Origin of the sequence: Roseivirga sp. (genome assembly GCF_049099775.1) — a bacterium.
In the GTDB taxonomy this organism is placed as follows: Bacteria; Bacteroidota; Bacteroidia; order Cytophagales; family Cyclobacteriaceae; genus Roseivirga.
Genome location: NZ_JAGDZM010000007.1, coordinates 346,029 through 461,371, shown reverse-complemented (window position 1 = coordinate 461,371; position 115,343 = coordinate 346,029). Strand labels below are relative to the sequence as shown.

General features: G+C 39.5%; 106 protein-coding genes and 2 pseudogenes (2 of these 108 cut by a window edge). 51 read left to right on the top strand and 57 right to left on the bottom strand.

Going from position 1 to position 115,343, the window contains the following annotated elements; genetic code table 11:
• The 4 genes in view from JXQ92_RS13120 to JXQ92_RS13105 are tightly spaced (at most 26 nt apart) and all read left to right on the top strand, a layout consistent with a single transcriptional unit that may run on beyond the window.
• A protein-coding gene (locus JXQ92_RS13120) for a hypothetical protein (protein ID WP_421987076.1) crosses the window boundary here: on the top strand, positions 1 to 578 show its 3' portion. It extends 640 nt beyond the left edge of the window; 578 of the gene's 1,218 nt are visible here — the last part of the coding sequence; its start codon lies off the left edge, out of view; its stop codon occupies positions 576 to 578.
• Between the two features lie 10 nt (positions 579 to 588).
• Positions 589 to 1,476, top strand: a complete 888-nt coding sequence (locus tag JXQ92_RS13115) for a phytanoyl-CoA dioxygenase family protein (protein WP_421987075.1) — start codon at positions 589 to 591, stop codon at positions 1,474 to 1,476.
• Positions 1,477 to 1,491: 15 nt separating this feature from the next.
• Positions 1,492 to 2,502, top strand: a complete 1,011-nt coding sequence (locus JXQ92_RS13110; RefSeq protein WP_421987074.1) for a glycosyltransferase — start codon at positions 1,492 to 1,494, stop codon at positions 2,500 to 2,502.
• A 26-nt stretch (positions 2,503 to 2,528) separates the two neighbouring features.
• Positions 2,529 to 3,320 (top strand): TauD/TfdA family dioxygenase, encoded by a 792-nt coding sequence (locus JXQ92_RS13105; protein ID WP_421987073.1) that lies wholly within the window; start codon positions 2,529 to 2,531, stop codon positions 3,318 to 3,320.
• Here JXQ92_RS13105 and JXQ92_RS13100 read toward each other — a convergent pair.
• Positions 3,310 to 3,576, bottom strand: a complete 267-nt coding sequence (locus tag JXQ92_RS13100; protein ID WP_421987072.1) for a hypothetical protein — start codon at positions 3,574 to 3,576, stop codon at positions 3,310 to 3,312. The genes JXQ92_RS13105 and JXQ92_RS13100 overlap by 11 nt on opposite strands.
• A 434-nt stretch (positions 3,577 to 4,010) precedes the next feature.
• Here JXQ92_RS13100 and JXQ92_RS13095 point away from each other — a divergent pair, with 434 nt between their 5' ends.
• Entirely contained in the window at positions 4,011 to 6,938 is a 2,928-nt protein-coding gene (locus JXQ92_RS13095) for a S9 family peptidase (RefSeq protein WP_421987071.1), read from the top strand.
• Positions 6,939 to 7,153: 215 nt separating this feature from the next.
• Here the strand turns inward: JXQ92_RS13095 and JXQ92_RS13090 are convergent, their stop codons facing one another.
• The 15 genes and pseudogenes from JXQ92_RS13090 to JXQ92_RS13020 all read right to left on the bottom strand — a co-directional run.
• Entirely contained in the window at positions 7,154 to 7,822 is a 669-nt protein-coding gene (locus tag JXQ92_RS13090; RefSeq protein WP_421987070.1) for a bifunctional 4-hydroxy-2-oxoglutarate aldolase/2-dehydro-3-deoxy-phosphogluconate aldolase, read from the bottom strand.
• Entirely contained in the window at positions 7,822 to 8,847 is a 1,026-nt protein-coding gene (locus JXQ92_RS13085) for a sugar kinase (RefSeq protein WP_421987069.1), read from the bottom strand. The genes JXQ92_RS13090 and JXQ92_RS13085 overlap by 1 nt, the downstream gene beginning before the upstream one ends.
• A gap of 80 nt (positions 8,848 to 8,927) precedes the next feature.
• On the bottom strand, positions 8,928 to 9,695 hold the full coding sequence (locus JXQ92_RS13080) for an SDR family NAD(P)-dependent oxidoreductase (protein ID WP_421987068.1): 768 nt from the start codon (positions 9,693 to 9,695) through the stop codon (positions 8,928 to 8,930).
• Between the two features lie 25 nt (positions 9,696 to 9,720).
• Complete coding sequence (locus JXQ92_RS13075) at positions 9,721 to 10,995, bottom strand: MFS transporter (RefSeq protein ID WP_421987067.1); 1,275 nt, start codon at positions 10,993 to 10,995, stop codon at positions 9,721 to 9,723.
• Positions 10,996 to 11,016: 21 nt separating this feature from the next.
• A complete protein-coding gene (locus tag JXQ92_RS13070) occupies positions 11,017 to 11,388 on the bottom strand; it encodes a cupin domain-containing protein (RefSeq protein WP_421987066.1) in 372 nt (123 codons plus the stop codon).
• Between the two features lie 3 nt (positions 11,389 to 11,391).
• Positions 11,392 to 13,629: a heparinase II/III domain-containing protein gene (locus tag JXQ92_RS13065; RefSeq protein ID WP_421987065.1), complete on the bottom strand. Its 2,238-nt coding sequence runs from the start codon at positions 13,627 to 13,629 to the stop codon at positions 11,392 to 11,394.
• The gene (locus JXQ92_RS13060; protein ID WP_421987064.1) at positions 13,629 to 15,878 is read right to left on the bottom strand and encodes a polysaccharide lyase 6 family protein; all 2,250 of its coding nucleotides are present in this window, start codon (positions 15,876 to 15,878) and stop codon (positions 13,629 to 13,631) included. Before JXQ92_RS13060 ends, JXQ92_RS13065 begins: the two co-directional genes overlap by 1 nt.
• Before the next feature lie 12 nt (positions 15,879 to 15,890).
• Positions 15,891 to 16,691 (bottom strand): polysaccharide lyase family 7 protein, encoded by an 801-nt coding sequence (locus JXQ92_RS13055; RefSeq protein WP_421987063.1) that lies wholly within the window; start codon positions 16,689 to 16,691, stop codon positions 15,891 to 15,893.
• A complete protein-coding gene (locus JXQ92_RS13050; protein WP_421987062.1) occupies positions 16,691 to 17,497 on the bottom strand; it encodes a polysaccharide lyase family 7 protein in 807 nt (268 codons plus the stop codon). Before JXQ92_RS13050 ends, JXQ92_RS13055 begins: the two co-directional genes overlap by 1 nt.
• Positions 17,490 to 18,377 carry a polysaccharide lyase family 7 protein gene (locus JXQ92_RS13045; protein WP_421987061.1) on the bottom strand — a complete coding sequence of 296 codons (888 nt, stop codon included), beginning with the start codon at positions 18,375 to 18,377 and terminating at the stop codon, positions 17,490 to 17,492. The genes JXQ92_RS13050 and JXQ92_RS13045 overlap by 8 nt, the downstream gene beginning before the upstream one ends.
• Positions 18,378 to 18,441: 64 nt before the next feature.
• Positions 18,442 to 19,386, bottom strand: a complete 945-nt coding sequence (locus JXQ92_RS13040; protein WP_421987060.1) for a PKD domain-containing protein — start codon at positions 19,384 to 19,386, stop codon at positions 18,442 to 18,444.
• Between the two features lie 19 nt (positions 19,387 to 19,405).
• Complete coding sequence (locus JXQ92_RS13035; RefSeq protein WP_421987059.1) at positions 19,406 to 20,860, bottom strand: RagB/SusD family nutrient uptake outer membrane protein; 1,455 nt, start codon at positions 20,858 to 20,860, stop codon at positions 19,406 to 19,408.
• Between the two features lie 17 nt (positions 20,861 to 20,877).
• A complete protein-coding gene (locus JXQ92_RS13030) occupies positions 20,878 to 23,973 on the bottom strand; it encodes a SusC/RagA family TonB-linked outer membrane protein (protein WP_421987058.1) in 3,096 nt (1,031 codons plus the stop codon).
• A gap of 190 nt (positions 23,974 to 24,163) precedes the next feature.
• Positions 24,164 to 24,235: pseudogene (locus JXQ92_RS13025) on the bottom strand (hypothetical protein); the annotation flags it as partial.
• A pseudogene (locus JXQ92_RS13020) lies at positions 24,235 to 24,900 on the bottom strand (FadR/GntR family transcriptional regulator); the annotation flags it as partial. The pseudogenes JXQ92_RS13025 and JXQ92_RS13020, both read right to left, overlap by 1 nt.
• Positions 24,901 to 25,287: 387 nt before the next feature.
• Between JXQ92_RS13020 and JXQ92_RS13015 the strand changes: the two are divergent.
• From JXQ92_RS13015 to JXQ92_RS12975, 9 genes are all read left to right on the top strand, one after another.
• Positions 25,288 to 25,611, top strand: coding sequence for a PadR family transcriptional regulator (locus tag JXQ92_RS13015; protein WP_421987057.1), 324 nt, complete (start codon positions 25,288 to 25,290; stop codon positions 25,609 to 25,611).
• Between the two features lie 2 nt (positions 25,612 to 25,613).
• Positions 25,614 to 28,256, top strand: coding sequence for an FtsX-like permease family protein (locus tag JXQ92_RS13010; RefSeq protein WP_421987056.1), 2,643 nt, complete (start codon positions 25,614 to 25,616; stop codon positions 28,254 to 28,256).
• Positions 28,257 to 28,374: 118 nt separating this feature from the next.
• Positions 28,375 to 30,717, top strand: coding sequence for an accessory Sec system translocase SecA2 (locus tag JXQ92_RS13005; RefSeq protein ID WP_421987055.1), 2,343 nt, complete (start codon positions 28,375 to 28,377; stop codon positions 30,715 to 30,717).
• Positions 30,718 to 30,844: 127 nt separating this feature from the next.
• The gene (locus JXQ92_RS13000) at positions 30,845 to 31,831 is read left to right on the top strand and encodes an AraC family transcriptional regulator ligand-binding domain-containing protein (protein ID WP_421987054.1); all 987 of its coding nucleotides are present in this window, start codon (positions 30,845 to 30,847) and stop codon (positions 31,829 to 31,831) included.
• Positions 31,832 to 31,937: 106 nt separating this feature from the next.
• Positions 31,938 to 32,165: a hypothetical protein gene (locus tag JXQ92_RS12995; RefSeq protein ID WP_421987053.1), complete on the top strand. Its 228-nt coding sequence runs from the start codon at positions 31,938 to 31,940 to the stop codon at positions 32,163 to 32,165.
• Positions 32,166 to 32,167: 2 nt separating this feature from the next.
• Positions 32,168 to 32,674 (top strand): DUF1772 domain-containing protein, encoded by a 507-nt coding sequence (locus tag JXQ92_RS12990; RefSeq protein WP_421987052.1) that lies wholly within the window; start codon positions 32,168 to 32,170, stop codon positions 32,672 to 32,674.
• Positions 32,675 to 32,706: 32 nt separating this feature from the next.
• Complete coding sequence (locus JXQ92_RS12985) at positions 32,707 to 33,549, top strand: MipA/OmpV family protein (protein WP_421987051.1); 843 nt, start codon at positions 32,707 to 32,709, stop codon at positions 33,547 to 33,549.
• A 73-nt stretch (positions 33,550 to 33,622) separates the two neighbouring features.
• Positions 33,623 to 34,465: an NmrA family NAD(P)-binding protein gene (locus JXQ92_RS12980; protein ID WP_421987050.1), complete on the top strand. Its 843-nt coding sequence runs from the start codon at positions 33,623 to 33,625 to the stop codon at positions 34,463 to 34,465.
• 13 nt (positions 34,466 to 34,478) lie between these two features.
• Positions 34,479 to 34,880: a DUF5367 family protein gene (locus tag JXQ92_RS12975; protein WP_421987049.1), complete on the top strand. Its 402-nt coding sequence runs from the start codon at positions 34,479 to 34,481 to the stop codon at positions 34,878 to 34,880.
• 78 nt (positions 34,881 to 34,958) lie between these two features.
• Here the strand turns inward: JXQ92_RS12975 and JXQ92_RS12970 are convergent, their stop codons facing one another.
• The 7 genes from JXQ92_RS12970 to JXQ92_RS12940 form a co-directional block, all read right to left on the bottom strand.
• Positions 34,959 to 35,822, bottom strand: coding sequence for an SDR family oxidoreductase (locus JXQ92_RS12970; RefSeq protein ID WP_421987048.1), 864 nt, complete (start codon positions 35,820 to 35,822; stop codon positions 34,959 to 34,961).
• 8 nt (positions 35,823 to 35,830) lie between these two features.
• On the bottom strand, positions 35,831 to 36,988 hold the full coding sequence (locus tag JXQ92_RS12965; RefSeq protein ID WP_421987047.1) for a serine hydrolase domain-containing protein: 1,158 nt from the start codon (positions 36,986 to 36,988) through the stop codon (positions 35,831 to 35,833).
• 3 nt (positions 36,989 to 36,991) lie between these two features.
• Positions 36,992 to 39,388: a TonB-dependent receptor gene (locus JXQ92_RS12960; protein ID WP_421987046.1), complete on the bottom strand. Its 2,397-nt coding sequence runs from the start codon at positions 39,386 to 39,388 to the stop codon at positions 36,992 to 36,994.
• Positions 39,389 to 39,493: 105 nt separating this feature from the next.
• Positions 39,494 to 40,570, bottom strand: coding sequence for a serine hydrolase domain-containing protein (locus tag JXQ92_RS12955; protein WP_421987045.1), 1,077 nt, complete (start codon positions 40,568 to 40,570; stop codon positions 39,494 to 39,496).
• 75 nt (positions 40,571 to 40,645) lie between these two features.
• Entirely contained in the window at positions 40,646 to 41,053 is a 408-nt protein-coding gene (locus tag JXQ92_RS12950; protein WP_421987044.1) for a hypothetical protein, read from the bottom strand.
• Between the two features lie 126 nt (positions 41,054 to 41,179).
• The gene (locus JXQ92_RS12945; RefSeq protein WP_421987043.1) at positions 41,180 to 42,277 is read right to left on the bottom strand and encodes an adenylate/guanylate cyclase domain-containing protein; all 1,098 of its coding nucleotides are present in this window, start codon (positions 42,275 to 42,277) and stop codon (positions 41,180 to 41,182) included.
• Positions 42,278 to 42,329: 52 nt separating this feature from the next.
• A complete protein-coding gene (locus tag JXQ92_RS12940) occupies positions 42,330 to 44,084 on the bottom strand; it encodes a helix-turn-helix domain-containing protein (RefSeq protein ID WP_421987042.1) in 1,755 nt (584 codons plus the stop codon).
• A 58-nt stretch (positions 44,085 to 44,142) separates the two neighbouring features.
• Here JXQ92_RS12940 and JXQ92_RS12935 point away from each other — a divergent pair, with 58 nt between their 5' ends.
• The gene (locus JXQ92_RS12935; protein WP_421987041.1) at positions 44,143 to 45,276 is read left to right on the top strand and encodes an FIST signal transduction protein; all 1,134 of its coding nucleotides are present in this window, start codon (positions 44,143 to 44,145) and stop codon (positions 45,274 to 45,276) included.
• Here JXQ92_RS12935 and JXQ92_RS12930 read toward each other — a convergent pair.
• Entirely contained in the window at positions 45,254 to 46,186 is a 933-nt protein-coding gene (locus tag JXQ92_RS12930) for an NAD(P)-dependent alcohol dehydrogenase (protein ID WP_421987040.1), read from the bottom strand. The two genes, JXQ92_RS12935 and JXQ92_RS12930, sit on opposite strands and share 23 nt — an antisense overlap.
• 288 nt (positions 46,187 to 46,474) lie before the next feature.
• On the opposite strand from JXQ92_RS12930, the gene JXQ92_RS12925 reads away from it, so the two are divergent.
• From JXQ92_RS12925 to JXQ92_RS12905, 5 genes are all read left to right on the top strand, one after another.
• The gene (locus JXQ92_RS12925) at positions 46,475 to 47,341 is read left to right on the top strand and encodes an ABC transporter ATP-binding protein (protein WP_421987039.1); all 867 of its coding nucleotides are present in this window, start codon (positions 46,475 to 46,477) and stop codon (positions 47,339 to 47,341) included.
• Positions 47,342 to 47,411: 70 nt separating this feature from the next.
• Positions 47,412 to 48,887, top strand: coding sequence for a hypothetical protein (locus tag JXQ92_RS12920; protein ID WP_421987038.1), 1,476 nt, complete (start codon positions 47,412 to 47,414; stop codon positions 48,885 to 48,887).
• A gap of 144 nt (positions 48,888 to 49,031) precedes the next feature.
• Positions 49,032 to 49,361, top strand: coding sequence for a PadR family transcriptional regulator (locus JXQ92_RS12915; RefSeq protein WP_421987037.1), 330 nt, complete (start codon positions 49,032 to 49,034; stop codon positions 49,359 to 49,361).
• A 9-nt stretch (positions 49,362 to 49,370) separates the two neighbouring features.
• Positions 49,371 to 52,019, top strand: coding sequence for an ABC transporter permease (locus JXQ92_RS12910; RefSeq protein ID WP_421987036.1), 2,649 nt, complete (start codon positions 49,371 to 49,373; stop codon positions 52,017 to 52,019).
• Positions 52,020 to 52,080: 61 nt separating this feature from the next.
• The gene (locus tag JXQ92_RS12905) at positions 52,081 to 53,034 is read left to right on the top strand and encodes an aldo/keto reductase (protein ID WP_421987035.1); all 954 of its coding nucleotides are present in this window, start codon (positions 52,081 to 52,083) and stop codon (positions 53,032 to 53,034) included.
• Positions 53,035 to 53,091: 57 nt separating this feature from the next.
• On the opposite strand, the gene JXQ92_RS12900 is transcribed toward JXQ92_RS12905, so the two are convergent.
• A complete protein-coding gene (locus tag JXQ92_RS12900) occupies positions 53,092 to 53,283 on the bottom strand; it encodes a cold-shock protein (protein WP_421987034.1) in 192 nt (63 codons plus the stop codon).
• A 78-nt stretch (positions 53,284 to 53,361) separates the two neighbouring features.
• On the opposite strand from JXQ92_RS12900, the gene JXQ92_RS12895 reads away from it, so the two are divergent.
• Positions 53,362 to 53,859, top strand: a complete 498-nt coding sequence (locus tag JXQ92_RS12895) for a SixA phosphatase family protein (protein ID WP_421987033.1) — start codon at positions 53,362 to 53,364, stop codon at positions 53,857 to 53,859.
• 14 nt (positions 53,860 to 53,873) lie between these two features.
• Here JXQ92_RS12895 and hslU read toward each other — a convergent pair whose 3' ends face one another.
• From hslU to lon, 3 genes are read right to left on the bottom strand one after another with little or no spacing between them, the layout of a single operon-like run.
• Positions 53,874 to 55,262: an ATP-dependent protease ATPase subunit HslU gene (gene hslU / locus JXQ92_RS12890; RefSeq protein WP_421987032.1), complete on the bottom strand. Its 1,389-nt coding sequence runs from the start codon at positions 55,260 to 55,262 to the stop codon at positions 53,874 to 53,876.
• On the bottom strand, positions 55,255 to 56,289 hold the full coding sequence (gene porQ / locus JXQ92_RS12885; RefSeq protein WP_421987031.1) for a type IX secretion system protein PorQ: 1,035 nt from the start codon (positions 56,287 to 56,289) through the stop codon (positions 55,255 to 55,257). Before porQ ends, hslU begins: the two co-directional genes overlap by 8 nt.
• A 34-nt stretch (positions 56,290 to 56,323) precedes the next feature.
• Positions 56,324 to 58,759 carry an endopeptidase La gene (gene lon, locus JXQ92_RS12880; RefSeq protein ID WP_421987374.1) on the bottom strand — a complete coding sequence of 812 codons (2,436 nt, stop codon included), beginning with the start codon at positions 58,757 to 58,759 and terminating at the stop codon, positions 56,324 to 56,326.
• Between the two features lie 195 nt (positions 58,760 to 58,954).
• On the opposite strand from lon, the gene JXQ92_RS12875 reads away from it, so the two are divergent.
• Positions 58,955 to 60,937: an OmpA family protein gene (locus JXQ92_RS12875; protein ID WP_421987030.1), complete on the top strand. Its 1,983-nt coding sequence runs from the start codon at positions 58,955 to 58,957 to the stop codon at positions 60,935 to 60,937.
• A gap of 54 nt (positions 60,938 to 60,991) precedes the next feature.
• Here JXQ92_RS12875 and rseP read toward each other — a convergent pair whose 3' ends face one another.
• Positions 60,992 to 62,305, bottom strand: coding sequence for an RIP metalloprotease RseP (gene rseP, locus JXQ92_RS12870; RefSeq protein ID WP_421987029.1), 1,314 nt, complete (start codon positions 62,303 to 62,305; stop codon positions 60,992 to 60,994).
• The gene (locus JXQ92_RS12865) at positions 62,305 to 63,462 is read right to left on the bottom strand and encodes a 1-deoxy-D-xylulose-5-phosphate reductoisomerase (protein WP_421987028.1); all 1,158 of its coding nucleotides are present in this window, start codon (positions 63,460 to 63,462) and stop codon (positions 62,305 to 62,307) included. The genes rseP and JXQ92_RS12865 overlap by 1 nt, the downstream gene beginning before the upstream one ends.
• 299 nt (positions 63,463 to 63,761) lie before the next feature.
• On the opposite strand from JXQ92_RS12865, the gene JXQ92_RS12860 reads away from it, so the two are divergent.
• Positions 63,762 to 65,246, top strand: coding sequence for a trypsin-like peptidase domain-containing protein (locus JXQ92_RS12860; protein WP_421987027.1), 1,485 nt, complete (start codon positions 63,762 to 63,764; stop codon positions 65,244 to 65,246).
• 34 nt (positions 65,247 to 65,280) lie between these two features.
• On the opposite strand, the gene JXQ92_RS12855 is transcribed toward JXQ92_RS12860, so the two are convergent.
• Entirely contained in the window at positions 65,281 to 66,171 is an 891-nt protein-coding gene (locus JXQ92_RS12855; RefSeq protein ID WP_421987026.1) for an AraC family transcriptional regulator, read from the bottom strand.
• Between the two features lie 214 nt (positions 66,172 to 66,385).
• Between JXQ92_RS12855 and JXQ92_RS12850 the strand changes: the two genes are divergently transcribed.
• Complete coding sequence (locus tag JXQ92_RS12850; protein ID WP_421987025.1) at positions 66,386 to 66,970, top strand: hypothetical protein; 585 nt, start codon at positions 66,386 to 66,388, stop codon at positions 66,968 to 66,970.
• A 47-nt stretch (positions 66,971 to 67,017) separates the two neighbouring features.
• Here JXQ92_RS12850 and dnaA read toward each other — a convergent pair whose 3' ends face one another.
• Positions 67,018 to 68,445 carry a chromosomal replication initiator protein DnaA gene (dnaA, locus tag JXQ92_RS12845; RefSeq protein WP_421987024.1) on the bottom strand — a complete coding sequence of 476 codons (1,428 nt, stop codon included), beginning with the start codon at positions 68,443 to 68,445 and terminating at the stop codon, positions 67,018 to 67,020.
• 260 nt (positions 68,446 to 68,705) lie between these two features.
• On the opposite strand from dnaA, the gene JXQ92_RS12840 reads away from it, so the two are divergent.
• The 4 genes from JXQ92_RS12840 to JXQ92_RS12825 all read left to right on the top strand — a co-directional run bounded on the left by JXQ92_RS12840 (position 68,706) and on the right by JXQ92_RS12825 (position 73,594).
• Positions 68,706 to 69,845 carry a methylmalonyl-CoA mutase family protein gene (locus tag JXQ92_RS12840; protein WP_421987023.1) on the top strand — a complete coding sequence of 380 codons (1,140 nt, stop codon included), beginning with the start codon at positions 68,706 to 68,708 and terminating at the stop codon, positions 69,843 to 69,845.
• The gene (gene scpA, locus JXQ92_RS12835) at positions 69,842 to 71,965 is read left to right on the top strand and encodes a methylmalonyl-CoA mutase (RefSeq protein WP_421987022.1); all 2,124 of its coding nucleotides are present in this window, start codon (positions 69,842 to 69,844) and stop codon (positions 71,963 to 71,965) included. Before JXQ92_RS12840 ends, scpA begins: the two co-directional genes overlap by 4 nt.
• A gap of 15 nt (positions 71,966 to 71,980) precedes the next feature.
• Complete coding sequence (locus JXQ92_RS12830; RefSeq protein ID WP_421987021.1) at positions 71,981 to 72,376, top strand: NUDIX hydrolase; 396 nt, start codon at positions 71,981 to 71,983, stop codon at positions 72,374 to 72,376.
• A 90-nt stretch (positions 72,377 to 72,466) separates the two neighbouring features.
• Positions 72,467 to 73,594, top strand: coding sequence for a hypothetical protein (locus JXQ92_RS12825; RefSeq protein ID WP_421987020.1), 1,128 nt, complete (start codon positions 72,467 to 72,469; stop codon positions 73,592 to 73,594).
• On the opposite strand, the gene JXQ92_RS12820 is transcribed toward JXQ92_RS12825, so the two are convergent.
• From JXQ92_RS12820 to JXQ92_RS12810, 3 genes are read right to left on the bottom strand one after another with little or no spacing between them, the layout of a single operon-like run.
• The gene (locus tag JXQ92_RS12820; RefSeq protein WP_421987019.1) at positions 73,587 to 74,912 is read right to left on the bottom strand and encodes a hypothetical protein; all 1,326 of its coding nucleotides are present in this window, start codon (positions 74,910 to 74,912) and stop codon (positions 73,587 to 73,589) included. The two genes, JXQ92_RS12825 and JXQ92_RS12820, sit on opposite strands and share 8 nt — an antisense overlap.
• Entirely contained in the window at positions 74,902 to 76,392 is a 1,491-nt protein-coding gene (locus JXQ92_RS12815; protein ID WP_421987018.1) for a cellulose synthase family protein, read from the bottom strand. The genes JXQ92_RS12820 and JXQ92_RS12815 overlap by 11 nt, the downstream gene beginning before the upstream one ends.
• The gene (locus JXQ92_RS12810) at positions 76,392 to 77,093 is read right to left on the bottom strand and encodes a glycosyltransferase family 2 protein (RefSeq protein ID WP_421987017.1); all 702 of its coding nucleotides are present in this window, start codon (positions 77,091 to 77,093) and stop codon (positions 76,392 to 76,394) included. The genes JXQ92_RS12815 and JXQ92_RS12810 overlap by 1 nt, the downstream gene beginning before the upstream one ends.
• A gap of 245 nt (positions 77,094 to 77,338) precedes the next feature.
• Here JXQ92_RS12810 and JXQ92_RS12805 point away from each other — a divergent pair, with 245 nt between their 5' ends.
• The 6 genes from JXQ92_RS12805 to JXQ92_RS12780 all read left to right on the top strand — a co-directional run bounded on the left by JXQ92_RS12805 (position 77,339) and on the right by JXQ92_RS12780 (position 82,216).
• Positions 77,339 to 78,052 carry a pirin family protein gene (locus tag JXQ92_RS12805; protein WP_421987016.1) on the top strand — a complete coding sequence of 238 codons (714 nt, stop codon included), beginning with the start codon at positions 77,339 to 77,341 and terminating at the stop codon, positions 78,050 to 78,052.
• Positions 78,053 to 78,286: 234 nt separating this feature from the next.
• Complete coding sequence (locus tag JXQ92_RS12800) at positions 78,287 to 78,772, top strand: hypothetical protein (RefSeq protein ID WP_421987015.1); 486 nt, start codon at positions 78,287 to 78,289, stop codon at positions 78,770 to 78,772.
• Positions 78,773 to 78,973: 201 nt separating this feature from the next.
• Complete coding sequence (locus JXQ92_RS12795) at positions 78,974 to 79,477, top strand: lipocalin family protein (protein WP_421987014.1); 504 nt, start codon at positions 78,974 to 78,976, stop codon at positions 79,475 to 79,477.
• A 36-nt stretch (positions 79,478 to 79,513) separates the two neighbouring features.
• Complete coding sequence (locus tag JXQ92_RS12790) at positions 79,514 to 81,076, top strand: DUF547 domain-containing protein (RefSeq protein ID WP_421987013.1); 1,563 nt, start codon at positions 79,514 to 79,516, stop codon at positions 81,074 to 81,076.
• A gap of 128 nt (positions 81,077 to 81,204) precedes the next feature.
• Entirely contained in the window at positions 81,205 to 81,678 is a 474-nt protein-coding gene (locus JXQ92_RS12785) for a hypothetical protein (RefSeq protein WP_421987012.1), read from the top strand.
• A 43-nt stretch (positions 81,679 to 81,721) separates the two neighbouring features.
• Entirely contained in the window at positions 81,722 to 82,216 is a 495-nt protein-coding gene (locus tag JXQ92_RS12780; RefSeq protein WP_421987011.1) for a DinB family protein, read from the top strand.
• A gap of 75 nt (positions 82,217 to 82,291) precedes the next feature.
• On the opposite strand, the gene JXQ92_RS12775 is transcribed toward JXQ92_RS12780, so the two are convergent.
• The gene (locus tag JXQ92_RS12775) at positions 82,292 to 83,716 is read right to left on the bottom strand and encodes a 4Fe-4S binding protein (RefSeq protein WP_421987010.1); all 1,425 of its coding nucleotides are present in this window, start codon (positions 83,714 to 83,716) and stop codon (positions 82,292 to 82,294) included.
• A gap of 13 nt (positions 83,717 to 83,729) precedes the next feature.
• The gene (locus JXQ92_RS12770; RefSeq protein ID WP_421987009.1) at positions 83,730 to 85,067 is read right to left on the bottom strand and encodes an NAD(P)/FAD-dependent oxidoreductase; all 1,338 of its coding nucleotides are present in this window, start codon (positions 85,065 to 85,067) and stop codon (positions 83,730 to 83,732) included.
• A gap of 172 nt (positions 85,068 to 85,239) precedes the next feature.
• Here JXQ92_RS12770 and JXQ92_RS12765 point away from each other — a divergent pair, with 172 nt between their 5' ends.
• Positions 85,240 to 85,983 (top strand): head GIN domain-containing protein, encoded by a 744-nt coding sequence (locus JXQ92_RS12765; RefSeq protein ID WP_421987008.1) that lies wholly within the window; start codon positions 85,240 to 85,242, stop codon positions 85,981 to 85,983.
• 111 nt (positions 85,984 to 86,094) lie between these two features.
• On the opposite strand, the gene meaB is transcribed toward JXQ92_RS12765, so the two are convergent.
• Positions 86,095 to 87,087: a methylmalonyl Co-A mutase-associated GTPase MeaB gene (meaB, locus tag JXQ92_RS12760; RefSeq protein ID WP_421987007.1), complete on the bottom strand. Its 993-nt coding sequence runs from the start codon at positions 87,085 to 87,087 to the stop codon at positions 86,095 to 86,097.
• Between the two features lie 116 nt (positions 87,088 to 87,203).
• Between meaB and JXQ92_RS12755 the strand changes: the two genes are divergently transcribed.
• The 8 genes from JXQ92_RS12755 to JXQ92_RS12720 all read left to right on the top strand — a co-directional run bounded on the left by JXQ92_RS12755 (position 87,204) and on the right by JXQ92_RS12720 (position 92,606).
• Entirely contained in the window at positions 87,204 to 87,686 is a 483-nt protein-coding gene (locus tag JXQ92_RS12755) for a rhodanese-like domain-containing protein (RefSeq protein ID WP_421987006.1), read from the top strand.
• 2 nt (positions 87,687 to 87,688) lie between these two features.
• The gene (locus tag JXQ92_RS12750; RefSeq protein WP_421987005.1) at positions 87,689 to 88,300 is read left to right on the top strand and encodes a TIGR04282 family arsenosugar biosynthesis glycosyltransferase; all 612 of its coding nucleotides are present in this window, start codon (positions 87,689 to 87,691) and stop codon (positions 88,298 to 88,300) included.
• Between the two features lie 4 nt (positions 88,301 to 88,304).
• Positions 88,305 to 89,138, top strand: a complete 834-nt coding sequence (locus tag JXQ92_RS12745; protein WP_421987004.1) for a hypothetical protein — start codon at positions 88,305 to 88,307, stop codon at positions 89,136 to 89,138.
• Between the two features lie 68 nt (positions 89,139 to 89,206).
• On the top strand, positions 89,207 to 90,034 hold the full coding sequence (locus tag JXQ92_RS12740) for an MOSC domain-containing protein (protein WP_421987003.1): 828 nt from the start codon (positions 89,207 to 89,209) through the stop codon (positions 90,032 to 90,034).
• A gap of 152 nt (positions 90,035 to 90,186) precedes the next feature.
• Positions 90,187 to 90,729: a CopD family protein gene (locus JXQ92_RS12735; RefSeq protein WP_421987002.1), complete on the top strand. Its 543-nt coding sequence runs from the start codon at positions 90,187 to 90,189 to the stop codon at positions 90,727 to 90,729.
• Between the two features lie 4 nt (positions 90,730 to 90,733).
• Positions 90,734 to 91,375 (top strand): SCO family protein, encoded by a 642-nt coding sequence (locus JXQ92_RS12730; RefSeq protein ID WP_421987001.1) that lies wholly within the window; start codon positions 90,734 to 90,736, stop codon positions 91,373 to 91,375.
• Positions 91,368 to 91,844 (top strand): c-type cytochrome, encoded by a 477-nt coding sequence (locus tag JXQ92_RS12725; protein WP_421987000.1) that lies wholly within the window; start codon positions 91,368 to 91,370, stop codon positions 91,842 to 91,844. The genes JXQ92_RS12730 and JXQ92_RS12725 overlap by 8 nt, the downstream gene beginning before the upstream one ends.
• 3 nt (positions 91,845 to 91,847) lie before the next feature.
• Positions 91,848 to 92,606, top strand: coding sequence for an energy transducer TonB (locus JXQ92_RS12720; RefSeq protein WP_421986999.1), 759 nt, complete (start codon positions 91,848 to 91,850; stop codon positions 92,604 to 92,606).
• Between the two features lie 3 nt (positions 92,607 to 92,609).
• Here the strand turns inward: JXQ92_RS12720 and JXQ92_RS12715 are convergent, their stop codons facing one another.
• From JXQ92_RS12715 to JXQ92_RS12700, 4 genes are read right to left on the bottom strand one after another with little or no spacing between them, the layout of a single operon-like run.
• Complete coding sequence (locus JXQ92_RS12715) at positions 92,610 to 93,017, bottom strand: hypothetical protein (protein WP_421986998.1); 408 nt, start codon at positions 93,015 to 93,017, stop codon at positions 92,610 to 92,612.
• Positions 93,018 to 93,039: 22 nt separating this feature from the next.
• Positions 93,040 to 93,501 (bottom strand): hypothetical protein, encoded by a 462-nt coding sequence (locus JXQ92_RS12710; protein ID WP_421986997.1) that lies wholly within the window; start codon positions 93,499 to 93,501, stop codon positions 93,040 to 93,042.
• Between the two features lie 10 nt (positions 93,502 to 93,511).
• Entirely contained in the window at positions 93,512 to 94,759 is a 1,248-nt protein-coding gene (locus JXQ92_RS12705; protein WP_421986996.1) for an ABC transporter permease, read from the bottom strand.
• On the bottom strand, positions 94,756 to 95,391 hold the full coding sequence (locus JXQ92_RS12700; protein ID WP_421986995.1) for an ABC transporter ATP-binding protein: 636 nt from the start codon (positions 95,389 to 95,391) through the stop codon (positions 94,756 to 94,758). Before JXQ92_RS12700 ends, JXQ92_RS12705 begins: the two co-directional genes overlap by 4 nt.
• A gap of 184 nt (positions 95,392 to 95,575) precedes the next feature.
• Here JXQ92_RS12700 and lepB point away from each other — a divergent pair, with 184 nt between their 5' ends.
• The 4 genes from lepB to JXQ92_RS12680 all read left to right on the top strand — a co-directional run bounded on the left by lepB (position 95,576) and on the right by JXQ92_RS12680 (position 99,809).
• Positions 95,576 to 96,745: a signal peptidase I gene (gene lepB, locus JXQ92_RS12695; RefSeq protein ID WP_421986994.1), complete on the top strand. Its 1,170-nt coding sequence runs from the start codon at positions 95,576 to 95,578 to the stop codon at positions 96,743 to 96,745.
• Positions 96,745 to 97,185: a hypothetical protein gene (locus tag JXQ92_RS12690; RefSeq protein ID WP_421986993.1), complete on the top strand. Its 441-nt coding sequence runs from the start codon at positions 96,745 to 96,747 to the stop codon at positions 97,183 to 97,185. Before lepB ends, JXQ92_RS12690 begins: the two co-directional genes overlap by 1 nt.
• Positions 97,186 to 97,216: 31 nt before the next feature.
• Entirely contained in the window at positions 97,217 to 98,590 is a 1,374-nt protein-coding gene (locus JXQ92_RS12685) for a M28 family peptidase (protein ID WP_421986992.1), read from the top strand.
• Positions 98,591 to 98,804: 214 nt separating this feature from the next.
• Positions 98,805 to 99,809, top strand: coding sequence for a DUF4407 domain-containing protein (locus tag JXQ92_RS12680; protein ID WP_421986991.1), 1,005 nt, complete (start codon positions 98,805 to 98,807; stop codon positions 99,807 to 99,809).
• A 73-nt stretch (positions 99,810 to 99,882) separates the two neighbouring features.
• Here the strand turns inward: JXQ92_RS12680 and JXQ92_RS12675 are convergent, their stop codons facing one another.
• The 7 genes from JXQ92_RS12675 to JXQ92_RS12645 all read right to left on the bottom strand — a co-directional run bounded on the left by JXQ92_RS12675 (position 99,883) and on the right by JXQ92_RS12645 (position 105,718).
• A complete protein-coding gene (locus JXQ92_RS12675) occupies positions 99,883 to 100,389 on the bottom strand; it encodes a hypothetical protein (RefSeq protein WP_421986990.1) in 507 nt (168 codons plus the stop codon).
• A gap of 182 nt (positions 100,390 to 100,571) precedes the next feature.
• Entirely contained in the window at positions 100,572 to 101,012 is a 441-nt protein-coding gene (locus JXQ92_RS12670; RefSeq protein WP_421986989.1) for a PaaI family thioesterase, read from the bottom strand.
• On the bottom strand, positions 101,002 to 101,487 hold the full coding sequence (locus tag JXQ92_RS12665; RefSeq protein WP_421986988.1) for a hypothetical protein: 486 nt from the start codon (positions 101,485 to 101,487) through the stop codon (positions 101,002 to 101,004). Before JXQ92_RS12665 ends, JXQ92_RS12670 begins: the two co-directional genes overlap by 11 nt.
• 48 nt (positions 101,488 to 101,535) lie before the next feature.
• The gene (gene pruA / locus JXQ92_RS12660; protein WP_421986987.1) at positions 101,536 to 103,167 is read right to left on the bottom strand and encodes an L-glutamate gamma-semialdehyde dehydrogenase; all 1,632 of its coding nucleotides are present in this window, start codon (positions 103,165 to 103,167) and stop codon (positions 101,536 to 101,538) included.
• A 74-nt stretch (positions 103,168 to 103,241) separates the two neighbouring features.
• Complete coding sequence (locus JXQ92_RS12655) at positions 103,242 to 103,937, bottom strand: YjjG family noncanonical pyrimidine nucleotidase (RefSeq protein ID WP_421986986.1); 696 nt, start codon at positions 103,935 to 103,937, stop codon at positions 103,242 to 103,244.
• A gap of 56 nt (positions 103,938 to 103,993) precedes the next feature.
• Positions 103,994 to 105,181 (bottom strand): 6-bladed beta-propeller, encoded by a 1,188-nt coding sequence (locus JXQ92_RS12650; protein ID WP_421986985.1) that lies wholly within the window; start codon positions 105,179 to 105,181, stop codon positions 103,994 to 103,996.
• A gap of 153 nt (positions 105,182 to 105,334) precedes the next feature.
• The gene (locus JXQ92_RS12645) at positions 105,335 to 105,718 is read right to left on the bottom strand and encodes a metalloregulator ArsR/SmtB family transcription factor (protein ID WP_421986984.1); all 384 of its coding nucleotides are present in this window, start codon (positions 105,716 to 105,718) and stop codon (positions 105,335 to 105,337) included.
• A 147-nt stretch (positions 105,719 to 105,865) separates the two neighbouring features.
• On the opposite strand from JXQ92_RS12645, the gene JXQ92_RS12640 reads away from it, so the two are divergent.
• Complete coding sequence (locus JXQ92_RS12640) at positions 105,866 to 106,513, top strand: hypothetical protein (protein ID WP_421986983.1); 648 nt, start codon at positions 105,866 to 105,868, stop codon at positions 106,511 to 106,513.
• A gap of 7 nt (positions 106,514 to 106,520) precedes the next feature.
• On the opposite strand, the gene JXQ92_RS12635 is transcribed toward JXQ92_RS12640, so the two are convergent.
• The gene (locus JXQ92_RS12635) at positions 106,521 to 107,252 is read right to left on the bottom strand and encodes a DUF6503 family protein (RefSeq protein ID WP_421986982.1); all 732 of its coding nucleotides are present in this window, start codon (positions 107,250 to 107,252) and stop codon (positions 106,521 to 106,523) included.
• Positions 107,253 to 107,345: 93 nt separating this feature from the next.
• On the opposite strand from JXQ92_RS12635, the gene JXQ92_RS12630 reads away from it, so the two are divergent.
• The 3 genes from JXQ92_RS12630 to JXQ92_RS12620 are packed head-to-tail and all read left to right on the top strand — an operon-like array spanning position 107,346 to position 109,844.
• Positions 107,346 to 108,062 carry a CPBP family intramembrane glutamic endopeptidase gene (locus JXQ92_RS12630; protein ID WP_421986981.1) on the top strand — a complete coding sequence of 239 codons (717 nt, stop codon included), beginning with the start codon at positions 107,346 to 107,348 and terminating at the stop codon, positions 108,060 to 108,062.
• Positions 108,062 to 109,051: an SDR family oxidoreductase gene (locus JXQ92_RS12625; RefSeq protein WP_421986980.1), complete on the top strand. Its 990-nt coding sequence runs from the start codon at positions 108,062 to 108,064 to the stop codon at positions 109,049 to 109,051. Before JXQ92_RS12630 ends, JXQ92_RS12625 begins: the two co-directional genes overlap by 1 nt.
• Entirely contained in the window at positions 109,044 to 109,844 is an 801-nt protein-coding gene (locus JXQ92_RS12620; RefSeq protein ID WP_421986979.1) for an SDR family NAD(P)-dependent oxidoreductase, read from the top strand. Before JXQ92_RS12625 ends, JXQ92_RS12620 begins: the two co-directional genes overlap by 8 nt.
• Positions 109,845 to 109,920: 76 nt before the next feature.
• On the opposite strand, the gene JXQ92_RS12615 is transcribed toward JXQ92_RS12620, so the two are convergent.
• From JXQ92_RS12615 to JXQ92_RS12585, 7 genes are all read right to left on the bottom strand, one after another.
• Complete coding sequence (locus tag JXQ92_RS12615; RefSeq protein ID WP_421986978.1) at positions 109,921 to 110,646, bottom strand: pentapeptide repeat-containing protein; 726 nt, start codon at positions 110,644 to 110,646, stop codon at positions 109,921 to 109,923.
• A gap of 158 nt (positions 110,647 to 110,804) precedes the next feature.
• A complete protein-coding gene (locus JXQ92_RS12610) occupies positions 110,805 to 111,992 on the bottom strand; it encodes a hypothetical protein (protein ID WP_421986977.1) in 1,188 nt (395 codons plus the stop codon).
• Entirely contained in the window at positions 111,946 to 112,176 is a 231-nt protein-coding gene (locus tag JXQ92_RS12605; RefSeq protein ID WP_421986976.1) for a hypothetical protein, read from the bottom strand. The genes JXQ92_RS12610 and JXQ92_RS12605 overlap by 47 nt, the downstream gene beginning before the upstream one ends.
• Positions 112,166 to 113,056: a sugar-transfer associated ATP-grasp domain-containing protein gene (locus JXQ92_RS12600; RefSeq protein ID WP_421986975.1), complete on the bottom strand. Its 891-nt coding sequence runs from the start codon at positions 113,054 to 113,056 to the stop codon at positions 112,166 to 112,168. The genes JXQ92_RS12605 and JXQ92_RS12600 overlap by 11 nt, the downstream gene beginning before the upstream one ends.
• Positions 113,057 to 113,059: 3 nt before the next feature.
• A complete protein-coding gene (locus JXQ92_RS12595) occupies positions 113,060 to 114,595 on the bottom strand; it encodes a 7TM domain-containing protein (RefSeq protein WP_421986974.1) in 1,536 nt (511 codons plus the stop codon).
• A 97-nt stretch (positions 114,596 to 114,692) separates the two neighbouring features.
• Positions 114,693 to 115,184 carry a DUF4920 domain-containing protein gene (locus JXQ92_RS12590; RefSeq protein ID WP_421986973.1) on the bottom strand — a complete coding sequence of 164 codons (492 nt, stop codon included), beginning with the start codon at positions 115,182 to 115,184 and terminating at the stop codon, positions 114,693 to 114,695.
• A gap of 82 nt (positions 115,185 to 115,266) precedes the next feature.
• Positions 115,267 to 115,343: the final stretch of a hypothetical protein gene (locus JXQ92_RS12585; protein ID WP_421986972.1), read on the bottom strand. It continues 247 nt past the right edge of the window; only the last 77 of its 324 coding nucleotides appear in the window; the start codon falls outside the window, past its right edge — the gene reads right to left on this strand; its stop codon occupies positions 115,267 to 115,269.

The following is a 115,343-nucleotide window of genomic DNA, read 5'->3' as shown; positions in this document are numbered from 1 at the left end:
TTACACTATCTCAAGAAACAATCAAAAGTCTACTCGCTTCAAATATGATAAATGACCTTAGAACGGTTTTTCTCATTCACGACAAACGTTTTTTTTCCGTTCTTTATAATGAAGACTTTCGCAGAGCAGTGCTTAATAAGGATGAGAATGATTTTTTCACCCCTTTCTTGATTCCAACTTATGCCTCGCAACAACACGCGCCAATGTGGGAAAATTGTCGTAATAATAAAGACAGATGGGTACTTAAGCATGCTACACTTGGCAAAAGTCAATCCGTCTATGCCGGAGTAGTTACCTCTAAAGATGATTGGAATAATATGTTTGAGCAGAAAATGGTCGACAATATGGTGATTCAAGAATGGATTACAACTGATCGGGTTAAAGGTAGCATCGCAGGTGATGAATTTTATGATTACCTCACTGGCACTCTTATGTTTTTTAATAAGCGATATTTTGGATTTGGAGATTTCCGAACCTCCTCCTATCCAGTTACCAATAAGAAAGATCACCGAAAAGCCTGTACTTTTGTACTTACTGAAGAATTCGATAAAACCTTCCCATACCTAAAATATATTTGAATTACCCGAGATGGACAAAATAGATTTATCAAAGTTACTCGAAGAGTATAAAGACCTTCTTCCAGGTAATGAAGATATCACATTTTATCAAGAGCATGGGTGGTATATCACACCTGTCATTATTGATGAGGACACAATTGATTTAGCGAGAGTAGCGGCCGATGAGTTTTATGCAGGCATTCTTGATCATACCTTAATGAATGGTGACAGAATTGCCAATACTAGTAATGATAAGGGAGCATCCATTTATAATAATGAATTTGTAACACTTCAAAAAAAGGGGTTAGCTAACTTGGGGTTTCACCCTTTAATTTTAGCCACGGCAGCTATTTTAAGTGGTTCAGAAAGCATTAGACTTTTTGCAGACTCATTAGTTACTAAAAAACCTTCGCCAGAGGCTCAAAATAACACGGTAGGCTGGCATACGGATAAAGCATACTGGCCTACATGCTCATCAGACCAGTTGTTAACAGCGTGGATTCCTATGCAGGATTGTACTTTGGACATGGGACCGTTATTTCACATTGATAAAAGCCAACAATGGAAAGATAATACAGACTTAAAGCGTTTTTACTCATTCAATAAACAGGAACTCAATCAGTTAGAATCACATTTGAAAGAGGTAGTCTCAGATTATAAGGAAGTTCCAATGCTCTTAAAAAAAGGGCAAGTTAGTTTTCATAATTGTAATACCATTCATGCCAGTAGACCAAACATAAGCAAGGTAGACCGAATGGCTCTAGCTGTGCATTTCCAAGACCATGCCAATCGATATCAAAAAGCTTATAAGGCAAATGGTGAGCTGATTGAGATAGGCTATGATAAACTATGCCGAAAAGATGGTGTAGGAAACCCTGACTATAGCGATCCTGTTATCTTTCCAACATTACTCTCATAAACAACTTTCAAACCTTTGACACGCGACCAATTTCTTTCCAAATACCAGAAGGTACCTGTAATAGAATACCCTAATCAGGTTAAAGAGGATGAATGCTTGCTTACGGTTAGGCTTACAGCATATAACCATGCACACTTTATCCGCGAGTGTCTTGACAGTATACTTTGTCAACAAACTAATTTCAACTTTCAAGTTTTAATTCTGGAAGATGCATCTAGCGATGAAACGAGAGATATTTGTAAGGAATACGCAGAAAGATACCCTGAAAAAGTAAGGCTTCTCCTAAACGACCGTGCCAATAATATCAAAATAGCAGAAAGGCCCTCTGGCCTGTTCAGCGTTATTTATTCTTACCTCCTTATCAAAACAAAATATATTTCTATCATAGAAGCCGATGACTTTTGGACTGACAAAAGTACACTTCAAAAAAAGGTAGAAATATTAGAAAACAATTCCTCATGCACTTTCTGCTTCAGTGATGGAGTTCGGTTCGACGATACGAATCAAGAAGTATTATCTTCATCTATGGTTAAGCTCAATGTATCTGGTATTGTTCCCAAAGCTCGTATCATGAGCTTAACTATTCCAACTGCTTCATTAGTTTTTAGAAATATTATTGAGGATATATTTCATGACGAAATATTTCAAATTCCTCATGGAGATATTCTTTTAAGATCCAAATTATCTCACTACGGGAACGGATATTTTGTCAGAGAATTGAAGCCCATATATCGCAGAGTTCATGATCAAGGTATTTATTCTTCTCTTGAATTAAAGGAAAAATTTAAGATGATAATCGAAACGCGTAAATCGATATTAGTTTACTTTAAAAGAAAAAATTGGGAATCAGAATTTCTATTGGACAACCTCTGCCATATCTACCTAAAAAAGATAAAGGTTGGATTAAAAAAGTTTGAGTTTGACTTCTCAGCCTGGAAAGAGTTAAACATTCATGCAAAAAATAGTTCGCATTCCGTTTGGCTTCATATCTGGTTATTTATAATTGAATTAAGGAAAAAATCGTGATAGACAATACAATAGATCATAAGCAAATGCTTAATTACATCGAACAAATTTCGCCTATCTCTGAATTGGGTGCATTAGTGAAAATGCACTTGGACGAAACAGGGTATGTCATTATCAAAAATTTTGACAAAGATATTACAGATTTAGATGCTCTAAAAGTACGTTTCAGAGAATTATGTGATGCAATAGGCGATCCTGTGGCTCATGATAGTCTTAATTCCATTATTTGGGATATTAAGTCAAATGCAAATTCGAAGAGTTTCATCAAAACTTACTCTGAACATAGCCATGAAGCAGAGCTTCACACAGACAGCCAGTATAGTTTTTATCCCGAAGACTATTTTGGACTTCTCACCTTGAAAAAAGCGAATTGCGGTGGTGGTGTTTCTTACCTTCTTAGCCTTCCGGATATACTCAATGAACTACGGTCTGATCCGTCAGTTGAAAAATATGAAAAATTACTTAGAGAGGAAGATTACCCATTTGTTGTGCCCAATGTATTCAAAAAGAATGAGTCTGAGGAAAGGGAGTATAATTGGGGTCCGATTCTACGAGAAAACGAAATAAGGTTCCGCGTTGATACTTTTGAAAAAGCTATTGCTGAAAATCCTGATTTCTGTACTGCAGAACAAATAGAGGCTTATCAGGTACTCAAAAAAATCATTCTAGAATCGGCTAATATCAAAAGGTTCTACCTAGAGGATAGAGATCTTATTTTTATTAATAATAAGACAATGCTTCACGGACGAAACTCATTCCAAGACCCTGAAAGACATCTTTTACGAATCAGACTCAATAAAAAGGGCGTTAATCTGTAAAACTGATTTGTTCAATAATTAAATTCATTATTTCTATTAGCAACCATATTTGGGTATGTTTTAGTCTGACTACTCCACAAGTGTTTCTAAAGGCAATGATAGACAATACCTCTATTTGATTGCCTTGTGCCAAAGTCACTGAAGTAGTAACAAAGGATGTGGGGTGAATCAAGTTTACAAAATCCAATTTCTCCAAATTGAGAAGCGCTGGTACGGCACCTAAAAGCTGTAAACTCGTTGCATTATCAAAGATCATGGCAGTTGTATAAATCTAAATCTGCACTAGTCATAGGTGTACGCTCACTTATATTCGTAAAGGCATGCGCCCTCTGTAGCAGTTCATGGTTGGTAACTAGCTTTGTTCGTCCTTGATCCTTCTAAATAAAAACAGTCCCCTGAAGCCTTAAACAGGCTTTCTGGATTAAATGTATCATATGGAGATATCGATTGTTGACAATTCAAGCTTAATTCTAAAGTCTTTTAACTTCTCCATGACTCATTCTTGAGTGTGGATAGTTGAATAAAAATTATATACAAAGCGAATGTTATTAAGAATTATTTTGGACATTGCCACCTAACGGCTCATTACCGTTCGTAAACTCCAAGCTCGTTACTTTAATATTTATCTTTTAATTCGAGGTAGAAACAACCAAATCGAGGTAACTCCATTTAACTCAGAAAAACACAAACATGCGTAAACAATTTTTAACATTTTTGGCACTTATTTTATTCGCCAGTCTTTCGATTGCCCAAGAAAAAAAGCCCATGTCTTGGAAAGATATTCCCACTTGGAAATATATGCAAGGCAATAGTTTCAGAGTATCACCTGATGGCCAATGGGTTGCATATGGAATTGTAGCCGCAGAAGCCGATGGAGAAATCATTCTAAAAAAGATATCAGACCCAGATTCCTTGGCAAAATCCTTCCCTATCGGATCGACTACTTTTCCTTCTATACAATTCAGCGATGACAGTAAATGGATCGCCTTTAAGGAATACCCTAAATTCAGCGCCAGAAAAGCGAATAAAGGACCAAGAAGCAAGCCGCTCAGAGATAAACTAACGTTGTTAGAGCTTGGAACAGACGAAAAGAAAACTTTCGAAAATGTAATCAGCTATTCCTTCAATAATGAAAAGGCATCTCAGCTAGCGATTAACCTGGCGAAAGATGGCAATAGTAAAGCCCGAGGCTCCGATCTTTTGATTCATCACTTAACTGCTGATAAGTCGCAGAATATTGGTAACGTAACCGAATTCAGATTCAATAAATCGGGTAGTCATCTAGCTTATGTTGTTGATGCTGCCAATAAAACTGGAAATGGCCTATACCTTATGGATATGGCTGGCAATAGTACGCAAATCTTAGACTCCGATAATGCTTCTTATAAGTTCATTAATTGGACTGAAAAAGGAGATGCATTCGCGGCACTAAAAATGGTTGAGGATAAAAAGTTTAAACAACCTCATGGTAAAGTAGTTGGAGTAAAAAATCTAAAATCTCCACAAATCACTTTATACGATGCGGCAAAGGACAGTACTGGTTTTGATCAGAGTCACACAATTAGTGGCAATAGAAGACCAATGTGGTCCGAAGACCTGACAAGATTATTCTATGGTATTCATCCCTTAGAACTAGTAAAAAAACCTAGTCCTAAAAAAGAATTGGATAAGGACTCCATGAAGGTAGCACAGGCTAAAGCGGTAGAAAAAATTATGGCGGATACTTCTCTCAAGTCAATTACTGACTTGCAAAAAGCAATCGCTAAGGTGAATGGAAAAAAGGCAGCGCCGAAGAAGAAAAACGATGCTGATAAACCAGACATGTCCATTTGGCATTGGAATGATAGCAGACTTCAATCGCAGCAGCAATCTGAAGAAAGACGGGATAAGAACTACAGTATGTGGGCTATGTATGATGTAGCCTCAGCCAAGCACATTGCTCTGCAGGACGATAGTATGAACGGCCTGAGCATTTTTCCAAAACATCTTTATGCGCTAGGTTCTGATAACCAAAACTATGAATTAGATATCAACCTAGATGGTCAGCGATACAATGACTTATACCTTGTAGACTTAAAAACGGGCACAAGAAAAGAGCTTTTTACTAAGTTTTACCTGCCTTCATTCTGGTCTAATCCAAGCCCATCTACTGATGGCACCAAGTTTATTTACGCGGAAGACGGACATTACTTTGTGCATGATATTGTAAATGGGAACACAACAAATATCACTGAAAACTTACCTGTAACTTTTGTAAATGTAGAAGACGACCACAATGTAGAAAAGCCTATGGTAGGCTTTCTGGGATGGAGTTCAGATAGCAAGTATATTTTACTAAGGGATGGCTGGGATATTTGGCAAGTACCGTTGGCCGGTAAAATAAAGCCTGTAAACTTGACGGAAAACGGAAGAAAAGAAGGAATCCGATACCAATATAGATTTGGGTTGGATCCTGAAGAAAAAGGAATCGATTTAAGCAAAACTATTTATTTACGTACTTACGGTGAATGGACTAAGAAAAGCGGGGTTGCTACACTTTCGCCAACGAAAAAAAGTGGCTTAAAACCAGGTGTCACGTCACTAATTTGGGATGATGCGAATGTTGGAGGCTTGAGAAAAGCTGAGGATGCCGATGTATTCTTCTTCAGTAAGCAAACTTTCAATACTCCACCTGAAATGTTTGTCACTGACAAATCGCTCTCTTCGCCAAAACAAGTAACTAAGAATACTCCAGATGCTGACAAATATGCGTGGTCTGAGGGCACTCAATTAGTGGACTATGTAACTGATAAAGGAGATTCTCTTCAAGGTGCGTTATTCCTACCTGCTAATTATGTAAAGGGTGAAAAATACCCAACAGTCGTTTATTATTATGAAAAGCTGTCACAAACACGTCACAACTGGTCTAACCCATCATTCAGTGGTACTGGCTGGAACCCGAATATGTATACTAGTAATGGCTATGCTGTATTTATTCCAGACATTGTATACAAACTAGATGACCCAGGAATGTCAGCAGTTTGGGCTGTACTACCGGCGGTTAAAGCGGCAATAGCAACAGGTGTAGTTGATGCTGATAATATTGGTATTCATGGCCATTCTTGGGGTGGTTATCAGACTGCTTTCCTAATCACACAAACTAATATGTTTAAAGCGGCGGCGGCGGGAGCACCACTTACAAATATGGTGTCTATGTACGATCTTATTTATTGGAATGGTGGAATCGGAAACATGGCTATTTTCGAGTCTTCCCAAGGTAGATTCCGTGGAGCTCCATGGGAAAACTGGGATTCTTACTTAAGAAATAGCCCAGTATATCATGTAAAAAAGGTAAACACACCGCTTCTTATGCTGCATAATGATAAGGATGGTGCTGTTGATTTCACACAAGGAATTGAATATTACTCGGCGCTGAGACGACTGAAAAAGCCGGTGGTACTTGTGCAGTATAAAGGAGAAAATCATGGGCTTAGTAAGATGGAAAATCGCAAAGATTACAGCGTACGGATGATGGAATTTTTTGATCATCACTTGAAAGGTCTTAAAGCACCAGACTGGTTGGACAAAGGAATTGACAAACTTGATCTGAAAGAGCACTTAGAGAAAAGAAGTTTCTAAACCTCTTCAGATACTACTGAATAATTTTAATAAGAAATCCTCCGATGAAAGTCGGAGGATTTTTGGTGTTATCCTTTTGATATTGTTTGTCATAATAATTCAACACAATGACTTTCTAGGCTAAAAGTATGTCATCAGTCTAGTCAAAAAACATCCAAGTTTAACGTCTTTATTTAGGCATAGCTGTTGAGAACTAAATATTGATACGTTTGAAGTTAACGGACGCTTTTTGCCATGCTTAAGGCATGCTGTACAAAATTAGTAAGAGTTGTATAGTCTTGATTCGCTATCAGTGTACTATCTAGAAGTTTAGAGCCCATACCGACGCAATATGCTCCTGCTCCCAGCCAACTCTTTAAACTTTCTTCTGTAGGTTCAACGCCCCCCGTTGGCATTATCGATGTCCAAGGACAAGGTCCAGCAATCGCTTTAATAAAGCTTGCCCCGCCCGATTCTTGGCCCGGAAACAACTTTACTATTTCGGCACCCCACTCTTCGGCTTGATTGATCTCAGTTAGAGTGCCACATCCTGCGGCCCAAAGAATTTTACGCCTATTACAAACTTTCGCTATGTCATGATTGAGTATTGGTGAAACTATAAAATCGGCTCCTAACTGAACATATAAGGCTGCGGTAGCACCATCAACAATAGATCCTACACCTAGCATCATTTCTGGAAGGTTCTTCTTTGTAAAGTTGTACAGTTCTCCAAAAATTACGTGAGCCTGATCACCTCTATTTGTGAATTCAAATACTCTTATACCAGCATTATAGCAAGCTTGAAGTACGTCCTTACAAACCTCCAGTTCACTATGATAAAACACTGGCACAATCAGGTTTTCTCGCATTTGAAGCGCTACGTCTATTCTTGTAAATCTTGCCATCACCTTATAATCTTTCCTAATTGAGTTGCATTCATTGCTTGTTCTATTTCCTCTAGATTACCTCTAAAATAATCTCCACTGATCGTATGTTTCATTGCTGACAGCGTTAACGCAAACTCTAGCGCTTTTTCCTTATCATTATAATTACTGAGGCCAAAGATTAAACCTGCCATATAAGCATCGCCACCACCTATTCTATCTTTGATCCCATCTACATCTATGGATGCTGTTTCGTAAGCATTCTCGTCACCAATCATTACAGCTTTCAATTTATGATGATTTGCACTGCGGACTGTTCTCAATAGCATAGACATATATTGAATATTAGGGAAATGCTTCATGAAATTTCGATAATCCGGCACAAGTTGGTCAACACCTTCTAAAGCATCATATTTTTGCGATTCCATTGTAACTCCTGTCAGCGCATTAATTGTAGTGGGGTCCCCAAGTACTACCGTAGACTTTTCTAACAGTACAGGTATTATCTCAACGGGCTTTTTACCATAATTCCACAAATTCTTTCGAAAGTGAAGGTCACACGAAATGGATATCCCCAATTCAAAAGCTTTATCTACTGCATACTGACATACAGCAGCAGTATTTTGCGATAAAGCGGGTGTAATTGCAGACCAATGTAAATGGGTAACGTCCTTAAAAACTAAGTCCCAATCGACTTCTTCTGGGGTTAAATCGTTAATTGAAGAGCCTGCTCGATCATAAATAATTCTACTACTTCTAATAGAACTGCCCTCTTCTAAGAAATAAAGACCTATCCGATCTCCTATCCGCTTTAAACCTGAAATATCAATATTAAATTGCCTTAACTCATCACAAATTCGATTTCCTAAGTCATTATCTGGCAAGGCACTCAACATGCTCGCATCATAACCTAACTGTGACAGTGCAATTGCTACATTGGCCTCTGAACCTCCAACATTTAGGTTGAATTCCTTGGCTTGGGTAAAACGTAGGTTTTCAGGTACAGTTAGTCGAATTAGAAGCTCACCTATACTTAGTATCTTCATTTGATTTTGCTTAGACAAATGTTAGTTTATTCCGTTCAGAAATTCTCGATTAGAACTTCTTATTCTCATCGTGTTGCAAGTTATATTCCCAAGCCTTGTCCACCACCAACCTGAATCGTTTCTGCGGTCAAGAAAGCAGCATCTTTTCCTGCTAAAAAGGATATGACGGACGCCACTTCTTCAGGCTGTCCGAGTCTGCCTAATAAAATATTATTCTTCCATGAAGCAAATACTTCAGGCTTAGTTGACTTTATCTGTGCGTGAAATGGTGTATCAATTGTCCCTGGAGACACTGCATTTACACGAATTCCATACTCAGCTAAGTCTTTGGCCAAGGCTCTTGTAATCGCGTGAACACCAGCCTTCGAAGTACCATAAACGCCTGCTCCAGGACCTCCTGCATTCCAGCCTGCAATTGAGGTATAGTTAATAATTGATGAATTTTCTCCCTTTTTCAAATATGGTATGGCTGCTCTAGAAGCAAAAAAGACAGAATCTAAATTCAAGGCCATCACGAACCTGTAAAACTCAGTGGTCATATCTTCAAATCTGGATCTACCGCCTAGTCCACCTGCATTATTAACAAGCACGTCGATTCGGCCATACTTTTCTCCTATTGCGTTTATATTAGAAGTTACTTCATCTTCTTTGGTCACGTCAAATCCAAAGTACTCGGCATTTATACCTTCTTTTGTAAGCTCCGCTACGCGTTTAGCCCCTTCCTCGTTCTCGATACCGTTGAGAACAACGGTATAACCATCTTTACCCAAACGTTTTGCTACTTCGAAGCCTATTCCGCCAGTTGCGCCAGTTACTATGGCTACTTTGCTACTTGATTTATTTTCCATGTTACTTAGTTTTCAGATTTAAGGTCTAGTCTATTGACTTGATTTCTTTTGCGAAAAAATTGATTGATAGATACCCCAATGGCACAAATACAGCGATCATGATAAAAATTGGGGTATAAGAGTAATTGTCTGTTATGACTGGTACTAAAAAATTCATGATGATAACCGAAAAAATCCCTACACTTCCACCTAGTCCTGCAAGCGATCCGACGGACTTACCGCTAAATAGATCGCTTGGGATGGTTTGAATATTAGATATCACAAATTGAAAGCCGAATAGAACGGTTGAGACAATGCCCACAAACTTGATTGGGGTATCGCCAAAGAGAATAGTCGCTATCATTCCAAAGAACATAATTAAGCAGCCAACCAAAATGGTTTTTTTCCTTGCCCGATCGATTGAAGCACCGTTAATCATCAATCTGCCTGAAAAATATCCACCCGTAAGGCTTCCCAATGCGGCTCCTACGTAAGGAACCCAAGTAAAGAATCCTATCTCCTTTACGTTAAACCCATATACATCTGCTAGATATATCGGCATCCAACCGACAAACAACCACCAGATAGGCTCTATAAAAAAGCGCGATGCCAAGACTGCCCATGATTCCCTATGGGAAAGGATAGCCTTCATGCTTAATGCTTCGCCCTCAGCCTTATTTTGATTTTCTCTTTCGTTCATTCCCGAAAGGATGTACTGTTTTTCTTCTTCGGTAATCCAGGGGTGCTTAGCTGGAAGATTTTTATTAATAATAAGCCAGGGTATTACCCAGATCAGCCCTAATAATCCTAACAAGATAAAGGTCATTTTCCAGCCTAGTGCAACCCATACCACCGCGATTAATGGAGGCGCTACCACAGATCCTAGAGCGGCTCCTGAGTTAAATATCCCTTGAGCTAATGCTCGTTCTTTGACTGGAAACCATTCTGCATTACTTTTTACGGCACCAGGCCAATTACCTGCTTCGCCTAAACCTAAAAGCGTACGGAAAACACCAAAAGAAACTACGCCTCTGGCAAGTGCGTGGAGTGCCGTGGCAATACCCCAAACGGTAATTGAGATTACGAATCCAGCCCGCGTACCGATTTTATCGAACATTTTTCCTGAAACCGATTGACCGATTGCATAGGCTATTAAGAAGATATTTAGAATGAGCGCATAGTCATTCTTGTCCATGTCCAAATCCTCTGAAATATCTGGCCACATAATGGCCAAAGCTGAACGATCAATATAATTGATAACGGTAGCCAAGCCGACAAGCCCTATAATCCACCATCTCAAACCTTTTACTTTAATAGCCATAATAGTTGATTCTAGTTCTTTTTATTTTTTGCCAAAATAGCTTACTCCTGATCCGTCAAGGAAGTCTTCTCTCACAGGGCTAAAAGTGTCTATGAGTGTTCCAGCCTCCAAACAAAGTGCACTGTGCACCAAATTGGGTTCTATATAAACGCCATCACCAGCACTCACCTCCTGTTTAACTCCGTCTATCTCAAATTCAAATTTGCCTGAAGCGCAGTAGGTCGCTTGTGTATGAAAGTGGCTATGCGGAGAACCTACAGCACCCTCTTCAAATTTCACTAAGACCATCATTATCTGATTGTCAAAACCAAGCATCTTCCGAGATACTCCTCCCCCTAACTCTTCCCAATCCATTTCTTTAGTGATGATGTATTTGTCGCTTTGACGTTTCATATTTTAGTTTTTTGTTCTTTTAGAAAAATAAGTTGGTCCTGTCCATTCTAACTTTTCATCCTTTAATTGAAGGCTGTGTGATTGATTTTCATCGGCATTTTCTTGACTAAAAGCGAACAGATAACTTGCCCCACTTTTAAGTATGATTGAAATCACTGCGTAATCGGCAGAATGGTGTAGTACTTCGACTGACGCAATGGATGAAAAAGAATTGATTGGGATTTCATCTGAATAATTGTAGCGTCCGTGTACCTCGTATAAGTTTGCAAAAAGCGTATTTCCGCCTGTCCTTCTCTGAATTAAACCAGCATCTCTTCTTAGGTTAAAATTTGGATCATTGGCTCCTATTCTGGTTAAAAGGGCTTTATCGCCTGCTTCTACGGCTGAAGTAATGGAGTAAAAATTCTTTTTATTGAACCAAGTCATGCTAAAAGCATCTTTTTGAAGGTCCATTTGGCCTTCTAACCATAGGTGTTGATAACCTGATTCTTGTCCCATCGGGATAAGGTCTTTTTGAATCTCAATGTTATGATTGGTCGACATGAGTTCGCCCTGATAGTATACTGGCAAATCATAGCGGGTACCGGCTGGTGCAAAGACAGAGAACATGTCAATAACTAAAGGATTTTCTAACTCATCGATATCAACAAGGCCCATTGTTCTTTGCATTTGAACATCTTCATAGGCATTCAACTCTTTGGCACTTACTATTTTTAGGTTCTCAGCTGATGAAAAGAAATAAGGGGTTCCTGAGGACTTTTCGGCAACATCAACTTTCCCATCAAAGTGAGAATCCTTATTGACTACCAAGGTATTGTGAGCTAATGTCTGCTTGGCCCAAGAAGTATTCTCTTTCAGGTAGCCGCCACCATCTTTATGCTCAATGTTAACCCATCTAGCTGATCCATAATCTTGAATTACTTCATCGGCATCGTTGTACAGGAGAAATCCAAGCCGATCGAAATGGCCATGACCCATACCGTGCTTAGCATATTTCATCATCAATGTAAGCTGGCCTTTTCTTAAAATTCCAATTGCGCCTTCATCTCCATTGGCGCCATCGGTGAGTTCCATACTTTTATATTCATATGGTTTTGCATTTCCTTGAGCGATGGCTTCAGCTGCTGCAAGCCCTGAATCGTTTAATGGAACTTTGCCTTGTTCGGCGATGATTGATAGTAACGTTGGGTCGTTATCGCCATAGTGATAAGCCATACTTACGGCATTTACTAACTCCCTTGAACTTAATGACATACCCTTTTGGGCATCGTTAATTGGAAAAAACTCGCCGGCGGCGTTAGTTTGATTTATAAGAGCATCAACTGCTTTAATTAAGAGCCCCTTTCTATAATTAAGGATATCTAAGGCTGGTTTTTCATTGGCTAATCCTTGTGCAAAGATTAGAAAGGGATACATAGCGTATCTTTGATAGTAAGGCCCTTCTGTATAGTAACCATCAGGTGAAAAAGCATGATCTAGCTGCGCCAAAAAGCCCGCTTCTTTTTGACCTTCTAATTGAATTGACCCTCCGTCATTGTCTTTGACAAAATCTCCTGGCACTTTTTGATCTAATCCATTAAGTGCCCAATTGACAAGCTCTTCATCTTTCATGACTAAACCAATCATACCCACTCCAGCATTTCCCCAAGTGCTATGATTATGAATCCGATTGAAGAACTGAGGATTCTCTATGGAAATAAACTCAGCATAAGGCCTAAAAAGCTCTTGATTCAACTTGGTTATTGTTTCGGTATCTAACCAATCATAAATGCAATCGTAGGCCTGACTGGTGTAAACAAGCCAATTGGCATCATTTAAACACTGCCAAAAGAATTTACCTCTTGCATACGATCGCTCTGCTGGATGCTTGTCTATTTTTGGATATATCTCGGCATACTGTAGCAACATTTCTTTGATGTAGTTGGCATACCTTTCGTCTTGGGTGATTTGAAAGAGTACACCTGCTTTTTGCATCGTGAAAAAATTACTCTTATGCCGTTCATGTGTGTAGCCCCCAGCTAAATCCTTTGGCATAGGCACATCAATTCCTCGTGCTATCGCTGCATCTACTTGCGCACGAGTCGTTTCTATTGTTTCGTCGAACAATGGGACTTTACCGAAACTAGCACGCATAGCCTGCACTCCTTTTCCAGTCAAAATCAAGTTAGGGTGATCTTGATAGTCCATTGATGAGGAGCATGATAATGCGCCCAAGAGGAATATGGCAAGTAGCATTCTCATTATTTGTTGCTTACTATATTTTTTGAATCAAAAGGCGCATCGTTAGTTCTAAGCCCCTCTGATTTGGAAAACTCAACATTATAGACCTGAGTGATCGGCTCACCGTTAGTCATGAAAAGGTCTATGCCAGCACTTTCCATAAAATCTACTTGATCTATTTTTAGCTTTTGTACGCCATGAAATCGTAGGGCGGCGTTTACCTTATTTCGCACTCCTTTACCAGAGTTATTAATTTTTATGTCTGAAATAGTAACTATCGGACCGAATGTGCTTTCGTCTGTTCCTCCACGATAAATATTGGCTATTGCTCCTTGTACGTCCTTAAAAACAGTCTTTTCGATGCGCACATTTTCTACATTGTAAATTCCTAAATCTTCGACTTCCATGTCTAAAGTCATGATTGCACCAGTCACATTATTAAAATCAGAGTCAACGATTACAATCGAGTCAGCGAAGGTGTGTTTATAAGATTTCAGAAAATCAAAAGAGTGATTCTTATCTAGATCTCTGATATGGCAATCTTCAACCACGAGTGCATAATTCTGATTCATAGAATATTTACTCGTACTGATCACGTTGTTACCCGCTTGATCAGGGGACTCTGCGCCATTGATAAGAAGGTTGGACAAGTGCAACGCCCCACCATTTTCAATTTTGAAAAAGCTTTGTTTTTCAGATAAAATGGTCGCTTTGGCACCTTTTGGCGAAACGATCGAAATAGGATGATTGATAAATGCGTATTTGGTCATCAGGTACTCACCACCTCCAACTAATTCGAGAATATCACCAGGTTTACTTTGTTCTAAGGCATCTAACAGTGTGTTTTCTCCTGCTGCTACTTGATGTGTTTCTCCCGTACCAAATGAAAGGTCATTTCCATCTTTTTGATAATAACTTACCCCTACCTCACCTTTAGAAACTGGTAATTTGATTTCACCGAATGCTATTTGATCCACTAATTCATCTGAAGGCACAAGTAAGCCGTCTTCATTCTTAGTGAGTTCGAATGAAACATCACTAAACCCCTCTTTAAATGGTGGTTTAGCTTCTTCATTCATTAGGTTACCGGTAAACTCAATACCAGAAACATCGTCATAGATCGTAAAAGGATCGAGGTTTGTACTAGTAAGAATAATGTTATTTCTAAAAGTCGAGCCTATAGGAACAGCTGACCGTTCCTCGTCGCTTCCAGCGCACAATTGTATATAGTCAGAATTCACCACAATATTATTGTCCATTTGTGAATCTACTACTTGATTATAGCGGTTAATCGGAGAGTTGGGTACGCCATTCATGATGACCAGCGCCCCACGAAATCGGTGTCCAGTAAGTCCGGCCATATAGTTATTTCTGACGGTTTGATTTTCATTAATAATCCGAATACCGCCAGTATTTGGTTTTCGATTGCCAAGAAAATAATTGTTTTCTACTAAGGTGTGATGACCGTGACGCATTGTCAAAGTACCCTGACTCTCATAAAAGACATTGTTTCTAAACTCATTGCCGCATGACTTATTGGAGACTATTTCATGCTCTCCGTTAACCCTATCAAAATAATTGTTCCTTACGATTGTGTTTGAGTACAACCTAGAGTAATGACTCGTTCCAATACGAAGGGTTTCTCCTCCGTTAGAGCCCAGAACTTGTCTTGGGCCGAAATAATTGTATTCAATTATATGGTTGTTTTCTCTGCTTTCCTCTGTGGCAAGTTTTACCGCTAACGTCACTCCCCGATTGCCTTTCCCAATCAATGAGTTGTGGTCGAACTGATTGTTCTTTCCATAAATAGCCACCCATGTATCACCATCAAAGCGTTCTGGGTTCGTGAAATTATCAATGACGCAATTTGTAACTCGAGAATTGTTGGCCAGCGCATCTTTACTCGTTTTAAAAGAAATTACCTCACTCGTTGGCGTATAGCCATCCTTGAATACCAAGCCAGATATCTCAATATATTCACCTGAAAAAGAAAGGTTAGACTGACCTGAAATAATTACTTCGCCAGGCGTTTCAGCTCGTAAAACAACTTTTTGACTTTCTGTTCCCTTCGCCTTTAAGACTAACTCCACATCATTCCAAACACCGTTTGCCATTACGATTTCAGTTCCAGGCTTAGCAGAACTTACGGCTGCGTTGAACTCTTCAATCGTTTTTACTTTATTTTTTTCTGTATTCTGACAGGCAGAGACTATCATGATAGCGATAGCCATTAATAGCATATAGCCTGTATTTTTGTTATCGTTGGTCATCTTCACTTCCATTTAATGGCTTACTTCTAGGGCGTAATATTTTACAGTCGAAATCGATCCGATATTCTTTGTTTGCAAGTAATTTCCGGCGTTAAAATAATTTTCGAATGGCCATTTCTTAATACTTGAATCGCGGTAAATAATTGGTTTCTGATTATTGAGTTTTACTTCAATTCTTCCTTCCGAAGCAATTATCTCAATAGTCGCCTTCTCAAAACCTACCTTCTTATTGAAGTATCGGCCTTTATCATCTTGCCATGCTGCCTTATCAATCAATTCGTCTCCATATAGATCTAAACTTTTCCGTGTCTTGCGCACCACTCGGATTCTCTCATCTTGCCAATAAATAGATAATAGAGGCACAGAAACAGACTTAGCCAATGCCAGTTCTTTGTTTTGGCTTTTGCTTGTTGTACCGTGTATTTGAAAAAGTAAAGTCCTATCATATTTCTTTCCTTTTTTTGAGATTTCGACTAATTGAAAAGTCGCCTTCAATCGCCCGCCTTCAGATAAAGACCAATTTTTGGAGCTCTCACCCGGTTCCATTTGCTCTCTTAAGGAAGTTTTAGTGTATTTCGCCTTAGATGTTCCTACAACGGGAAATGCTTTCATTACCAGGGCGCCATCAAGTGAGTCCAAATAAAAAAACGGCTGCGCAAAACTATCTTCTTGAAACTGTGAAAGTTTCCATTCAGATGCCGTATAACCAGAGGGCAATTCTAATTTCCAATGTGTTAAGTCAATATCGCCTGCCTGTTGAGCAAAGCTCACAGAGGAGTAGAATAAAATAAAAACCAGTGTATATAACTTCATTAATGCTTTACTTCTAATTCGTAGTATTTGACAATGGCATAGGCTCCTCTTTCCTTAGATTGAAAATAATTACCTGCCTTAAAGTAGTTCTCCAATACACCCCATCGGCTTATGTCCTCACTGTCATAGACAAATGTTTCTTTGTCGTTTAGGGTCACTTCCATTTTACCTTCACTGACTTTTACTTCAAGTGTGAATTTATTGTACCCAACAATCTCTTTAAACTTTCTACCGGGGTCATCTGTCCATGCATCTTCGTGAAGTATATCAGTGTCGCTTGCCTTCTTGTTTTTTAGTACTTTGGTCTTTACTCGCACTTTTCCTTCATCCCAATAAATTTTAAGCATTGGCGGTGCATTGTTATCATCAGCCCCAATCAGCGCTTTCTGTTCATTTGTTAAGCGGCCATGAATTTGCATTACAATGACTCTATGGTAATTACCATTGGAACTCCTTGATATCTTGGGCACTGAAAGGGTTCCTCTCATTGTGCCACCTTCTACGAAAGTCCAATTGACAGAATTACTACCAGGCTCTAATTGCTCTCTAAGTTCTGTTCTAGAATATGAAGAATTACGTGTAGAAGCGGCCGGATATGCATAAAATACTAATGCCCCATCTGTTGAATCTTTAAAAAAAAATGGCTTTAGTTCTTCGTTCGTGGCATAGTCAAAAATTTCTGGGGGACTCACCTCTGTGGGCTTGCCTGTGGGAATCGTGATTTTCCAGTGTGAAAGATCTATCTCCTGTGAATAACCATTCACACTTAAAACGAGTATCGCTATGCTTACCAATGCTCTATTCATGACTTACCTCTAGGTTATAATATTTTACTTTTGAATAGGCGCCATTGTCTGTAGTAACTAAGTAGTTACCTGCCTTGAAATAGTTTTCAAACACTCCCCACTTATCCATATGTATTCCATCATAAACGAAAGTCTCATTTTCATTGAGCGTCACTTCCATTCGACCTTCAGATGCCTTTACTTCTAATGTAAACTTGTTCTTGCCGACAGTTTCAGAAAAGTACTTACCCTCATCATCTGTCCAGGCTGAAGTCTTGAGAATTTCTTTATCAGAAACATTAAGGTCTTTCAGTACTTTAGTCTTAACCCTTACTCTTCCATCTACCAAGTATATTTTCAGTACAGGCGGCGCATTATTATCATCTTCTCCTATAAGGTCTCTTTGCTCATTTGTCAGCCTTCCATGGATTTGCATTATGATAACCCTGTGAGGATTATTCTCTTCATCACTAGATACTTCAGGGACGGACAGTGTCCCTTTTATTGTTCCCCCTTGAGAAAATGTCCAGTTCACCGAATTACTACCTGGCACCATCTGTTCGCGTAGCTCCGTTCGACTGTAAGATGAGTTTGCCGTTGAAGAGCCAGGGTATGTATAAAATACTATAGAGGCGTCAGTGGAGTCATTATACATGAAAGGCTTTAATATAGCATTGCGCGCAAAGTTCCATATCGCCGGAGGGGTTACCTCAACGGGTGGTGACCCTATGGGTAGTGTGACTTTCCAATTACTCAGATCAATGTTGGCCAAGTCGTATGCCTCCTCATTTTCGTCAGATGGGCTTTCTATATTTTCCGAACAGCCAAAAATTAGCAATAAGCCGAGTATCACGGCTGATCTAAGAAGTTCTGTTCTCAAAGAGGATTGAAACAAGGTCATGAAAAATATTAAAATAGTCGTGCTGGCACTAAATGCGCCAACACGTCTAAACTAAATTGAAAGGCTAATTTTTAGGATATACTTTAACATTATCCACGTAGGCATCTACATCCGTTACACCATAAATTAGGATAGCGATTTGCCCTGAGGCATTTGAAGTAAAATTGGCTTGTACTGTTGTAAACGTAGTTTTCCCAAGAACCTGAGTACCTACAAAGTTTACCAAAGCGCCTTCACCTCCATCATAACTTGTGATGGCATCTGCCCCATCATCAAATTGACCGTCAAGTATAACTCCAACTATCCTATTTCCTCCTGGCGCTACTCCTGATTGTTCTTCAGGGGTTTTTACGGCATACTCATATTCTAGTACGTACTCAATATTAGGAGATACCACTATTGACTGATATGCGTATCTAGTATTTGAACTAACATAGGACCCTGCTGAGGTTGACTTTGTCCATTTTGCTCCTCTTGTTTTCGATCCATTATCAGAACCATCGATCTTTAACCAAGACCCATCGCTACTACTATTATATGGAGAAGTTGTTCCTCCTGTAAAGGAGGAAAACTTCCAGTCGTTTTGCCCATCTTCAAAGTCAGCATTGAGTATTTCTGGCTGTATGGCTACGAATAAGTCTTCCACTTCAACCTCAAGAGTCACTAGGTCTGAGGCTCCATTGGCGTCGCTAGCCGTTAAAGAAACAGAAAAAGTGCCTTCACCTGCAAAAGTATATTCTGGATCGACTTCGGTGGATGTATTTCCATTACCAAAATCCCATAAATAAGTGGTGGATTCAAAAGATAGGTTTTTGAATTCAACTGTTCGATAATCATCTGCACTAGGTACATAGGAGAAATCTGCAGTTGGAAGTACTGTATCAGGTTTAGAGTTAGCTTCTGGTAAATCAAACTCGAAAGCACCCTCGCAGCCTGCAGAAAAGGCAATTGTTAGCACACAAAGGCAAAGCATCGTTGCACTATGGGCATTAAATATTCTATTTTTCATTTTCTAAATATTTATGTTTTTAATAACCAGGGTTTTGAGTCAATAGCCCCTTGCTCAAATTGATTTCTCTAGCAGGGATTGGCAATAACAGTTTTCTTGAATCATAGCTGCCATATCCCATTTCAAGAGCATGCGCACCTAGAACTGCATCCGCTACATCTAGTCTTACTAGATCGAAAAGTCGATGATTTTCGAATGCAAGTTCTACGCGTCTTTCAATGAGTAAAGCATCTTTAGTCAGTATTGCCGGGCGATCTGCAACTGCGTCAAATCCAGCTCTCTCTCTTACCGCCATGTATGAATTAATGGCAGCGGCGTTGGTAGTTTCAGTACCTCCAGCCAAAATAGCTTCTGCGTGCATTAACAGTACATCAGCATACCTCAACACTATCCAGTCATTACCAGCATCTCGGGCATTAGGACCATAACTTGGAGGGCTCGTCGTAATATCAGAACCAACCGGCAAGAATTTGGCTACTTCATTGGAAGTACCAAAAGTGACATATGAAACACCAGATCTATTGCCCCCATATGTTGTGAAATCGTCTATGAGATTTGTATTGAGAATATTAAGCCCATCTTCTCTACCTTGACGGAAAGCTGATGTAAACTCAGATGAGAAACTTTGACTTTCAAGTGTGTTGCCAGCCTGATATTGGATAGCAAATAGAATCTCACTATTTAACTCATTATAGAAAACATCATTGAAATCTGCCTGTAAAGCAAACTGCCCTCCATTAATAATGGCTTCACACAATTGTGCGGCACCAGTATAATTTGGGCTATCCTGTGTTAGATATACTTTGGCTAATAACCCTTGTGCAGCAGCTTGTGACGCTCTAGACCTATGCGTATTGTCTAGACCGCTAATTGCTTCAAGCAAATCAACTCCGATTTGGGCATAAATTTCAGTTGTAGCAACCCTCGTAAAGAGTGGTTCATTGTCTTCAGGTCCAACCACAGTCGTTACCAAAGGAACACCTCCATAAAGTCTCACCAAATTAAAATAAGCGTAAGCTCTCATGAACTTGGCTTCGGCAGAATATGAAGCCTGATTACTCTCATCAGCGACATCTATGAATTGCAAAATGTTATTTGCTCTAAATATGATGTCGTACATCGATTGGTAATAATCTTCCGACTGAACATTATTAGGGTCTACCAAATACCGATGAAAATCTGCTTTAGAACCTTCGGTTGTAGCACCTCTTGTATTGTCCGTACGATGTTCTGTGAGGAGGTACTCAAATTGAACCCCTCGATTAGAATTTGTAATACTGGTTGTCGTATTTTCATTCACGCCCTGAGCAGCGTCATAAATACCTATTATCCCTGCAAGTACGTCAGCATCTGATTTAAAAAACGCATCGGCAACCACCGCTGTATCAGGCAATGGACTTAAGAACTCATCAGTATCACAGGCAAAGAAAGTAACCCCAAATACTACGAGAATTAAAAGTTTTAAATTTTTCATAATTAGTATTTTCAAGATTAAAATTTGATGTTCAGTCCTACAGACATAGTTCTGAATAATGGTGTACCAGCTCTTTGTGCACCATAGGCTCTTGGGTTATTTCCATCAATAAATTCTGGGTTAAAACCGAAGTATCTATCGGAGGTCTTGTAGAATAAATTCTGACCCGAAACGTAAACTCTAAGGTTTTCCAAGCCCAATCGTGCGGCTTGCTCCTTAGGAAAATTGTATCCGATATTGATATTTCTTACTGAGAAATAACCTGCTGGCTGAACAACTTCGTTTGTAAGTACCTTTTCTTGTATAAAAGAAATGTGTGGCACTTCACCGTCGTCAACTGCTTGCTGAGGGTTCACTGTAGCCTGGCCAAACCAGTTAAAGAAGTACTGATCACCAATATTTTTCACCTCAGCACCCTGACTTCCTTGAATCATGATAGAGAAATCAAAATCACCATATTGAAACTCATTAGTGAAACTCCAAATCAAATCTGGATATGGGTCACCTAGAATAGTTTTGTCCTCATCTGTGATGATACCATCGCCGTTCAAATCCTTCACTATGATATCTTCCGCAGAACTGTTAATCGGATGGTAAGGAGTATTGATATAAGTATCAGGTAACTCTCTATCTACCACAAAGCCGTAAAAAGATGAAATAGGATTACCTACAGAGTTGATCCATTGCGAGTTTCTACCATAAGTATCTTCTAAAAGGGCTCCATCTGATTCACCAAAACTGAGAAGCTCGTTCTTGTTGGTAGAAGCAATGATCGTAGAGCTCCACTTTAGTTTTCCTTCAGTCAAGTTTCTACTTCTCACTTCTAACTCAACTCCTCTGTTCTGAACCTTGCCTAGGTTTACAATACCGCCACTAAATCCAGTAACATAAGAAACAGGATTTTCTAGGAGTAGCTTATCACTTGTTCTCACATAGTAATCCAGTGAACCAGTAATTCTATCATCCCATAATCCAAAATCAATTCCTGGGTTGAATTCTCTAGATGCCTCCCATTGTAAGAGTGTATTTGCAATATTCCTTGCAGCTACTCCTGGTGATATTGCATCATCAGTAACTGCATTGGCAGTATTCAATAGTGCGAGGTATGGGTATGCATTGATGATATCATCTCCAACATTGAAATTTTCGTTACCCGTTAATCCATAACTCACTCTTAATTTTAGTGAGCTAACTAAGTTGCTCATGAAAAAGTCCTCATTATGCGCATTCCAACCGACAGATATCGCCGGGAAATTTCCCCATTTAGAATCTACACCAAAAACTGAACTCCCATCGCGTCTAAAAGAGGCGCTCACTAGATATTTATCAGCATAGGCGTAATTAACTCTAGCAAAATAGCCGATCTTTTTCCGCTCAAAATTGAGCTCTTCATAATCGGAAATCATTGTAGCACCTTGCAAGTTTTTAAGCAGGTCATTGGTAAACCCGTTTCCAGATACCGTACTGTTTTCTGAAGACCTTTTTTGGAATGTAGCCCCTAACAATGCCGCTACTTCGTGATTACCAAATTCTTTTTGGTAGTTAATCGTATTGTCAGAAATCAACCTTGTTCTATATCTGTTCTGAAGGTTATAAGAAGCACGACTTGCTCCTGCTGCATGATGTAGTGTACCGTTATAACGTGTTCTTTTACGTTGTTCTAGAGTCACACCAAGCGATGTTTTCACTGTAAGGCCATCAGCAATTTTATAACTTAAATAGGCCGAAGACAGCAAATTAGTTTTGAACTCAAAGTGCTCTCTTTCAACATATTGAGCAAAAGGATTCATGTCTCCAGAAGTACGCGGTCTTCCAGTTCCACCAACTCCATCTACATCAAGCTGAATTAAATGGTTCTCTAAAAAGTAATCTCCTACCCCAACATTAGGATAAGCTGTTCTATTAATAAACTGTAGAGTCTCTTCTGTATGGTAAATAGGTAACCAAGGAGACTGTCTTATTGGATTATGAATTGAGGTTGGTAATGCTCTACGCTTAGAATAAGAAGGTGTTGCTTTAAGCCCAAAACGTAGCCTCTCTGTCAACTTTGAGTCCAACTTGAGGTTCAACGTATAAAGCTTATAGTCGTCAGTGATTACAACCCCTTCATCATGTAAATATCTTAGAGATGTACTAAACTTAGTCTGTTGGTTTCCGCCTCTGGCTGAAAGAGAGTGACTTACAACATTTCCACCATCAAAAAACACATCTTGCCAATCTCTATCTACACCCGTAGTTTCAACCAGTAGTTGAGCGTATTGAGTCTCGTTTGAAAGCTCACCAACTTCTGATAGCTCAAGCGCTGCCCAATCAGCTACGCTTTTTCTATAACCATCGCTACCAAACGCACTTTTTCTAGCAAAATAAGTTTCATAACTAAACTTGGTTTCACCAGCTTCTCCACTTTTTGTCGTAACAAGAATTACCCCGTTCGATCCCTCACTACCATATATGGCGGCTGAAGCCGCATCCTTGAGCACTTCAAATGAAGCGACATCATTCATATCCATGTTTCCCAGAAATTCTGGGTCAACCACAATACCGTCAACTACGACTGCTGGTCCTGAATTTGCATTAATGGACCCAAATCCACGTATTGTAATGGTTGGTGCCGCACCTGGTTCAGCATTTGTTGCCTGAATATTTACCCCAGATACTTGACCGATAAGCGCATCGTCTACCCGAGAGACTGCCATTTGATCTAATTTGTCATTAGCAACCTTGGATATCGATCCGGTTAAATGTGACTTCTGTTGCGTACCATATCCGACGACAACTACGTCGTCCAATGATTTAATGCTTTCTATAAGTACTACGTCTACGGTTGTTCTGCCATCTACAGGCACTTCTTTTCTAACCATACCAATGAAGGAAAAGACTAATACACTATTTGGTCCAGCTGAAATCGAGTACTTACCATTATTATCCGATGTTGTACCGTCTGTGCTACCTTTCACGCTCACTGTCACAGAAGGTAAAGGAAGGTTGTCTTCTCCCGTAATTGTCCCGGTGACCGTTGTTTGAGCTTTAGCCTGCATAGCACAGAAACTGAAGAAAAGTAACACCGTAAGTGTCGCATATCTCAGCTGTCTGATTTTAATTGTTCTCATCATAATTCTTGTTGAAATGTTGTATTCTTATTAAAAATTAGGAGGCAGGAAGCACAGAATAGGCTCGGAAGTTTTTAACCACTGTCGTATATTTGCAAATGCTGCTTTGATTCTTCTTTAACTTTTGAAGGGGTTCAAGAGATCTTAGCCTGCCTAATGGGTTAGCTCTGAGCTAATCCATTTCTTTTTTTAGCTATTCTAATATTCTCATGGTTTTGGGGAATTTAGTTTGGTTGAAAAAGTCAAGAGTTCCTCTAAATGATTCCGCATGGCAATTTCTGCATTGGCGGCATCCTTGTTTTCGATATGACGAAGGATATCATGATGCTCTCTGAGCGCCATCATTGGCCGATCTCCCGAGCAAACATTATTTTTATCAAAAAATGAAAGTATATCCGGCGTGATAATCATCATCAAAGACATTAGCACCGGGTTCTTTGCTGCTTCTACAATTTTGAGGTGAAAAAGTAGATCATTTTCGGTAGATGACTCACCATCGAGTACAGAGGCCTCATAAGTTGCCAATGCATCTTTCATAGCAATCACGTCTTCATCAGTTCGTCTAAGGGCAGCCAGATAAGCTGATTTTGTTTCTAGTAGCACACGAGTTTCAGCCAATGCACCAAAATCACTACCCTCCATTTTCAATACATCGGAAATAAGTCCTTCTAAAGCTCTAATACCCAAACCTGATACAACTGTACCACTTTGGGGAAGCGTTTTCACGATCCCATAAAACTCAAGTTTTCTAATAGCGTCTCGGACATAGGTTCTACCTACCATAAAGCGCTCACTCAGCTGCCTTTCAGACGGAAGTTTGTCTCCAGGCTTTAACTGCCCAGAGGAAATTAGATCTTTGATTTGAGATATAATCTTATCTGAGGGCTTCTCAATGACGATTTCGGTAAGGTTTTTTAATAATTCTTTCACAATGTATAATTAGTTTACCAGCAACTGGTCAACCAATTTCAGAAAATATTTTATTCTGCCAAAAGTTTTTATCAAAAAATTGCAAACGATTCCATAAGAGCAGGAGCAAATATTTTACTCTTTACCACCATATTTACAGAATTAGAGCTGGTCAGATATAAGGATAATCACTCAGTGAGAACCACGAAATGAGGTTTAACAGTCTTACTCTCGAACCGAAATTTTTGATTCTCTTATGCAAGAGAATACCCAAGAATTTGGGCAGGTACTATTATTCTTATCGGGTAGAAAAAGTAATTCGACTCGATTTAAGAGAATTGTGTAACCTATTCATTAGGACTTCGTTACTCTCATGAGTATTTGTTTTGTATTCAGAGAACAAATCATATGATTCAAGAAAATATCAGTCAACAAGAAGAAATTGTACTTCTAGCCGTGGGTAGCTTAGAACCAGAGGCTTATGCCTATGGACTTCAGTTGGAAATAAAAACACAGGTCAAGTTGAGCTGGTCTATTGGTACTATCCACACCATACTTTATCGATTAGAAAAGAAAGGGCTCCTTGATTCTGAAATGGGAGGTGCTTCTCAAAAACGAGGAGGAAGAAGTAAAAGGTTGTATAAATTAAGCTCTAAGGGTTTGCGGATGTTAGAACAAATCCAATTCACAAGACAGTCTATGTGGGCAAACCTTTCAACCAACCGTCATTAAGCATGTCAAGCCCTAAACCACCTAAATATGCCAAAAAGCTATTGACATTCTTTTGCGCCGAAGACTGGGCCAATGAATTGATAGGTGATCTTGAAGAACAGTTTTTAGATAACAGTTATAGCAATGGAGTTCTTAGGGCAAAACTTCAGTATTGGTGGGAAGTATTTAGACTAATGCGACCACACATTTTTAAAGCTTCACGAAAAAATTCTAGTGTAATGATGACAAGAAACTACTTCAAAATTTCTTTCCGGAACTTAGTCAAGAATAAAACTTACACTTTTATAAACCTTGCTGGAATGTCTCTGGCTTTCGCTTTTGCACTAGCCATATTTGCCTTTGTTTCTCATGAATTGAGCTACGATCGATACCATACTAATGCAGACAGAGTCTTCAGAGTTACGCAGCGGTTTCAAAACAATGATGGTTATGACATCCATTGGGCGCGAGTAAACCTTCCATATATAAACGAACTCGCAGAAGAAGCTCCAGAAATAAAATCCCTGGTTAGATTCCAGTCATTTCGGCCTAGACGGGTTTTGGTCGAAGAACAAAAATTTACGGAGTCCAATGCATTTGCTGTAGATCCAGAAGTCTTCGAAATGTTCGACTTCAAGCTCTTAGCTGGGGACAAAAGTGCATTAACAGAACCTCAAACCGTAGTGCTGACTGAATCCATTGCCACAAAATATTTTGGCAATCAAAACCCAATAGGTCGAATTATAAAAATTCATAATGATGCCACAGATATGCGCCTTAGCTATACGGTTACCGGGGTCATGGAAGACCAACCTTCTAATACACATCTTCCTATTAGTTTTTTAAGTTCTATTAATGGTTCGGACGAACGCGTTGGCTGGGCTTATATCTATCTCTTATTGAATCAGAGCCGTGATGCCCTAGGATTAAAAGAAAAACTACCTGAGTTCGTAAAAGAAAAAGACATAAATGGTGGTGAGGGCACAACACTAGGACTACAACCCATTGTTGATATTCACCTCCATTCAAATTTGAGCAGAGAACTAAAAGCAAATAGTAATTCTTCTTACATCGTCTTGTTTAGTATTGTGGCGATCTTTCTGGTACTTATCTCTTCTGTCAATTTTGCCAATCTCAGCATTGTTAAATCGCTATCCAGGTCTAAAGAAGTGGGCGTAAGAAGAGTTTTGGGCTCTGAGAAAAGTCAATTATACGCCATGTTTATGGTAGAAGCAGTCGTACTGATAGGGGCAAGTATTTTGGTAGCAGTAATATTATACCTTGCCATCAGTCCACTGTTAGCGTCTCTCACTGGTCATCAATTATTCCTTAACTGGACCAGCGTAATTCTTGGTGGATCAGGCTTAATCGTTCTAATTGCATTAGTTTCCTCCGCATACCCCGCTCGAATTGTTATGAGATATGCATTGGGTTCCTCCCTCAGGGGGAAAGTCGATTCACTTCCCAAACACACACGTTTCAAAAAATCGCTTATTGGTTTACAATTTTTAATCACCTTAACACTGCTATCAGGCACTCTTCTACTCCAAAGACAGTTCTCTTACCTAACGAGTCGTCAATTGGGATATGACAAGGATCAATTACTGGCGATAGATAATATTCCTAGGGAAGCGAAAACTTCTTACGAGGTATTCAAATCAGAATTATTGGGGGTCAATGGTATTAAAGATGTCAGTGCCATTCTAGAGCTACCTTCTAGACCTGTAAAAGATGAAGGTCGCGTTGTCGTATCTGGTAGGCCAGAGGGTGAAGCATTTACGGCAGATATTCAGGTGATGGATTTCAATGGTTTAGATGTCTTAGGTATTGATCTAGTGGCCGGTTCAAACATACCATCAAGCACGAGAAGTCAACCACGACTACCAGATCCAGAAGAAGATCTTGGCACATTTTTATTAAATAAGCGAAGGGCTTACATGATCAATGAAAGTGCCTTAAAAATATTTGGCTGGTCTACACCAGAAGAAGCCATCAACCAACAAATTACTTGGTCTATAGGTGCACTGAGCCTTGGGCGAGCACCTATTGTAGGCGTAGTGAAGGATTTTCATCAAGAAAGTCTTCATGCGACAATCGACCCGGTAGTATTTGCATATGAGCCGATCTGGATGAACAATATCTTAATCAAGACGGCATCAGATGACTATCCATCATTAATTGGAAAAATCGAGGCAGTTTGGGATAGGATGTTTCCGGAACTACCCATAAAACTCACCTTCGCAGATCAAGAAGTTGACAGGCTCTACCAGGCAGAGCAAGTACAGAGAACATTAATGATGGCATTTTCACTCATCGCTATACTGATAACACTTCTGGGGTTCTACGCCATTATTTCATACAACTTAGAAAGGAGGCTTAAAGAAATGGGTATTAGAAAAGTACTGGGAGCGAAATTGACCAATCTGTTTGGCTTAATTGGTAAAGAATACCTACTGATCGCAGTTATAAGCCTTTTATTATCAATTCCTCTTATTTGGACATTTGGAAAAAAATGGCTGGAAGCTTATATGTATCGCATCGAAATGAATGGTATGAGTATTCTCATTGCCTTCGGATTCTTAACATGCATTTTGCTGACAACCTTAGTACTACAAATCATGAAGCTTAACAAAAGAAATCCGGTAGAGGTATTGAAGGCTGAATAAAACTTTAAGTAACCGATTCTTGCAACCAGCATTCAGCCCGTTTATACAAGAACATGAACCCATCATTCGGAAATTGTAGTTATGTTAGAGTAAAGAAATTAATTTCCTTAAAAACATTGTGTTTAAAGACTCTAAGCGTAAATACGACAAAGTACAATCCAAATTCTTGGAACAAGTTCGTCATGAACGTACAAGCTTTAAAGTACTCAAGAAAGAAGATTTAAGAATTGAGTATCAAAAGTTAAAGGAGCGATATTCAAAAGGCTCTATTAACTCCAGCTTCATTGCAAAACATCACGCCCTTGTTTCAGAAGTAATCAAGCGCACTTTAAAGATTGAACCCTTCGATAGCCAAATAGTTGGTGGTTTTCACTTGATTGACCATAACATTATCGAAATGAAAACCGGTGAGGGAAAAACCTTGACCGCCGTTTTCGCCACAAGTTTTCATGCATTGGGTAATCAAGGTGTCCATGTACTGACTTTCAATGATTATTTGTCTGAAAGAGATGCAAATTGGATGCGGCCCATTGCTGACTTTTTAGGCTTAACTATAGGGTTTATCACTGAAGATTCGGAACGAGAAGAACGAAAAAAGGCTTACGCTTGTGACATTACATATGTAACGGCCCGAGAAGCTGGGTTCGACTATTTAAGGGATGGAATGATCTATGCGGCTAATGACAATGTTCATCGTAAATTTAATGTAGCCATTATTGATGAAGCCGATTCTATACTCATCGATGAGGCGCGCGTACCATTAATAATATCCAAAAATCGTAAAGGAGAACATGAACGCTTGAAAGAAATTTCGGCCATCGTAAAAAAGCTGAAGTTCAACGAAGATTTTGAATCTAGTCCGGAAACGAATCAGGTTTACTTAACTGATAAAGGACTTCATGAAGTAGAAGTAACGCTGGGCATTAAGAACTTATACAGTCAATCTTCTGTCAGAACACTTAATTATGTCAATCTAGCGCTTCATGCGCACTTTCTACTCAAAAAGGATGACGACTATATCATCCGTGAAGATCAAGTTGAACAAGTCGATCAATTCACTGGCAGAGTTGCTGATAAAAGAAGGTGGGCAGATGGACTTCAAGCAGCAATTGAAGCGAAAGAGGGGTTAACGATCAACGCCGGTAGTCAATTACTAGGTTCTATTACCCTCAGAGATTTTCTAAAACAATATGCCCAACTCTCTGGCATGACAGGAACGGCACTTTCTTCAGCCAAAGAGTTACAAGAAGTTTATGAGCTTTCTGTTGTACCTATATCTACCGAAAAGCCACTTATTAGAAAAGACAAGGCGGATAAGGTCTTTGCCAAAACAGCTTTAAAAGAGGCTGCCATAGTTGAAGAGGTATTAAAGACTAATGGTACAGGACAACCAGTTCTTGTAGGTACTGAAAGTGTAGAAGCATCTGAACGGATTGCAGAAATGCTTAGCTCAAATGGCATAAAAGTAAATTTATTGAATGCCAAGGTAGATGCTAAAGAAGCTGAAATCATTAGCCAGGCAGGTCGATTAAACCAAGTCACCGTTTCGACGGCAATGGCTGGTCGCGGTACTGATATAAAACTGGGAAATGACGATTTAGAAGAACATATACAGGTGAAATCAGTCGGAGGCTTATACGTAATCGGTACGTATAAACATGAAAGCAAACGAATAGATGACCAATTAAGGGGACGTGCTGGCAGGCAAGGTGACCCTGGTAAATCTCAGTTCTTCATTAGTTTGGAAGATCAACTGCTTTCTGACGTAGGGGTTCTTGACTTTTTACCTCAGAAAATTAAAAGTAACCTAGATAAATACGCCAATCACCCGGTAACGATCGAGGCGATAAACAAAGTTCAGCAGAAGGTCGAAGAGCAAAATCAGAAGATCAGAAAAACGCTAAATACTTATTCAGAAATTGTTGAACGACAAAGAAAAATATTTCAAGAGGATAGACACCAAATACTGGTAAATGGATTTCGTCCTAGTGAAAATGTTCTATCCAGCGCTCAAAAGTCGGATTTAAAAAGCGAGTATTCGGAAAAGGAAATTGCCCATTTCTATAATGTAGTGGCTCTAACGACCATGGACGATGCCTGGTCAATGCATTTACATTTGGCCAATGAGGTAAAAGAAAGTATTCATCTATCTAGTTTAGCGAGACTCTCCCCTTCCAATGAGTTCCAGAAAATAGTTGCAGAGGCCTTTATAAAGCTTCAAGGAGAACTCTTAGAACGAATAGAGGATGAGATTATAGAGAAGATTCAAGATAATGAGGGAAGAGCCAAACTGATGGATCAGGTCGCTAATCCATCATCGACCTATACGGAACTAATTACAGATCAACCCTTTGGAGAATGGATGGAATTGCTATACGTTCCAGCATCCGGGGCCAAATTCACCTTTGCTAAGTTATTCTTTTGGCCTATTCTAGGGATATTTAAGAAGAGAGACCGCTAATTAAAAGCCTCTAAATAGACACCATTCAAGTTCAAATCATGGCCCCTGATCTTTGGAAATAGCCAATTGTTAATAAATTGATTAAATATTAATTTGGTAGCCGTCTGAAAATGGCGACCGGCTTACCATGAATTACATATCGATTAACCTTTACAAGAAAATGATCAACTGGGCAATTGCTGAGGGGATCGATAAAGATGAGTTAAATGATATTCCCACCCCAATTAAAGACTTAGATCACCTACAAGCTGTTCCGGCAGATCATTTTTTCGAGCTTCACGAAATCCTAGATGAAAAATTAGGTCCCGGTTTTTCAGTGCGTGTAGGTCAACAAATGAAAATTGAAGACTATGGCGTACTTGGACTTTCTTGGCGCACATGTTCTTGGGCAGGTGAAATCTTCGATAGAAGTGAAAGGTATTTCAAAATGCTTTCGAATACTTATGTTTTTAAAGTAGAAAAAGCTGGAGATCAATCAACCATTTTTCTCTACCGAGATGCTTATAGAAGGGGTTTAGAACTTTCAAACGAAGCCACAATTTCAGCTACAATTGTTGTTTTAGAAGCGATGACAGAAACTGACATTAGGCCAACTCAGGTTACATTCAAACACGATCCACCGCACGATCTGTCAAGCTATAATCAAGCCTTCCAATGCCCCATTCTATTTAACCAACCACAGAATTCAATTTCTTACAAGACCGTTGATCTCGAAAAAAGAACAGCTAAAGCGGATAAAAACATCAATCAATTCTTAGTTGAAAGAGTAGAAGAAGAGACTAAAGGCTTAGAATTAAATGCGACAAAAATAGCTAGAGATGTAGAAACACTCATAAGAGATGCTCTACCTAGTGGCATTCCAGGAATTGTACAAGTGAGCGAGCAAATGGGTATGAGTAATAGAACTCTTACGCGCAGACTAGGAGAAAATGGCGTCACCTTTAGAGACCTCATCAAAAACTCACAAGAGGAAATCGCCAAAGATTTACTTTCGAATACAAAAATGAGTATTGCCGAAATAGCATACCAAACAGGCTTTTCGGAACAAAGTGCCTTTAACCGCGCCTTTAAGCGATGGACCGGTTCGGCACCCCTAGAATTTCGTAAAAATTGATCAATAATTTCGTTTTGGCCTAAACTGTCAAAACACTGGCTCAAAGTGTCAAGTTTCCCGCTCGATTTGCCTTCAATTTTACAAACGAATTAAAACTCGCAGTAAAATGAAAAAAAGACAAACCTGTATGATCTGGATAGGCTTGCTCACCGGGTTCTTAGCGGTACAAGCTTTTTCAAGTTCATGGCTCAAAGAGACTGACTTGCAGTTTCTTTACGATTCAAAAACTTATAAGACCCTCCAATTTCTTAATAAAAGGAAAGGTGAATTACACTCAATCATTGAGACATCTGGAAAGATCAGTTGCTGGTTAACCATTCTAAAAACCAATTGATCATGGAAATCTCAATTAAAACATTGAGCCTGTTTGGAGCGGTTGTCTTCACAGGGCTTTCGGCAGGACTTTTCTTTGCTTGGTCGGTTTCCGTAATTCCCGGAACTCAAAAAATCGGCTCGGAGGCCTATTTAGAAGCTATGCAGTCTATTAATCGGGCAATACTCAATCCGATGTTCTTCATGGTATTCTTCGGCAGTCTACTATTCCTAGGTGCGTCAAGTTATTATCAGTTCCATGTAGGAAAGAGTGCCTTTTGGTTAATGATTATCGCTGCTATAACGTATTTAATCGGAACAATTGCGGTAACAGGGCTAGGAAATGTACCACTGAATGATCAGTTGGAGCACACAAATCTAAATCAGCTTAGTAAAGCCGAACTGCATGATCTGCGACTCTATTATGAATCGAAATGGAATAGGTTCCATCTCATAAGAACCACTTGCGCAGTAGCGTCATTCATTCTTGCTGCTGCCTCCATTTTCAACACACTCAAACTCATGAAATAGCCCAAAGTATGTCAAACTCAAAAATCGAAAAAATGAAACACAAAATTAAAATCAACAGATTTCGATCGGTCAAAATTAGTGTTATGCTAGCAATTCTAGTTCTTTCTATCAAAAGCAATGTCAGTGGACAGGAAAAAAAGGTCGAGCAATGGTCCTATTCAATGGGAATAGGTATGGCGGTTGTGCCCTCCTACTTGGGAGATAATAATTACCAAACAGTCATGTTTCCGAATTTTACCGCCACATATTCGGATAAGTTTTCGGCTTCTCTTTTCGAAGGTTTACGTTACAAGGCGTTCCAATTTGATGCCTGGAGTATCGGAGCGTTGATGCGGTTCAATATCGGTCGGTTCGAAGATGGAACTTTACCCGGTCGCGTAGTTGGTAAGAATACAAGCGATCTTATTGGGCTCGGTGATATCGATTTCTCTGTAGAACCTGGCGTTTATGTTCAATACACCCATGGTTCTATTGTATCGAATTTCAACTTAAGAAAGGGGATCGGAGGACACAACGGGCTAATAGCAGAATTTAGTGCTCAGTTTGTAGAGAAGTTTCAAGCTTTTGGTAAGTCTATCCAATATGGAGCTGGTCCTATGATGAGAATGACCAATTCCGAATACAACGATACCTTCTTCGGTGTTAATCAAACACAATCTCAGGAATCAAATATTGCGGTTTACAGACCAACATCAAGTGCACTGTCTATCGGCTTTACAGGATCAATCCTCATTCCTATGAGCACTAGAGTCTCAACAAGTCTTTACTTCAATTACAATAGGTTGGGTGATCCTATAGCCAAATCAAACTTGCTTAGAAGTTCCGGATCGAGACATCAAGCGGTGACAGGTATCACGTTTAATTACAGCCTTTAAAACATTCAAGAAAATCAATAAACGGGTCATATATGGCTCATCAGATAATTATTTAAACTCAAAAATCGAAAAAATGAAACACAACATTTTAGTTATCGGTGGAACTGGTAAAACTGGTCGCCGAGTAGTAGAAAACTTATCAAAACAGGGTCACAATGTTCGAATTGGTAGTCGCAAAAGCGCTCCAGCATTCGATTGGGAGGATCCAAGTACATATGCCGAAGCCTTGAAAGGAATGGATCGAGCGTACATCGTCTATTATCCAGATTTAGCGGTACCAGGGGCAAAAGAAGCCATCTCAACACTAACTGAAACCGCTCTTAAACAGGGTTTAGAAAAAGTGGTACTCTTATCTGGAAAAGGAGAGACTGAGGCAGAGGCATGCGAACAAATCGTGGCTAACTCTGGGTTAAATTACACTTTGGTAAGGGCTTCATGGTTCAATCAGAATTTTAGTGAAGGTGCCTTTCTCGATTTTGTCTTAGCTGGACAAGTTGCCTTGCCCATGCCAGATGCAGAAATCCCATTTGTAGATGCAGATGACATCGCCGATGTAGTGACTAAGGTATTGACGGATGATTCTTATAATGGTCAGACGATAACAGTAACTGGCCCGAGAAAAATGACTTTCAAAGAAGTTGTTGCAACCATGGCCGAAGGAATCGGTAGAGACCTTCAATACATACCCATTTCCATTGAAGCCTTTGCTGAAGGAATGAAAGGAGCTGGTTTACCTGATTCTTATATCTGGCTCTTTAGCTACCTTTTTGAAGAAGTGCTTGGCAATCCAGAGAATCAGGACGTATCTCACGACATAGAAAAAGTCTTGGGCAGAAAAGCCACCGACTTTAAGGAATACGTAGAGAAAACCGTTAAAACCGGCGTATGGAGCCAATCTATACCAGAAAGCATCTAACAATCATAAGATCATGCAAAGTGTTCATATAAAAAAAGCAAGTCTTTCAGCATTGATCATTTGGGCTATGGGAGTCAGCGCCTTTGTTGGCTCCTATAACTTCTCATTGATGGACAATGCAAACGAGCAAGCGAATTGGTTTCTAACTGTTGCTCTGATTCCTGCAATTGTAATAGGAGTATACTTTTACAATAAGAAGGGCACACGAACCAATGGGTTACCATTGGCAGGTTACATGTTTTCCCTCACAATGCTATTGGATTCGGTGATCACAGTTCCACTATTTATTATTCCAGCAGGAGGCGATCACCTCAGCTTCTTTATAGATCCTGGGTTTTGGATACTGGGGTTAGAGTATGTTATACTTGTGATAGTGGCTAATTGGATGTTTAGTAAAAAGATGAAGGCGGTGTAGGTTTAGTCATTAAAATCAGATCATCGAACATTCTTTTCAGTTTTTAAATTAAAGAGCTGCCAATAGGCAGCTCTTATTTTAATCTGATAATGAATCAACTTCCTTGAGGAAATAATTCCCAAGCCGATGAACACCATGTCTGGGTGCAACATTATCTTGTGCCATCATTGTTAAAAAAAACTCATATGGCCCATAAGTTTTAGGGGAAGTCAATCCTCTCATGGCTTTAATCAAAAGTCTTCTCACCATGTTAGGTATGTGGCTGATTTTTATTGGTCTTTTCCAAGCGTTTAAAGCCAGTTCTGCTATTTCGTTCTGTGTAAGGATATCTGGCCCTCCTACCACTACTTCATTCTCATTTGCATCAATGGCATCAACAATTACTTTAGCTAAATCGGCACCGTGTATAGGGTTCAACTTAAATTCCCCATTTCCGAATAGATAAACTTTCCCTTTTTTAGCCATATCTAGAAAGTCCTTCATATCGGAAAAAAAGCCATTTGGACGGATAATTGTATAATCAAGCCCCCAAACCCTCAGTGCATCCACGAACTGTTCTTTGGCTGCCATAATCTTTAAATGTCGCATTTGTTCTCCCCCTAAGACGGATATGTAAATAAACTTACTGACCCCGGCTATTTTAGCTTCGTGCAACAGGTTCATATTCGCCTGATAGTCTACATCCATATAGCTAAGGCCATCTTTTTGGCGTGTAATGCCGACCGTAGAGATAACTACATCTGCCCAGTTCATCACGCCTTTCAGTGTTTCGGGCATGGTAACCTCAGCTTCGATAATTTCATTTTGATCAAGACCCAAGTTCTTGAGCTTTTCACCAGAGCGCGCGATAGCTTTAAGAAAAACCCCTCTGAATTTTAATTCTTTGACAATATACTTTCCCAGATAGCCAGAAGCTCCAGCTACTATTACCTTCTTTTTCATGTTGTCTATTATTTTGTCTCTTGACTAATTACAGTTAATACTTCAGTGAGAAATAGTATGTGTTTTTGTAGAAAATCAGTGTTATTAAAAGTGCCACTGAGATATACATCAAGCTCAGGGCAATAGTACATAAAGGCTCCCGTGCTACCAGAATGGCCGACCAGACTAAACTCTGGAAAATCAGAAGAAAGCTCTTTCAACGCCCATTTCCTTAAGCCGTAGCCATAATAAGTGCCTTGACTTTCAAAAGTCCATTGCTTCATTTTTTCCAAATTGGCCTCACTGACAACCTCTCCAGAAACCAATGCCTTGAGAAAACTATTCAGATCCTTCCCAGAACTTCTGATCGCACCCCCTGCCCAATCCGCACTTAAACTTCTGTAGGTACTGATTTCCATAGGCCCCGCATATATTTCTGCCATAGGAAAATCTGGTTTCTTAATTGGTTCAGAGCGTAAGTTCATGCTGGTTAGGCTCAATGAGAATGGTTTGAAAATGCGTTCTTGAAAGAAGTCATAGAGACGCATTCCCGATACTTTTTCAATAATCAAACCCAGCAATACATATTCAGTATCGGTGTAATGGTACCCATCACCTGGTTTAAAATGTGCTTGAAAGGCACCTTTTGTAAAATCGATCAAGGCCTGAGGTTCCCAAAAGCGATTTGGTTCCATCAGCAACTTTTGCATCATATTTACCCCTTTCACGGGCTGATCTTCAAAGTAATCTGGTAATCCTGAGGTGTGGCTTAACAAGTGGTGAATAGTCAATTTGTCGCTGTAGTCCACTCCGTTTATCATAGATAAACCCTTTACTAAGTCACCTAAGTGGTCAATCGCGAAATCGTCAAAGGACAACCCTCCTTCATCAACCAACAGTCCAATAGCAGTAGCAGTGAAAGTTTTACCGATGCTAGCAGTGTAAAAAGGCGTATTCGCTGTCACCGAGTCACCACTCTTGAATTTACCATACACAAATTCAATAGGTATTTGTTGCTTGGAAGACTCCATTCGAAAGAAGGCGTTTCTCACACCTTCTTCCTGAGTATATTTTTGAAATACTCTTCTTATCATAACACCCTTCTCATTTTGTGCCCAACCTGAAACCTCCTGCGTTAGAAGGGTGGTCACTATGCAGATGGACAAACATATAATCCTAGTTTTCATAACTCAACGGAAGTAAATTTTGTACATAATGTTGGGTAACAAACCGAACTGTTTTGTGTAACCAACGCCTCCAGGTTCTGCAGCATCATAGTATTCTCTGATTTTCCCCTTGTTGTCAGTTACATTCTCGAGATTGACTAGTAACTCATGGGTAGTTGATTTCTTATCCCATTTAAAACTCGCAGAAAGCGTAAGGGCATACAAGTCTTCTAGGCTATTCTGGAATGCCCTACTATAATCCCAAAAAAGATTGTTCTCAGGATCTACAGACAGGTTGCCTGCTTCATCTCTTAATAGTGGCAGTACTTTCTGTCCTCCCTGCATAAAGAACTTTGCGTTTACAGCTATGGTCTGATTGCCTTTTTTGCCCAAACCGGTAAATTCGCGACCGCCCAGTATGTTGAAACGGTAATCATTATCGAAACGAGTGCTACGCTCTATCCCATCAAGAGCCTTATAGTGAGACTCAAATACTGAGGCATTTGCCATAAAATAGTACCCTTTAGCAAAACTTCTATTAACAGTAATTTCAATGCCTGTGTTGGTACCAGTTCCTTCATTTACTAGATCGGTAAAGGTTACGTCCAAATCTTCATTCAGAGTGGTAAAGATGTTATTAAGATCATTTGCCACTGGTACATCATACAAATCCTGATAGTACATTTCAATAGAGAAATCCCACAGCGAATTAACCTTGTAGTTATAACCAAATACTAAGTGATGAGCCTTGAGTAAGCCTAAATCTAAATTAGGTTGAGTTACGTTGTCGTTACCATCAGTAACCTGAGCGAAATAATGATTAACACCCTCCATGGTGCTGTGATTTCCATACCCGAAATCTAAACGGCTCTTTTTATTCATTTGCCATTTGAGGGCTAAACGCGGCTCCAAAGTATGTTCATCTGCTAGGAAAACATTCGTATTATGTAAACCAGCCACCATAGTGAGTTTTTGGGTAAAACGGTGCTTCAATGAGATATAACTGCGCAGGTTGCCAATGTTCTCATTAAAATTTAGGTTGTTAAAAGGCTGACTGTCTCCGGTTTCCATACGCTGTTGAAAATTTTGATAATCGAATAGCGAGTAGATGAGTCCTGCCTGTATTTTATTTTTAGCGTTCAACTTATGATGATAATCCGCACTAGTGCGATAGGTAGCTCTTCTTAGGTTAGAGTTATAGGCTTGTATGCGTGATCCTCCGTCGTTTCTAGAGACAACATCTTCTATCCTATCAAAGGTGGCGGAGATGGCCGTTTCCAAATAATTATCATCAGTAAAAGCATAAGTATGACGAATACCTGTATTGAAAAGGTAAGATTTCTTATCAAACTCGATTTGCATGTCAGGAAGCATATCGTAGGTGCCAGGGATGTTCCAGTCATCGGCTTTTACATCATCAAAATCCAAACGGCTCACACCACCCAACGCATAGACTGAAAAGAGGCCTGCCTTTCGGGTAGGCAAGTGCAACTTGAAGGCAGCATCCTGAAACTTTGGGTTTCCCTCCACATCCAGCGCACCGATTTGATTAAGTATATCTGCGGTTGAGTAGCGATAATTGAACAGATAAGAGCCTTTGTATCCTTTCTTCAACGGCCCTTCCAAAGTTAAATCCGTACCCAGTAGGCCTATTCCAGCAATAGCTTCTTGTCTTTCATTATTGCCATTTCTCAGACGAATATCATAAACTCCACCTATTACATTACCAAATTCTGGAGCAAAAGCACCTGTATAAAAGTCTGAGCTTGCAAGCAAGTTGCTGTTAAGAATACCAGTGGTTCCATTGAGCATACCTTGATCACCAAAGTGGTTTGGCGTAGTAATCGGCAGCCCCTCCAGGCGCCATTGATTGTACTTGGACGAATTACCTCGGACGACAATGTCGTTGCCCCCGTCTCCAGTGTTGATAACTCCTGCAAAGTTGGCTGTAATCAATGCAGGATCATTAAAACCAGTCGCCATGCGGGTCATTTGTTCCATGGTAATGGATCGGGCGCTAATGAGAACCATTTGGTCCTCAGGAGCAGTTTCTTCTATTGAAGCTGTTACCAAAACTTCTTCTAATTGCAAGATGGCCTCCTGCATGGATAGCTCCAGGACTACCTCTTTACCAATATTTACAATAACATTAGCTACTACTCTGCTTTCAAAGCCCATGGCACTCATTTGAAGTGAATACCTCCCACTCGGAACATTTTCAATTCTGAAATTGCCTTCAAAATCGGTCACCGCTCCTTTCAATGGTTGACTTCCAATAATATGGATTGTAGCTCCATAAAGTCCAGATTTATTATCCGCATCTGTAATGGTGCCACGGATTGTTTGACCTATCTTTTCCTGTGCCGAAGCATTTACCAAAAAATAGGTGAGTATACATACTATGACTAATATCCTTCTCATATTTCAGTATTTTGAGTTTTTAAAAAATGCCGGGCCATAATTAGACCCATAACCCGGCAGTTGTCGTTTCCTTAAGGGATCAGAATGAGTTTTTGATTTTACCTATTAGAATTCGTTGACCACAAGGGCCTCCAATACTTCATTGACAGGCGCCCAGTTTTCTTGATTACTAAGCATAATGATCATACTGTTGGTCTCAGGTAACAATGCGATGATCGAAGTAAAACCATCAATGTTTCCCCCATGATTGTACACAAGTGTACCGCCAAGCTTAATTGTAAACCAACCCATACCAGGAGTAAAAAAGTCGTCTTCAGTGTAGGGGGCAGCGAAATATTCGGACTTTTCATCAACAGAAAGAAAGCTATTTCCCATCAGGGCATCACCCCACTTTTCTAAATCAGGTATGGTACTCTCAAATTCACCAGCGCTAAAAGCGAGTTCCATTAAATAAGGTGCTACCTCAACACCACTCTTGTAACCTTTAGCAAAACCAGCTCCCTGAATATCATCAGCTCCAATAGTAGTTTGACTCATGCCAAGGGGAGTCATTACATTTTGGTTGATATAATCATTATAGTCCATGTCAGTGATCTCTTCAATGAGCAAACCTAAAATCAGGTAACCCGAGTTAGAGTAGGCAAAGGCGCTACCGGGCTCAAAGAGTAAACCGTCTTCTCCAGCCGACTCTTTGATGATATCATAGATGTCTTCTGGTGCGAAATAGGTGTTCTGATTTCGATAAATCTCCTCAACTACTCCTATGTAATCTGGCAACCCTGAATAATGTGTTATCAGGTGTCTTAGCGTGATTTTATCTCCGTGAGGAAACTCATCATCAAAATCGCTCAGCGGTTGATCAAAGCTTTCAATCAAGCCCTGTCTCTTTAAGTTTAGAATACCCATAGCGGTGAAAGCTTTGGTCATAGAACCAATTCGGTATACTAAAGAAGGATCATTTGCAACGCCAGCTTCAGCATCTGCCATTCCAAAACCCTTTCTCATAAAATCAGTCCCTCCCTTTCTAATCAGGATACTACCTTGAAATCCAGTTTTCTGAAGTAAAGCTTCAGCCGTTGTATACTCCCCTGCTATTGGTGGAGCGGGCGTGTCATCATTGCTGCAAGCGCTAATTACAATTAGTAGGGCTAGTGCGATAAGTGTTTGTAATCTTGTTTTCATAGTTTTTGATCTTTTAAAATGTTTGATGTTCCAAAGGTGAGGAAGTAGAGTGCCTCATTCGTCCGAGATTCTTTTTCAGGACTTAGGAAGTGAAATGCCGGACTTTTTTACTTCCTGTGGATTGTTTATCAGGCAGATCAGTATCAGACTTAAAAGGCAGATGGCCTCGATGATTGAGAACACCAAATAGCCTGGGGTAGCTTCGCCTATAGTAATAATGAAGAGTAGCGTAATACTTGCGCTTAAAGTATTACTCAACCGGCCAATTTTGCCCATACGCAACCTGATAATGAGATAGGTGCCAACAGTAGTCTCTATTGCAATGGTGAGAAGGAGTAATTGTCGTAAAGAAAAATTTGTACCCCCAAGCAAATCAATAGAGTATTGAATCAGTCTGGGCGTAGCCAATGTTACAATTTCGGCAATCACCATATTTACAAAGCCGATTAGCCAAAAAAGCGAGAGTAAGTCTTTGATTTTCATTGTCGTTTTCTTTCGAAGTACCGACAAGAACGATTTGGAATCATCCGGACTACACTTTGAGGATTGTTTAAATGAAAATCAGGACTTTTTAACAGTAAGAACCGTTCCTGAGAAGCTTAAATGAGATTATGACCGTGTTACTTCTAAGATAGTCACTGACTTTTTTTTGCCTTTCAATTCCAAACTACCAAGCGCTTTGAAACCAAAAGTATTTGGATCTTTAAGTCGGGTATGTAGTGCTTGACTTATTAATAAGTCTGCCTTGAACTCGTTGTAAAGGGATTGAATTCTAGACGTAGTGTTCAGTACATCACCTGTAAACACAATCTCGGTTTTGAGAGCACCTACCTCTCCAGTGGTAACTTCACCCATATGTACCCCTGCCTTAAAGGTGGGCATTACCCCAAATTCTTTTTTGAAGTTTTCAGATTTTTCTTGAAAGCTAGCTTTGATGCCGAAGAAACATTTTAAACAACTGGCATTTGCTAAACCTTTGTTCAGTGGCCAAGAAACCACTACTTCATCGCCAATATACTGGTATACCTCTCCTGATGAATTGACAATCGCATCTGACATGCTTTGATAGTAAAGTTTAAGGAGTTTGAAATATTCCCTATGTCCTAAGCGCTCGGCAATACCAGTGGAATCTCTCATATCCAAAAACATAAAAATCCGCTCTTCCTGCGTTGGCATGTGGTATTTACCTGTAAAGAAATTAAGCAGTACGTTATGTCCCAGGCTATCACTAATGGCGGCATAGAGCAAACTACAAACTAGCGAAAAGGAAATCTGAACCATAGTACTAACAAAGCTGATGCTCGTAAGATACATGCCAAACTTCTTCCAGATATTCGGATGTATGGGGCTTTTCCCGGTTTCTATAGCCCCGGCCAGTGGATAGAATATGAGTATGACTATTAGAGCGAAACACAAGTAGAAAATGAATTTCAGTAGTATCTTCTTTCCTAAGGCATACCTTTGAAATAGTCTACCAAAAAATCTCACCTCTAAAACACCTACCGCAAGTCCAACTAGAAAAACAGCAAAAGATGAAAAAACCACTATTTCAGGACTCAGGGCAATGACACCGTTGAAATTTGCACTCTGAATACCCGCTGCTGCATATTCGGTAAATAAAAACACCCAGGAGGTTAAAAGCCAAATCAAACCAAATGGAAGAATCCTTTGTATGTTTCGTTTTGATTTGGGTGCGAACTGTTTCACGTTTACTAATTTAATTCAAGAATAATAGAAGGTTCTAAAAAGAATGATTCTATCAACTGTTTTCCCTCACCCAAGCCTTTGGCGTTTTGCCTGTCTTCTTTTTGAAAAAGTCATTAAATACTGACTTAGAGTTGAATCCGCTGTCGTAGGCAAGGCCTAACAGCGTCAAATGACAGTTTTTAGGATCAACGGCACGTTCCTGAAAGTCTTTAAGGCGATAATCGTTAATGTACTCGTTGAATCCCTTGCCTATCTTCTTATTGATTAACCAAGATAGTTTATTAGGATGTAAACCGATTTTTTCAGCCAAACTTCGCAAGGTCATCTGGGTATCGATATACACCTTGTCTTCTTTCATAAGCTGTTCGACCAAATGGGAGAACGATTTAACTTCACTTTCATTAAGAACCTCGATGTCAATACTTGAAACTGCTTTTGGTGCCTCTTTGTCTATAGATATTGATAAAAATGGCTCCTCTAAATTCTTGTAGCTAGATTCTTTACGTAATGGTTCCAATAATGGGTCATAGCGAAATCCTAAAAATTGTCCAGCCCTTTGTTCTATTCCTTCCTTGAGTTTTTGAACACTTTCAGTTTTAAACCCACTATAAAGTTTCAGATAAACGGGAACTGCCATATAGAAGTCATGTGTATTGGCGACATCTAGTTGGCTTGACTCACCACCATGGTATGCATGCCATAGCTCATAAAAGACTGTTCTTGTAGACTCTTTGGCCAAAGCTACTGTACTTCTAAACGCTGGTTCATCGGACAGTATTAAAAAGCAGAGTGCCTTTAACTCCAAAGCCATCTGCCAATTGCTCATTATTGACAAGGCGTTATTTAGAGCCTTAATTGCTTCACGAAATTTTGAACCGAAGTAATAACCAATGGCCTTGGTATAATGGTGGTTTAGTGCATTGGGATTTAACGAAAGTGCCTGATTAATAAAAACTTCTGACTTATCAAATGCCCCTACTACATTGCATAGGTCTGCTTGAAACTCTAATGCCTCAGCATAATTAGGCTTTATCTTTAGTGCCTCCGACAAATGTTTTTGTGCCTTTTGAAAATTCCAGTTACCAATAAAAGCATACAAGCCTTTTGTGTAATGGAATTCTGCCAAATGGTCAAAGTCATTACCTAACTGCCTTATAAAATGCTGTGCCATATAAAGCCCCTTCATTCTATCCACTTGACTCCAAGCGGCATGATGCACAAAACTCTGGCTCAGACCGAGGTAAGGCATTGGGTATTTCGGGTCAATCTCGATACTCTTTTTGTAAGCAGCTTGTGACTTTTGAATACTCTCGTTGGTCCATTGTAGTTGATAATAACGTCCTTTTAAATATGCCTGATAGGCTTCTGCTTTTATAGTTTTAGGCGTATTGAAGTCATCTTGAATATCAAAGTGCCCAAAATGTTCTCTGATCTTATCGGCAATTAGACGGCTAATTTCATCTTGGAGATCGAAAATATCTATTAATTCTCTATCAAAACGCTCAGACCAAATCTGAAAACCTGTGTCTGTTCTTACCAGCTGAGTAGCTATTCTTACACGATTAGCCGCCTTTCTTACACTGCCTTCCAAAATAGTACTTACTCCCAATTCATTTCCTATATGTCTTACATCTATCTGACGGTCTCGATAGGTAAAAGAAGATGTTCGTGAGGTTACTTTAAGGCCTGAAATCTTACTTAGTGTAATGATAATTTCTTCAGCAATACCATCTGCAAAGTATTGATTCTCTATATCACCACTTGTGTTATTGAAAGGTAAAACCGCTATGGACTTTCGATTTATCACAATAAAAGCCTAGCTATTAAACTAGCTTGAGTATTTTTAAAGTAAACAGTTCAGATATATGAATATAGATCAATTCCTGATCGAAGAAAATGAAATTAGCTACTCTCAGCAAAATATTACAACTGAGCATGAGGTTTCTTTTGTATTGATATTCGCCTCAAGAAATAAGTTGGAGTCTGCAACTTGGTTAGAATCAGTACAGAAGCAATATCCAGAAACAGACATTATCAGTTGTTCAACGTCTGGAGAGATATATTTATCCGAATTGAAGGAGGAAACAGTAACTGGAATAGCCATTTCTTTTTCCAAAACAGCAACTGAAGTACATGCTAAAAGCCTTACAAGGAAAGACCAAAGTAAAGCACTTGGTCGCGAGTTAGCATCAGCATTTAGTAAGCCAAACCTAAAGCATATTCTAGTTTTTGGTGATGGATGGCTCGTCAATGGTTCAGATCTTGTTCGTGGAATGTATGAAGTATTGGATACTGGGGTAAGTATAAGTGGTGGCCTTGCTGGTGATGGGGCTAATTTTTCAAAAACACTAGTCGGGCTAAATGAACAAATCGACCAGCGTATGGCAGTAGCGATTGGCTTATATGGAGATCATATTAACATTGGCTTTGGATCTCATGGCGGGTGGAGCGAGTTTGGCGAATCGTTTACTGTTTCCGAATCATCTGGCAGAGAAATCCTAAAACTAGAAGATAAAAGGCCTTTTGATCTTTATGAACAATTTCTTGGAGATGACGCGGACGGTTTACCCGGTACCGCACTACTTTATCCAGTAGCTGTATGGCTACCAAACGCAGAAGACTATGTAGTTCGAACAGTATTCAATATTGATGAGGTGAAGGGATCAATTACCCTTGGAGAAGCTGTTTCCGTTGGCACTAAACTGCAGTTTATGCGTGCAAGATTCGACGATCTTTTACTTGGAGTAAAAACAGCAGCCGAAGAGGCTAATCGAAACCTTATTAAGCCACCTGAATTAGCGCTTATGGTCAGCTGTATCGGTCGAAAACTATTATTTAACCAGCGAATTGAAGAAGAAATAAAAGCAACTCACGATATCTTAGGTGAAAAAACCTGCATAAGCGGGTTTTATAGCTATGGGGAAATTTGCCCAGTAAAAAAGGACTTAGCTGCTCTCCATCATCAAATGCTCACACTTACTGTTTTTGCTGAGTACTAATATCGATGATTACATTTCCTCTTTTTCTGCCTGAGTCAACATATCTGTGAGCCTCAACAATTTGGTCTAACGAGTATTCACGATCAATTACTGGCTTAAGCACACCATTCTCTACCATTTGAACTATCTCCAATAGCTTTTCTTCATTTTCTGAGGTAATCATATTAACGGAGACATAGGAACCATTCTTCTTCAATACAGATTTGGCTTTAGACTTAGGAGTTTTACCTACAGCATCGAAAAAGATATCATAAACAGCTCCGTCTAAAGTGTAGTCTTCTTTCATATAATCGATGACTTTACTCGCTCCTAGTGAGCTCACCAAATCTATATTGGCAGTGCTACACACTCCTGTTACTTCAGCTCCCTTGTGTTTAGCCAATTGCACTGCATAAGTTCCTACACTACCTGAAGCACCGTATACTAGTACTTTATGAGTTTTCTTGAGTTTTGCCTTTTCCAATAAGAAAAGAGCTGTCATAGCACCAATAGGTACTGCCGCGGCAGTTTTTAATTCTATTCCTTCTGGGGCTTTAGATAAAACACAATGTTTCGCTTTTTCAGGCACACAAAGATATTCTGCGTATGCCCCATGCTTAAGCATTGTTGTAGTACCAAACACTTGATCACCAACCTTAAATTGATTAACATCCACTCCCACAGCTTCTACTATCCCAGAAAACTCGTGTCCTAGCGTTTTCTTCTTAGGTTTAAAAAGGCCGAACATTAGCCGGGCAGGCAACCAAAACAATGCTGGAAAATCGGAAGCCCTTAAACGGACATCACCGGACGTAACTGTCGTAGCCTCGACTTTAATCAGTAGCTCATTATTCTTAGGCTTGGAGCTTTCAAGGTTGGTCAGACTTAGTACTTCAGGGCCTCCATATTGAGTGTAAACTGCTGCTTTCATATATAACTTATTGATCAGGTAGTAATTCTATTAGTCTCTGATATCTAACTATTAAATTGAATCCAAATCCTTCGATTTAGATAGTAAACCAATGGCAAAGTATTTACGATCAATTTAATATTTACTAGAATAATTATCGTAAAGTAAGTTCGTCCATTCTATTCAAAAATCACTAAATCAGTCCCCTTTAAACCCGTTTTTCCTGACCATTAACCGTTCCTCACTTGCATTTGTAACTACTGAGAAAATCATCTTACTTGATCAAGATAATTAGAGAATAAAGAGCAAATGAACCTTAATATAAACGCATTAAGTAAGCGGTATTCGAAAGACAAATACGGACTTCGAGACTTCTCAATTAACATTAATCAAGGTATTCTAGGGCTTCTGGGACCAAATGGTGCCGGTAAATCTACTCTCCTTAAAATGATTGCCACTATTAGCAAGCCCACCGAAGGAAGTATTTTGCTCAATGATCAAGACATATTGGCGCAACCCAACTATATGCGTGAACAGCTAGGCTACCTACCTCAGGACTTCGGGGTTTATCCCAACCTTAATGCCTACGAGTTCTTAAATTATATAGCTGCCATGAAGGGTATCGGAGGTGATGGCTTAAAAACAAGAATTCAATTTCTACTTGAGGGGCTTAACTTAATAGAAAATGCTAAGCGACCAATTGGCAGTTACTCCGGTGGCATGAAACAGCGTGTGGGTATAGCACAAGCACTTTTGAACGAACCAAAAGTAGTAATCTTTGATGAGCCAACTGTTGGGCTTGACCCTGAGGAAAGAGTAAGATTCAGAAACCTAATTTCTGAATTAGCCGACAAAAGCATCGTTATTCTCTCCTCACACATTGTCTCTGATATTGATACAATAGCTGATCAAGTGGCAATTATGAAATCAGGAAGTCTAATCTCTATAGATTATCCAGAAAACATTGTTGAACGTCTCGATGACAAGGTTTATGAAATAGATATACCAAAGTCTGAGATTAGTAATTTCAAAGAGAACCATATTGTGGTGAATACGATTCGTAAAAAGGAGGACATAACAGTACGCTTTATTTCTGACGACAAGAAAGCCGATGGTAAACCTGTGGAGGCTTCCTTAGAAGATGCTTATCTGTACTTAACCAAGACTACCAACTAAAATGCTGTTTTTCAATCAAGTCAAGTACGATTACCTACAGCGCATTAGGAGTTATAGGTTTTTAATCATCATGGCCGTAAGCTTAGCTTTTGGTTTTCTTTTTATACCGTCCCCAGACGCTTCTTATGAAACTGTAACAATTGGTGGCTATCGTGGCGTATATAATTCTGCTTGGATAGGAGCAGTATCTGCTCTGATGGCTAGTACATTTGTCAGCCTACTTGGTTTTTATGTAATAAACAATAGCCTCAAAACAGACATAGATACTAAAGTAGGACAAATTGTGGCATCCACTCGAGTCAGCAATTTCAGCTACTTAATCTCCAAAGTATTCAGCAATTTTCTAGTACTCGCTACCATGGTACTCTTAATGGCATTTATGAATATTGGTTTGTTCTTTCTCTATAGCAGCGGCCATAGTTTTGATCCATTGGATTTTATTCTAGCCTACCTGCTTATACCTATACCTACTATGTTCTTTATAGCAGGTATAGCCGTAGTGCTCGAAGTACTATTCAAACAAAAGTCAACGCTTCAGAATGTCGGCTACTTTTTCATTTTTGCTATATTCTTTACACAAACCACTCAAGACAATGGACTGGGTCCATTTGACCCACTTGGATCAAAAATCGCCACCACAGAAATGACAGCAAAGGTTAATGCGATTAGTGGGGAAACGTTAGGGCAAACACTGAATATTGGCTTTAGAATCGGAAATTTAACCGAAACACAATCATTTGTATTTGAGGGCATTCATTTTTCCATCGCAAAGGTTGGCTATCGGTTATTATGGCCCCTAATCACCATAATATTAGTAGGTGCAGCTAGTCCATTTTTCCATAGGTTTAACTTAAAAGGGTTGATAAAAGGTAAAAAGAAAAAGGAGGTCGATACAGGGGCACCAATCGCTGACTTGGATTTAAATGCATTACCTAAACCAGACATTTCGTATGCACTTTGGCCTCTTTTAAAAACAGAATTATTATTACTTGTTAGACAGGGGAATCGATGGCTTTGGCTACTGAACTTCATTGGCATTGCCTTTCTTATCTTTTTAGAAATTGAAGTAGCGCATAATATAGTTCTACCAATTCTTTGGTTTTTACAAGTGACCCGTTGGTCGGAGTTAACAACTAAAGAGCAGTCTTTTAATGTTCATCAATTTACATTTGCCGCTTATAAACCTATCTCTCGGGTCTATGCTTCTCAGCTCACGGCTGGAATAGTCCTTGGTATACTTTTAGCCTTTCCACTAATTGTGCGTCATTTAATGGCCGGTGATTTGAATCAAGCAGTGGGGCCCATTTTAGGAAGCATTTTTATAATCGGACTTTCTGCTATTTCGGGGATTATCAGTCAGGGTAAAAAGCTATTTGAAATACTTTTCTTTTTCCTGATTTATGGCAATGTCAATGGAATTCCTTTTCTGGACTACTTTGCTGGAATGCATTCGAGTCCTGGCTATTTGGGGAGTATTCTAATCGTATGTGTGGCATTAATTAGCCTGAGTGTCATGAATAGAAAAAAGCAACTCCGAAGCCAATAGCTCCTTGCCATAAGTATCATATAACTGTTGGAACATGTTTTCATTGTTATTAAAAGCGAAGGCGTGTACCACTTGAAACTTTATCCTATGACTTTCCGTCAATAATGTATTATTTGTTTTTTGATCAGAAAACAAATCGCTTTTATGACACAGGAAACCATCAGCACCCAAGAAGAGATTGTTTTACTAAGCGTTGGCAGTTTAGAACCCGCTGCTTATGCGTATGGCATTCAAAAAGAAATTAAGCGTGAGGCCAATCTCAATTGGTCTATAGGTACAATTCATACGATACTCTATAGGCTCGAAAATAAAGGCCTGTTAAAATCTGAAATGGGTGGTTCATCTGAAAAACGGGGTGGCCGCAGCAAACGACTTTATAGCCTTACTGCCAAGGGGTATGGAAATGTACAGAGCATTCAAGAAACTCGGCAGGCTATGTGGAATAAGCTGGTTACAAATAAACCCTCTTTCTAAATGGGCCAATTGCCTAAATATCAACCGCCCAAATTTGCAACATCAATTCTTGCTAAGTTTCTCGATGAGCGATGGTGGAGTGAATTGGCAGGCGATCTGGAAGAGCAATTTCAAGATACAGTAGAAAGTAAAGGCCTTAAAAGGGCACAATTTATCTACTGGCTAGAAGTGATCAGACTTCTAAGACCACACCTTTTTAGACGTAGCAAACAACATTCTCGCATTATGATGACAGGCAACCACTTAAAAATCTCTTATCGAAATTTAAAGAAGAATAAGGTCTATGCAGCAATTAATATTCTTGGTTTATCGATTGGCATTGCCTGCGTAATGTTGATCGCCGTTTACGTGAAGTACGAAACATCGTATGACAATTTTTTTAAGGATAGTGACCGAATATACAGGGCTGCATTGGAGCGCGTTTACCCAGGTCGGGTTAAAATGTTCGGTACCTCGTCTATCATGTTAGCACCCACCCTGCGCGAAAACTATCCGCAAGTAGAAGCTGTCACTCGCTTACACCGGTTGTTTTTTGCCAATGAAGTTCCAGTTGCATTTCCGAATAGTGACAATACTTTTTTAGAGACGCAATACCTCTTTGGTGACTCGCTCTTCTTCAAAGTTTTTTCATATGAGTTTATAGCAGGCGACCCTAATACTGCCTTGAACCGAGCCACTGATGTAGTTTTAACTGAGTCTACAGCTATTAAATATTTTGGCACCACCGATGTGGTTGGTGAAGAGCTGATTGTTGCCCCCGGAACACGGAGAGTATCGGGAGTTATTAAAGACAACCCTGCAAACTCTCATATCCATTTTGATTTACTAGGTTCCATCAGGTCTGTAGGCGCCTTGATCAATGCTACGGAAATAGGAAGTTGGGCAAATCCATGGGTATACACCTATCTCAAACTCAGACCAGGTGTTGACCCGAAGACTTTCGAGCTTGAGTTTCCAAATCTAGTCGGTACCTATGGCGGAGCAAACATCGCCCAAGGGGCCGGCACAGATTGGAAGACAAAAGGACATGCTTTCAATTATTTCTTGCAGCCCATCGAATCTATTCATTTAGAATCTCAGCTTGACGTTGAGGTTGAACCTAATAGTGACATCACCTATGTCTATATCATTTCTATTGTCGCTTTGATAATTCTCACCATTTCCAGTATCAACTTTGTGAACCTTTCTATCGCCAGATCAACAGAAAGAGCTAAAGAGGTAGGCATTAGAAAAGTCATGGGTTCGCAGCGATCGGCATTGATCTCTCAGTTTCTTACTGAATCAATCTTTATATGCCTGATCGCCTCTATTCTCTCCATCGGCTTAGTGTTTATCACTATTCCACAATTCAATCAAATATTGGGCACATCATTGAGTTTTTCTACCATTCTTGAACCCATAATTCTGGTTATTCTTTTGGCTTTTATTTTCGTTATTGGAATTATTTCTGGTTTCTATCCTGCACTTGTCATTTCTTCACTTCAGCCGAGCAAAGTTTTAAAGGGAAGCTATAAACACAGCAGCAAGGGCATTTGGCTAAGAAACGGTTTAATCATCGTTCAGTTTGTAATCTCAATTTTTATGATTTCCGGTTCGATTATAGTAAGCCAACAAATGACTTATCTGACCAATAAAGATTTAGGCTTCAATCAAGAAAACGTTTTAGTGGTGCACTATACCAATGATTTAGCGGAAGACTACAATGCATTCTTCAATGAAGTTTCTCAAATGAGTACCGTCCAGAAAGCCGGGGGGTCCACATTTGTACCTGGCGAATTTATGGGGAGCGGTGTTTTTGGTGTCGATGACCCGAATGTTGATGATATACGAGGAAACACCATTACTATCAATCAAGAATATGTTGAAACTATGGAGTTTGAGATCGTTATGGGTCGGAACTTTGATAGAAGTTTTAATGATTCGCTCAAAGTGATTATTAATGAAGCTACCGTTCGGGCGATGGGTGTTGAAAATCCTATCGGCATGAAATTTTTAAGCAATAACAATCCCAACACTCCAACTTTTGAATTCACCATTATAGGCGTAGTGAAGGACTATAATTACTATTCTCTTCACTCAGAAATAGGCCCACTGATTATGTTTTATGGCGTAGGGAATTTTGTTCCAAGTGTCACAGTGCTCCGAGTTAATCAGAGCAATATGGAGGAAACTATAAAAAATGTACAAGCGAAATGGGAATCTCTTACTGAGGAACCTTTCAAGTATTCTTTTTTAGATGATAACCTCGACAGGCAATATGAAGCGGACAAAGCATCCACTTCTGTCTTCGATATTTTCACTTTAATCGCGATAGTAATGTCCTGTACTGGGCTTTTTGGTTTGGCTACTTATGTAGTGAATCAGCGACTGAAAGAAATGAGTATCCGAAAAGTACTTGGTGCCTCATTACCAAATATTATCAAGGTGTTCGCAAAGGACTTTATGGTGCTCATCTGTTTTGCTTTTATAATTGGTGCACCTATTGCTTATTTCGCCTTAGAGGCATGGCTTGAAAACTTCGCCTATCATATTAACATCGGATTTTTCGCCTTCTTGCTAGCCGGCTTGATTACCATTACGCTAGTCTTTGTTACAATAGGTTATCAAGGTGTAAAAATGGCCTTAATAAATCCGACAAAAGTGCTCCGAAGCGATTGATCTGCATTGGATACACCTGATATTCTTAGTAGCTTAAGGCCATATAAAAAGCTCAATAAGAATGAACAGACTCGCCTTTAGAAACGGAGATAAATTAGACGCAATCGGACTTGGAACCTGGAAATCAGAACCGGGAGAAGTTGGTCAAGCAGTGCGCGAAGCCATAAAAGTAGGCTATAGACATATTGATTGTGCCTGGATTTATCAAAACGAAAAAGAAATCGGAGATGCGTTTCAAGCAGCGTTCGCTGATGGTGATGTGAGCAGGGAGGAATTGTTTGTGACTTCTAAACTCTGGAACTCTTTCCACGCGGCGGAAGATGTTGAAAAAGCCGTGCGAGAATCTTTAGAAGCACTGCAACTTGACTACCTTGATTTATACTTAATCCATTGGCCGATTGCCCATCAACCGGGTATTGTTTTTTCTGAAGAAGCATCTGGTTTTGCCCCAATTGAGGATTATCCTATTGCCGATACTTGGAAAGCCATGGAAGCATTGGTTGAAAAGGGTTTAGTTAAACATATTGGCGTATCTAATTTCAATGTGGTAAAACTCCAAAAACTGATCGGTACTGCTAAGATTATCCCCGAAATGAATCAGGTAGAATCTCACCCATTATTGGCTCAAAATGATTTATTAGCGTTCTGTGCTGAAAACGAAATTCTATATACCGCTTATTCTCCGTTAGGGTCTAGAGACCGAGCACCTGGAATGAAGGGCGATGCAGAACCAGATCTTTTCGAAATTGATACATTGAAAAAGATTGCCGAAAACCACAATGTCCATCCTGCTCAAATATTGATAAAATGGGCTGAAGGCCGAGGAACGGCAGTAATTCCAAAATCTGTTAACCCAGCTCGATTGAAGCAAAATCTCGCTTCGGCCGAAATCGACTTAAGTAAGGAGGAAATGGAATCGATCAACTCACTAGATAAGGGGTATCGTTTCCTTGACGGTAAATTCTGGGAGAGAGAAGGCGGTTTCTATACAGCAGAGGCACTTTGGAATGCTTAAAATAAAAAACCCCGACCTAGGTCGGGGTTGGTAATCAAAAATCTATAAATCAGGTGATTATATTTTCTTGACGTCAACAGCGTTAGGTCCTTTTTTACCATCAGCTATTTCGAAAGAAACAGAATCACCTTTAGTGATTTCGTCAATTGTACCAGAAACGTGTACAAATACTTCGTCTCCATTTTCGTCATCAACGATGAAGCCAAAGCCTTTCTCATCATTAAAGAATTTTACGGTACCAGTTCTCATTGTATTATGTATTAAAGATTATAAAATAATTATTGCGCCAAAAGTAATACTTTGTTTGATAAATTCAATAGTGCACGGATGAAAACACTATTTATAGTAAGGCATGCGAAATCGAGCTGGAAACACCCTTATCTATCTGATTTTGAGCGCCCTTTAAATGGAAGAGGTAAAAGAGACTTGCCAGATATGACTAACCGATTCTCTGAAACCGACTACATGGTAGACTTGATGTTAACTTCTCCTGCGGCTAGAGCACTTACCACTGCCAAGGCTTTTTCGGATAAACTCAATATGGGAAATGAGCAGTTTCTATTAAAAGAAAACTTCTATCATGCCTCTACAAGAACCATTAGAAATGAGCTTGCTCAAGTGTCAGACAAAGCTGATTCTGTGATGATTTTTGGTCATAACCCTGGACTAACTTCATTAATTGAAACCCTGTCAGATTTCAACCTTTATAACCTACCAACCTGCGCTATTTGTGGAATATGCTTTGAAATAGGCACGTGGAAAGAAATCCTGTATTCTACTGGTCAGAAGATCTACTACGACTACCCTAAATCAAAGACTCAATAAAACATACGTTCTTATTATAGTATAAACTCGCTAAGGTCTTTATCCTGAACAAGGCTATCTAGCCTTTCTCCCACCATTTCTTTAGTGATCACCACTTTAGCGTTCGGCGGAATATCTTCAGGAATATCAAACAGAATATCATTTAAGAGTTTACTCATTACCGTATGAAGTCGCCTTGCCCCTATATTTTCAACTTCTTCGTTAATTTTAAAGGCCAACTTAGCCAATGATCTTAAGGCTTCGTCCGTAAATTCTAAGGAAACATCCTCTGAATCGATTAAAGCTTCATATTGCTTGGTCAATGCGTTTTTAGGCTCCTTTAAAATTTGATAGAAGTCTCCTTCAGTTAAGCTACTTAGTTCAACACGAATTGGAAATCTACCTTGAAGTTCTGGAATTAAATCAGATGGCTTGGCCACATGAAATGCCCCTGCGGCAACAAATAATACATGATCTGTTTTAATCATTCCATGCTTTGTAGTTACTGCACTACCTTCTACAATGGGAAGCAAGTCGCGCTGAACTCCTTCTCGGCTTACATCGGCACCATTCCCTCCCTTTTTGCCCGAAGCAATTTTATCAATTTCATCGATAAAGATGATTCCTGTGTTTTCCGCTTTCCAAATGGCTTCTTCCTTTACTTCGTCCATATCGATCAGCTTGGCACTTTCTTCTTCTATTAAAAGTCGCTTAGCTTCCGCAATGGTAACCTTGCGCTTCTTCTGCTTCTTAGGCATTACATTACTCAGCATATCTTGAAGGTTGATCATAGACATTTCGTCCATTCCTCCACCTACCATGCCGAGTCCATTTCCACCACTTGATTGTATGGTTATTTCAACCTTACGATCATCAATCTCACCCGTTCTAATCTTTTCTCGAAAACGTTCGCGTGTCTTTTCATTCAGCTCTGCATCGCTCATTTGCGTTGCCTCTTTATCGTCTTGCTGCAAGCCCATAGGTTTTGGGGCGGTTCTTACTGGGGGAATAAGTGCATCAAGAATAATGTCCTCAACTGCCTGCGCAGCTTTTTCTTTTACGCCTTCTTTCTTTGATTGCTTTACCAAATTCACCGATTGTTCGACAAGGTCGCGTACCATGCTTTCTACATCTCTTCCTACATAGCCTACTTCTGTAAATTTAGAGGCCTCTACTTTGGTGAAAGGGGCATCAGCTATTTTGGCAAGTCTTCTGGCAATCTCTGTTTTACCAACGCCTGTTGCGCCAATCATTAAGATATTATTTGGTACTATTTCTTTCTGCATTTCCGACTGGACATGCATTCTTCTCCATCTATTTCTTAGCGCTATAGCAACGTTTTTCTTTGCATCTGCTTGACCAATGATGTACTTATCTAGTTCGGCTACGATTTGCCTTGGTGTTAAATAACTTTTATCAATCATCTGTTTTTTTCTTTATCAGTCCACTCAGATTCAAGTTCATCTGGAGTGTATTGCTTCCACCTGCCGTATGATACAAGGCTCGGCTGTAAGCAAATTCAAATCTTTTCACTTTAAACATGAAGCCAAAAGAGAAACCTGCTCCTCCGCTTACATTTTCCAATTTTAATTCTTGTCTTAAAAGGTGATTGTAACCCATTCTCAGTTGAAAATTTTGAGAAAACAGTAATTCTGCACCAAATACTAAACGCGTAAATATTTCTTCACCAAAACTCGGCTCATTATTCTCTCCAAAAAGGGCATTACTAGACGGATCGAAAAAGACAGCATCAGCTCTTACAAGGTTTCTGGCAGTTGCTGAAAACCTAAAAGGCATAAATTCTGGCTTGAACGTGACACCTAATTGAATATCAGTGGGCAACTGGCTATTATTTTCTTCTATATAATCTGACAAAAGAAAGCCAAGATTCTTAACGGCAAAACCGACTGTAAGGTCTTTTTCTGGGTGTTTAAATGTACCTCCTAAATCAAACAATAAAGCGGAAGCTTTAAAAGCTGCGAGATCGGAAACCGCAAGCTTCATACTTCCACCTACATTGAAAGGCCCAAAGCTTTGACTATTACTGATGGCGAAGGCATATTCATTGACACTAAACTGACCATTCAAAAAACCTGCTTCATCAAAACTCTGAATGTCGCCATAGTTTAAAAAGTCTAAGTGAATGGACCAAGTGCCGTAGTTTTCAATATTCGTAGCGTATGTGAGCGAAGTATTGGCGATATCGGCAAAATAGCCCAGCCTAGAAATAACCAACTGGTCTTCCATATCCGAATTGAGCAGCGCTGGATTGGAGATTATTTGCCCAGGATCTTTCCAGCCTGAAGTAATATTTACTCCGCCAAGTGCTGAAAGACGCGCATTATTAGGAAGGTTGAGATATTCAAAAGCGCGACTACCACCCAACTGCGCTGCAGCCGAATGCCCGAGTAGGCATAGACTTAATGTAATCAGCAATCGCGCGCTCTTCATATATGCATCGTATTCATTGAAAATACGTTGATTTTTAATCCTCCACTACAAATTTCACTGGATTATCTACCTTTTGAGTCGTCAAGGCAATATCAATTACCTCATTGGCGCTTTCTACGAAATGGAATTTTAATCCTTTTACGTATCTATCATCAATTTCCTTGATATCCTTTTCATTTCTAGCACTAAGGATAATCTCTTTGATTCCGGCTCTTCTTGCGGCTAAAATCTTCTCTTTCACACCTCCAACAGGCAATACATTTCCTTTCAGGGTGATTTCGCCTGTCATGGCCAATTTGTTCTTTACTTTCTTTTGGGTAAAAAGAGAGGTTAAGGCCGTGAGCATAGTAATTCCTGCAGATGGTCCATCTTTAGGAACCGCCCCTGCTGGTACATGCATGTGTAAATCATACTTATCGAAAACTCTGTAGTCTATATGGTAACGATCAGCATTTGATTTTAAATATGAAATAGCTGCCATTGCAGATTCTTTCATCACATCGCCTAGTTGGCCAGATAACGTCAGTTTCCCTTTTCCTCTGCTTAAACTAGATTCTATAAATAAAATCTCGCCACCTACAGCGGTCCAAGCAAGTCCTGTTACTACACCTGCCGATTTGTTGTCGTTATAAATTTCCTTGTCGAATCGCTGACCACCCAATGCGTTTTCAATAAACTCAATCGTTAACTTTTGAGGGTACTCTTCTTCCAAGGCAATGTGTTTGGCTACCTTTCTAACTACAGATCCGATAACTCTTTCCAAGCTTCGAACTCCAGACTCTCGTGTATAGCCTTCTACAATAAATTGAATAGTCTTTTTGTCGAAGGTTAGATCTTTCGACTTCAAACCATGCTCTTTTTTCTGTTTTGGAATAAGGTGTCTTTTCGCGATTTCGATTTTCTCTTCTATCGTATAACCAGATACTTCAATGATTTCCATCCTATCTCTTAAGGCTGGTTGAATAGTATCTAATGAATTTGCTGTTGCCACAAAGAGCACTTTAGACAAGTCGTATTCTACCTCCAAGTAATTATCAGTAAACTCGCTGTTTTGCTCTGGATCTAGAACTTCTAGCAAGGCAGAAGACGGATCACCTCTTAAATTAGAGTTCACTTTGTCAATCTCGTCCAAGACAAAAACTGGATTAGATGAATTTGACTTCTTAATGTTTTGGATCACCTTTCCAGGCATAGCACCTATATAGGTTTTTCTGTGTCCTCTGATCTCGGCTTCATCATGTACCCCACCTAATGACATTCTGACATATTGTCTGTCCAATGCTTTAGCGATAGATCGGCCTAACGAAGTTTTACCAACACCTGGAGGGCCGTAAAGGCATAGAATTGGTCCCTTTAAATCATTCTTTAACTTGAGCACGGCCAAATACTCTAAAATCCTGTCTTTAACTTTTTCGAGACCGTAGTGATCTTGCTCTAAAATCTTCTTAGCCCTTTTCAAATCAAGATTGTCGTCAGAGTATTCTCCCCATGGTAAATCAACCATTAACTCTGCATAATTCATGGCGATCGGATACTCCGCAGCCATTTGGTTCATGCGTAAGATTTTGTCCAATTCTTTATTGAAATGTATGGCTACTTTCTTCGGCCATTTCTTGTCTTGTGCCTTTCTTCTAAGTGCCTCAACTTCTTGCTCAGGTCCACCATCGCCGAGTTCCGTTTGAAGCACCTTCATTTGTTGCCTCAAGAAATAATCTCTTTGTTGCTGATCTATATCAGAATGCACCTTGTTTTGAATTTCATGCTTGAGCTCCAGCATCTGAATCTCCTTCATCATGAATTGGAGCAATTTAGTAGCACGTTCAGTACCATCGTTTATCTCCAATAAGCCTTGCTTATCCTTGGGTTCTGCATTGATGTTTGAAGATAGAAAATGTACGAGGAAGCTCGGTTTCTCTATATTATCAAGCGCAACCTGTGCTTCTTTGGGAATTTCAGGATTCAATTTCATGATCCTATTGGCCGTATCGCGGATCGATTGAATTAAGGCTTTAACTTCTTTGTTTAAACGCTTAGGAAAGTTCTCTTCAAGGTATTTTACTTTGGCCTTAAAGAAAGGCGTTTCTGATGTAAATTCTTCAACCTCGAAACGGCGCTTTCCTTGTACAATAATGGTTGTATTACCATCAGGTAAAACCAACATTTTTACAATCTTGGCAACTGTTCCTACTTTAAAAAGATCGTTGGATTTAGGGTCGTCAATTAGAGGGTTTTCTTGTGCCAAAACGCCTATGATCTTATTCCCTTTATGGGCTTGTTTCACAACTTTAATAGACTTCTGTCTACCAACTGTTATCGGAATCAATACCCCTGGAAATAACACTGTATTCCTAACGGCTAGAATGGGTAAGTCGTCTGGCAAATCAGCCAACTGCATTCCATCTTCTTCTTCAGGGGCAATCATCTGAATAAATTCCCCACTATCTTCTTGGTTCATTTCCGCTGCCAACATAGAGCTTAATGTATTCTTGTCAATCTTCATAGTGAGGTGCCAAAGTGACACTTAAGGTCAGAAAAATTAATTTCACCTGCTATTGCAAGGGTTATGCCAACTGAAATGATGTCATGAAACACGTTTAAATAATTATTAAAAACACGTACCTTTCTTTTAAGAAGATTTTTCACCCAGAATTAATTGGTAAAAATTATGCTCAGGCGGAGCGCCATTTTCATTCTTGCAATACTTCTATGCTCTACGGCTGTTCATGCTCAACTATTTAAAAGAAATAAGAACAAGAGACAGCAAAAAGTTCTTCTAGATTCTGACTCTGTAAGTATTGAGATCACCGACCTTACCTTTCCAAATATTAATAAAGACCCCGTTTATTTAAACAGTAAACTTCAGAAGAAGATAGAGAAACTGGACAAAGAAGAGCGATGGGAAGAGCTTTACCCTGAATTAAAGAAGTATGTTTCTAACTTTGGTACTCAAAACTTTGCCCTTCAAACTTATTACATCTGGAGACTTGCCAAACTGACAGAGGTTTTTGCTTCCCCAGAAGCAGCTAAACCCTTATATGCCTTGGTTCTAAAGCACCACAGAAGAGGCTTAGATATTGGTGCCATCCTTTCGAGATATGATTCTCTCGACAAAAACAGAAAAGACTACTATGTGCCTTTGGAATACTATTACGACTTAGTAGAATTCAGAAGACAGGTAGATACGCTCCTCCCTCCACGAGGTGTACTTACTAACATGGGGCCACTCGTAAACTCAAATGATGAGGATTATGCGCCTATGGTTTCCAAAAATGATTCGGTCCTTATTTTCACTTCAAAACGAAATTCTGATAACTCAGGCATTACAAAAGATATTAATGAAGATATTTTCTTCACCCTTAAGAAAGGCAATCAATGGGGCGAAGCGGAAATGTTTCGGAATGTGAATTCACGATACAATGAAGGCTCTGGGTATTTATCAAAGAGCGGTAAATCTTTGCTTTTCTCTCGATGTGGGTCTCCAGATGGGCTCGGAAATTGTGATTTATACATTAGCCAATTCCAAGGCGATACCCTCTGGACTGTTCCAAAAAACCTTGGTGAAAAAGTGAATTCCGTTGGGTGGGATTCTCACCCAACCTTGAATGTTACAGAAGACACGCTTTATTTTTCGTCTGACAGAAAAGGAGGGTTTGGTTTAGCCGACATTTACTACTCTACAAAAGATAAAAAAGGCCGATGGACCACAGCTAAGAACCTGGGCCCAACAATCAACACGAGAAATAATGAGGTCAGCCCATTTTATCATTGGGAGCATAATCTGCTTTATTTCAGCAGCAATGGTCACCTTTTAAACTTCGGCGACTATGATATTTATAAGTCGTATAAGAAAACAGGCATCTGGTCTGAGCCTATAAATATTGGCCCATTGGTCAATGGAATAGGTACTGAATTCTACTTTAGTATTGATCAAGCAGCAAACTTCATTTTCTATTCAAGATCGGAGGAGGAAAGCATGAAAAATCTTGATCTGTACTCTTTCCCATTACCCATGGCAGGGCAGCCCTTGGCCACTACGCGCTTTACTGGCCAGATTAAAGCACTTACCGGAAAAGTGCCTCAAAAAGCCATTGTGTCCATTATAGATTTGGATGAAGGCATTGAAGTAGCTCCAAAATTTGCTCGAGATGATGGTACTTTCGAGTTTGACTTAATTAATCAAAGAAACTATTTGCTCATTGTGCAAGGGGACGATTTTTTTAGACTGGAAAAACTCTTTTTCTTGGATGGCGACACTAAATATGAGGGTGTTGTGGAAAGAATCGCCAGTAAAATAGAATTCTCTACTATCGAATTTGAAAACGCTAAAGCTGATATTTTGCCAGGTATGGAAACCGACCTGAAAAAGGTGCTTGATTTTCTGATCGACAACCCAACATTCAACTTAAACATTTCAGGACACACAGATTCCAGCGGCAATGAGGTTCTCAATTTAAAGTTATCGCAACAGCGCGCCGACGCCATTAAACGGTACCTTATGAACAAAAGCAATATCAATCCGAATAGGATATTCGCGATAGGTTATGGCAGTACCAAGCCCATTGTTAAAGAGGAAAAAACGGACGAAGACAAAAAGCTCAATAGACGCGTTGAATTCGAGATATATCGTCCACCGGTGACGGATAAATAAAAAAGGGAAGTCTGTGACTTCCCTTTTTTATTGCTTTATTTTTTGCCTGAATCGCTAAATACCAAACAGCTTTAGTATATCATTACCGAAGACCAGTACCATTAGCAGCAATAGGAAAACCATTCCTACAACTTGCGCTGCTTCCAAGAACTTTACTGATGGTGCCTTTCCTGAGATCATCTCGAATAATAGGAAAACCACATGACCACCATCCAAAGCAGGAATTGGTAGTAAGTTCATGAAGGCTAAAATCATTGATATCATAGCCGTAGTACGCCAAAATGAATTCCAGTCCCATGTCTTAGGAAACATCTTCACAATTCCGATGGGTCCACTTATGTTTCTAGCAGAAATACCACCACCAAACATTTTGCCCATGGCCTTTGCATTAAGGATAACCATATTAAATGCTTTGGCAGTACCTACAGGTATAGCTTCTCCAAAAGTATATTGATCGCTATCTCCTTCAATACCGTAAACAGACACCATTATACCTACAGTAGAATCTGGTCTCACATTTACATTCACATTCAATTCACTATCACCTCTTTTTACCACCATTGGTATTTCGCTACCAGCATTCGCTGCCACAATGGTCTGGTATTCATCGTAGTAGTTAACTTCTTGATCATCGATTTTCACAATTCTATCTTGTGGCTGAAAAGGCAAACTTTCCATGCCTTCACCTAGCTTTGTGATTTCGAATTCTCTTCTGATATCAAAGAATTTTATCTGGAAATCTTCGTCTGACAGCTTATCGATAAACCCTCTCGGAACAGGTATATCTATAATAGTACCATTACGATCGACTGTCCAAGAAGCATTATCAGCTAGCAGTGTTTCGCCACTGTACATATCTTCTACCTTTCGGTAATCTTCTCCGTTAATCTTAATCACCTTATCACCAGGAAGGAAACCAGCTTCTAACCCTATTTCTCCAGGTATAATCCCCACTTCTTGTGTGTATTTACTTGGTGTAAATTGATCGCCTAGATTGTAAGTCAAAATAATCATGGCAATAACTCCTGCTACCACGTTAACGATAATACCACCAAGCATAACTATAAGTCGCTGCCATGCTGGTTTAGATCTAAATTCCCATGGTTGAGGTGGTTTGGCCATGGCTTCTTTATCCATTGACTCGTCAACCATACCGGAGATTTTTACAAAACCTCCTAGTGGAATGGCGCCAAGACCATATTCTGTTTCACCTTTTTTAAATGAGAATATGGTTGGAGGAAATCCGATAAAGAATTTTTCTACTTTCATTCCAAACATGCGTGCCGCCAGCATATGGCCTGCTTCATGTATCCCCACTAATATTGAAAGCGCAAGCAAGAGCTGCGCTATTTGAACAACGGTTTCCATTAATTTTTATATGCGTTTGCTATTTCTCTAGTTTGTTTGTCGGACATGACATAGTCCTCATACGTAGGCTTTTTAATAAAAGATGCCTTTGCCATAGAATCTTCAATTAGGTCAGACATTTCTAAAAAGCCTATTTCATCTTTTAAAAACTTACTTACTGCCACTTCATTGGCAGCATTTAAAATACAAGGCATATTACCGCCTTTTTCCATAGCTTCAAATGCCAAGCCCAGGTTTCTAAAAGTCTTTTTATCAGGCTGTTCAAAGGTGAGCTCGGGATAGTCCAAGAAATTAAACCTAGGAAAGTCAGATTTGATACGATCTGGGTACGTCATGGCAAATTGAATCGGTAGCTTCATATCAGGCAAGCCCATTTGCGCCTTCATACTTCCATCTTCAAATTGAACAATAGAATGAATAATCGATTGTGGGTGAACAATCACCTCAATTTGATCCATGCGAAGATTAAAAAGCCACTTGGCTTCAATTACTTCCAAGCCTTTGTTCATTAAACTGGCTGAATCTATTGTAATCTTAGCGCCCATATCCCAATTAGGGTGCTTCAATGCCTGTTCTTTTCTAACATTAGCAAGCTCATTCGTGGTTTTACCTCGAAAAGGCCCACCTGAAGCCGTAAGAATAATTTTCTCAATGGGATTGTGAAATTCTCCAACAAGACACTGGAAAATCGCTGAATGTTCTGAATCAACAGGGTAAATATTTACCGCTTTAGATTCTGCTAAGGAAGTGATCAGTTCTCCTGCCACCACCAAAGTTTCTTTATTAGCTAGGCCGATATTTTTTCCGCTTTCAATAGCAGAAATTGTTGGTTTTAAACCGGCATATCCTACGAGGGCCGTCAAGACTAAGTCAATAACTTCAATCTGAACAACAGCGCTAAGGGCATCTACACCAGAATATACCTTAATATCTAAAGGATCTAAAGCTTCGAAAACCTCATCGTAATGATTATCATTTACAATAACCACTGCATTAGGCTTAAATTCTTGTGCCTGACGAATGAGCAAAGCTGAGTTGTTCATTGCTGTCAAAACTTCCACTATAAATTTTTCTGGATTCGCTCTTATTACTTCGAGCGCTTGTGTACCAATAGAGCCTGTGGAGCCAAGAATGGCGATATGCTTTTTTGTTGACAATGGTCTTCTTTATAGAATTGCTGTATTGGCTAAATCATTGATAGTAAATCAGCTTGCAGCGGTGCAAATTTAGCCCTTTTTGAAAGGTCACCAAATCTTATCCCCACTAGAAATACCCTTATGCCGGCAAGGTGGAATTAACATGCTTTTAGACTATCGGAGGGCATTTAACCTTAATTAACACAGATGACAAACCCAATTTATTTCTGGAGCGTAAGTTTGAACAAAGGTCTTTCCATTTTAGTATGGATAAAACCGATGATCGATTAAGAGTCATTTAATAAAGAATAAACCAAGGCATGAAAAATAAGATCGCTGTAGTTTTTATCGCATTTGCAGGCGGGCTTATGGGTGCATTTACCTATGATAAGCTCTCTGAGAAAAATGATGTAAAGGAAGTTTCAACGGAAATTCCTGTCAGTTTTGAACGCGCTAGTTATGAGTCTAAACCTGTAGACACTTATTCACCGGGCGCTGCACTTCCCACTGACTTCAGGCTTGCCGCTGAAAGATCGGTAAGTAGCGTGGTTTATATTAAGAATATTCAGAATAGCCGTAGAAGCATGAGCTTCATGGAATATATTTCTGGCGGAAGAGGTGGTTCTGAAAATGGAGTAGCCATTGGCTCTGGGTCAGGTGTCATCTATTCAAAGGATGGTTATATCATTACGAACAACCATGTCATTGAAGATGCAGATGCTATTGAAGTTCAACACGAAAAAAGAACCTATAAAGCGACACTTGTTGGTACTGATCCTAAAATGGACATTGCCGTGTTAAAAATCGAGGCGAACGACCTTCCTGCTATAGACATTGCCAAAAGTAGCGATGTGAATGTGGGCGATTGGGTACTTGCTGTCGGCAACCCTTTCAATTTAACATCGACTGTTACAGCAGGTATTGTAAGTGCTATCGGCAGTGAGGCAAATTCTATCAGAGAAAACTTCCCCATTGAACTTTACATTCAAACTGATGCAGCCATTAATCCTGGAAACAGCGGTGGCGCTTTAGTTAACACCAATGGAGAATTAGTGGGCATAAATACTTCGATTATTTCTAGAACAGGCTCTTATGCAGGCTATGGCTTCGCAGTACCTTCTGATTTGGTAAGCAAAATTGTTGAAGACTTGAAGAAATATAAAGTTGTTCAGAAAGCTTACACAGGCGCTGAAGTCATCGAAATAGACGAAGACGTGGCCAAAGAAGAAAGGTTAAGAGATCTAGAAGGTGTTCTGGTACAATCTATTAGAAGAAATGGAGCTGCTGATAAAGCCGGCTTAGAATCGGGTGATGTAATTAAAAGAATTGCTGGTAAATCGATCAAAACTAAATCTGGCTATGATGAAATAATCAATTCCATGTCGCCTGGAGATGATGTAAATATTGAATACATCAGGAATAATAGAGCTTATCGTGCTGATCTAACACTAGAGAACGTTTACGGAAGTACGGATTTGCTGGACAGAGATAACTTCTTAGACAAGGAAGACATTCACTTCTCAAATTTCCTCGGGGCTGAATTCAGGAGGTTGACGGAAAAAGAAAAAAGTAGCTTAAGAATAAATTATGGCGTAAAAGTGAGTGAGATTAATCAGGACAAAGGTTTTTTTAGAAAACTGGACGACATTGATGTAGGTGATATCATTGTAGCAGTAAATAGGCGATCAGTAGACAACCCTGAAGCACTGGCCAACTATATAGAACAGTATTACGGCAAAATTTACTTTCAGATTATTGATAAAAGGGGACGGATGAGAACCGAAACCTACCGTTTCGGCAGATAATCCAGAAGCCCTGAAATCGACATCAGGGCTTTTTTTATTTCTCTAAAATAATATGCTTAAAGTCCTTTCTGTATTCAGATGGACTTTTTCCTGTAAAGGACTTGAAAGACTTATTAAAGTGAGAGAAATTATTAAAACCGCTCTCAAAACTGACTTCTGTTATGGCCATAGAAGTTTCTGCTAATAGCTTTGAAGCGTGTACCACTCTATACTCATTCACAAACTTTGTAAATGTTTTACGCGATATTTTTTTGAAGTATCGGCAAAAGGCTGGTACTGTCATGCTAACCTTATCGGCCATATCATCTAAACTGATATGATCTTTAAAGTTTGTTCGAATATGACTGTAAATTACATTCATACGATCATTCTCTTTCGCATCAACGGCCAATGCAACGCCTTCGGCATTTAGAACTTCATAATCTTGCGAGTCAGACAAGTCCTTCAAGATGGAAAGCAAACCTATTAACCTACCATATTGATTTTCCCAAGCGAGCGCTTCTATTTTAGCCCCTACCTTATCTTTGGTCTCCCCATGAAAAGTGAGCCCTTTTTTAGCCAATTCTAATAATTGCTTCACTGAATCCATTTCTGGAATATCGAAGAACGCTGGCCCTAGAAAATCTTGTTTAAACTGAACAACAGTTTCAGACTTATTACCACTAAAGCGATCGGTAAATCCGTAGTGCGGTAAATAAGAACCGATGAGAACTAGTTCACCATCATTGAAATAAGACATATGCTTACCGATGTGTCGCTTACCGCTACCACTATTCACGTATACGAGTTCCAGTTCAGGATGAAAATGCCAATTCGCGAGTATATGCTCGCAAGAGCTGGAATATCTCCTCACTAGAAAACTACTACCAAATGCTGGAAGTATCTCTTCTAAAGATGGCTTACCGCTTACCATTGCTTTTTTCATATTGCTACAACCAATATAAGCGTATTAAGTTCCATACACTACCACAAAATTAACCTAATAGTGTTCTATTTTATCAATTATACATTAACATAGTATATTATGGGTTAAAATAACATCAATACTTACCAATCTAGCTGTAGTAGGAGTACACCCCACCCCATACCTTTGTTATCATAATTGGTTTAAACTATTAAACATTTATACAATGAAGTCTATGAAAAAAGTATTGTTGACAGCCATGATGGTCGTGGTATCAACGTTTGCTATTGCCAACGACAACAAACCAAGTGTCAGAGTAGAAAAAGTGGGATCAAAGTCCCTCGTGGTATTCGTTTCTGAATCAGTAAGTGGCAACACTCAAATTAAACTGAAAGATCAAAACGGATTAACATTATATAATACACAAGCTAAAGAAGGTCTAGAGTTTGCCAAAAGATTCGACTTAAAATCTCTCGAAGCAGGTGATTATACAATTGAGATTGAAAATGATATGAGCTTTACAGCAACTCCTGTGTCAATTAACATAGATTCTGCATGGATTAAAGCACAAGATCAGGTAACAATCCTAAAGCCTGTTTTAAGACAGTCTGGAGAGAAACTGGATATTATTCTTCCAAGTGATGATTGCGGTGATGTTATAGTCACAATTTTCGACGGTAATTTTAAAAAGCTCGCTTCTGAAAACTTTAACGGAGAAGCACTTAAGAGATTTGACCTGTCACGTTTATCACAAGGTTCATACACAGTAAAAATGACAACAAAAGGACGAAACTTCGTACAATCAGTTTCAGTGAAGTAGCTAGGAGTTAGTTACAAAGAAAAAGGGGCTAACGCCCCTTTTTTGTTTTAAACCAATTTCATTTTCATTTTCTTCTTCAACTCATCGATCGAGTTGCTGAATTTGGAATCGACATCCATCATATCACTAACGGACTGTACCGCATGAATCACCGTGCTATGGTCTCTTCCTCCAAAATGGTAACCAATAGATTTCAAAGAGTGGTTTGTGTATTCTTTGCACAGATACATAGACACTTGACGTGCAATTACAATCTCTTTTTTACGGGTTTTATCTTTTAAATCCTCAACACTAATCTGGAAAAACTCTCCAACCGTCTTTTGGATATAGTCTACGCCTACTTCAGACTCAATATCATGGACGATATTCTTTAAGGTCTGCTTGGCTAACTCAAGATCAATATCAACCTTATTTAAGGTAGCATGCGCGATCAATGAGATTAATACACCTTCTAACTCACGTACATTAGTATCTACACTATAGGCCAAATATTCCACAACATCATCTGGAATATAAATTCCATCCGACTGCATTTTGCGCATAATAATTGCCATTCTAGTCTCAAAATCAGGCATTTGCAAATCTGCAGTTAAGCCCCATTTAAATCTAGAAAGCAAACGATCTTGAAGGCCTTTCAAATCACGAGGAGCTCTATCGCTCGACATGATAATCTGCTTACCATTTTGGTGCAAGTGATTAAAAATGTGAAAGAACATCTCTTGCGTCTTCTCCTTGCCAGAGAAGAATTGAACATCATCAATAATTAAGGTATCAACCTGTAGATAGAAGTTCGTAAAGCTTTGAATACTATTATTACGGATAGCATCGGTGAATTGGGTAGTGAATTTCTCAGAAGAAACATACAGCACAAAGTTATCCTTGCTCTGCTCGCTTACCTTATTACCGATGGCTTGAACCAAATGCGTTTTTCCTAAACCAACACCACCGTAAATCATCAATGGATTAAAAGAAGTGATACCAGGTTTTTCGGCCACAGCAATTCCTGCTGAACGGGCTAGTCTGTTACAATCTCCTTCTATATAGTTATCGAAATAATAGTTCGGATTTAGGTTGGAGTATCGAGAGTCCTTGTCTAGGGAAGGCATCTTGAAAGGATTAATCATTTCGGGTTCAATTACCTGCTTACCCCAAGATTTCCCTTTCTGATTTTGGTTTTGGTTCGGAAGCGTAACCATATAAGGTTGGTTCTGAACACTACCGCTATCTACAATGACAGAATATTCTAATTTTCCTTCAGGGCCCAGTTCGTTTTGAACGCACTCTCTGAGCAAGTGAACATAGTGCTCTTCCAGATATTCATAAAAGAATTGGCTTGGTACCTGAATGGTAATTGTGGTCTCATTTAAGCCCAATGGCTTAATTGGTTCGAACCAAGTCTTATAACTCTGCTCCTGCACTTGGCTTTTGATAAACCTTAGGCAATCATCCCAAACCGACTTCTCACTTTTTACCATTAATACTTTTAATGCTTCTACACACCATTACACACTTGAAGGGCAACAAAAATGATAAAAAAACCACCAACATAAAAGGTGATCTGATATGAGAAATGAAATACTTTTCCCCAGATTTCTCGTGATTATCCACATGTTATTTGTGGATAACCCTGATCATCAACCTTTAAGAGTCTTCAAGCAACATTGCCACCTCTTGAAGAATTTTTAGATCGGCACTAAATAATAAGGTTTAATTTTGCCAGCGTAAACTTATGGAAATGAACGAACGATTGTTTACTGACTTCGAGGTGCAAAGTCCTGAAGCATGGAAAGACAAATTGGTGTCCGATTTAAAGGGAAAGCCATTCGAAGATTTACTTTGGGAAAATCAGGGTTTATCGGGTAAGCCATTCTATACCAAAGAAGACCTCCCTTCCACCCTTCCGCCACTTGGAAAAATCCATGCTAACCCTGAAGCTTTTGGCAATAGATATTGGGCAAATTATCAGCACGTAATCGTAAATAGTACAAAAGAAGCTAATGAAAGAGCATTATTAGCATTGGAAAGTGGTGCAGATGGTCTTCTGTTTGAGCTACAAAAGCTAACGGACCTCACCATTTTATTGCAAGGAATTCAAGTCCAATATTGCCAAGTATCCTTTCTTTCAAACAACCTATCGACCGAAGATATATTTACGGCATATGCTAACTACTTATCGGCTGCGAACATTGATAAAGAAAAGGTAAATGGATTTATAGATGGAATAGGCTATCAATTCCAAAAAGAGATAAAAGGCCTTAAAACTGTCGTTCTAAAAACGAATAAAAAGACTAATCACAGTGCTCAACAAATTGCACTAATTTTGGCGGAAATTATTGATTTAATTGATGTTGAAAACATCGCCCCAATCGATTTTTTCAACATGTTGTCTACTGAAATTACCCTTTCAAGTGATTATTTCAGTGAGATTGCAAAACTCAGAGCGTTAAGATTTTCTATACAGAAGCTCGCTGGTGCATATGGCATAACCATAGACGATCCAATAACAATAAGCAGGACACCAGATTGGTCTAGTGCCATAGACGACCCACATAGTTTTATGCTCCATGCAACAACGCAGGCAATGGCTGCCATAATTGGAGGTACTGACGGCCTTATCGTTCATCCTTTTTATAAGGTTTTCGGAAAAAACCATTCCTTAGCCGAACGAATGGCAAGGAATATTTCTACGATCCTGAAAGAGGAATCTTACCTAGCAAAAAACATAGACCCTTCTGCAGGTTCTTATTACCTAGAATCAACGACAAAAGACTTAACGACTAATGCTATCGAATTATTAAAAACCATTGAGCAAAAGGGAGGCCTCAGCAAACTTGACGTTGACTTATTCATCGATTCTAAAACTGAAACCCCATGAGACCTGATTTAGATTTACTCACAGCTTCAGTTAAAACAATAGAAAAAGTCACTGACGCTAATGATTGGAGTACCGCCGAAGGGATAACCGTACCACCTAGCGTTACTTTTAAAGCCATAGAAAATGCTGAACATTTAGGCTTTGGCGCAGGTACACCACCGTATCTAAGGGGGCCATATAGCTCCATGTATACCGTAAGACCTTGGACAATACGTCAATATGCAGGCTTTTCCACAGCCGAAGAATCAAATGCTTTTTACAGAAGAAACCTGGCCGCTGGCCAAAAAGGACTTTCTGTTGCATTCGATTTAGCCACGCATAGAGGTTATGATTCCGATCACCCGAGGGTGTCAGGAGATGTTGGGAAAGCTGGTGTTGCCATTGATTCTATCTTAGATATGGAGGTGTTATTTGACCAAATTCCATTGGATCAAATGTCAGTTTCTATGACAATGAATGGTGCTGTAATCCCAATTATGGCTTTTTACATTGTGGCTGCGGAAGAACAAGGTGTCGACAAATCTAAACTAGCCGGAACTATTCAGAACGATATTTTAAAGGAGTTCATGGTGAGAAACACGTACATCTACCCACCCGCTCCTTCCATGAGAATTATTGGAGATATATTTAAATACACGGCTGAACACATGCCGAAATTTAATTCCATCAGTATTTCTGGGTATCACATGCAAGAAGCCGGTGCCACTGCCGATATAGAATTAGCATATACACTTGCCGATGGCTTAGAATACTTAAGAACTGGTGTTTCTTCTGGGCTCGATGTGGATGCGTTTGCCCCTAGACTCTCCTTTTTCTGGGCCATTGGCATGAATCATTTCATGGAAATTGCCAAACTCAGGGCTGGGAGATTGCTTTGGGCGAAAATTGTCAAAGAATTCGGCCCTAAAAACCCGAAATCGATGGCACTGAGAACGCACTGCCAAACATCGGGATGGAGCTTAACGGAACAAGACCCTTTTAATAATGTAACCAGAACTTGTGTAGAAGCTTTAGCAGCAGCACTAGGCCATACACAATCATTACATACAAATGCCTTAGATGAGGCTATCGCTTTACCGACGGATTTCTCGGCACGCATTGCTAGAAACACGCAAATATATCTTCAGAAAGATACGGGTATCAACAGAGTAATTGACCCTTGGGGTGGTTCTCACTACGTTGAATACCTCACTGATGAATTGGTAAAAAAAGCCTGGGCATTAATCCAAGAAGTAGAAGAAATGGGCGGTATGGCCAAGGCCATTGAAGCAGGTTTACCGAAAATGAGAATTGAGGAAGCTGCTGCTAGGAAACAAGCCCGAATAGATTCTGGAAAGGACGTTATCGTTGGGGTAAATAGATATCAAGTGGACGAGACTACTGATATCGATCTTCTAGAAGTTAATACCACCGTGCGCGATTCACAACTTGAGCGACTCGCCAAACTGAAGCGTGAGAGAAACCAAGAGGACACCGATAAGGCTTTAAATGCCATTACCGAGGCCGCTAAAAATGGAACAGGCAACTTATTAGAGTTAGCCGTAGATGCAGCTAGAAAGAGAGCCTCTCTTGGCGAAATTTCGAGTGCCATGGAAAGTGTTTTCGGAAGGCATAAAGCTGTGACAAAAACCATTTCTGGTGTATATTCAAGCGAAGTGAAAGAAAACAAAGATTTCATAAAGGCCAGAGATTTAGCAGATCGCTTTGCCGAACTAGACGGTCGAAGACCAAGGATTATGATTGCCAAAATGGGGCAAGATGGTCATGATAGAGGCGCAAAGGTTATTGCCACTAGTTTTGCCGACATGGGTTTTGACGTGGACATAGGGCCACTTTTTCAAACGCCTGAAGAAACGGCTTTACAAGCAGCAGAAAATGATGTTCATATGATTGGTGCTTCCAGTTTAGCGGCTGGTCACAAGACATTGATTCCTCAATTAATTAACGAATTGAAGCGTTTAGGTCGAGAAGACATCATGGTAATCGCTGGTGGTGTTATTCCGCCAAACGATTATGATTTCTTGAGAGCAGCAGGTGTTTCGGCCATCTTTGGCCCGGGTACAGTAATCGCTAAAGCGGCTCAAGAAATTCTTGAGCAAATGATGACGGAAGACGAATAGGTCAGAAGAATAAAAATGAAGATAATCGACAAGCTGGCTTGGCTAGAAATAAAGGATAACCGAATTCTTGTTGCCCGGAGCAAAGGGAAAGAGGCCTTTTATATACCAGGAGGCAAGCGTGAGACAAACGAAACAGATGCCCAAGCATTGATTAGGGAAATTGATGAAGAACTCAGCGTCAAATTGAAAGAAAACACCTTGGCTTATTATGGTACTTTCTCGGCGCAAGCGCATGGCCATAAAGAAGGAATTACCGTACAGATGACATGCTATACAGGTCAATACGAAGGAGAATTGAAAAGTGCAGCGGAAATCGAAGAGATGGCCTGGTTAAAATATGAGGAAATGGACAGAACATCTCATGTAGACAAAATCATATTCAAAGATTTGAGGTCTAAAAACCTGCTTTAATCAATATTATCGTAAAAAAAGCTTCCATCTGTTTTATGGATTCGAAATAATCAGATTTCTTTGCTAAACCATTAGCACCATAGCTTGAACATGCAAATCATTGAAGTCATTGATAATAAAGGAGCCAACGAATTTTTAGACGTTGCGCGCGAAGTTTATATCAATGATAGTGAATGGGTTTGCCCCTTAGACAACGACATAAGGGCCGTATTTAACCCAGCCACCAACACATATTTCAATCACGGGGAAGCGATCCGCTGGATCTTAAAAGACAACAATGGTCAATTAATCGGTAGAATTGCGGCTTTTATTAATGAGAAAAAAGCCAACTACGATAATAAGCGTATTGGTGGCTTAGGCTTTTTCGAGTGTATTGAAGACGATAAGGCTGCAAAGCTGCTTTTTGACACGGCTGTTTCTTGGCTCAAAGAAAGAAAAGTTACCACCATTGACGGCCCCATAAACTTTGGAGAAAACGATCAGTATTGGGGACTTCTTGTGGAAGGTTTTACATCTCCATCTTATGGTATGGCTTACAATATGCCTTACTATCAGAAATTCTTTGAGCGCTATGGCTTCAAGGTGAAGATGGAACAGATGACCAATAAGTTCTACCTAAAGGAAGGATTGAGCCCACGTTTCGTCAAAATCGCCAATTACATCATGGAGCGTAAGCCGAGCATTAGCACGGAACGCTTCGACCCAAAACGCATAGATAAGTATGCGGAAGATTTTCTTTATATCTACAATGCTGCTTGGGCGGAATTCGAAAACTTTACTCCTATTAAAAAGGAGTACGTTTTAGAGACTTTCAGACAAATGAAACCCGTATTAGACCCAAATTTGGTACAGTTTGCTTACGTTAATGGTGAGCCAGCAAGTTTCGTATTGTCTTTACCCGATGTAAATCAGATTTTCAAGCGCTTTAAAGGAAAGCTCAACCTCATCAATAAAATCAGGTTCGTTCTATTAAAAAGAAAAAAGTTGATCAACAGGGTGCGCGTGGTGGTAATGGGTACTCACCCTAAATTCCAAGGCATTGGATTGGAATCAGTAGTGACGTATAAGTCTTTCGAATATTGCTTCAATGAAACACCTCTAAACGAGGTTGAGTTGAGCTGGGTAGGTGATTTTAACGATAAAATGATCGCTATTCATAAAGGATTAGGTGCGGTACCTTCTAAAAAACACATCACCTATCGCTTAGAGCTTAACTAAGCTTTCGGCCAAAGAATAATTTTTCCGAAGAACCTCCGAACACTTCCCAAAAAGCAATGATTGCCACTAAGCTGTATTCAACAATGACTACTTCAATCCTATCCATATACTCCCCGCCAGCATAGTTAGCATAAGTCATAAAAATAAGATAGGACCATAGCCATGGAAACCTCACTTTAGAGAAAACACCAACAGCCACTAACGGAATTACATACCAAGGATGGACTGTTGTCGCAAACAGCAGATAAAGCGTCCAAACCCAAACCATTTGCCTTGGCCATTCTTTAGGTTTGCTGAATAAAGAATAGAGCATGATACTACCTAGCGTAGCGTACATCATCCATTTTCCTGATTTTGCAATAATATTGTAACCGTCAGTTTCAAACCCGTACCATCTCGCTAAATAATAGATACTTCCATTAAACTCGAACTTTTGAAAGTAAAGGGACATGCTGTCTTTAATAGCCCAAATATGCGCTGTATTGATCAGCGGCAAGAAAGTAATCGCTAATGTAGCCGCTACAATTAGTCCATAGATAACCGTTTTCTTAAAGCCTATTTTCCGCAAAAGGAGTGGAAGAAAGATTAAAGGCAGAAATTTCGTCGCCACCGAAAGGCCAAAAAAAACTGCCGATCGGTTCAGTTTCTTCTGCTCATAATTCCAAAGGGCTAGCAGCAAAAAGTAAATAACAATGCCTTCAAAATGAAGATTACCTGTCAATTCAAAAATCACCAAAGGGTTCAAGACATAAAGCAAACCGTAAGCCTGTGGAAGCTTATAGTGCCTCAATAGTTTACGAATTAACGAAATCGACCCTAATTCAAATACAAGAACAATGACTCTGAGAATAACCACGGACCAAACGATCGATCCGGGAGAAAAGAGAACAGATAGAAAGAAAATAACCTGATTTAAGGGCGGATAAACTGATAAGTATTCTTGAGAGTTCAGTTGATCGTATAAAGCCTGCGTTATTCCTGTAAGTCCACTGTCTAAATGGTGTGCTGGCAGGTATTTATATGGATCTTCAAAATTAAAAAGAAGCCTGCCATCCCAAATAAATCGATAAAAGTCATCAGAGAGTTTCGGGATTGAGGCGATTAGAATAACCCGCAAAAGGATTCCCCAATAGTAGGCTAAGTCAACGTCTTGTTGCTCGGTGTTTCTTACGATAGTCAATACTGCTGCAAACAGGATTGAATAAAGCGTGAGCAATAGCCAAGTTTCTTCTCTAGAAACAAAGTAGCCTATGTATAAAGTAATTCCGCCAGAAAGAACGTAAGCGAGATTTACCCAAGGAGAAGATTTACGAAGCATGCCGCGTATGTTGCAAAGTGTAATAGAACACTAGCAAAAATCCTAAACTAAGCAGTAAGTGAAAAGGAAGTAGGGCAAAATCATTAAAATAAAACGCCAACCCTAAGCCTCCAAGAAAATAAAGCCCGAGGAATCCTTCCAAAATTGTGAGTGGATTAATCTTCTTTTTGAAGTAGATATTTCCCTTCCAAGAACCTTTCTTTCCAGTAATGTTGAATTTTGGTGTTCTTACAAAAGGTGTCTTTTTGCCTATTAAACCTTCAAATACCGCGACAGCATTATGCAAACTGAGGCCTAGAAAAACGGAGAGTAACATAAACATTTGCGGCACAAAGTCTTTTACGGTTTTCCAAAAGCCCTCTCTCTTTTCCCGGAAACCATTCCAATAGAATATCACTAGGAAGACATAGCCCAAAAGAAACATCATAGAGATATCCATAATGGTTTGCCAACCCTCAGATAAGTTTCTTATGAAGAGAATGGGTATGCTTAGAAACGCCGTGAGCACAATGCATATAAACACTGCGGAATTTAATAAGTGAAATGTAGCGTGAAACTTAGTACCTAATGACAAAGGTGCCTTTAGTACTTTAGGCAATAGCTTGATGCTTGTTTCTGCTGCACCTTTTGTCCAACGATACTGCTGCGATTTTATCGCACTCATGGCTGCAGGTAGTTCTGCCGGGGCCACGGTATCAGGATTGTAGAATATTTGCCAGCCTTTTAACTGAGCTCTATAGCTTAAATCAAGGTCTTCTGTAAGCGTATCTGCCTTCCATCCACCTGCATCTTCGATACATGCTTTCCGCCAAATACCACCGGTACCATTAAAATTAAGGAAGTGTCCACCTTGCGATCGGCCGTTCTGTTCTACAAAGAAATGAGTATTCAAACCAAAAGCTTGAAGCTTTGTAAGCATAGAATATTTTTCGTTGATATGGCCCCAACGCGTTTGTACAACACCAATTTTACCATCTTGATCGAAGTGTGGTACACTGTGTTCTAAGAAATCAGGGTCTGGTACAAAATCAGCATCAAAAATGGCAATAAACTCGCCTTTTGCCACTTTCATTCCATATTGTAAAGCACCTGCTTTAAATCCTTTTCTTTCAGGCCTTCTTACCTGCTTAATATCTATGCCTTCCTTTCTCCATTTTTCAACCGTTTCGGCGATCAAATCAACCGTTTCGTCATTAGAGTCGTCTAAAACCTGAATTTCTAATTTATCCTTCGGCCATTTAAGTTTAGCTACTGAATCAATCAATCGCTCAACTACATACAATTCATTATAAACAGGTAATTGAACTGTTACTACTGGGTACTTATAATCTTCGGTAATCTTAGCGGGCTTAGCGATTGTGTTTTTCCGTTGTGCTTTTCTATAAATAAGCACCAAATTCAGCTGGGACAAGCTGTATATAAATATGAACGACAATGCCGCTGTATAGAGAATGATAATTGTTAGTTCAAGCCAATACATTATAGATACTTAAAGATAGTATACAGAATTTTATACCCTGCTAATACAGTGCCCTTTACTGTTCCAGACACTTTGCTAACACCTATTCTCCGCTTATAGTTTACAGGTACTTCAGTGGTTTTGAATTTTTGTCTTGCAGCTTTCACTTGCATCTCCACAGTCCAGCCATAAGTCTTATCCTGCATTTTGAGCGCTAACAACTGATCAAATTTAATGGCCCTAAATGGTCCTAGATCAGTATACTTTACACCATAAAAAAGTTTAAGCAAACTTGTGGCAAGCCAATTGCCGAATACCTGAGGAAACGTCATTGACCCACCTTCTCTATCGCCAAGCGCTCGTGAACCAATCACCATATCCATCTCTTGATTAATTATAGGCTTTACCAATTCTGGCAACTGCTCTGGAAAATCAGAATAGTCGCCATCGATAAAAACTAGAATTTCTGGTCGATAATTTGGCGCAGTTAGGTAGTCTATACCTTTTAGGCATGCATTACCATAACCCGCTTTCGGTTCTGATAATACTGTAGCACCTGCCGCCCTAGCAACTTCAGCCGTTTTATCCGTCGATCGATTATCAACGACAACCACTTCTTTCACCCAATCTTTCGGTATATCATTGATCACATGAGCAATAGACTTCTCCTCGTTGAAAGCTGGTATAACTACCTTAATATTTGGAATATGATGCTTGCTCAAACTGCGGGCAAAATTAAAAATAAACAGGCACTAATAAGCTCGGTGTCTAATGATTAGTTCCATTCAAATTACCATTGAATTTTAAATGTAATCTGGGCGACACGCTTTTCGCCAAAGGCATTATTAACCTCTACGTTCATTTAATTGGTCTCAAGACGTTTTAGGCCTAACTTGGGAACTATTCGGGTGTTATATTAATTATATGTATGTACATACAATATAACACTTTTAAGAAAGGAAAAATTATGAAAACGATAGTACACAAAGCAGAATCTCGCGGATTTGCCGACCACGGTTGGTTAAGGAGTAGGCACACTTTTAGTTTTGCTGGCTATCATAACCCTGAGCGCGTCCATTTTGGTGCACTTCGAGTTTTGAATGATGATCAAGTAGCCGCAGGCAAAGGATTTGGAACACACCCGCATGATAATATGGAGATTGTATCCATACCATTATATGGCGACTTGGCTCATAAGGATAGTACAGGCACAGAAAAGGTAATTAAATCGGGCGATGTACAAATCATGTCTGCCGGTTCTGGCTTGCGACACTCTGAATACAATCATAGTCAAGAAGACGAAGTTCAGTTTCTTCAAATATGGGTCTTCCCTAAAGAAAGAGATATTGAACCACGTTACGAACAGAAAACTTTTAGCCCTGAAGACCGAATGAATAAATTTCAGACGGTAGTTTCTCCTGAAGATGCAGGAGCTGTTTGGATCAACCAAGATGCGTTTTTCAGTTTGGCTAATTTAGATGCTGGTACAGAATTGTCTTACGATGTTAAAAAACCGGGCAACGGAGTTTACTTCTTCGTTCTAAATGGAGATATCAGCATCGCCAATGAAAAATTGGACACGCGAGATGCTGTAGCCATTAGCGAAGCTTCAAAAGTTGCGCTTAAAGCTAGTTCTTATGCCGAAGTATTGGCCATAGAAGTACCAATGGAACTTAGTTAGCGCAATAGTTTATTGAAAATGAATACCTAAACCATTCTCGTATTCCGAGAATGGTTTTCTTTTATTTCACTGATTGCAATTACGATTTCTTCTACGCCCAGCATTAGTCTAAATAACCTGCACCGTTTCTTTCTTGTCCGCTCATCGTTTTCTATGTGACTTTTAAATGGAGATGTTCTGTATGGTTAAGCATCATTCGTCTCTTTTTGACCGATAAACTAAAAACACCACACGATGAAACACTTAAAATTTACCTTTCTGGCATTATGCCTGATGTTCCTCTTCTCTTGCGAATTGGTAGAGTTAGATACACCGACAGACTTTGGGGCGCAAAGGGGTCTACCCGAAACTGAAGAAGCGTTCGTTGCCGCTTTGACAAGCAACAATGAACAAAAATGGGAAACCATCACATTCAGTCTTGAAGGACTTAATGGAATTCAAGGTTGCCGACTGGATGATACTTTTACTTTTTATGCCGACGGGACCTATCGATATGATGGTGGCTCGTCACTTTGTGGAGATGCTGACGATACTCGGATCAAGAGCGGTATCTGGGAAGTAAACTTTGATCAGTTCCAAATCATCTTCGATAAGGACACTTCCTCAGAATCAATTGCAACTCTAGAGGCAAACGTTGAAAATCGAATATGGCTAACAGGCCAAGTAGATATCTTTGGTGAAATGATGGATATCCGAGGGGTTTATGGTATGACGAATTAATGAGATTGGTTGGTTTCAATTCATCTTCATTTGATCACTAAACTCACGGTTTCATGCCAAATATCACAGAAGTGTCACGCAGACGTCGCTAAACCCTAACACTTTGATTATTAGGCACATTTTTTTGTTTTGGCGCGAACTTTTATTCCAATCTTGATCTTTATGTCCTGAATCCTTTAGAAGGATCATAAAACAAGAACTATGAAAACATTAAGATCAACACTAAAAATAATCAGCCTAATCACCACCCTATCTTTACTGGGTGGATGCAGTTTAGTAGACCTAGAAAATCCGCCAGCTGAACCAGAGGTTGAGTCACCAATTGGTATACCGCAAACTGAAGCTGCGCTGATGACTGCCCTTACCAATGACGATAATCGCGAATGGCGTGCCGTCACTTTTTCTTTAGAAGGTTTAGGCATTCAACAATGCAGAAGAGATGACAAACTTGTCTTCTTCAATGATGGCACTTACCGTTACGACGGCGGCGAAACACTTTGCGGTGGAGCTGACGATCAGCGCATAAAAACTGGCGTTTGGAACATAGACTTCGACAACCTACAATTGGTTTTCGACGAGGGAACTTCAATTCAAGCAATAGCAACTGTTTCAGGGCTATCAGATAACCGCATTGAGCTTCTCGGACAAGTCGACATTTTTGGTCAATTCTTAGACATCAGAGGTATCTACGAGTTTGCCGAATAAACACATCACAATCAGGACATTATCAACATTAGAAAAATGAAAAAATCAATTATAATATTCGTTGGCTTACTTTTCGGAGCATTTGCCAACGCACAAAACTTAGATGGCTTCTTAGATAAGGCCGATGCCTTTTTCAAAGCCAATGTAGCCGACGGACAAGTAGACTACGCCGGAATAAAGGCCAATAGCACTGAATTAGACGGACTAGTATCCCAGATAAGTGGTTTCGAAGTAATGAGTCTTACTCCAGTTGAAAGAAAGGCGTTCTTTATCAATGCTTACAATATTTCAGTAATCAAGGGAATAGTTAAAGAATACCCAACAAAGTCTCCTTTAGAAATCGGTGGTTTCTTCGATGGTAAAAAGCATGAGATTGCCGGCAAAAAGATTACCCTAAATGAACTTGAAAAAGAGAATCTTTTGAAGGTTACGGGTGATGAAAAATTGCACTTTGTTTTGGTTTGTGCCGCAATTAGCTGCCCACCTATTGCCACTTTTGCTTACCGACCTGAAAACCTAGAGGCTCAGATCTTAGAGCGAACTAAAATGGCTTTGTCGAACAATGAGTTTATTCAAGTAGACAATGACAAGAAGACAGTAGGTCTTTCTGAAATCTTCAAATGGTACCCAGGCGATTTTAAAGATAAGGCTGACAACATTGTGGCTTACATCAATCAGTTTAGAACAAATAAGATACCATCGTCTTATAAGACATCTTATTACACATACAACTGGACTGTAAACGCTCAAACTTCAAACGTTTCAGCGTCAAAAAAAGATAACGAGCCTACTTCAAACCTTCAAGTGTTTACGCCCTCTGTACTCTTGAAAAAAGGACAAGTAGAGCTCAGATCATTCTATAATATTTACACTCAGAACAGTGTAAGAAACAGAGAAGGCAATAGCGTAGCGCTAGAAGATCGTCAAAGCTTTTTTAATGTGCAGTATACGTTTAACTACGGTGCTACTAAATCTGCTCGATTGAACTTAGGGTTCGACGTAATTGTGAGTTCTTTTTCGGATGGAAGTTTCATATCTCCAGTATTTCAATCGGGCGACCGAAACGAGGTAGCACTGGCTGCCTTTGGACCTGCAGTTCGATTCTCACCATTTAAGAAATTACCAAGTTTATCGGTAAGAACAGCTTTCTGGTTTCCTGGAGCAAGTAATCTTGAAGATCGGAATGGCGTATTTGTGAATCATGATCGCTACACGTCGTTTACTCAGGTTTTTTACGACATGGAGATCAATACAAATTGGAGACTTTTCTTGGAGGCTGATTTATTATACAGATTTTCTCGCAGAGAAGATCAGGTAGATTTCTTCAGAACTCCTTTAACGGGTATCCTGTCTTATTTCTTACCGAGTGGAAAGGCATCAATATTTGCGCTATACCAATATTCACCTCGCTTCGAACGCCTCGACAATGGTTTCGATGATCAGTTTGGATTATCGCAGTGGTTTCAGCAAGCAGGCATAGGATTCAAGTATCAACTGAATAGTAAACTAGAACTGGAAGCGTCTTACTCCAACTTTTTTGCATCAAGAAATGATGGTGGTGGACAAACCTTTAACCTCGGCTTTAGATGGTTGAAATAGTTCAATGGATGAAAAATAGAATTTAGCTTAGAAATAGATTCATAGTTGATTGGGGTGCCACTTCCGAAAGGGAGTGGCATTTTTTTGGTTTATAATGATATTTTTGACGAACTAAAACATGAGATCAGATGATCAGGTTATTATTTATACTACTCTTTTTAGGTTCTGCCACGATAGTACATGCCCAATTTGATATTGAGCAAAAACTTGGAAAGAAAATTATTCAAGAGAAGTACGTCAGTTTTTTAACTGAGAAAGGGTATTCCCCTGAAGTCGATACAGATGGAGATATCAAGTTCACCTATGAGGATCGTACCTTTTATATTACTATTGACATGAATGACAAAAAATTCTTTCGAATAGCCAAACTCGCCAACTTGGAGCTAGATACTGAGTCACAGAGAATCAAGGCTATAAAGATTTGTCATGATGTTACTAGAGACTCTAAGGTGGCTAAAGTCTATTGGTTGAAGAATGTAATATGGACATCTTCTGAGATTCTACTCGAAGATCAAGACGATTTTAAGAGCATTTTCGATCGTGTAATGAAACTTACTAACGATGCATATCTCAAGTTTGTCAATGTTTGGAAAGAGTCTTAGCAATTAGAGAGATAATTGTATCGAACTGCCGTAACTTTACGGTATGAATATGGACTACAACCTGAGAGAAATTACTTTGGCTGCTTTTGAGCAGTTTATGACTACTGATAAGCAAGACGCTGAAAAGCGACCGGGCCATGGCAAATGGTCGGCTAAGGAAATTATGGGGCACCTCATCGACTCCGCAATGAATAATCACGGAAGGTTTGTAAGGGCGCAAGACACTGATGACCTTATAGGCCAAGGCTATGATCAGGATGCTTGGGTAATCGCACAGAACTATCAAGCCATGGACTGGGATGACATCATTATTCTATGGCGTCAGCTAAACATGCACATGGCGTACATCATTGAGCAAACGCCAGACGATGTCAGAGACTTAAAGCGTTCAAATCACAACTTACATCAGATTGCATTTAATACTGTTCCAGAAGATCAGCCAACGACACTTGCCTATTTTATGGAAGACTATGTGCTTCACGTAAAACATCACTTAGGGCAAGTAAGAAGCGCGTTGAGCATGGAAGACGAAGCATAAACATCGATAAGAGCATAACTAAAAGGGCCATCCTCTTGCAGAGAATGACCCTTTTTATGGTTTAAGATTCTTGTGTTATGCGCCTAATTTCACACTTTCATTACCGATAATTATTGGTGGCAAATCAGTTCTTCCTTGCTCTGGACCATTTTCTAAGTTCAAAACACCTCGTGGACATACTGCAGAACAGACGCCACATCCCACACAACTTGCTCTTACAATATTCTGTCCTTTTTGTGCATATGATCTAACATCGATTCCTTGCTCGCAATAGGTAGAGCAGTTTCCACATGAAATACATTGACCACCATTGGTAGTGATTCTAAATCTTGATTTGAAGCGTTGAATAATGCCCATATAACCAGCCATCGGGCAGCCAAAACGACACCATACACGGTTACCTAACATTGGATAGAAACCCACTCCAATAACGCCTGAGAAAGTCGCACCAATTAAAAAGCCATAAGGCTGTTGAAAGTTCTTGTAAATGTTCAAGCCAAATACTTCGCCGGTATTCCAGAAGTATCCATAAATAGTGGCAGCTGTCATCACGAAAACGAATACCATCACTGCGTGAATTAACCATCTTTCGAGTCGCCAAGCACTTAGTTTTTTCGACGATAAATGTCTGAATGGATCACCAGCAGTTTCAGCTAATCCTCCACAACCACATACCCATGAGCAGTACCACCTCTTGCCTACATAGTAGGTAATGACAGGAGTAACTACTAAAAACATGGCAATGCCTACAATAAGGTAAAGTGTGCCGACTGGCTGATAAGAAGCTTCTTGAAAGGCATCCAGTTGCCAATCATAAAAGAAGTCATAGTCCAACGGCCAAGTGTTCTTCAAATCTGTATTGAAGTAACCTAAGTATTCGCCGCTTGCTGAAGTGACATCATTGTAGTTTAATCCTGCCAATATCTCTGGAATTAAATAAGCCAAAAACAATTGACTGGCGATGACTACTAAAGTTCTTACAAACTGATATCTATTGTGACGGTATTTAAAGAGAAACTTAACGCCCAGTGCAGTAATACACAGGGTATAAAGTGTTCCGTAAAGAAACCATTGACTGGCAGGTTTTCCTTTAAAAAACATACTTAGCGGATCGAATAAGGCTACAAAACCTTCATTCCCTGAAGCTTTAAAACCGATATATTCTGGAAACCAATAAAGCAATACGTAAAAACCTGTAAGGACAATACCGGCTACCCAACCTAAAACACCTCTACTTGTAAGGCTCTTAAACCAAACGCCATTATTCTTAATGCCTTCTGGTTGTTTTAAGTAAAGCCTTGCGGAGTAAATAACTGTTCCGACCAAAATGCCTAGTAAGGCAATTGGAAGACCGATTGAAGGGGGAATTGCGACACCTCCCCAAGATAAAAAGAGTACTAAAACTCCCAAACCAGCAAGTGCCAAACCACCTTTTTGGATAGCATCTGCATCCTTCAAGTCGGGGTTAGCGATAGATAAACTTGGATCTACTGATGACATATTTCTTGTAATTCTAATTTGAGACTAATTGTAAAATTCTTTTCCAGCTCTTCTTCTTCAAGCTGATATTGGTTCCATTTTCAGTATTAAACTGATTGACGATCGCCTCTTCATGGTGCTTGTAAAACTCAGGATCGAAGTTGGCATCTTTCAAATGCGCTAAAACGTACTGAACGGTTCGTTCTTCTTTAAACCATTTATCAAAAGCGTGATGTCTTAAGCGGAAGCCAAAGTTATTTACACCCAATAGTTTATCCGTTTCCTTATCCCAGCGCAGTCTAAGGCAGATTTTCCCGCCTTCATGCTCCCAGTAAAAGTCGTTTTCATTCTCTTTCGGCTTAGCCCATACCCAACCATAAGTCTGGTATTCTATATCGAAGAACTTGGCTGAATTAAACCAGTGCCCTGGGTTATATTTAGTGGGTTTATTGCAGATGGTTTCAGCGAGTACTTCGCCCATCATTCTACCTGTATACCAAACTTGTTCTAAGTTTCTTCTTTCACCATTCGTTTCGCGAAACTCTGCGCAATCACCAGCTGCAAAAACATCTTTAACATTGGTTTCCAAATATGGATCAACCATAATTCCACGGTTGGTTTCGATCCCAGAACCTTCTAGAAAACCAATGTTAGGTGAAACACCTGCCGTTAAGCCTACAAATTGACATGGTATTTCTTCACCTGAATCCGTGACGATAGCCCTTGCTCTTCCAATTTCATCGGAAAGAATTTCCTTAAGATTTGTACTTAGCCTTAAGTCGACATGATGCTCTTTAATGTGACGGTTTATCATCTGAGATTCACCTTCTGGCAACACATTATTCCAGAAGCTTCCTTCACGCACTAAAAACGTTACTGGAATATTTCTACTCAAAAGCATTTCAGCCATTTCTATACCGATCAAGCCTCCACCTACAATTACGGCCCTAGAAATATCCTTGGTGTAGGTTTCCATATTTTCTAGGTCTTGGTAATTGTATAAACCTTGTACCGCCTTTAAGTCTTGACCCGGCCAGCCAAATTTATTTGACTTAGAACCAGTAGCGAGCACGAGCTTGTCATAAACCATGGTCTCACCATGGGCAAAAGAGAGTGTTTTATTTCCAGTATCTACGTTTTGTACATAGGCTCTTTTGAGTTCAATCCTATTCTTCTCCCAAAACCAATCTTCATAGGGCTTGGTGTGTTCATATTTCATATGGCCCATGTAAATGTACATTAGGGCTGTTCGAGAGTAAAAATGGTCAGTCTCTGCAGAAATTACTGTAATACGGTGATCACTCTTCTTTCTGATATGACGTGCGGTAGTAATTCCGGAAATACCATTTCCTATAATAACAATGTGTTGCATAGCAGGCTTATAATTATAAAAATATACCCTTTGGTTCCGGGGTTATGTCGTACCAGAGACCTGAATAAAAAATAGTGGTTGATAATTTAAAATATTCGGTGGACTAAAGTCTCACAACGGGGAAAAGATTTTGCTAAGAGCATGCAACCTTCGCTAGGCAATATTATCTTTAATGCAAATAATCGATAATACGATGAACAAAATGAAAATAAACGCTTTACGACCTGCAATGATGGCCATAGCTTTCTTGATGATAGCAAGCCTTTCATTTGCCCAAAGTAGAGAGAAAATAAGTGTTTCTGACTTTCATGCTCTAAGTGTTAGCAATGCATTTGTAGTTGAAATAAGCGTTGGAAATGAAGAGTCTCTTGAGGTTGAAATAGAAGAAGAGTTTAGAGAGTACCTTGTCACTGAAGTAAGAAATGGTACGTTAATAATAAAACTAGATAACGGTAACTGGAGTAGGAGGCAAAGGAGAATGAAAAGTTCTGCTAAAGCATTTATTACGGTTAAAACTTTAGATAAGATCAATGTAAGCGGTGCCGCTAGTATACGCACCTTAGATATCATTAAAAGTGATCGATTGCAAGTTGAGTTATCGGGAGCTTCTGTTGCCAAATTGGAAATAGAGACTAATGACTTAAACTTAGAAGCTTCAGGTGCGTGTGTAGTCAACATGGAAGGAACTGCGAGAGACCAAAATGTTAGAATGTCTGGCTCTTCCATCTATAGAGCATTTGACTTAAAAAGTGAAACAGCGGTTCTTCGTGTAAATGGTGCTAGTAATGCTAGTCTTTCTGTAAGCGACAATTTAGACGTTAGAGCATCGGGTGCCTCAAGTATTTACTATAAAGGTGATCCTACATTAAAAATGGATACTTCAGGAGCGTCTAGCGTAAAAAGAAGAAGTAGATAGATAAGCATATAATCATGACCGATTATATCCCTTGTTCAGAAGAAGTAATACTCGGAAGAGCAAGGGAACATTATTTTTAGAGCGGTTATGATTAAGGCCAAAAGGGCCTTATTACTTTTTATCTAAGAATTTCCTCATCAGTAAATTCGCCGCGTTCATCGCAGGCAGTTCACCCTTTTCCACCTTTTGTACAATGCCTTCCAAAACGGATTGAATTTCATTGTTTTGATAGAATGCCGTCTCTAATAATTCGCTGACATTTTCCTTTAACCAATTGATTTGTTGTCTTTGGCGGTTCATTTGGAAGAAACCCGACTGTTTAACATGATCTTGCTGTTTCAAAATCATACCCCAAACTTCTTCTAAACCAGTTTTTTCTAAGGCCGAACACAAGTTTACTTTCGGAGACCAACCGGATTCATCCTTAGGAAATAAGTGTAAGGCATTCTGATAGTCGACTTTAGCCCGTTTTGCTGCCGATTTATTATCACCATCAGCTTTGTTGATGACAACGGCATCGGCCATTTCCATAATCCCCTTTTTAATGCCTTGAAGCTCATCACCTGCACCGGCTAACATGAGTAATAGGAAAAAATCGACCATACCGTGGACTAGCGTTTCAGACTGACCAACACCTACGGTTTCAATAAAAATAACGTCAAAACCTGCTGCTTCACATAAAAGCATCACCGATCGCGTTTTACTGCTTACCCCTCCCAGTGCTGAACCTGAAGCAGAAGGCCTAATGAAAGCGTTCGGATTTCTAGAAAGCTCCTCCATCCGAGTTTTATCACCCAAAATACTACCGCGCGTTTTCTGACTACTCGGGTCTATAGTAAGCACGGCTAGCGTCTTATTCTTTTGCGTAACTAATTCTCCGAAAGCTTCAATAAAAGTACTCTTACCAACACCTGGCACACCCGTAATTCCTATTCTTATAGCATTGCCGGTATGCGGCATAATTGCCGTTAGCACTTCCTCCGCCTGACTTACATCTTCTGGCTTATGACTCTCGCATAAAGTTATGGCACGACTGAGCACAATTCTGTCTCCACTCAATACCCCTTTAATATATGCCTCCGTGCTAAGTTTACTTCGCTTCATCTTCTCTAGCCCAAGGTAAGCATAAATCAAATGTCAGTTACACATCCTGAAACTCGAATTGTACATAACTCGAACAATTCGCTTTGAAAGAAGTAGTAAATTTGACCATTCGAAACATGAAGCGGAAAAAGTACATCTTATTAAGTCTTACCATTATTATGGTGCTTTTTTCATTTCTGGCATATCATCGAGGGGTCTATACTGTATTTAACATGGAAAAGGTGAAAAGAATTAAAGCAGAAGAGGCATTAGACCTGTTGAGGGAAAAGTCTATGACTATTTTGGATGTGCGCGACGAATATGAATACACCGTAAGTCATTTAAACGGTGCCGTTCGGTACGAAAAAGATCTTTTAGGAGACTTAGATAAAAACGAACCTATACTCCTCTATTGTACCGTTTCTTTAAGAAGTAACAAGCTGGCCAAGCAGTTGCAGAAGCAAGGCTTTAATGAAGTTTACGAACTAAAAAACGGGCTTATCGGTTGGTCTAATGCAAGTTTACCGATGGTAAATGCTGAAAATTCAAATACTGAAGAAGTCCATGTTTATAATCGCTTCTTCGGTACGTTTCTAAAAAAGGGTAAGGCCATTTATTAGCCATGTCAAAAGAGCTCCTCATTATTTTCGTAAAGAACCCCAAATTAGGCAAAGCCAAAACACGCCTTGCGGCTACTGTGGGTAAAGAGAAAGCATTGGCCATTTATGAGTTACTCTTAGAAAAAACAAAACAAGAAACCATCAATTTAGATGTAGACAGAATCGTCTATTACTCCGATTTTATTGATGAAAGTGACTTGTGGCAAAACAATCTGTTCTACAAAGGCCTACAAATCGAAGGGAATCTCGGAGAAAAAATATCCGCAGTATTTCAGCAAGCTTTCACCGATGGTTATGAGCGCGTTTGCATTATTGGTAGCGACTGCTATGACCTTACACAAGACCAATTGAGATCGGCATTCCAAGAACTACAAAACAATCAAGCCGTTTTAGGTCCTGCTGAAGATGGTGGCTATTACCTGTTGGGCATATCAGAGATGAATAGTCTACTTTTCGAAAACAAGAATTGGAGTACTGAAACCGTTGGCTCCGATACCATCGAAGATTTCAAGTCGCTAGGAATGACTTACCAAATACTCCCAACCCTGAACGACATAGATACTGAGTCCGATTTGGGCCCGTGGGCAAATCACATTCTGACTTCAATTACTTAAGACTATGAGAAACATTATTCCCATTCTGCTTTTTGCACTTTTCGTTTCATGTCAAAATCAGGAAACTAAAACAGAGGAAATAAACTATCCTAATAGCGAAGTTTTCAACCATAATTGGGCTATGGATAAAATCTGGGAAGATGGGCAAGCCGAAGTCGCTCATTATGATGCAGAAATGGTGGTTTATGGTAAAGTAAGAGCGTTCGACAATGTCTTAATTACTGTAAAAGAAGAGTTTAACAAAGGCTTTAATGTAAAGACCAACGACTATCAGCGCGATGATTTATTCAGTGTAATGAAAGTTAATATGTTTGCGAGGTTCGAAACAGAAAATTACCCTTATCATTTCCTGACAAGTCTATTTTTTAAACGTGAAAATCCCGAACAACTACATAAAATGACTCACACAGGTCAAGAATGGTGTGGAAATACCTTCAAGCAATTTGAATTGACTCCTTCAGGGTATGAGTATGATTACAATAGCTATTTCGATGGTTATGGCGATGGAAGAATGGCTTTAGCTGGCACTAATCTTCTTTGGGCAGATCAACTGAGCTATCTCCTACGGTCGCTCAAATTTGAAGATGGTCTAACCTTTGAGAAAAAAGTGGTTGACTCACAGATCAATACAAAAACACGTAAGCCATCGATATATGATGCTAAATTTCAAGTAAGCGATCGCGATAGTGTTTGGCATGTTCAAGTAGCCTTAGACGATAAAAAAGTGAATAATTATACTTTTCAAAAAGTCTATCCGAACTTATTACTTTCCCAAAACACTTGGTACGGGTACAACCTTAACTTGACATCAGTGAGTAGATACCAATATTGGAGATAGATTAAATCAGTAATATTATAAATTCCTTTCTTTAGAGTGATTAATTTCGATGAGTAAACCTTACACTTATGTCAACGCTCAAAATCAGTGACCTATGGATTTATCCTATCAAATCCTTAGCAGGAATTCAGCTCAAAAAAGCTCAGGTTGAAAAACGAGGTCTACAATATGATCGTAGGTGGGTATTAGTAGATATGGAGGGTGTTTTCGTGAATCAGCGAGAATTTCCTGAAATGAACTTCTTACAGCCAGCTATCAATTCTCATTCCATTACCATAAGCCATAAGCATGGGAAAAAAGAATCACTAAGTTTTAGTTTGACTGAGCCGGATTCTGACCCAATAGAGGTTTCTGTTTGGGATGATCAATGTACGGGAAAGCCAGTATCGGAAGAAGCAGACGAATGGTTTAGCGATTTTTTAGGAAAGCAGGTTAGGCTACTTTTTATGCATAAAAAAGGTGTTAGACCTGCCGATCAACGGTATGCGTTAAGTCCGTCCGATGAAGTGAGCTATGCAGATGGCTATCCGATATTAATGATCAGTGAGGCTTCTTTGGCACTTCTCAATGAAAAAACGGAAGAGCATATTCCAATGAATAGGTTCAGAGCCAATATTATAGTTTCTGGTGCCACAGCACATCAAGAAGATTCCTTGCGCGAAATAGAGATCGGTGAAGTGAAACTTTATGGTGTAAAACCATGTGCGCGCTGTGTTATGACGACTATTAACATTGAAACTGGATTGAAAGGGAAAGAACCACTGAAGAGCCTAGCCAGCTATAGAAAAGTCGGGTACAAAATTCTATTTGGAGAGAATTTTATCCCAGCTAAAGAAGGAGTTATTGAAGTGGGTCAAGAAATTACAATTCAAGCTACTAAAGCGCCTGCAATATAATTCAAATCCTATTTTTCGAAAGTTTCCTATACCAAGACAAAGGTTTAGGATTAACTTTTATAGTCTAAGTCGAACTAAGTGCATTAACATCTTATTAACTAAAATAGACAGACTATTTAGGCAATTACTGCATATCTTTGCATCAGGAAATTATGGCAGATCTTTATATCAAATCACTTCATATAATATTCATTGTCACCTGGTTTGCAGGGCTCTTCTACATCGTGAGACTCTTCGTTTATCAAAGGGAAGCATTGGACAAACCTGAGCCAGACAGAACTATTCTGGGTGATCAACTGAAACTAATGACCAGCCGATTATGGTTTATTATCGCTTGGCCATCGGCAATCATTACCTTGATTCTCGGGAGCACCATGATTTACCAGTATCCAGCCATGTTGGAACTGCCTTTTATGCACATAAAACTCACGTTTGTAGTGATTCTATACATCTATCACTTTTTATGTCATAAACTATTTAAACAACTTCAAAACGACGTGATGCGCTATTCCTCTAATCAGCTTAGAATTTGGAATGAAATTTCTACGTTAATCATGATATCAGTCGTGTTTATAATAGTGTTAAAAAATGAACTTGATTGGATCAAAGGAACGCTCGGCTTTTTCTTAGTAGCCATTGCATTAATGATTGGGATCAAAATGTACAAACGAATTAGAAGTAAAAAAGAGGGATAAGGAAATGAAGAAGAGTTTAAAAATAGCTTTGGCAACGCTACTTATAGGCAGTGCACTATCTTGTGGTTCTAAAAACACTCAACAGCTACCTATTTTGGGTAGAACAGAATACAAAGAAGTAAACGGAAGCATTGATACTGTTTATCATACCATTCCTGACTTTTCATTTACAGACCAAGATAGCCTAACTGTAACCCCGAGTACTTTTGAAGGCAAGGTCTATGTAGCGGATTTCTTTTTTGGTACCTGCCCAACCATTTGCCCAATTATGAAGCAACAAATGCTTAGGGTATATGAGGAGTTTAAAGACAACTCGGATTTTGGCATATTATCTCATACGATAGACCCAGAACACGATACCGTGGCCTATCTTAAAGATTTCTCTATGCGATTGGGCATTCCGAATAGTGATGTTTGGAAATTTGTTACTGGCAACCAAGACGAGATATACGAAATTGGTAGCGCCGATGGCTATTTAGTACCCGTAGGCGAAGATGCTGACGCCCCTGGAGGTTTTATTCACAGTGGCGCATTCATTCTAATCGATCAGGAAAGAAGAATACGCGGGATTTATGATGGTACTAAACCCATAGAAGTCAGTGCGCTCATCAATGATATTCCTAAACTATTGGCAGAACATGAATAAGCATTTATCACCAATTACAAGAATTGCCTTTTCGTTGATTTTCATTTCGTTTTTTGGATTGATAAGTTGTGGAGGTAGTTCTGAAAAGAGTGATAATCAAAATGTTCAAGATCGTTTAAGCAGAGAAGAGCTCAAACTTTTTGCGGTTGGGCAACAACTTTACACAAGGTATTGCATAAATTGTCATATGGAAGATGGTCAGGGGCTTGGCAAGCTAATCCCTCCGCTAAAAGACGCTGACTATTTACTTAATAATATCCTGGCCACTTCAAGAATCATAAAGTATGGAATGAAAGGGCCAATATTGGTTAACGGACAAGAGTATAACCAGCCCATGCCGGGCAATCCTAGTCTAACTCCTTTTGAAATACTTGAACTTCAGGTTTACATTTCCAATGCATGGGGAAATGAATCCAAAGTATTGTCCTTGAAGGAAGTAGAAGATTATCTGAAGTCCAATAAACCATAATGAATGAATCGCAAACTATATACTCTCCTTACCTTAAGCCTGATATTAAGCTCTTCGACTTTAGCTCAAAAACAAAAAGTTGATACCGTTTATTTAGACCGAGAAGGTGCTGTAGTAGACCCATCAAAAGAATTTCTGACCTATTTAATAAGGCCTTTAGATAGAAAAAAGAGAATCATTGGTATCGCCAAGCGGTATGCAAAAAATGGCAGGCTATTAGAAACCTTCACCTATAAAAAAGGAGTCAAAGAAGGTCTATATCAGCGGTTTCATAGAAACGGAAACCTGATGATGGAAGGCAAATTTAAAGATGACAATCGATCTGATTTTTGGGTTTTTTATGATCAAGAACAGTCCATTACAAAACTAGAAGAGTATGATGCACTTGGCAAATTACTTCAAACAAGAGATCGCCCCTTTCCAGTCAAAAAAGATAAAGCATCCGCAGACAGTTTAAGGATCAGCGTTGAAACTTCACCAGAATTTCCTGGTGGTATGGATAATTGGAATGCACACCTGAGAAAGCACTTGAAATACCCTACTGCAGCTAAAAGGTATGGACGGGGTGAAGTTAAAATTTCATTCGTTGTTTTATCAGATGGACGCATTGTGTTGCCAAAGGTAATTGAAAGTACTCACCCGAGTTTGGGCCAAGAAGGGATAAGAGTAATTAATCTTTCACCGAGGTGGAACCCAGCCGAACTTGATGGTAAACCAGTAGATGCGACGATGAATTTGAGAATTACTTTTAGAGCCTTTTAAAGTCTATTTCAGGACTTCCTTGGCAGAAGTAATAGCAGAATTAATATCCTCTTTAACTTTGGTGATACGCTTCATTTCTGCCGCAAAATAGGACTTCTGGGCTTCTTCTGAAGTCACGCCATTGACATGCTCTTTCGATGTTTTAGACCAATCATTCATCCAAGTCATCATTCCTTTTCTGGCAGCTTCTAGTTCAGCGGCAAGGTCTCTTAAATCAGCGGCAGCCGCTTCGTCATTAGCCTCTTGTGATTTGGCCAGCACTTGTTTTCTAAGGTTCATCACCTCGCCTAGTTTGGGCATCACTTCATCGTGAACATCTATGATTTTATCACGTTCAGCCATTCGGTCATATCCGCCTCCGCAAGACACCGTGATTAATGCTACAAATACTATTGAGAGAAACTTCTTCATATCTCTTAAAATTTGGGCAACCCTAGTAGCTAGAATCAGCTAAACCAACAAATACGCCCTCTACCAATTGATACATTAACTTATCGGGATTGTCAGCATTAAGTTTCAGTTTTCCTCTGATTTTTACACGTTTTGTCGTGTATTTTATTTTCTCCTTCATGGAAATCTCCATAACTGTTTCTGGGCCTCCAGAACCACAGAAGAAACACTCGCTAATTGGTAGGGATGAGATAATGAGTTCAGTTGGCTTGAACATACCATCGAAAGGAATAATAAAGCCATCAATCTCCACAATCTGATCAGCTACTCCTTTGATCTGCTTTCCAAATACAGGGACAAAAACATCTCCATACTCATCTTGCTTAATGTCATAACTAACATCGGCTAAAGTCTTCCATAGTTTAGCGCCTTTCATCTTTACGTCTTGGGCTATGCCTGGAAGCGTAAAAATTGAAATCAGTAATAAAATCAATGTCTTTCTCATGTCTTAATAATTATTCTTCTGCTAATACCTTAGATATATCGGTCTTATAAGCATTAAACGCAGGAATTAAAGAAGCTATCACCCCTATACCCACACTTATAAGCAATACATACAGTTCTTGGTTCACAAAAATCAATCCTGTTATACCAATATCATCCGATTTCTCGTAGGAATTGGCTAGTATTTCCATCAACCCATGTCCCAAAACCATTCCCAAAAGTCCGCCAATTACAGTAATAATAATACCTTCCAGAACTACATGAACAAATAGTTTTATTCTTGCTGCACCAAGCGATCGCATGATCGCCAAATCGTATTTCCGATCTTTTAATGCATTATATAAGGAGATAAAAATACTTAAGCCTGCTATAACAATGATGATATAGGCAAAACTCCTCAGCATATCTACTCCAATGCCTAACAAAGAAAAAAGGCGCTGTGTTTCAAAGGCTGGCGATGCGGCTTGCATATTGGTATTGGCATTAATCATTCTAGGCATCTGAACTGCACCCATCGGCGAGCGGTATTTAATAAGCATCGATGTTATTTCTGCATCTTCGTCGCCCTCAGGCAAACCCGTTTCCCAAGCACTCCCTTCTCCATGAATTTCATGCTCATCGTGACCTTCTTCTTCAGTTTCATCATGATCATGCACTGCCCAAACACTCTCAATATTGGTTAAAATAAGGTTATCAAGCACACTACCACTTTTCTTTAATACGCCTACAATATGATAAATCTGCTCGTCGTGTTCTAAGTCGGCCACTGATAAGCCATGCGCTCCAAAGAACTCATCCCCCTCCTTCATGTTCAGTTTTTCAGCCGCGTTAGCTCCTAAAACCACATCCATATTATTCTTCCACAAAGCCCCAGACCCAATTTCTCCGCTATAAAGGTTGACATAATCATGATTAGTCCCTACAATTCTAAAACCAGCATAATTATCTCCTAATGCCAATGGTATGGCAGATTTTACCAACCTATTTCTAGTAAGGTTTTTCGCCTCATCTAATTTTATATTCCCTGTTGGGAAATCGATATGGTAAACATTGGCCAAAATGAGTTGAAGCGGACTTCCTTTTGCACCTACTACTAAATCTATTCCTCTTTTATTCTTAGAAAGGTTTTCTTCTAGTTGACTGCTCAATAAAATGAGCACTAGAATAATGGCAATGCCCAAACTCATTAATAACACATTGAGCAATGTGCTTAGCGGTTTTGCCTTAATGTAGCTCCAACTTAACGATATCAAATTCATTGGGTATTGAGGTTAAGTGTTAGCTCAAATTCGTCTTTCACCCTTTGGTCGTGGGTGGCAATCAGCAAGGATGCATTATATTTTTCTGCCTGACCTTTCAAGAGGGTCAATACTTTCATTGCATTTTCATCATCGAGGCTTGCCGTAGGTTCATCTGCTAAGATTAATCTTGGCCTGTTCAGTAACGCTCTTGCGATGGTTACCCGCTGTTGTTCTCCTTGACTTAATGTCCTTACCTTTTTATCGACTTTGTGCGCCAGATTTAACTCATCTAAAACTTCATAAACACGGCCTTTATCCTGTGCTGTTCCCGATAAGTACTGTGCCAAGAGCAAATTGTCGCCCACTGAGAGAGCGCTAATAAGGTGTGCCTTTTGAAATACCAGACCGATATTTTGTCCGCGATATTTATCACGTTGCTGCGCTGATAGACCGTATAAATCAGTATTACCAATCACTACTTTGCCCTCTTTTGGTTCCAGCAGGCCTCCTAGAATATGGAGTAACGTAGTTTTACCACTACCAGAGTTGCCCAAAATCAGCAAATGCTCAGTCTCTTTTACCTCCATATGTGGAATAGCAAGGACTTTTTGCGCTGAATATCCGAAACTAAGATTATCTATACTGATCATGCTTTTCTCTATTCATGAGCTAAGTAACGGAAGCTGACTTAATTAATAAAACCAATCGTGTAGAAGTTGAAAAAACCTCTTAAAGGTTTTCTGCGTTATCATTTAGTCTGTCATTTTCCAAGACGTCAGTTTTTGATAAATAAATAATATCTTTACCGCTTACTTAAAGCCTAATATTTAGCTAATGCTTGATTTCTTAAAGCGCAAACCAAAAGTTGAAACAGATTCAGAACCAGAAGCCAAAAAGGGCTTTTTCAGAGAGTTAATCAACGACATTTTGTTTGCACTGATTGCCGTGACAATCATCCGAATGTTTTTCATTGAAGCTTATGCCATACCTACTGGTTCAATGGAAAATTCCATGCTCATAGGAGATCACTTATTTGTAAGCAAAATTCATTTTGGACCAAGAACGCCAAAAACACTGATCCAATTTCCATTGGCGCATCAGAAGTTCTGGGGAACGAACATCCCTTCTTATTCCAAAATCTTACAGGTACCTACTTTCAGGTTACCGGGACTTAGAAGTGTAAGGGCGGGCGAACCTGTGGTATTTAATTATCCTCCGGATTATGACAAAGGCTTTCCACTGGATATTAAGACCTTCTACGTAAAACGTTGTATGGCGACTCCGGGAGACGTTTTTGAAGTAAGAAATAAGCAGATATTCATCAATGGCGAAGCTGTTGAAAACCCTCCTGGCATGCTTACTAGCTTCTTTGTTCAGGCTGATCAAGGAGTTCACCCAAGATACATGAGGGAAATTGGTATTACTGATTATTACGATGACAATCCAAGTGATACCTACGCAACTACAGCGATACCGAACTACCCATTTAGAGATAAACTCGGCTTTAAGATATTCACCACAAATGAAAAGGCGGATCAGTTAGCCAAACTGCCTTTCATAAAAAGTGTAGAAGAAATAACCTACGCAACAGGTGAAGAAAGCGGGTTATTTCCTCAAGCACCGGGCTTTAATTGGACACGTGATTTCTTCGGGCCTCTGAAAATGCCTGAAGAGGGAGAAACTATTGAGCTAACGCCAAAAAACATTGCGCTTTATGGTGAAGCGATAGAACACTATGAGCATAACGATGACGTGCAGATCAATGGTAATGAAGTATTCATTGATGGTGAAAAAGTGACTAGCTATACCTTCAAGCAAGGGTATTATTTTATGATTGGTGACAACCGCCATAACTCTGAAGATTCGAGAACATGGGGTTTAGTGCCCGAAGATCATATTGTGGGAAAACCACTATTTATCTTCTGGTCTATGGACAGAACCAATCCTGATGCTGGTTTCTTCCAAAACATTCGTTTCGATAGAATCCTAGATTTGATCAAGTAGTGATAAGATCAATTTTCTTACTTCTCGTTTTTCTATTCGCAGGGCTACAATTTAGTTCGGCACAAAAGGAGAATACTTGGAAAACCCTAGCCAAAGTAACCATAGAGAAGCGCTTTGACGAAACGCTGAACTACGAGATTGACTTCCCAACCTTCAGCAAGGAGGTTAAAGAAATAAACGGTAAAGAAATTACGCTTCAGGGTTGGATGATTCCGTTAGATGAACTTAGAGGCAAGAACTACTTTGTGCTATCGGCACTCCCTTTTGCCAACTGCTTTTTTTGTGGTGGTGCAGGTCCTGAAACCGTAGTAGAGGTATTTTTAAAAAAGGATCTTTCCTTTACAGAAGATCGCGTAAAAGTTAAAGGTAAGTTGACCATCAATGGCGACGATCCTTTAAAGCTTATGTATATTTTAGAAGAAGCCGAAATCATTGACTGAGTAGGTTTCAAATCAAAATTGAACCTTAGACATGAGAATTTTTGTAGCCCTCCTTATCCTATTCTTTTCAAGTATAGCTTTTGCTCAAGACAAACAAGACGCAGCTCAAATCAGAAAGCTATTTGATGAGGCACTTGAACGAGGCGAGAGTTATGAAATGCTCCGATACCTTACTAAAAATATTGGTGGTAGGCTAAGTGGGTCTCCTCAAGCGGCAGCCGCTGTTGAATGGAGCCGACAGCAAATGAAGGCCTATGGTTTTGACACTGTATACTTGCAACCAGTCATGGTGCCGCACTGGGTTCGAGGGAAGAAAGAAATTGGCCGTGTTGTAAATTCCAAAAAGCTAGGCACCGTTTCAATGAACGTAGTGGCACTTGGCAATTCAGTGGGCACGGGTGCCAAAGGTGTTGTTGGAGAAGTAGTAGAAGTTCAAGATTTTCAAGAACTGGCCAAGTTAGGTCGTGCTGGAGTAGCAGGAAAGATTGTGTTCTTCAATCGACCGATGGATCCTAAATTGATGGATACGTTCCGTGCTTATAGTGGCGCTTCTAACCAAAGAGGTGCAGGACCTTCGGAAGCTGCAAAGTATGGAGCAATTGGGGTAGTAGTTCGATCGCTGAGCTCTTTCAATGATGACGTTCCACATACAGGAGGAACACGATATGCCCTAAATGTGCCGAAAATACCGGCTGTGGCCATCAGTACGAATGGTGCCAATCAATTGAGTGCTTTATTGGAAGATGACAAAGCGCTAAACTTTTATTTCGAAACACATGCCCAAATGCTGGATGACGTTTTGTCTTACAACGTAGTCGGAGAAATTAAAGGTACAGAGCATCCCGAAGAAATTATTGTAGTTGGTGGACATCTAGATTCTTGGGATCTTTCAGAAGGCGCGCATGATGATGGTGCTGGCTGTGTTCAGTCCATTGAAGTGCTTCGTTTAATACAAGCGATTGGATATAAGCCAAAGCGTACCATTCGGGCTGTTATGTTCATGAATGAAGAGAATGGATTGATGGGTGGACGCAAATATGCCGAAATAGCAGAGGAACTTAATGAAAATCACATTGCAGCGCTAGAGTCAGATCGCGGTGGATTCTTACCGATAGGCTTCGGCATAACAGGCACTAAAGCTCAACAAGACAAGCTACTTTCTTGGCAGCCATTATTTACCCCCTACGGCATTCATCAATTAAAACGAGGCGGCGGTGGCGCTGATATTAGTCCATTAAGAACTCAAGATGTTCCTACCATCGGGTATTTACCAGATAGTCAGCGATACTTCAAATACCACCATACAGGTATCGATAATTTCGAAGTCGTTAACCAGCGTGAACTTGAATTAGGTGCAGCGGCTATGGCATCAATGATCTACCTAATCGATAAATACGGTTTATAATTATTATTGTATATCAGCTAATTAGGCTTGTTTATCATTAAAAATAGGTACTATGCATAAAAAGGTACTAGTTTACACAACATATTGAATTTCGTTGCGTTGCATTTATTACTTGTGTCTTAGCAACCTCTTCCTACAGACTGATGTCTCATGTTGAAATGTGAAGACCATTACCCAACAACATTTTTTGCTGGGGAACTCAAAGGCAACATCTATGAAATCACTCAAAGAATTTTTCTGGTTCTGTGCAGGAACCAATCGCTCACTATTAAAACGCTGCCCTACCGATGCATCAAAGTATACAGGAATGGGTGCCGCTGTATTTTTTACAGGTTTACTTGCTTCTCTTTCCGGAGGCTATGCATTCCATACTGTTTTTGACAATGCCATATGGGCAACGGTATTTGGCATTATTTGGGGTATCATTATCTTCAATTTAGATCGTTTTATCGTGTCTACTATGCGCAAGAAAAAAGGCGGATGGTTCAAAGAATTATTTATCGCTTCTCCCAGAATTCTCTTGGCCGTGATGCTCGCCATTGTGATTTCAAAACCCCTGGAGTTAAAAATCTTCTCAAAAGAAATAGATCGGAAATTGGTTTTGTTGGAGGAAGACATCTTCCAAAATGAGATTGCCGCAATAGAAGAAAGGTATAAGACAAGTGGCGAGAACCTACAAAGTCAGATTGCTCAACTAAAAAAGGAAATCAGCGAAAAAACAGTCACCAGAAATGAACTGGCCGATGCAGCCCGACGCGAAGCGGACGGTACTGGTGGTTCTATGAGAAGATCAGCAGGTCCTATCTATCAATTGAAAAAAGCCGATGCCGATCAAGCACAGCTTGAATTGGACAATTTAGTGCGATTAAACAGACCCACTATTGAAACAAAAGAAGCGCAATATGATGTGCTAATAAAGCAAAAAGAAGAGGAGTTGAGTCAGATTAAGAGAAACCCTTGGAATGGTATGGCGGCGCAACTAGAGGCACTTCGTATTCTTGGCGAAGAGAACCGAGCCATTTTCATTGCTAATGTTTTTATAATGCTGCTGTTCATTATGCTAGAATGTACACCTATTATTGTGAAACTAATAGCACCAAGAGGACCATATGATGAGTTATTGGAACTCCGAGAGCACTATTACAAAAACCATAATCTTGAAAAAATCGCAGAAATGGATAGTGCTACTTATGAAAAACTGAAGTACTACGCTAGTTAGACCCTGTGGTTTAACGGCAACAAAAAAGGCTCGCAAACTAAGTTTGCGAGCCTTTTTCTTTAAGCTTTGTTATCTATCTTTTCTTCAAGTAAACCTCTTCTTTAATTTCAAGACGACCTCTTCTTGTTTTCTCAAACGCCTGAAGTTTTCCGTCTTTCATCAACCATACATCGTCGTCATTAGAGAAATGAAACGATCTATTATTCCTTCCTCTTCTTCTGTCGCTATCGTCATCTTCGATGATTAGCTCGCCATCTTTATTGATGAACCACTCTAGATACTCTACTTCCCTTTCTCCTAAAACGTTCAATGACATTTTCAATTCGCCATCTTCTCTAAAGTCGAACCTAATGTCGATGCTTTCAACAATATCTAATGCAAAGTTGCTGATGCCTCTAGCAAATCTTCGAGCAATCCAAGATTCTTCCTCTTCGAGCTCCTCTTCAATTTCATCTCTTGCCTCATCTACATCGATAACAAGATCCCATTGCCCAAGAATATCCTTTTCTCGAACTTTTGATTGTGCTGATAGTGATGCACCTACCATGACTAATAGTAGTGCTGCTGCGATTTTTTTCATATTGACCTGATTTGAGTTTAATGTAATCTTTAATAAAGACTCCAAGAAAGGTAAAAAGTTACAGCACATAGTGGGCATAAACCTGAACGGTTGGAAAGAAAGGGTGTGTGGAAAATATGCTGGTTAATCGATTAACTAAAAATACAACACGCTGACTGTCTGATATTTCATCTCTTCAGATGTCATAATTTGACATAGCCCGCTTGTTCTAGCAGTGGTTTTTTGCTCCGCACAAACACGCCTTCACCATGGGCAACAACTTTTCCTTTGCTATTCACTATTTCAGATTTAGCGACAAAAGATTGGCCATCAACTTTCACAATTTTCCCTTTGGCTGTTAATGCATCCACTTGCACAGGACGAATAAATTGTATGGTGTAGGATTTAGTGAGTAGAAAAAAATCTAACTCTAGTGAAGCAGCGGCAAAATAAGCCGCGTCATCCAATAGCTTAAAGTAGATGGCACCATGCATAGCTTCTGCCGCATGGAAATAAGCTGGTTTTATATTAAGGGTATACACCGACTTACCTTTACCGACTTTCATCTGTGCTCCTGAAAGCATGTCTTGAATTGGTGCCGAATGAAAAAGGTTTTCTAGCCTTTGAAAATGGTCAAGACTCATAATCTGCCATTAAACCAAATTGAATAAAATGATGCTTAAAGTGTTTCCTATGGAAAAGAAACCATTCTTGAGCAGTCATAGGCCCACCATATGGATGGTTGGCTAAAAATTCCGGATTACTGTCCATGAAGCCGACAAAGCTTTCTATTTCTTTAAGCAATTTGGCCTTCGCCTCTTCTAAATTAGCCGACCTCAGTGGTTGCAATTCATTTTTACCGGTGGGCGATGGAACGGATCGCCTCATTGGGCTATCTTTCATCAAGTAGGCTTTCAATCTTGGAAAATCTTCTTCCTTAGAAACTACAGGAATGTTAATTCTCCCGATTGACATTTTAAAAGTGACAATAAGGTGTTCAAGCATGTGGTGCGGCGTCATTAATCCCCAATTCGGTGCATCCTCTTGCGACAGGTTATCTAACAAGGCGGGTACCTCAACATCAAAAAAATGACGTACTTCTTTTATCTCCTTTTCCATATTCTAAAATAAAAAAGGCTCCGTAAAACGGAGCCCTATCTTCTTAAATTAATCTTCTCCCAAGAATGGGTATCTGTAATCTTTCGGCGGTACAAATGTTTCCTTAATTGTTCTTGGAGAAACCCAACGCAATAAGTTAATCATTGAACCTGCCTTATCATTTGTTCCAGACCCTCTAGCTCCACCAAATGGTTGTTGGCCTACAACAGCCCCAGTTGGTTTATCATTGATATAGAAGTTACCAGCAGCGTTTTCAAGCCTTTTTGTAGCTCTTTCTACAGCATATCTATCTTTACTAAAAATAGAACCTGTTAATGCATATGGAGAAGTTGAATCAAGTAAAGCCATAGTCGCTTCAAACTCATTCTCTTCATAAACATAAATGGTAATTACAGGGCCGAAAATCTCCTCACACATTGTCGTGTATTTCGGATCTTTAGATAACAATACAGTCGGTTCTACGAAATAGCCTTTTGACTTGTCATAGTTTCCACCTGCAATAATTTCTACATCAGGGCTAGCTTTTGCCCCATCGATGTAGGCTGCAATATTATCGAATGACTTCTCATCGATAACCGCATTAATGAAGTTTCCAAAGTCTTCAGTTGGTCCCATTTTAAAAGTTGCCAAATCAGCTTGAACGTACTTCTTAACATCCTCCCAAAGGTTCGATGGAATGTAGGCTCTAGATGCGGCAGAACATTTCTGACCTTGGTATTCAAAGGCTCCTCTTGAAATAGCAGTTGCCACTTCTTTAGCATTCGATGATTTGTGTACCATGATAAAATCTTTACCTCCAGTTTCTCCAACGATTCTAGGGTAAGATTTGTACTTGTAAATGTTTTCACCAATTGTTTTCCAGATGTGCTGAAACACGCCTGTACTTCCCGTAAAATGGATGCCACCAAAATCAGCGTGATTGAAAATCACATCTCCGGCAGTTGGGCCATTTACATAAACAAGGTTAATCACACCATCAGGAACCCCAGCTTCTTGGAAAACTTCCATTAACACATTCGCAGAATAAATCTGCGTGTTAGATGGTTTCCAAACAATGGTGTTACCCATCATGGCCGCAGAAGTAGGTAGGTTACCTGCAATAGCGGTAAAGTTGAAAGGTGTTAAAGCAAAAACGAACCCCTCCAAAGGTCTCTGCTCCACACGGTTCCAAATACCAGGTGCCGAATTTGGCTGCTGAGCGTAAATCTCAGTCATGTATTGTACGTTGAAACGCAAAAAGTCAATGAACTCACAAGCTGCATCAATTTCAGCTTGATATGCATTTTTTGACTGACCCAACATGGTCGCTGCATTAATCTTAGCTCTGTAAGGACCTGCAAGAAGTTCAGCAGCTTTTAAGAAGATAGAAGCTCTGTGCTCCCAGCTCATATCTGCCCAGTCAGATTTTGCAGCCATAGCTGCATCAATTGCCGCAGTTACATGCTCAGAACTACCTTCATTGAAGTGCCCTAAAATATGTTGGTGATCATGTGGTGGCGACATTGGTTTTTTATTATCCGTAGTCACTTTTTCTCCACCGATGTACATCGGTACATCTATTTCTTTGGCCCTTGCCTCAGCCAAAGCGGCTTTCAGCTCCTCCCTTTCCTTAGAACCTGGTGCATAGCTTAATACAGGTTCGTTGACTGGGGCGGGTACATTGAAAAATCCAGTTGCCATAGTTTACTTTTTTATTTTGATCAAAATGATTGTCGCAAATATACAGTTTCAATTTACTGTTATGAAGCCGACTTTTATAGAATGCTTTTCAGCTCAATTAAGTTCTGAATTTCATGTTGAATTGTGGAATTCGTCTGTTGCTGTTCGGGGTTAAACCAAACATAATCCATTCCCACATTTTTTGCTCCTGCTATATCCGAATCAAGGTTGTCGCCAATCATGATAGATTGTTCCAAAGGCGCTTTTGCTAAGTTCATAGCCAATTCAAAAATCTCTTTATTCGGTTTTCTGTAGGCGGTGGTCTCTGAGGTAACTACCACATCAAAATACTTTCTCAAGTCCGAACTATTCATCTTAGTGGATTGAATATCATCGAAACCATTGGTAATCACATGTAACTGATATTTTTCGGCCAAGTAGTCTAATACTAAATGCGCATGGTCGAATACCTTTTCCTTGGTTGGTGCGAGTTGAATATATTCTTCTTCGATATTCTTCGGCATATCCGAAGCTTTAGCCCCTAGTTTTTCAAAAATCGTTTTAAACCGAAGCGCACGGATATCTGGTCGCTGAATCTTCCCGATGTTATACAAATCCCATAAGCCGTAATTGACCTCAAAAAATATTTTAGCCAGATCCGTTTTATCGAATAGCTCAAGTCTTTGGAAATTATACTGATCGTATAAATCACCCAAGGCCTCGGTGGCGTTGGCGTCATAATCCCAAAGGGTATGATCAAGGTCGAAAAAAATATGCTTGTATTTAGACAAAATAGTTTTTGAAGAGAACTAATACTTCTAATTTAAGTTTGAGTTGCGACCAATAATTACTTCAATTTACCAATCATGATGATTGGATTATCTTCTGGCTGCACATTCTGTAATATTTGAATATGCGGAGGTAATGATGAAATCTTATCTTGGTGTGTTTCGAACCATTCAGCTATTCTTTCAGCAGGAATTGTCGAAATCAGTTCTCCATTTCTAGATATATAGGATGGTTTGAAGGCAACAAAACCATCTAAATCATTCACATAACCATGACTAAGTTCCTTGTTTTTCGCTATACGTGTTTCACCGCTAGCCTTTTCGAACAAACCAGAGTATGAGACACCCTGAAAATCGATTTCGAAGCATACAAATTTATCACTCTCTAAGATCCCTGTTAAGCGCATGCGTTCTTTTAAATCATTTCCCACCACGGTTTCTTGTTCTTCGTACGGAATGCCGTATGATTGGAAACTCATCACATATGCACTTTCCATACTTTCTAGAGAAATATGGAATATAGTGTCATTATAAGTCTCCTTGAACATAACCTCGTTGTTGTAAGTTTGAAGGTAGGTTATAGAAAACTGAATACGATTAGGGTTATTTTCAAATGTCAAATGATTTGGAAAGCTCTTTTTAACATCTCCTGATCTATCGAAAATTAGAATTCTATTCTTCTCACTACCACTCATATTAGAGATATAGCCTAAGAAATGGGTACTATCCAAATAGCTATAAGCACTTAAAAATCCAGCAGACATCATATCGTCTGTTTGGTTTATGATTGTCGGTAAATTCACAAAATCCAAGGCACTTCTACCATCTAATGGGTAACCAATCAGTTTTTCCTGATTCCGGCTGGCATAAACGCTATTTGTAAACGTATTTACACCAAGATTCCTAGCACTCAACCTATAGCCTTCTGGGTCGTCACCGGCGTGACCTAGATCCTTAACATACCCTCCTGTTCTTCTGTTAAACAGAGATATTCTTTTACTATCTTTTAACAAAATGAGGGAATCCCCAATTAAGCCACATATGTGTGGAAACCTGTAGAGCGTAGATGAATTGGTTTCCAGTTGCACGTATTCAATGTCAGAAACCAATTCGCTTAGGTTTATCGGCGAAGGATTATCGAAAGCCTCTGAAATCTGAATAACAGGAATACTTTGAATGCCCTCTATTTTATCTTCACAGGCGAGGAATAATGAAAGCAGTGAAAGTAATAGGAGGCTCTTTTTCATTTTCTGATTGTGTTGATATCAATATAGCATTAACGCAGATTTTCTTAAATAGCTACCCACAATGAATCACCCCCCCCCCAAAAAAAACATGATCTTTTAAGCACCATGTATTAGTCTTCAACCTAATTCCAAAAGTTGCAGAATATATAACGATTATTTCTGTAAGCCTCTATTTTGCATGCGACTTTGCGCTAATTCCCGGTTAGATTTTAAGACTTCGAAAACCTCTTGATCTTTCAATAAGGTGCTGTCTTTGATCAAGAACTCAAAAATTCGGTTTGTCATTTCTTCCACTTCTTCTCGAATACCATAAAACACCCACTGATCTACTTTTCTTGCGCTTACCATACCCGAGTTTTTCAAGTAGGTAATGTGTCTAGATGTCTTGGTTTGAGTGAATTCAAGAATATGCTCAAGGTCGGATATCGTGAGTTCTCCATTTCTATGAAGTAAGTGCAGAATACGCAAACGCGCCTCGTCAGAGACTGATTTGAAAATTTGACTACCGAAGCTGAGACTAAAGTTCTTGAGGCGCATGGGTTAAGAATTGTTAATTTGAACAGAATAAATCTATTTCACCAATCAATTTCCGCTTTTTGAGTGTTATCATTGTATGTGCAAAGTAAATCATGCATTTAATCCAATTGATTTATTTTCCGTTAAAGAGAATAGATCATCGTTTCTGTGAAGATTAAAACGCTAAAATATTACCTATTATTCAGTTTTTCCTTTCTAACATTAGGATTTTCATCCGGTGATTTAAAGGCGCAAGACATCACAGAACGTCCAATCGTGCAGCTTTCGGCTTTGGTTATGAATGCCGACAGTACTCAGACGATCCCTTATGTTCACATATTCGACCAACGTGGTAGAGGTAACAATACGGACTTTCGTGGTTGGATAAATCATGCTTTTTTTGCCGGCGATAGCTTAACGATCAGTGCAGTGGGCTTTAAAAATATTCGCGTAAAGGTTCCAGAAGATATTGGTGACCAATGGACAGTCATATTTGCTCTAGAATCTGAAGCTAGGCAACTTCAAGATGTCGAGATTAATCCTTTCCCTTCCGAAGAGTTATTTAAAGAGGCTATTCTAGCCATGAATTTGACAAATGATCAGGAAAACATAATGAATAATTTCGCACCTGAGGTTATTCAGGAACTTATTAGAATAACCCCTTTAACGGCTAGTCCGAGTGCGAACTTTCGCTTTATGCAAAATCAGCAGTTGATCAATTTGCAGAATAGCGCAGGACCTAGAGCCAATCCTTTATTGAACCCTTTTGCTTGGGGTCAGTTCATAAACTCTCTGAAGCGGAAAAAGAAAAAGTAAGCATTGCTTACCAACCTCTGTCTACTTTAAAACTGATCAAGATATCAGTACCCAATAATTCATCTTCAGCATTTGTATACCATGCTCTATTTTTTGGAATTCGAAGGCCTTTCTCGATAATCATATCGTCTAACACAATGTATTCACCGTCATTCTTCGCTTCATCATGATAAAAGCGGTAGCCCACCATAGCATATGTATTGGGGTTAAAATAGAAGTACCAGATGTCTTTACCCACTGATTCGTCATAAGTCACCCGCAAAGCCAGTACGTCTTTTTCCATAAAAGTAGTTTCAATCACTTCGTCGCCAATCTTGGTGCCAGTATCTGTCAATTTCATGGGCAAACCATACAAGAAGGTATAGTAGTCTCTCCATCTTTTTGCTCTTTCATCTGTTAAACTCAAGGAATCGGCTTGTTCTGTGGAACTTGGTCGAGCGAAATCCGTCTTAAAATCGCATTTGCCTTCACCATCTACCATCCATTCGAGTAACTGACCTCCGCTTAATACTGACAGGTGAAAAGAGCCTTTTATGTTATCAATTACCACATTGCTGGTTCTAGCTGCCATTTTTGGGCTTTCCATTTCAATCACCATTTCCATTTTCACCTTATCCCACCAGCCATCTGGATCGTGAAAAGCAATGGTTCTATTGACCAATTGTTGTGGGGTAATAGACTGTGCTTCGATTTGAAAAAGGAAGAATGTGAGGAATACAGAGATGACGAACTTCTTCATAGCTTATGATTTGAACTGTAATTTATAAAGCCTTGGGCCTTTATTACAGTAGATGTTTTATTTTTGCGCTTTATACAGCCAATTTATTTTTTAATGAACATCCCCGCTTGGAAAGCAGAATATTTAGAACCCATCTTAGCAATAGCTCTGGTGACTATAGGTTTTAGTATCTATCACTTCGCTTCAATTTCCGAAAAACTAACGCAAAGCTATAAAGATAAATATGGTGAAACCCGCGGTCATACAAAGGCTACTTGGTTTTATCGATACCTTGGCGCCATGACGATTGGCATTATTCCAGCGATAATTATGCTTTTAGTACTCGACAAAAATTTGTCTGACTATGGTATAGCTTTCCAGAATCATGATATTTCCCTTTACTGGATTTTTGGTTTGGCCTTAATCATTGTGCCAATGAACTTTTTCAACTCGAAAAAGGAAAAGAATTTGGCCTTTTACCCCAACGTTCGTGAAAAAGAGTGGACTAAGCCCATGGTGGCCAAAAATGCTTTTACTTGGTGTGCCTACCTTTTCGGGTACGAGCTTATGTTCCGAGGACTACTATTATTTGCCACTGTACCACTATTGGGTGAATGGCCAGCGATAATTCTGAACGCTGCCTTATATGCACTTGTTCATGTGCCTAAAAATTTGGAAGAAACGATCGGTGCCGTACCATTAGGCATTATTCTTTGCCTTATTACTTTAACAACTGGAACCATTTGGGTTGCCTTTTTTGTACATATTACGCTTGCGCTATCAAACTTCTTTTTCTCGCTCAAGCATCACCCTGAAATGAAAGTGAACTAATGTCGAAGCGAATATTCATTACAGGAAGCACAGGTTTTATTGGTCAAAAATTGACTATGAGGCTAGCAGATGAAGGCAATAAAGTGGTGGCGCTTATCAGATCACAGGCCAAAGCCAAAGACTTACAACATGAAAACATCTCTTTTGTAGAAGGTGACCTATTTGCTCTAGAGGCGCTCAATAAAGGAATGGAAGGCTGTCAGGAAGTCTATCATCTGGCGGCATTTGCCAGTGTATGGGCTAAAGGCGACACTTTTAAGTCGGTAAATATCGATGGAACGCTAAATGTTCTGGCTGCCGCTAAGGCACAGGGTGTAGAAAAGGTAGTCGTTACGTCTACAGCAGGTGTAATAGGGCCCGCGATTGATGGACCAGTTAATGAGGAAACACCACGTCAGGTGGGTTTCTTCACAGAATACGAAAGCACCAAGTACGAATCGGAACTAAAAATAAAAGCCTTAGTAAAGGAAGGTCAGCACGTGGTAATTGTTAACCCAACACGTGTTTATGGGCCTGGCCCTCTTAACGTTAGTAACTCAGTTACTAAACTTATCAAGCAATACATTGCTGGTAAATGGAAATTTATTCCTGGAGATGGCAAAAGCACGGGTAACTATGTCTTTGTTGATGACGTCATCAATGGACACATCCTAGCCATGGCCAAAGGTCGTGCTGGTGAAAGATATTTATTGGGAGGAGACGATGCTACGTATCATGAATTGTTTGATATGATTGCAGCCATTGGAGGTCGAAAATATAAACTCTATCATATGCCTTTGGGCATACTTTTAGCTTTTGGTAAAATTCAGCTCTTCTTGGCCGAAAAGTTTGGTCGCCAACCACTGATTACACCGGGATGGGTAAGAAAGTACCTTTATAAGTGGAGTGTATCTAGCGCTAAAGCGGAAAACGAGCTAGGCTATCAGATCACTTCGCTTAAAGAAGGAATTGAGCAAACTGTAGACTGGCTGAAAGAAACTCATGACTGATCAATCAAAAACATACACACTTGTTACTGGTGCTAGTAATGGCATTGGCAAAGCATTGGCAGAAAGTTGTGCTGAACGGGGCTTTAATGTCTTGTTGGTAGCTTTGCCTGAACCAAAACTTGACGAGGTTACTGCTGCCCTAAAAGCGCAATATCCTAATCAGTCTTTCGATTCTTTAGGTTCGAATATGATGGACAAAGAAAGTCCTCAAAATATTTACGATTGGTGCCAAACGAACGGTTATCAAGTCGATATTTTAATCAACAACGCGGGGCTTGGTAACTCAGGTCCTTTCTTGAGTAGAGATAGCAGCTTTTACTTTGGCCAAATGCAGCTGAATATGGTGGCCTTGGTTATGCTCACTCATTTATTTCTGCCTGAAATGAAGACCCTGCCTAAGGCATATATCTTAAATGTTGGGAGTATGGCCTCGTTCTTCGACATACCTTATAAAGGCATTTACTCTGCTACGAAACGTTTTGTTTACTCGTTTTCAAGGTCATTGAGAAAGGAATTGGAAGCCACGAATGTTGGCATAACCGTACTTTGCCCGGCTGCAGTTCTTACCAATCCTGATGTGGTTCAACGCGATAAGGAAATGGGTAAAGCTTCCAAAATGACGCAACAAACACCAAAAGAAGTAGCTGAATATGCGCTAGGCAGAATGTTTAGGGGCAAACCAGTGGCTATTCCGGGCTTTATGCCGAAAGCATACAAAGCGCTCGGCAGAATTATCCCTTATTCAACGCAAATGCGAATGCTCGCCAACGCGTTTATTAAACAGTCGCGATAGACCATAAAAAAAGCTGCTTCAAAACCTTCCCAATAAAAGGACCTTTTGAAGCAGCTTCTTGGATTATTCTTTTGGCTTAATTGTCGATCAAGTAACGGGTCATGCTTCGTCCGTTGACTTCCGCATATTTAGTATCAATATCCCATCTCACGTCCATTCTTTCAATCATAAAATCACCTCGTACTTCGGTGTATTTCATATCTACTGATCGATCGAATTTAGCGTCGTTGAAATTAGCCCCATCTCTAAACTTGGTATACTTAAACATGGCATCCTCATCGAAGAATGTCTTCTCAAATTGAGCCATTTCTTCAAATTCAGCATACTTAAAGGTTGACTCTCTGTTGAAAGATGACCCAGTAAATATTGATGCTCGCTCGAATTCTGAATATTTAAACATCGCATTTCTATTAAACGTACAGTTTTCGAATTTCACGTCATCTTCAAAATCAGCTGTAAAAGTGTACTCCGATCTTTTATCGTGAAAGTAAGCGAGTACATCATCTTCAAATGTGCAGTTAACAAATGAGACTTTCGATTTAATCAATTCATCCACTTCGTTGTCCCCTCCATTTCTCCACCATCTCCTTCGTGTTGGCAAATCATCTAGTTTTTCATCCATAAAGGTGAAATCTAGTACGCCAGTAATGGTTACATCTTGATAGGAAACATCTTTGCCTGCTTTTAGCGCTTGCATAATTTCAGAAGCATCGACTGTTTTTTGTGCTAAGGCTGATGTGGAAATAAAAGCTAGCATGACCAATGCTGCACCTATTGTTCTAATAATATTATTTGTTTTCATGACCTTTTTGGTTTGAGTTGCTATATAGACTTAAAAACGTAAGTTTAGTTACATACGTTTATTATAAGATGTAAAGGAGGGCAAAAGGGTTGCATAAAAAAAGCCCGAACCGTCTGTTCGAGCCTTTTTATCAACCAAAATATTTTTAATGTGTTTTATTAGAACCTGAAGGTCATCCCTGTTTCGATACTGTTATTGAAATAACCTCTAAAGGCGGTGCTCAATATATTGTCATTATTAGCCTTACGATTGACCAAGTTTGCTTTGATGTACCACAACTTTCTTTTTGCTAAGGGAACATTCAATCGAATACTAGTTCTTATGTAATTATACTTCAAGGTTTGCTCCGATTCTCCGATGGTAAGCGTAGTGAATTTTCTCATGTTATACTTAATGGAGCCTGAAACTGAAAAGCCTTTTTGTTTATAGTTCAGCCTTGCTCCTGGAGAGAGTTCGCTATAGCCAAAACGCTGTTCTGAATCTCCTCTACCGATAAAATATAAGCCAAGTGTATAGTCAAAATTGGTGTTGTTGTTTTTAATATTGTATTCTAAATCAGCCCTGTAAAACAACCATTGTCTTTCTTCGGCAATAAAGGCGATGGGGTTGTTAGGTCGTGCAACGACTTCATTTTCTTCTTCCTCTTCCTCCTCTTCTTCGCTTTCATCATCCAACTCCAGATCTGTATAATATCGATATTCTATACCTCCAGAAAAGGAGATTTTATTGATGTTTTCTGCCTTGTTCCATTTCTTACTCAATGCGAAACTTGTCTTAGCGGAATGATAGGACACTTTTTCTCCTAAATCATTCTGATCATAGGCTTTGAACGTATAAGCCGTTTCAGTTTTAAACCATACTTTTTTCCCAAAGTAGAAATCCCAATGTAGTGGCAAGACAAATTTCGTATAGGAAAAAGTAGTTCTCAATACACCATCAGATTCGTTAATGCCTTGTTGAGATCTTCTTGAAAAAGCAGGAGCGATTTCAATATATTTTCCTTTGGCATAGCGCTTTCTATAAGATGATCTTAGATTTAATGTAAATCGATCTGCATCTGGGTTCGTATGAAAATTCGCATATGAAGATGTGAACCCAAGTTTCCATCTACCCTCTTTAAATTTCTTTTCAAAGTCGCCACTAAAAGACACTCCCTCATAGAAGCCACTGGTAAGAATGTCTTGCCTTGTTAAGGTCTCTCCTGACCTAATAAGTGTACTGGGGCTTAAGAAAATATTGTGCTCATAGCCGGCAAAACCGCCTGCTTTGTATTTTTTATCCCACTGGCCAAATAACCCGTTACTGACAAAGAATAGTAAGGCCATCAAAATTGATAGTCGTTTCATCTAATTTTTGTTTTTGGTTGATAAATTCTGATTGATTTGCTGCTACAAGCACATCGATGTTTTTTTGCGGATGTAGCGCGTATGTCAATTGGTCTTTTCTACTTTCTTTATAGTCCACAAAAGCTATGGCCAAGAAAGAAGCCAGTACAGATACATACAGTGATTTCGATTTATTAAGCCTCATATTTTTTCGTTTTTATAGTTTCTAAAATGCGCCTTAAGCCTTTTCTATTGGCTAATTGAATTCCCAATCCAGGTCGAACATTGACTTCCATGATCATCGGGCCTTTGTGCTGATCAATGACTAAATCGACTCCTAAATATTTAAGTGGAAAAACATCTGCCACGGCTTTCGCCATATCCATGATTTTTGCCCAATAGGGTACTTCTAGACCAGTTATGGGTTGATTGCTATCTGGATGGTGAGATAAGTACTTCTTTCCGTTATAGGCGGATGTCAATACTCCCTCCGACAGCTCAACGCCTATACCTAACCCTCCTTGATGAAGGTTGGCTTTTCCATCAGATGCTTTGGTTGGCATTCTGAGCATCCCTATTAAGGGCACGGATTCAAGCAAAATTATTCTGAAGTCGGGCACGCCTTCTTTATAGATTTCCCCAAAGAAATGATGCGGGGTTACAAATTCTTCAACGATGGCTTTATCATTATCTCCAAAGGAATAAAGTCCGAAAAGAACATTGGCCACATGATGGTAAATCTGCTCTTCTGATATAGCCGTTGCACCACTATACCATTGACCTTTCCGTTGTTTCAAGATCATAATTCCTTTACCCCCGGCGCCTTTTGCGGGTTTAATAACTAGGTTCTCTTTGTTCTGAACTGACTGCCAAATCAAGTCGATTTCAGCGAGATGATGGATAACACCAAATGTTTTAGGGCATGGAATATTATGCTTATGAAAGATCTCTTTTGCCAGACATTTATCATCGGCTAGCTTATAGTCAGCCCTTTTATTGTATTGGTAAATGAAGTCGATATTGCGCTCATTAATCCCCATTACTTCGGATTCTAGTTTTTGAAATTTTGCAATTAGGTTCTTCATCTTTTAAGCTTTTACAGTGTTTAAAAATCTGCCGTATTCTAACACTCTAAACCCTATCCACTTACCTAGCAGCAGGTTAATTCCTGCGAAAGTCAGCATGATTTCAGGAAATGTGATGAGGAAGTTTTGAATGGTCGTGGAATTCAAAACAAAGAATATGATAACGGTTACGGCGAGAGTTTGTAGGTACATTTCCATTGCCGTTCTGAATCCATCTTCATCAATAGTTCTGGCTACTTTTTCAGAAACTAGTGTTAGAATAATGAAAGGGAAGAATAATGGTGTTGTAGCTGCGAATTGCGTGCTATTTGAAAACCCTTGTACTAAACCTAGGACCACAATTACGACTGCGGACATCATTAAAGTAAGTTTCGCGGTGTGCTGTACGCCCCATTTGGTTAGTGGATAATTTAAGCCCGCTACAATGAATATGATACCGGTGAAGAGAATCAAACCAGTGACTAACCCTGTTTCAATAAGGGCTACACTAATAAGTACCGGAAGAAAAACACCTATGGTTTTAAAACCAATGACATTTTTTAAAATACCTATAAGTAAGGCTCCTAATGGTAGTAGCAGAATTACTCTCAACATTTTCAGTGGTACTTTATGCGCATCGCTAAGCTGCCATAGGTCTAGGAGGGCAAATTTGGCAAACGAGTTATTTCTTTGTTCTTGAATTTTGTATTCATAATCGAAAGTGATTCCAGGGCTTCTTGTAATGAGAAAGTTATCTCCGGCGTAAAGTTTTAAATAGTGTGATGGCAGTGCCGAGAAATAACCATTCAAAGGGTCGAAAGGCACCCAGGTTTCGTTGACTTTAATTTCAACCCAAGCATGGGAAGTCTTTTTCTCTGAGGCTTCCATAATAATGCCTCCAATCATTCTAGCAGGTATTTTGGTTGCTCGGCATAATGCCACCAAAAGCCTACTTTTCCCGTTGCAAGATGCTTCTTGATCTTCAAAAGCCGTTACAGCATCCGTAAGCTCATTCGTCCCGTTCGATGGAAGCGCATAAACGTAGCTATAGTATGCTTTTAAGATGTCTTTGAGGCCTGTTAACTCCCCTTTCAGATCTTGTGCAAGCTTATTAATGGTCTCGTTATCGGATTGGATATAATTTGTTGGCGAAAGAGAATTGATTTGACTGATCGAGAAATAGGGGGAATAGATTATTTCGTCAGAAATCTGATACTCAACAGACTTTCCCTGAAAAAGGAACGAAAGGCTTATTTCTTCAAGCCCATCTGCTGTTCCTTCCCATCTGGCCACTTTGTTGTTTTCAACTTCAGTTGTTTTGGGTGAAAGATTCTTCTGTAAAACAGAGATAGTTTGTCGGTCATCGTTTTGAGGAACAAAAGTTTCAATCCAATATGGCTTTTCTCCTCGAACGGAAAAATCATAGGTCAATTCATACCGATGACCTAGTTCGTTAAGGGCTATCCGGTTTGTATTAGAAATAATTCTAACCCCAATCCAAAGGAGCGGAAGCACAAGCAAGAGCAGGCTAATTGCTTTATATGACTTTTTTGGTTGCATGCTTTTGAATACGCTTGCATGCTAAGTACCCCACCCCCAACATAAAAAAAGCCATCATGACTACATGACGGCTTTAAATTATTAATGATATGTTATGCTATTCTGGTGCTACTTCTGACTTGTAGATTATAACGCCATTGGCTACGAAGGCTAATTCTTCTTTGTCTTCAGTAATGGCTGCAATAACTTCCTCTGACTTACCAGCATCCTTTGCATAATGCTTAAGTGTTTCCACATCAGTTACAGTTCTCGTGACCATACCGTCGATTAATGCTTCATTACCTTCCATTCCTTCTTTGGGTACGAAAAATCCGTAATCCTTAAAAGTAACCCTCATTTCTTCGCCATCGGCCAATACAAGGTTCATCCAGCAGCCTTTCATGGCGCAAGTAGCCGTAATTTCACCTTTAACTTTCACAAAAACGGTGTCAGATTTAGCTAACTGCGCTTCCATTTCAGACACGGTGATCATACCCTCGTCATTTATTTCTTCACCATAAGTACCTACTACTTCGGCTTTATTTTCTTCTTTGGTCGCTCCGCAAGAAAACATAACTGCTGCGAGCACTAGAAATAATACATTCTTCATAATTCTCTCCTTTTATAGTCGTAAAGATATCAAGTAATTATTTGTCAGACTAATGACTTTAATCAGTTTCTGAACACGTTTTCTACTTTGTTTTTCCTTTCAAGTCTGAAATTGTTTTTTCCAAATAAGCCAAGGCCGCTTCCGGACTTGCTATCTGCA

Coding starts and splice junctions, on each gene's coding strand:
- JXQ92_RS12700 (WP_421986995.1), bottom strand. CDS start 95,391: ATGATCAGTATAGATAATCTTAGTTTCGGATATTCAGCGCAAAAAGTC.
- JXQ92_RS12855 (WP_421987026.1), bottom strand. CDS start 66,171: ATGAAAAAAGCAATGGTAAGCGGTAAGCCATCTTTAGAAGAGATACTT.
- JXQ92_RS13060 (WP_421987064.1), bottom strand. CDS start 15,878: ATGACCAACGATAACAAAAATACAGGCTATATGCTATTAATGGCTATC.
- JXQ92_RS12610 (WP_421986977.1), bottom strand. CDS start 111,992: ATGAAACGACTATCAATTTTGATGGCCTTACTATTCTTTGTCAGTAAC.
- JXQ92_RS12920 (WP_421987038.1), top strand. CDS start 47,412: ATGGCCGTAAGCTTAGCTTTTGGTTTTCTTTTTATACCGTCCCCAGAC.
- JXQ92_RS13030 (WP_421987058.1), bottom strand. CDS start 23,973: ATGATGAGAACAATTAAAATCAGACAGCTGAGATATGCGACACTTACG.
- JXQ92_RS12770 (WP_421987009.1), bottom strand. CDS start 85,067: ATGCAACACATTGTTATTATAGGAAATGGTATTTCCGGAATTACTACC.
- JXQ92_RS12710 (WP_421986997.1), bottom strand. CDS start 93,501: ATGAGAAAGACATTGATTTTATTACTGATTTCAATTTTTACGCTTCCA.
- JXQ92_RS12840 (WP_421987023.1), top strand. CDS start 68,706: ATGAACGAACGATTGTTTACTGACTTCGAGGTGCAAAGTCCTGAAGCA.
- JXQ92_RS12850 (WP_421987025.1), top strand. CDS start 66,386: ATGAAAAAAGTATTGTTGACAGCCATGATGGTCGTGGTATCAACGTTT.
- JXQ92_RS12815 (WP_421987018.1), bottom strand. CDS start 76,392: ATGTATTGGCTTGAACTAACAATTATCATTCTCTATACAGCGGCATTG.
- JXQ92_RS13055 (WP_421987063.1), bottom strand. CDS start 16,691: ATGAAGTTATATACACTGGTTTTTATTTTATTCTACTCCTCTGTGAGC.
- JXQ92_RS12795 (WP_421987014.1), top strand. CDS start 78,974: ATGAAAACATTAAGATCAACACTAAAAATAATCAGCCTAATCACCACC.
- JXQ92_RS13090 (WP_421987070.1), bottom strand. CDS start 7,822: ATGGCAAGATTTACAAGAATAGACGTAGCGCTTCAAATGCGAGAAAAC.
- JXQ92_RS12930 (WP_421987040.1), bottom strand. CDS start 46,186: ATGAAAGCAGCAGTTTACACTCAATATGGAGGCCCTGAAGTACTAAGT.
- JXQ92_RS12965 (WP_421987047.1), bottom strand. CDS start 36,988: ATGAAAACTAGGATTATATGTTTGTCCATCTGCATAGTGACCACCCTT.
- JXQ92_RS12750 (WP_421987005.1), top strand. CDS start 87,689: ATGTCAAAAGAGCTCCTCATTATTTTCGTAAAGAACCCCAAATTAGGC.
- JXQ92_RS12875 (WP_421987030.1), top strand. CDS start 58,955: ATGCTCAGGCGGAGCGCCATTTTCATTCTTGCAATACTTCTATGCTCT.
- JXQ92_RS12955 (WP_421987045.1), bottom strand. CDS start 40,570: ATGAAAACAAGATTACAAACACTTATCGCACTAGCCCTACTAATTGTA.
- JXQ92_RS12670 (WP_421986989.1), bottom strand. CDS start 101,012: ATGAGTCTTGACCATTTTCAAAGGCTAGAAAACCTTTTTCATTCGGCA.
- lepB (WP_421986994.1), top strand. CDS start 95,576: ATGCTTGATTTCTTAAAGCGCAAACCAAAAGTTGAAACAGATTCAGAA.
- JXQ92_RS12950 (WP_421987044.1), bottom strand. CDS start 41,053: ATGAAAATCAAAGACTTACTCTCGCTTTTTTGGCTAATCGGCTTTGTA.
- JXQ92_RS12715 (WP_421986998.1), bottom strand. CDS start 93,017: ATGAAGAAGTTTCTCTCAATAGTATTTGTAGCATTAATCACGGTGTCT.
- JXQ92_RS12960 (WP_421987046.1), bottom strand. CDS start 39,388: ATGAGAAGGATATTAGTCATAGTATGTATACTCACCTATTTTTTGGTA.
- JXQ92_RS12765 (WP_421987008.1), top strand. CDS start 85,240: ATGCAAATAATCGATAATACGATGAACAAAATGAAAATAAACGCTTTA.
- JXQ92_RS13065 (WP_421987065.1), bottom strand. CDS start 13,629: ATGAGAATGCTACTTGCCATATTCCTCTTGGGCGCATTATCATGCTCC.
- JXQ92_RS12665 (WP_421986988.1), bottom strand. CDS start 101,487: ATGGAAAAGGAGATAAAAGAAGTACGTCATTTTTTTGATGTTGAGGTA.
- JXQ92_RS12705 (WP_421986996.1), bottom strand. CDS start 94,759: ATGAATTTGATATCGTTAAGTTGGAGCTACATTAAGGCAAAACCGCTA.
- rseP (WP_421987029.1), bottom strand. CDS start 62,305: ATGGAAACCGTTGTTCAAATAGCGCAGCTCTTGCTTGCGCTTTCAATA.
- JXQ92_RS12785 (WP_421987012.1), top strand. CDS start 81,205: ATGATCAGGTTATTATTTATACTACTCTTTTTAGGTTCTGCCACGATA.
- JXQ92_RS12605 (WP_421986976.1), bottom strand. CDS start 112,176: ATGAGGCTTAATAAATCGAAATCACTGTATGTATCTGTACTGGCTTCT.
- JXQ92_RS12630 (WP_421986981.1), top strand. CDS start 107,346: ATGAACATCCCCGCTTGGAAAGCAGAATATTTAGAACCCATCTTAGCA.
- JXQ92_RS13040 (WP_421987060.1), bottom strand. CDS start 19,386: ATGAAAAATAGAATATTTAATGCCCATAGTGCAACGATGCTTTGCCTT.
- JXQ92_RS12985 (WP_421987051.1), top strand. CDS start 32,707: ATGAAACACAAAATTAAAATCAACAGATTTCGATCGGTCAAAATTAGT.
- JXQ92_RS13115 (WP_421987075.1), top strand. CDS start 589: ATGGACAAAATAGATTTATCAAAGTTACTCGAAGAGTATAAAGACCTT.
- JXQ92_RS13035 (WP_421987059.1), bottom strand. CDS start 20,860: ATGAAAAATTTAAAACTTTTAATTCTCGTAGTATTTGGGGTTACTTTC.
- JXQ92_RS12975 (WP_421987049.1), top strand. CDS start 34,479: ATGCAAAGTGTTCATATAAAAAAAGCAAGTCTTTCAGCATTGATCATT.
- JXQ92_RS12590 (WP_421986973.1), bottom strand. CDS start 115,184: ATGAAGAATGTATTATTTCTAGTGCTCGCAGCAGTTATGTTTTCTTGC.
- JXQ92_RS12595 (WP_421986974.1), bottom strand. CDS start 114,595: ATGCAACCAAAAAAGTCATATAAAGCAATTAGCCTGCTCTTGCTTGTG.
- JXQ92_RS13105 (WP_421987073.1), top strand. CDS start 2,529: ATGCTTAATTACATCGAACAAATTTCGCCTATCTCTGAATTGGGTGCA.
- JXQ92_RS13015 (WP_421987057.1), top strand. CDS start 25,288: ATGATTCAAGAAAATATCAGTCAACAAGAAGAAATTGTACTTCTAGCC.
- JXQ92_RS12900 (WP_421987034.1), bottom strand. CDS start 53,283: ATGAGAACTGGTACCGTAAAATTCTTTAATGATGAGAAAGGCTTTGGC.
- meaB (WP_421987007.1), bottom strand. CDS start 87,087: ATGAAGCGAAGTAAACTTAGCACGGAGGCATATATTAAAGGGGTATTG.
- JXQ92_RS12600 (WP_421986975.1), bottom strand. CDS start 113,056: ATGAAGAACCTAATTGCAAAATTTCAAAAACTAGAATCCGAAGTAATG.
- JXQ92_RS13095 (WP_421987071.1), top strand. CDS start 4,011: ATGCGTAAACAATTTTTAACATTTTTGGCACTTATTTTATTCGCCAGT.
- JXQ92_RS12825 (WP_421987020.1), top strand. CDS start 72,467: ATGCAAATCATTGAAGTCATTGATAATAAAGGAGCCAACGAATTTTTA.
- JXQ92_RS13010 (WP_421987056.1), top strand. CDS start 25,614: ATGTCAAGCCCTAAACCACCTAAATATGCCAAAAAGCTATTGACATTC.
- scpA (WP_421987022.1), top strand. CDS start 69,842: ATGAGACCTGATTTAGATTTACTCACAGCTTCAGTTAAAACAATAGAA.
- JXQ92_RS12680 (WP_421986991.1), top strand. CDS start 98,805: ATGAAATCACTCAAAGAATTTTTCTGGTTCTGTGCAGGAACCAATCGC.
- JXQ92_RS13070 (WP_421987066.1), bottom strand. CDS start 11,388: ATGAAACGTCAAAGCGACAAATACATCATCACTAAAGAAATGGATTGG.
- JXQ92_RS12905 (WP_421987035.1), top strand. CDS start 52,081: ATGAACAGACTCGCCTTTAGAAACGGAGATAAATTAGACGCAATCGGA.
- JXQ92_RS12735 (WP_421987002.1), top strand. CDS start 90,187: ATGGCAGATCTTTATATCAAATCACTTCATATAATATTCATTGTCACC.
- JXQ92_RS12685 (WP_421986992.1), top strand. CDS start 97,217: ATGAGAATTTTTGTAGCCCTCCTTATCCTATTCTTTTCAAGTATAGCT.
- JXQ92_RS12915 (WP_421987037.1), top strand. CDS start 49,032: ATGACACAGGAAACCATCAGCACCCAAGAAGAGATTGTTTTACTAAGC.
- JXQ92_RS12995 (WP_421987053.1), top strand. CDS start 31,938: ATGAAAAAAAGACAAACCTGTATGATCTGGATAGGCTTGCTCACCGGG.
- JXQ92_RS12675 (WP_421986990.1), bottom strand. CDS start 100,389: ATGAAAAAAATCGCAGCAGCACTACTATTAGTCATGGTAGGTGCATCA.
- JXQ92_RS12615 (WP_421986978.1), bottom strand. CDS start 110,646: ATGAAAACAAATAATATTATTAGAACAATAGGTGCAGCATTGGTCATG.
- JXQ92_RS13045 (WP_421987061.1), bottom strand. CDS start 18,377: ATGACCTTGTTTCAATCCTCTTTGAGAACAGAACTTCTTAGATCAGCC.
- JXQ92_RS13050 (WP_421987062.1), bottom strand. CDS start 17,497: ATGAATAGAGCATTGGTAAGCATAGCGATACTCGTTTTAAGTGTGAAT.
- JXQ92_RS12925 (WP_421987039.1), top strand. CDS start 46,475: ATGAACCTTAATATAAACGCATTAAGTAAGCGGTATTCGAAAGACAAA.
- JXQ92_RS12740 (WP_421987003.1), top strand. CDS start 89,207: ATGTCAACGCTCAAAATCAGTGACCTATGGATTTATCCTATCAAATCC.
- JXQ92_RS12725 (WP_421987000.1), top strand. CDS start 91,368: ATGAATAAGCATTTATCACCAATTACAAGAATTGCCTTTTCGTTGATT.
- JXQ92_RS12820 (WP_421987019.1), bottom strand. CDS start 74,912: ATGCTTCGTAAATCTTCTCCTTGGGTAAATCTCGCTTACGTTCTTTCT.
- porQ (WP_421987031.1), bottom strand. CDS start 56,289: ATGAAGAGCGCGCGATTGCTGATTACATTAAGTCTATGCCTACTCGGG.
- JXQ92_RS12625 (WP_421986980.1), top strand. CDS start 108,062: ATGTCGAAGCGAATATTCATTACAGGAAGCACAGGTTTTATTGGTCAA.
- JXQ92_RS12830 (WP_421987021.1), top strand. CDS start 71,981: ATGAAGATAATCGACAAGCTGGCTTGGCTAGAAATAAAGGATAACCGA.
- JXQ92_RS13085 (WP_421987069.1), bottom strand. CDS start 8,847: ATGAAGATACTAAGTATAGGTGAGCTTCTAATTCGACTAACTGTACCT.
- lon (WP_421987374.1), bottom strand. CDS start 58,759: ATGTTGGCAGCGGAAATGAACCAAGAAGATAGTGGGGAATTTATTCAG.
- JXQ92_RS12895 (WP_421987033.1), top strand. CDS start 53,362: ATGAAAACACTATTTATAGTAAGGCATGCGAAATCGAGCTGGAAACAC.
- dnaA (WP_421987024.1), bottom strand. CDS start 68,445: ATGGTAAAAAGTGAGAAGTCGGTTTGGGATGATTGCCTAAGGTTTATC.
- JXQ92_RS12935 (WP_421987041.1), top strand. CDS start 44,143: ATGAATATAGATCAATTCCTGATCGAAGAAAATGAAATTAGCTACTCT.
- JXQ92_RS13075 (WP_421987067.1), bottom strand. CDS start 10,995: ATGGCTATTAAAGTAAAAGGTTTGAGATGGTGGATTATAGGGCTTGTC.
- pruA (WP_421986987.1), bottom strand. CDS start 103,167: ATGGCAACTGGATTTTTCAATGTACCCGCCCCAGTCAACGAACCTGTA.
- JXQ92_RS12720 (WP_421986999.1), top strand. CDS start 91,848: ATGAATCGCAAACTATATACTCTCCTTACCTTAAGCCTGATATTAAGC.
- hslU (WP_421987032.1), bottom strand. CDS start 55,262: ATGATTGATAAAAGTTATTTAACACCAAGGCAAATCGTAGCCGAACTA.
- JXQ92_RS12755 (WP_421987006.1), top strand. CDS start 87,204: ATGAAGCGGAAAAAGTACATCTTATTAAGTCTTACCATTATTATGGTG.
- JXQ92_RS13100 (WP_421987072.1), bottom strand. CDS start 3,576: ATGATCTTTGATAATGCAACGAGTTTACAGCTTTTAGGTGCCGTACCA.
- JXQ92_RS13000 (WP_421987054.1), top strand. CDS start 30,845: ATGAATTACATATCGATTAACCTTTACAAGAAAATGATCAACTGGGCA.
- JXQ92_RS12790 (WP_421987013.1), top strand. CDS start 79,514: ATGAAAAAATCAATTATAATATTCGTTGGCTTACTTTTCGGAGCATTT.
- JXQ92_RS12650 (WP_421986985.1), bottom strand. CDS start 105,181: ATGAAAAAGAGCCTCCTATTACTTTCACTGCTTTCATTATTCCTCGCC.
- JXQ92_RS12800 (WP_421987015.1), top strand. CDS start 78,287: ATGAAACACTTAAAATTTACCTTTCTGGCATTATGCCTGATGTTCCTC.
- JXQ92_RS12620 (WP_421986979.1), top strand. CDS start 109,044: ATGACTGATCAATCAAAAACATACACACTTGTTACTGGTGCTAGTAAT.
- JXQ92_RS12980 (WP_421987050.1), top strand. CDS start 33,623: ATGAAACACAACATTTTAGTTATCGGTGGAACTGGTAAAACTGGTCGC.
- JXQ92_RS12645 (WP_421986984.1), bottom strand. CDS start 105,718: ATGCGCCTCAAGAACTTTAGTCTCAGCTTCGGTAGTCAAATTTTCAAA.
- JXQ92_RS12990 (WP_421987052.1), top strand. CDS start 32,168: ATGGAAATCTCAATTAAAACATTGAGCCTGTTTGGAGCGGTTGTCTTC.
- JXQ92_RS13080 (WP_421987068.1), bottom strand. CDS start 9,695: ATGGAAAATAAATCAAGTAGCAAAGTAGCCATAGTAACTGGCGCAACT.
- JXQ92_RS12745 (WP_421987004.1), top strand. CDS start 88,305: ATGAGAAACATTATTCCCATTCTGCTTTTTGCACTTTTCGTTTCATGT.
- JXQ92_RS12970 (WP_421987048.1), bottom strand. CDS start 35,822: ATGAAAAAGAAGGTAATAGTAGCTGGAGCTTCTGGCTATCTGGGAAAG.
- JXQ92_RS12805 (WP_421987016.1), top strand. CDS start 77,339: ATGAAAACGATAGTACACAAAGCAGAATCTCGCGGATTTGCCGACCAC.
- JXQ92_RS12775 (WP_421987010.1), bottom strand. CDS start 83,716: ATGTCATCAGTAGATCCAAGTTTATCTATCGCTAACCCCGACTTGAAG.
- JXQ92_RS12730 (WP_421987001.1), top strand. CDS start 90,734: ATGAAGAAGAGTTTAAAAATAGCTTTGGCAACGCTACTTATAGGCAGT.
- JXQ92_RS12780 (WP_421987011.1), top strand. CDS start 81,722: ATGAATATGGACTACAACCTGAGAGAAATTACTTTGGCTGCTTTTGAG.
- JXQ92_RS12860 (WP_421987027.1), top strand. CDS start 63,762: ATGAAAAATAAGATCGCTGTAGTTTTTATCGCATTTGCAGGCGGGCTT.
- JXQ92_RS12635 (WP_421986982.1), bottom strand. CDS start 107,252: ATGAAGAAGTTCGTCATCTCTGTATTCCTCACATTCTTCCTTTTTCAA.